The organism is Bacillus sp. 3255, from assembly GCF_031456485.1.
Taxonomy (GTDB): Bacteria; Bacillota; Bacilli; order Paenibacillales; family NBRC-103111; genus Paenibacillus_E.
The window spans coordinates 1-115,343 of record NZ_JAVDUS010000018.1 but is presented as its reverse complement, the minus strand read 5'-3'; the positions used below and the strand labels follow the sequence as shown (position 1 = coordinate 115,343).

The following is a 115,343-nucleotide window of genomic DNA, read 5'->3' as shown; positions in this document are numbered from 1 at the left end:
TCCTCATCGAAGACGCCCTCCGCCAGCCGGCGGAAGAAGCGCGGCATCCCGTTCTCCAACACGTTGCCGCGAACGCTCAACACCGACGACTCCGGGGAAATGGCCTGCGCCAGTGGCAGCAAGTCCTTCTCCGTTCCGCCGGTCCCGTGCAAGAGCACGAGAACCGGGGCTTTAGCATCTGTTCCTTGTTGATACAGGTGTCGCATTGTCATTGCTGATTCGCCTCCAATTCTCGGACCGCGATAGGCGGAAGATTGCTTTCAATTTGAGCCCGGTTCTCTTCGAACCATTCCGGCAGCATGATTTTTTCGCCAAGCGCTTCAGGCGCTTCGTCTCTGGCGAAGCCTGGAGGATCTGTCGCGATTTCGAACAGGATGCCGCCTTCTTCGCGGAAGTAGATCGCATTGAAATATTGACGGTCTACAATCGGTGTTGGATGGTAGCCGCTGTTCTGCACATGGCTTCTCCAAAGCTCGTGCTCTGCATCGTCTTTTGCCCGCCATGCAATATGGTGGACCGTACCGGCACCGCCCGCACCGTAAGCCATCGGTGTCACTTGGAGATCAATGATGTTGCCGATCTCGCCGTAAGATTTGAATCTTGCGAACGCGCCTTCTTGGCCGATTTTCTCAAGCCCCATCACTTGCTGAAGCAGTTGAGCCGTTTTATCCGGAGCTGTACTGTAAAGGATGGCGCCGCCGAAACCTTTGATCGCTTTATCGGTTGGGATACCGCCGAAAGACCATGTGCTTGGCGCTCCTTGCTCACGTTCGACAATTTCAAGTTTCAGGCCGTCGCGGTCTTCGAACTGCAGGTAGGTTTCATGGAATCTTACGGTTTTCTCGTACGAGATGCCGAAACGGGTCAGACGCTCTTCCCAGAAAGCAAGGCTGCCTGTCGGAACCGCATAGGTGGTGATGCCCACTTGACCGCCGCCGATACGTCCTTTGCGGGAGTGAGGCCATGGGAAGAAGGTGATGATCGTTCCCGGACTGCCTTGCTCATCGCCGAAGTACAGATGGTACACTTCCGGAGCATCGAAGTTAATTGTTTTTTTCACGAGACGCAGACCAAGGATACCGGAGTAGAAATCGACAGTCCCTTGTGCGTTTTGAACGAAAGCGGTGATATGGTGGATGCCTGCAGTTTGTTGTTTTGTCATTTGAAAACACTCCTTTAGATAGTTAGTTTAGTTTTTCCTTACTTGAGCAGAAAGTTTCTTAGAATAATAAAGCGTCTATGGAATAAGCGCCTGCACCCGTTAAAGCTACACTTACAGCTACGGCAATTAGCAAAAGGTTATATTCGAAACCGCCGGCGGTGCTCCAGTACCCGTTCTTGCCGTGTACTTTGGCAATCGCCATGATCATTGTCAAAGCGATGAGCAAGGAAGCGAACACGGTGCCAAACCCTGCGGCGAACAGCAGCCCGCCTACGAATTCCATCAACCCGGCGATAACCGCCATCGCAACCCCAGGCTTAATGCCGATGGACTCCATCCAGCCGCCTGTTCCCTTCGGTCCGTAACCGCCGAACCAGCCGAACAACTTCTGTGAACCGTGGGCCATGAAGCTTAGCCCGACAACCAATCGAATGACTAACAAACCTAGTGCGATACTCATTTGCAATCTCTCCTCTGTTTTGATTTTAAGAATCTTTAATTTAAGATATTGGCCAAAAGTGAAAGTAGTTTATCTCCTATAAGGATCAACTACTTGACTATTTGAAACCTTCCTGTGCGAATTTACCGAGCTTCTTCAGCAGCTGGCTTGCGACCCGCTTCTCTTCGGTTGTGAGACCGGCCACCGCTTGCTCAATCACTTCCGTATGCTGTGGGAAAACACTCTCGATAAATTGCTTGCCCTTCTCGGTGATTTCGGCGAAGATGAGTCTGCGGTCTTCCGTTGAGGTGCGGCGAATGACATATTCCTTCTTCTCCAGTTTATCGACGACATATGTGATGTTACCGCTGCTCATCAGCACCTTGGAGCCGATTTGTTGAATGGCTTGCGCGCCTTTGTGGTAAAGCAGCTCCAGGACGCCGAATTCGGTGCGGTTCAGGCCATGCTTCCGAATGTCGCGGTCACCGTGGGCGTTCACCCACTCGCTTGCCCGGGAAAGTGCGATGTAGAGATCCAAGCTGTCATTGCGCTTCTCGCTCATCAGATTCACCTCATTTCGTTCTTCATTAGGTAGATCGTTACTTAGTGTGACTCTCGTTCATCTCGCGTTTGTTGTTTATTATGTCTCAGTTGTTTGTGCTCGATGTCTTGATTTAAAGATACTTTATTTTAAGATAAATGTCAACAGAGTATTTTAAAAAAATCGAAGAGAATTTTGTGATGTGGTCAGTTGCCAGTCAATGTAGTAGGTACATTGACTGGCAACTGACGTTAAAGCACTCAAGGCAGGCGTGTTATAACCGGCTAACCCGGGCTAACGGACACAGCTGCGCTTATTTTGCGAATTTGGGACATATTGAGATGCTAACGGACACAGGTGACGTTATTTCTCCGATTTGACCCGAATATAGGCACGAAATCGGTAAATAAGATCCCTGTTGTCCGTTAGAACTGAAACGGGGTAGCTTTCACACAAATAACGGCCGCGGTGTCCGTTAGATTTGCTGCATGCCGGCGAGTTGTCGATGTGCCGTTAATAATTTGCTACTGGCTGCGGGCGGGTCGGTTGGCGATATCTAGCTGGCTATGTGCGGCGGCGGGTGATTTGGTGAGTAGTGTAGAGTCTGCCGAATTATGCCGGTGGGTTTGGGAAGATGCAATCTGTTACTGGTGCTGATAGAGATCTGTGAGATGAACTGATGCTAAAGCCGGTAGATCGGTAAGATGAGATCGGCTGCTGGTGTGGTGAATTGATGTGTCGTATACAGTTTGTTGGCGGAAGGCGGATCAGTTGATGATATCCTACTGTAGATTGGTTGGTATCAGTCGGCACCTAATCTGCATCTGGCCACTTGAAAATGCTAACGGACACCGGTGACGTTATTTCCCGAAATGGACCCGAATATAGGTTCGAATTCAGCAAATAAAACCCCTGGTGTCCGTTAGACTTGTTACAGGACGACTTTCACTAGTATAGGTTCATCGGTACTGCCTAAACCACAGCCGACGCGCCCTTCTGCAGCTGATACATCTTGGCGTACCGGCCGCCCAGCGCCATCAGCGTCTCATGGTTACCGCGCTCGGCAATCTCGCCGCGGTGCAGCACCAGAATCTGATCCGCATCGCGGATCGTGGACAGCCTGTGCGCGATGACGAGCGTCGTGCGCCCTTCGCTGACGACCTTCAGCGCCTGTTGGATAAGCCCCTCGGTTTCGCTGTCTATGCTCGCTGTCGCTTCGTCCAAGATCAGGATGGACGGGTCGAACGCGAGCGCTCTAGCGAAAGAAATAAGCTGCCGCTGTCCCGATGACAGCGTGCTTCCGCGCTCTACGACTTGCTCATCGTAGCCATTCGGCAGCTGCTCGATGAAGGAGGATGCACCGACATCGCGCAGCGCGTTCCGGACACGCTCCAACGAAATATCCTCATGATAGAGGCTGACATTGAACTTGATATCCCCTGCGAATAGAAAGGGATCCTGCAGAACGATACCCATATGCTTCCGCAGCGCCTGCTTGGACATCGACCGGATGTCGCGGCCGTCTATCGTAATGCTGCCCTCATTCGGCTCGTAAAAGCCGAGCAGCAGGTTCATGATCGAGCTTTTGCCCGATCCGGTATGGCCGACCAGTGCGATGGTTTCTCCTTTTTTGACCTCGAAAGAGATATGCTTCAGCACATTTTCCCCTTCTTTATAAGCAAATGTGACGTTATTGAACTTCACGTTGCCCTCCGGACGGCTCACTTGATCCGTCTTCGCGACCTCCTGCCCTTCCGTATCGAGAATAGCGAACACCTTATCGGCCGAAACGAACGCTCTCTGCGCATTCGTCAACTGATCGAAGATGCCGATAATCGGCTGGAAGATTCGCCCCAAGTAATCGACGAACGCGTAAAACACCCCGAAGGATATAGCGGTCGACAGCGACTCCCGGCCAAAATACCAAATGACCATCGCCGTCACCAGGCTTCCGATCGTTCCGACAATATTCCGCGAAGACAAGGAAAATACCCGGAACTGCTTCAATTGGTTCACATACCGGTCCTTGTTCAGCTCTTCGAATTCGTCCAACGTCACCTTCTCGCGGCGGAAAGCTTGAATGATCGGCATCACGACGATAGATTCGTTAATCATCGCATTCATATCGCTAAGCCGCGCACGCATGATGGAGATGAACACTTTGGAGTATTTCAAATGGATCTTCATAATTAACGCGAAAATCGGCGGCAGCACCAGGCAGTACACAGCCAAATGCCATTCCAGAATAAATAACGCGACGAAAATGCCCAGCAGCTGCATGGTACTGACCACGAACGTCGCCATGAAGCTCATGAACAAGTCGCGAACGGCCTCTGTATCGTTGGCGATTCTGGACACAACCTGCCCGATCGGCGTGTTGTCGAAATAACGCAGCGATATGCGCTGAATATGGCGCATGAGGTCCATGCGCATGTTTTTGATGATTTGCAGCGCCGTGGATTGGAACAGATAAGCCTGCGTATAGTTGCAAACGCTGGCGACCAGCAGCAATCCCATATATAAGCCGAGCAGCCCCAGCACTGACGACATTTGGCTTGTACCGGCGGTGAGATGCCGGTCGATGATCGTTTTCGTAATATAGGGCCCGGCCAGCTCCGCCCCGACGGCACAGCATAGGATCAGCAGGGCGCCGATAATCCTGAATTTGTATGCGGCAGCGTACGCAATGAGTCTTTTTCCGGTAGACGGTTTATTCATCTTGTTTCCTCCTCCCTCCTTATTCAGCCAAGCTCGCTTCCATCTGCTGGCGGTCCCATTGCTCCCGGTACCAGCCGCCGAACAGCATCAGCTGCTCGTGCGTCCCCTCTTCGATAATCCGACCTTCGTCCAACACGAGAATCCAATTGGCATGACTGACGGCCGATAGCCGGTGTGTCGTGATCAATGTCGTTTGGCCGGCCCGCTCCTTCCGGATGTTCTGCAGGATACGGCTTTCCGTCCGGGCGTCGACCGCGGACAAGGAGTCGTCCAGCAGAAGAATCTCCGCTCGCATGAGCAGAGCTCTGGCAATGGCCAGCCGCTGCTTCTGCCCGCCGGAGAGCATCACGCCGTTCTCGCCGACAATCGTGGCAAGGCCGTCCGGCATTTGCTCGATATCCTGGGTGAACGAAGCCATCTCCACCGCCCAGGCGATCTCTTCCGGCGACGCATCATGCTTGCCCAGCGCGATATTGTCGCGGATGGATTTGGACAGCAGGAGATGCTCCTGCGGAACGTAAGCCATCCAGCTTTTCACCTGGGCCAAGGAAATCCGCTCAATCGGCACATCCGCGATGAGCAGCTTCCCGGGCTCGACCGGATATTGCCTCAGCAGCTGCTTGAGCAATGTGCTTCTGCCGCTGCCGGTGCGCCCTACGATCCCGAGGGTCTGTCCGCGCTCCAGCTCGAAGGAGACATGCGCAAGGCTGGGGTGCTTAGCCGTCGGATACGTGAAGCTGAGATCTCTCATCTCGATCCGATCAGGCACGTTCACGTGAACCGGTGCGGCATCGTCCACGATATCGGCTGCCTGCGTCAGCGCGGTATCCAACCGGTCCGCAGAGGCGCTTCCCCGCTGCAGGACATTGATGAATTCGCCGAAGGAAATCATCGGCCAAATGAGCATGCCGAGATAGATGTTAAACGAGACGAGCTGTCCGAGTGAAATTTCATCGTGGAACACCAGATACGAACCATAGCCTATGCCAATCGAATAGCTGAGCCCAACGATTAGTGAAGTCAATGGCTGAAAGAGCGCGTTTAGCTTGGAAACACTTTTATTTTTATTCATGACATCGGAAGTAACGCCATCGAAAGCCCGCAAATCGTGCTCCTCCTGCACATAAGACCGGATAACGCGAATACCGGAAATCGACTCCAGCGCGTGATCGTTCATTTTGCCGAAAGAGGCTTGGGCGGCCAGGAAGCGGACTCTCACCTTCTGACCTAATTTGCTAATCACAACAGCCAGAAAAGGCAGCGGGATCAACGCGGCAATCATTAATTTAAAAGAAATGAGAGAGATCATCGTGACAATGACAACGGTTGCCCCGACCAGCGTATGCACGAGCGTCATGACCCCGTACCCCGAGGTCTGACCGATCGCCAGCACATCGTTCGTCGCCAATGCCATCAACTGCCCCGTGCTGTTGCGTTGGAAGAATGCGGGCGTCATTCTCGTCAAGTGCGCGAGCAATCGCCCCCGGAGCACCTTCTCCACCAGTGCCGAGTTGCCGAACAACGTCGTGATCCACACATAAGTCATGATGTAGAGCAGCAAGGCCAGCCCTATAAGCAGCCAGACCGTCTGATTCAGGTCCTGGGAGGTCAGATTGCCGCTGCGAATATGGTCAATGGTGTTGCCGATCATTTTGGGCGGGATTGTAGAGAGCAGATTGACGCCGACCATAAGTCCGATGGCTAGCAGGTAAAACCTCCATCTATCTTTGAAAAACCAGCGCAGCTTGATGATAAAAGACAATAATTCCACCTCTTTCCATTTATGCACACATACATTGATTCTATAGTTTCAATCACTTGAAGTCTATGAAGAAGTTCGATTTAATCAAAGTTTCCTGTCATTTTGCAACAATGAGGAAGCTTCTTCCGTTATAAGGAAAGACTATAGACAGCTCTTACATACAGAAAGGAAGATCCGCATGAACCGTTTGATGAAAAAAAGTCTGACACTTCTGTCCCTGACCGCTATGATGACTGCAGGCACGGCCTATGCCGCTCCTAATGAACCTGCGAAAACACAACTCGAGAACCCGATCACCGTACACGTCGGGGGAGAAATGCTTGCCGATAACGGCTTCATGAAACCGGGCGCCGCCGAACCTATGCTGCCGCTGCGCGCAGTAACGGAAAGCCTTGGGTTCACGCTCACTTGGAATCCGGCGACGTATTCGGTGGATTTGGCCAAAGATAACGTATTCACAACCGTAACAACCGGCGAAGACCGCTACACGATCAATAAAAGGCTGACAACTCTCGGCACAGCGCCTGAATTGGTTGACAGTAAGCTGTACGTTCCCGTTTCGTTCGTGAGCAAGATTATTCGCGGAACGGTCGCCTCCAAGGGCAGCTCCGTTGCCATTTCTATGAAGGAGGAGGCTAAGAAAGTGCAGTCGACCGGCGTCATCACAGCCATTCGCACCAACGGCGACAATGCGCAAATTCAAATCCAGGGCATTGGCACCGAGGGGATCGTTTTCAATGTGGATAAAGACACCGTCTATCAGATGCTCGACGGTACTAAACTTAGTCTTGCCGATCTGCATGCAGGCTTAACCGTATCTGGCGAGCATTCCATGATCATGACGATGAGTTTGCCACCGCAAACGCCAACGTCCAAAGTGACGGTGCTGGATACGAAGCTGCAAGCCGGCCTGATCGGCACCGCAGGCGTCATTGCAGAAGTCCGCAGCGAGAATAAAGAGGACTTGAGCATTTTGGTGAAAGGCCAAGGTCTGACGGACTCGGCGCCGGACGAAGTCGTCCTTCAATTGACGAAAGATACGGCTGTCGTGGACAAAAACGGAGACAAAGTGGGCACTTCGGCGCTTGTCAAAGGTGCGAACGTGATCGGCTTCTACGGACCGGCTTTGACCAAGAGTCTGCCGCCTATCGGCACCGCTTGGAAAATCGTTGTTGGGGATAAAGAAGAATAACGATCCGCAAATCTTGTAAAAATATGAAAACCTCCCTTACGAAAGGGAGGTTTCTTCGTTCCTCGCGGCTGATCGCACTGTCCAAACCGTTGGTTTTTTGATACAATAACTGAAAATTCATTCGAATAAGGGGACTTATATGGAATACATTAGCACACGCGGTAAAGTAGAACCCCTCGGCTTCATCGATGCCATCCTGATGGGATTGGCGAACGACGGCGGTTTGCTTGTTCCGAGAAATATCCCGCAGCTGTCCGCAGACACGCTCCAGAAGTGGCGCAGCCTTTCTTATCCGGAGCTGGCGCTTGAAGTTTTCTCATTGTTTATCGAGAATGAAATCCCTCGCGACGAGCTGAAGAAGCTCGTTGACGACAGCTACTCCACATTCCGCGACGAGGCCGTTACACCGGTCAAACGTCTGAACGACGACACCTTCGTGCTCGAATTGTTCCATGGCCCGACATTCGCATTCAAGGACATTGCCCTGCAATTCCTGGGCAACCTGTATGGGTACGTATCCCGCAAGACGAACTCCATCATCCACATTCTTGGTGCGACGTCCGGCGATACCGGGGCTTCCGCAATCGAAGGCGTGCGCGGCAAGGAAGGCATTCGGATCTGTATCCTTCACCCTCACCAGAAGGTGAGCAAGGTCCAAGAGCTGCAGATGACGACCGTCGACAGCGAAAATGTATTGAACCTGTCCGTCGAAGGCACCTTCGATGACTGCCAGCGCATCATCAAGGAACTGTTCGCCGACGTAGAGTTCAAGCACCGCTACCACCTGCGTGCGATCAACTCCATCAATATCGCCCGTATTTTGGCGCAAACGGTCTATTATTTCTACGCCTATTTCCAAATCGCAGATTCCGTCCAAGGGGCGAAAATCAACTTTAGCGTGCCGACCGGTAATTTCGGCGATATCTTCGCCGGCTATCTCGCACAGAAGATGGGCCTGCCGATTCATAAGCTTATTCTGGCTACGAACGAGAACAACATCCTTGAGCGTTTCGTGAAGGAAGGCGTGTATCAGCCGGGCGAATTCCGCGGCACGTACAGCCCTTCCATGGACATTCAAGTTGCAAGCAACTTCGAGCGCTACCTGTTCTACCTGTACGGCGAAGATGCAGAAGCTGTCACTGCGCTGATGGCGCAGTTCAAAGCCGAAGGCCGCATCGTCATTCCGGCCGACAAGCTGCAAGCCGTGCAGGCGGATTTCGCCGCTTACGGCGTACAGAACGAGGAGTGCCTGGATACGATCAGCGCCTACTACAACGAAGTCGGCTATCTGCTCGATCCGCACACCGCTTGCGGAGTCGCGGCGGCCGACCGCATCGCCGCTGACGGCGAAGTAACGGTGGCGCTGTCCACGGCTCACCCGGCCAAATTCGACGAATCCATTCGCCTCCGCGGTATTGAGCAGACCTATCCGCCGCAAATTACCGCGCTGTTCGACAAGCCGCAATTCCAAACGGTTGTCGGCGGCTCGAACGACGCGATCAAAGAGCAGCTGGTGAAATTCTTTTAAATAGTAAGGGGTTGTCCCTGAAGATCTGACAAGACCTTCGAGACAACCCCTTTTTTCGAGCTTATTTGAACATTTGCGGAAATTGTTTGATGATGCCGTCCGTTAGCGTATCGGCCAGCACCATGAGATGGTCTGCACCTTTGTCGAACGCTGCGATATCTGCGTCCCAATCCCTTTTAATTCTCGCGTTGACATCTTCCGTCAATAATTGCAGGTGGACGTACATCAACTCCTGCACCGTCTTTAACGGCCAGTTCGGGTTCGCTCTGCTCAGGAATCCCGCGATATCGTCGGCATTCCGGAACCATTCTTTATTCGCCTTCTCATATTCGGCCGCATTCCCCGCTTTCGCCGCGTCAATAACCCTGCCGGCAATGACGATGTGCTGGGTCAAGAGCTCGCCCAGCTGATTCCCTGCGGCTTCCCCGTAGAAAGGTTTTATTGCGTTTCCGATGTCTCTCTGATTCCTCAGCAATCTGGCCAATGTTTTATCTTTATCTTCCAAGCCGGCAAGCGCGCTGACCAAATAGCTGCGCGTCCAAAGCGCATGATCCATCCACAACCTTCTAAGATCGCCCTTCAACTGCACCATGGATTGCGTGTACATCTGCTGTTTGGCGGCTGCCGGAATGTCATGATGCGCCTCTGCTCGAAGAGGAGCGGCGCTGAGAACAAGCGACAGAGACAGCAGCGTAATCTTGATGAACTTCCCTTGCATACGTATTCGTCTCCTTCTGAATAGATGGAATCAACAGCTTGTTTTATTGTGTACGGCGGAGTCGTTTTCATTCATAAAAGAGGGAGGAAGCTCATACAGGAAAGAAGGAAGGAAGCGACAGTGACGGAATGGACTCTGGCAAAAAATCAGCCCCGAGACCGATAGCGTCCTCCACCTAAGCAGGAGGACATCCATCTACCGGCATGATATGCTTAGCTTAATGACTAAGTTAATAGGAGTGAATCTAGTGAACATGAACCGCAGCGCTTTTCTCGGTCCGATCTTGATTCTTTTAGGCATTTTCATGTTTCTAAAAGGGGAAATCACGTTCAGCACCGGTACGATTTTCGAGTATTTCTGGCCGACCCTCTTCGTTATTCCGGTTGGCGTCTTCTTTCATTTGCTGTATTTTTTCATCTTGCAGCGCAGAGGCGTTGGTGTCCTCGTGCCCGGCGGCATTATGCTGACGTCGGGTATCGTTTGCCAAATCTCCATGCTGTTCGACATTTGGCATCTCATGTGGCCGGGCTTCATGCTGGCGGTCGCCGTCGGCTTGTTCGAGCTGTACTGGTTCGGCGGGCGCAACAAGTGGCTGCTCATTCCGATCAACATCTTGGCGGTGATGTCGCTTCTGTTCTTCGCCATTTTCTCGATCGGTTCGCTGTTCTCGGGCATTTTCCAGCATCAGCCGATCTTCGCTATCGCACTGATTGTTGCGGGGATCTCCTTGATGTTCCTGCGCAGGAATAAAGAGACGAGCAGGTTTTAGTCTGGATAAGCCCCGTCTTGGATCATGAGGCGGGGTTTGCATGGCCGTTACTGCGCCGGCGGATACAGCACTTCGTCTGATTCTGTTCGATAAATCATATAAAAAACCGGCAGCAAGCCGGACAAGCGCGTGGAACGAGCCTTTGAACGAGTGCTGGCCTTTCCGCCGAACTCCCGCTCATGCCGGGCGTACAGCAAAGAGCGTCAGGCCCAATGCCTGACGCTCTTCGTTATATCCCTTGTTGCTTACTGTGCCACAAGGCTATCCTCTCCGGACTTCTTGATCTGCTTGCTTCGCAGTTGTCCGCATGCCGCGTCGATATCCGTCCCGTGCTCGAGACGGACGCTGACGGATATGCCCTGCTTTTTCAGCGTATCGTAGAAAGCCCGGATCGTCTCACGCTCGCTCCGTTGATACTGGCTGTGCTCATCCACCGGATTGTAAGGAATGAGGTTGACGTTCGCCAGTTGGCTGATATGACGAATCAGCTCGGCCAGTTGAAGCGCATGCTCGTGCTTGTCGTTCACGTCCCTAAGAAGGATATATTCGATCGTAATTCTCCGGTTCGTCTTCTCCAAATAATACTCGATCGCACTCATCAGCTTCTCGATCGGAATCGCTTTGTTGATTTTCATAATCCGCGTACGCAGCTCATTCGTAGGAGCATGCAGGGAAATCGCCAGATTCGTTTTCAAATCGGAGTCCGCGAATTCCCGGATTTTATCGGCAAGTCCGCTCGTTGAGACGGTAATATGCCGGGCCGCGATGTCTAATCCCTTCTGATCCTTCACCACACGGATGAAATTCTCCATGTTAGTGAAATTATCGAATGGCTCGCCGATCCCCATGACCACAATATGGCTGACATGCTCGCCGGCGCCCTTGCTGTCCAGGTGAAGTTGAACCTTCATAATCTGCCCCACGATTTCCCCGCCGGAGAGATCCCGGCTCTTGGCCAATAATCCGCTCGCACAGAAGCTGCATCCGATATTGCAGCCCACTTGCGTCGTTACGCAGACCGATAACCCGTACTTGTGCCGCATCAGCACCGTTTCTATTAAATTGCCGTCCTGCAGCTTAAACAGAAATTTAATCGTTCCGTCCGCCGACTCTTGTTTCAGGTGCTCCGTCAAGGTTTGAATCTCAAAGTGCTCGGCCAAGACATCCAGACAGTCCTGCTTCACATCCGTCATCTCCGAGAATGCCGTCACCCTTTTACGGTACAACCAATCCCACACGAGCAGCGCGCGCGACCTCTTGAACCCTTTATCAGCAAGCCAGGCGACCAATTGATCAAAAGTTAATCCATAGATGGATGGTTTATTCATAATTATCCTCTTTCCAAGACTTTCGCACACAGTCCTAGTTCTACTAAGCAGCCGAAGCCTACCATTGTTTATTATTGTGCCAAAAATCGCTCATGAACACAAGAGGAGCACACTTCCAGCATGAAAGCGGAGCAATCCTATTTATCAAAAATATCGAACATGTGTTCTTTATTTTTTGTGAGTTTTATGGTAATAATAAGAAGTAGGCAATTTTAATAAAAATTAATCGAGGAGCGATGGATGATGTCACTGCGTTTAGACCCTTATTTGGTAATGGAAGGTAATGCGAAGGAAGCGATCCAATTTTATGAGAAAGCCTTGGGCGCCCAACTCGTCTTCCAACAAACGTTCGGCGAGTTCCCGGAAAATCCCGAGTTTGCTTTGCCGGATGAAGCCAAAGGACTTATCGGACATGCGATGCTGGTGATCGGCGAGGCGCGTCTGATGCTTTCCGATACGTTCCCGGGGATGCCTGTTCAGAAAGGCAATAACGTTACGATCTGCATCTCGACGAGCGATGCGGATAAATCCAAACAGCTTTATCATGCCTTAGAGGATGGCGGACGGGTTATCATGCCGCTGTCGGAGACGCATTTCAGCCCAGGATACGGGCAAGTGACGGACAAGTTCGGCGTTACATTCCACATTTTCACGGATCGTCCTATGAACCAATAACATCATAGTATCGGCTGCCCGCCGGGCCGGAATGAGCCTGTGCGGGAAGGCCGCAGGACGGATGGTACAATCTCCAACACGCAAAAAGCCTCCATCACCACTTTTCCCGTGGTTATGAAGGCTTTCCGTGTAACAACATAGACACCCTAACGTACAATTTTCTCTAACACTTTGATTGCCGGTACTTCTTTCACTTCTTCAGGTGCAGGTGCAGGAAACTCGTGAAAAAATTTATTCGCATACATCTTCTTCAGTTGGCCATAAAAGTTTGTCGTTCGTATGTAAGCGGTGATCCTACAAATCAATTGCATATGGGCGGGGTCCTCGATTCCGGAAGAAAGATTGAAAAGTGTATTCAAACTGCCAACGGCTTGGTCTCTAGTAATAATCCCACTTTCCAAATCCCTTAATACCCGCTCAAGCTCACTTTTCACGAACGCAACTGCTCTGCTCTTTACATTCTTGTCAATCAACAACTGCACCTCCTAGATGTATGTACTCAAATAGTACAACACCCGGCTTGTAATATCTGTCGAAGTGAGGGGAGCAGGATTCATGTATTTTTCGGGAATTCCGAGGAAACTTGTCGTCTTTTGCTAGGAAAAATGAATGGTCTTAGGACTTGTCACGGATTTTACGCAGAAACTGCTGCGTCCTTGCGCTGCCCGACTGTTCGAACACTTGCTCAGGCGTACCTCTCTCCATCACAATTCCCTGATCCATGAACACCACTTGGTCCGCCACTTCTCTGGCAAAACCCATTTCATGCGTCACTACAACCATGGTCATCCCTTCCGCCGATAAATTCCGCATCACCTTAAGCACCTCTCCGACAAGCTCCGGATCGAGCGCGGATGTTGGTTCATCGAACAACAGTACCTTCGGCTGCAGCGCCATCGCCCGCGCGATTCCGACACGCTGCTGCTGCCCGCCGGACAGCTCGTGAGGATAGCTGTCGGCGCGCTCGCGCAAACCAACCTTCTCCAGCATGTTCAAGGCCACGTTCCGGGCATCGGCGCGAGACTTCTTCTGCACAACGACTTGCCCTTCCATCACATTCTGCAATGCCGTGAGATGCGGAAACAGGTTATAATTCTGAAATACCATCCCGGTCATCCTGCGTATTGCCATCAGTTCTCCCTGATTCACTCTGCCTGTACCGGTGAAAGCCAGCGCCGTCCCGGCCAGCGTAAGTTTGCCTCGATCGGGAATTTCCAGCAGGTTGAGACACCTGAGCAGCGTCGTCTTCCCCGACCCGGACGGACCGATAATGACAGTCGTTGTTCCCGGGCGGACGGACAAATCAATGCCTTTCAAAACCTCGTGCTCTTGGTACCTTTTATGAAGACCCTCCAGTTGAATCACCAACAGCCCCCCTTTACGTTGCTACGCTGCGGTCATACCGTCTCTCCAGCCTGTTCTGGAAGTAGGATAAGACCGTGCTGAACAGCAGATATACGGCAGCGACTTCCGTGTACAACCAGAGAGGCTCATAGGTCACCGACGCGAATTGCTGACCCTTCTGAAACATCTCCGTGACCGTAATTGTTGCCGCTAACGACGTATCCTTGGTCAAGGCGATGAACGAGTTGCCCAGAGGCGGAATAGCGACGCGCACAGCCTGCGGAAGAATAATACGACGCATCGCTTGCCACCTCGTCATGCCGATCGAATACGCCGCTTCTCTCTGCCCTTTCGGAATAGAAAGGATCGCGGCGCGAATGATCTCCGAGCTGTAGGCGCCTTTATTTAACGTGAAGCCGATAACCGCCGTCGGGAACGGGTCCAGGGTAATTCCCAGGCTCGGAAACCCATAGAATAGGATAAACAACTGGACCAACAGCGGCGTGCCCCGAAACACCCAGACATAGAATCTTGCGATGAGCACCAAGGGTTGGAAGCCGGATAACCGGGCTAATGCCGTCAAGAAAGCCAGGATGAGCCCTAAGGTGAATGTAATTAAAGTAAGAGGAATGGTGTAGGCCAGCCCCGCCTTCACAATGGGAAAAAAGGAATCGCTAAGGATTCCTATTATTCGTTCCATGCGTTCAGTTGTCATAGACTGTTCCTTTACTTCGAAACATCGGTATTAAACCATTTTTGCGAAATGCTCAAGTACGAGCCATCCGCCTTCATATCGGCAAGCGCCTTATTCACCTTCTGCACCAGCTCGGTGCTGCCTTTGCGCAGCAAGAAGGCGTTGCTGGTTGCATTAGGCTCCTCATAGACGGTCTTGATCGCCAAATCCGGACGCTGCTTCTTCAAATCCAGAAACGATAGGCTGTCGTTAAGCGTTGCGTCAATCCGGCCTGATGTCAGAAGATCGATCGCCTGATTGAAGCCCTCGACAACCGTGTTCGTTGCACCATGTTCCTCCGCGATTTTGCGGTAGTTGCTGTCCAGGGATTGGCCGACTTTCTTCCCTTTCAGATCGTCCAGCGATTTGATATCGGTATTCCCCGCCCCAACGACGAGCACAGCCCGCGATACGATATACGGATCGGACATGTCGTATTTCTCCAACCGGTCCGGACGCACCGCGACTTCGTTCGCGACCATGTCATACCGCTTCGCATCTAGACCGGCGATCATACCGTCCCATTTTGCCTCGATGAAACGCGGCGTGAGACCGATGCGCTTGGCCACTTCCTGGGCGATTTCGACATCGAATCCCGTTAGTTTGCCATCCTTATCATGGAACGTGAATGGCGCATACGTTCCTTCGGTTCCAATCGTAATTTCCGCCGCCGGGGCAGCTGTGGGAGCGCTGGTCCCCCCCGCCTGCTGCCCCTCTTTGGCGCCGCAGCCTGCTAATGTCAAAGCAGCGACGAAAGTAAGGGTGAATCCGATGCTTTTATTCAATGTGCAACCTCCCGTAAACGATCAAAATTTGCGAATACGAGAGGTATTATTCCCAATCCAGCCAAATTTAAGTTCTGACTAACTGAACATTTGCTTCACGAACTCCTGCGCGGCTATAACATCTCCTGTAATGATGCCATGCGGGATGCTCCCGGTACTTCTTCGTAGAGCCATACGCAAAGAAAGACCGCTCAGACTCCACTAAGGACGCCTGTACGGTCTTCCCATTCAATTCAGCTGCATCTACGCTAGGATTGTACCTGCGCCTCGTGCGACTCCAAGCACATCTTCCAGCGCTCCAGCTCGTTGGTGCATATCCAGACATGCGGATATCTCCTGAGCAGCTCGCTCATATGCGCCTCATCATCGATCGTCCAAGCGATCAGTTGAATGCCCTGCTCGTCGCAGCGCTTCACAAACTCATCCGTCAAATAGATGTATTTGACGGAAACATAACGGGCGCGGATCTCCTTGGCAAGCGGGAACACCGCCGGTGTCGCCCCGTAAAGAACAAGCCCCAGCTCAATATCGGGGGATAACTCGCGCATCCGAATGATGGAATAGTGGTCGAAGGAAGAGACGAAAACCTCATTCAACATGCCGCATGCGTGCACGGTATCCAGCACCTTTTGCTCCAGACCCGGATACAAATCCCCGCTCTGCTTCAACTCAATGTCGACATGAGCCTTTCCCTTAGCAAGCAAAAGCACTTCCTCCAGCGTCGGAACAGGCTGTCCGCCCCCGGCATCCAGCTTCCGCAGCTCCTCGAACGTGAAACTTGCGACCATGCCTTTGCCGTTCGTCGTCCGGTTGACCGTCGTATCGTGAATGACGACAGGTACACCGTCTTTCGTTAATTGCACGTCCAACTCAAGATGGCTGTATCCTAAATCTAGAGCAGCTTGAAAAGAAGCGACCGTATTTTCCGGAACCCTCTTCGGGTAACCTCGATGAGCCAATCCTTGTATCATGGCGGCGTAACCTCCTCGATTTGATCATGCAGCAGAACCTTAACGACTCCCATCATCATATCGCAAAATGTATGCCGCATGCCACTATCAGGCATTAATCCTGCAAGGGAAGGATTTGAATCCGATCGAGCGCATAGCTCGAAGACGTACGATATTTGGCAGCTCCGGATTCGAAGAGCATATACAGCTGGCTTTTCGTTTCAAACAACCCTTCGGACATTGGAGGGGTCTCCATTTGGCTTTGCTTGTTCTTGCTATCCAGGAACCAGAGAGGTACCTGCTTGCCGCAAACGGTCACATTCGCGTGCGGTTTATCCGACTTCACGCTATTGGCGTGACGGAACAGCGTGCTTGCGTTGTTACGGCCATAGGATTGGCTGAGCCAAATGCTGTCTTGGCCGACATGCATCCCTTGAATATTGTCGGGCAGGGACATGATGTAATCCGGCACAGCCGGTTCACCGCTCTGTCCAGCCTGTGCAACCGGCAGGTCCGACGTTGCATCCAGCTTGTAGCCGACGGCCCAAGCTTTATGCTCCTTATCATCCCGGTTCGTTATATAATGCGACTTATCGGTCGGATACTCCGTGCCATGGGCGAATTCACCGATCCACAGGACGCCTTCCGCATAAGCCGTGAATGAGGAACGGGTATCGTTCTTCACAGCTCCGGCGAACGTAAGCTTGCCGTCGCTCGCATTCACAATTTCATCGATGTTGACGTAGTTCACGTCTTTATCGGATGAAATCCAGACATGCTTGCGGCTGGCCGCGATCCCTCCGGCGTGGCCGGTGTAGGGAACGCCTGCGGTTTTGTACAGTTCAAGCGCTTTGACCATCTGGCCGGTTGCAGCGTCGATGACTGTGAGCAGGCTGGATTTGCCCTCGTCCCTATAATACGACACGAGAATCCAGCCGCGGTCCTCCAAGTAAGCCATACCTTGGGGCACCGCATTCTGCTTCAAGGCTGGAACAACCGGGCCTTGCTTGCTTCGCTGGAGGAACGATTTGATCTCCGGCATGTCGACACGGATCTTGATGCCCGCTTCCTCCTGCGTAATCGCTCCGGATGGCGCTGCGGACGCTGCCGGGGATACCGCCGCCGTCACGGCTGCAGCCGGCTTCGCACTCGCCGGTGATGTCGGGGGAGCGGCGGAGCCGCAGCCCGCCACAGCCAGCACCGGCAATGCTGCTGCGAGAACAGCCAAAGCCAAGCGCTTCATCGACCCGCCTCTGCATAAGGCTGGCCCTGCGGCTGTGCCTGCAGCATAGCCCGCAGCTTGCCCGGGTAGTCGGTAATGATGCCGGAGACGCCGAGCTCGATCAGCTCCGCCATGCGCTTATCATCATTGATCGTATACGGGTATACCTGCAGCCCTTGGGCAATCGCCGCACGCACATCCTCCCTGCTGATGCGGGTATGCTTCGGATGCAGGGAGTACACGGGCGCCCCGACAGTGCCTGCCATCGCGCTGTGCTGGCCCGGATTAATATCGTAGAGCAGACCGATTCGGATATCCGGCTCCAGAAGCTTCATGAACAGCAGGCTTTTATGATCGAAGGAAGAGATGACGACACTGTGGACGCGATTCTTGCGACGGATGAGCTCCACGAGGGCCGGTTCCGTATGACGTCCGTAAGAATGCTTGATCTCGACGTTGATCATGATGTTCGCCGGCACCAAATCAAACACTTCCTCCAGCGTAGGCACACGTTCGCCTGCGAAAGATTCGTGAAACCAGCCGCCGGCGTCAGCCTGCTTAATCTCAGCCAGCGTCAAATCATTCACCCGACCCTGCATATCGGTCGTCCGATTCAAAGTGTCGTCATGAATGACGATGATTTCCCCGTCTTTGGATAGATGGATATCCAATTCAATGGCGTCGCACCCTTGCTCCAGCCCGAGCCGGAAAGCGGCCAGCGTATTCTCCGGCGCTTCCCCTCGCGCTCCGCGGTGCGCAATGACTAGCAGTGGTTGTTTGGACATGATGGAAGAAGCTCCTCTCTTACTTAAAGGTCGAGTTCGCCATAGCGGCTACAATATACTTCTGTGCGAACACGAACATGATCACGATCGGCAGAATGACCAGGATACTGGCCGACATAAGAAGATGGAAGTTGAGCGCCTCGTTGCCCGCGATGGAATCGCGCATCATCGCAATCCCGACCGTGAGCACGCGCATTTTGTTCGAATTCGTCATGACCAGCGGCCAGAAATAGGCATTCCAGCTATGAATGAAAGAGATGACCGTCAAGGTGGCGACCGTCGGCATCGCCATCGGCGTCAAGATGCGGTAGAGCACTTGGAAACGGTTCGCCCCGTCCACTCTCGCCGCCTCGATCACGTCATTGTTGATGGAGCGGAACATTTGACGGAGCAAGAAGATGCCATAAGCCGAAGCCGCATGCGGAATGATCAAGGCGTAGTACGTATTGATCCAGCCGAATTTCGACATCATCACGTAAATCGGCACGAAGATGACTTGTTCCGGAACAATGAGCGCCGCCAGAATCAGCACGAACATGGAATCCCGGCCTGGGAATTGACCCTTGGCGAAAGCATATGCAGCCATAATGCCGATATTGATTTGGAGGAAAACGATACCTACGGTCTGAATGACCGTGTTCACGGTGAAGCGGTAAAACGGAATTGTTTTAAAAGCGGTTACAAAGTTCTCCCACATGAACTTCTCCGGCCAGAAGCTCGGGGTAGCCATGCGAAGCTCAGCCGGCGTTTTCAAAGCGGTAATGAGCATCCAGTAAATCGGGAAAAACATCAGTAGCGTAATACAAATTGCGACAATGACCCGGGTAGAAGTTAACAGCGGATTTTTCATTTGTCACTGGCACCTACCCTTCGTAATGGACTTTCTTCTTGGAGACATACATTTGAACAGCAGTCAGCAAGATGATAATAATGAAGAAAATAATGACAAGCGCAGATGCGCGGCCCGTGCGGAATTCCGTGAAGGCCATTTCATAGATCCAGTACACCATCGCCTTCGTCGATTCGAGCGGTCCGCCGTTCGTAATAACGTCAACCGATTGGAACACTTGCATGGAAGAAATGAAGTGGGTAACGACCAGGAACAGCGTCGTCGGAGACAGCATCGGCAGCGTAATTTTCCAGAACTGCATCCATTTCGTCGCCCCGTCAATGCCGGAAGCTTCATAGTACTCGACAGGAATGCTGCGAAGTCCCGCAATGAAGATGATCATCGTGAATCCTACGCCCTTCCACACGGCAACAACGACCAGCACCCAAAGGGCCGTCTTCGTATTGGTCAGCCATTGTACCGGTTCCAAACCGAACCATTTCAGCAATTCATTCATTAATCCGTATTGACCGTTAAAGACCCATAAGAAAATCATGGAAACGATAACCATGGAGATATAATGCGGCATGAAAATAACAGCTCGCATAAAGCCGAAAAATTTCGAGATGGAATTAAACAACAGCGCCAGCAGGAGCCCCAGTCCGAGCGTGAGCACAACATCCAAGACCGTGTAAGTGAATGTGATTTTGAGTACGTTATAGAACGTTTTGCTTGTCAGCAAGTACGTGTAGTTGTCGAAACCGATGAATTTCTTCATCGGCTTCGTCATATTCCAATTCGTAAAACTAAGGTATAGCGAGTTGAGCAGCGGGTAGTAAATAAACATCCCTAATACGACCAGTGCGGGCACCGCGAACGAAAAGTCTTTCAAATACTCCACCATGCGAGACTTGGAGCGTTTCGTCGTCAGGCTGGCTGATTCTTGCTGTAAATGGGCCTGCTGGCCTTCCGTCGCTTTCATGTTGACTCCCCTCTCCAATTAGCTTTCTTGCAATATCGCATCGATTTCTTTGGATGCCTCTTTCATCGTTTGTACAGGATCTGCGTTCTCCAGAATCATCTTACCGAGAGCTTCCATGTACTTCTTGCTGAATTCCGGGTATGCCGGATGCTGCGGACGGCCTACAACGTTGTCGAAGTTATCGAATACGGCTTTGTATTGCGGCAGCTTCTCGAAGTATTTCTTACCTTCATCCGTTGTGAGAACCGATTTATGCGTTGGCAGATAGCCTGTGCCTTCCGCCCATTTGATATTGTTCTCAGCGGCTGTCATGAACTTGATGAACTTCCAGGCAGCTTCCTTCTGTTTAGCCGGCGCCAAGTCCATCATCACAATGCCCGCTCCGCCGATATGGGATTTGCGTTCTTTGTCCCCTGGCAGGAAGGATACGCCTACTTCAAACTTCGCGTTCTCCAAATAGGTCTTGATGATCGCGGAACTATGCTGAACCATCGCTACCTTTTCTTCCAGGAACATTTGGCGCATCGTATCGGAAGCACCTTTTCCGTATCCCATGTGCATGGAGCCGTCTTTCATCCATTTTTGGAAGTTTTGCACCCATTTCAGGCTGTCCGGCTGATCCAGCTGCGATTTCTTGTGATCTTGGCTCAGAATCGTACCCCCGCCGTTGGAAATCCACGGATCATAGTACCAGGTATCCCACCCCGGGACGGAGAAGGCATATCTTGATGTTTTCCCGTTATCCTTCACAGTTACCTTCTTATTAAAATCCTCAATTTCAGCCCATGTTTGCGGAGGCTTCACGCCCAGCTTGTCGAGCATCGTTTTGTTATAAATCATTACGCTCGTACTAACGATCAGAGGGAATCCGAACTGCTTGTTGTTATAGGAGTAGGCTTGCAGCATCCCTTTGGAGAAATCGTTCATATCCACTTTATCGCGGGCGATGTACGGGGTTAAGTCCGCAAATACGCCGCCATCCGCGAAGTTCGGAAGCACGGATACTTCCACGTTCGTGACGGCCGGTACTTCTTTCGCCGCTACAGCCGCTTGAAGCTTCTTGTGCAAATCCACGTAAGCGCCTTGGAACACGGGCTCAACGGTGATATTCGGATATTTCTTCTGGAACTCAGCGATCATATAGTTAACAGCCGGCATTTGCACATCTGCATGCGAGTGCCAATATTGGATCGTCACTGGAGAATTATCTTCCACAGCAGGCGGTAAGGAAGCTGCAGGTTGCTCTTCGCTGCCGCTGGAGCAGCCGACTACGGTTGAAAGCATTAAAGAGGAGATTGCAAGCGTCGGTAACCATTTTGTAAGTTTCATTCGGTAGGAACCCCTTTCCTATACAGGACTAGTAATTTTCGAGGATGAAAAAAGGAGAGCACTAAGACACAAGAAACTAGGGATCCGCGCCAAATCGCACGCGGTCCGTTCGTCTCTTGGGCTGTCTCAGTGATCTCCGCACCCAATCGTTATGAACGAATTAAAGCGTTTTCTTAATGTTGTTACTAGTATTTCACATAATCGGATTTCAGTCAATAATTTGCGGCCTGATTTACAATCTCTTAAAAATTACCAATTTATTTGCAGCTTTTTGTCGTTTAACCGACTGCATGACCTCTTGCCCCCCGAGAGCTCGTTCCTAAACTGATGGTTTTGTACTCGGTCGATAAAATGTGCTTCGAGGTTGAAATGGCATTCATCACCTTGATCAACGTCTCGCCTTGGTTTGCTTTCAAGCTGAAGTGCAGCTCGGCCACCGCCTCCATGGCCCCGTCCACCTCCGCCATTCCTCCGGGCTTCATCTGGACGTTCACAATGTGGATGCTGTTCTCGCCGAATTGCGTTGCAATGCTTCCCAGCACACCGGGTTTATCGACAATTTTGATCACCACCTCCTTCGTCCTCCGGTTACGCATCAGATATTTCTCCCACTTGTTCAACACGAACAAACTTAACAGAACCATGACGGTCGCCAACACGGCGCAGTAGAGAAAGCCCGCTCCGACGCACAGGCCGATCGCCGCCACCACCCATACGGAAGCCGCCGTCGTTAAACCCGACACGGTAAACCCCGTCCGCATGATGGTACCCGCTCCCAGAAACCCGATTCCGCTGATAACCTGAGCGGCCAGCCGGGACGGGTCCACCCGAACCTGCGCTTCGTTCACGAAGTCGGCGAAGCCGTAGATCGACAGCAGCATGATCGCCGCAGCCCCGATACAGACGAGAATATGTGTCCGCAGGCCTGCTGCGTGGTTGTTCCATTCCCGTTCCAGACCGACCAAACCCCCGAGCCCGGCTGCCAGGAGAATGCGTATTGTCAAATCCAGGTGGCTAATATGCCATACGCTGCTCATATCCTGTCACCACGCTCCTTTCATACGCTTATGCCGGTAAAACAAAAAGACCTTAAGCCGGTAAACACACCTCTCCCCCATAGGGAAAGAGATATGATTACGGGTAAGGTCTTCTCCAAGGACTCGCGCCTAAGCCGTATATTCATATGAATACGCTTACTATAAAGCTGGATGCATCTTTTTGTCAATAACTAATTTAAAATTTGAAATTTTGTACCGGTTTATTTATAAAGCGCATTGTAAATCGCCTGTGCGCCTTCAGCCCGCGTGGTGACGGCTTCCGGATCGAAGCGGTCTCCCTCCTTGCCGCTGAGCAAGCCGGCGCTGCGCGCCTTGGCTACCGCCGGAGCCGCCCAATCGGCAATGGCAGCGGCGTCTGCGAACGGCTGCGCTGAGGCGTCGCCCTCCGCTAACGCGGCCTTCCGCTCCCAGGCGCGGACGAGCAGCACCGCCATCTGTTCGCGGGTCACCGGCTCGTTCGGCGCGAAGCGATCGGGCTCGACACCGCTAACCAGCCCGTTAGCCGCTGCGGCCGCAATCGCCGCCGCATACCAGTCCTTCGGCTGCACATCGGCGAACGGAGCCTCCTCCCCGCTTGCGGTCAAGCCGAATGCGCGGATGAGCAGCGCCGTGAGCTCCGCCCGGGTCAAGGCGGCATTCGGCGCAAAGGTATCCTCGGTGACGCCGGCAGCGACATGCTTCGCGGCAAGCACCTGCAGCGCCTCGGAGGACCAATGGCCGCTCGGCACATCGGCGTACGACTTGCGGTACTCTTGCACGACATAGGTGCCGGTCGCCGCAATCTGCGCGGTCAGCACGCCATCCTTCACTTCTCCGCCGGCATAGCTGAGCCCTCCATCGGCATCAAGAGCATACACGCCAACCAAACGAGGGTCGTACCCCGTGCCTACTTGAAGCTTCACCTGAAGCGAATGGTCCGACGTCTTCACCGGAGCCACCGTACCGTCCGCCGACTCCATAGACAAGCCGATGGTGAAGGCGTCGCCCGCCGTCCTTCTTTCTTTGGTTTCGTCAGGCGCTGCGGCAGGCTTAATCGTCACGACCAGCTGTGACCCACTTGATGCGGAGGCTCCAGCAGCTGACAGCGTCTCGCCGGCAATGACCAAGCTCACGCCGCCCTTCGTAACCTCCAGCGGAAGACCGTTCATCTTCGCCAGAACCGCGCTCGAAAGAGCAATCTGGGTCGTCTTCGAGTCCAGCTTCAATTCGACGGCATCGCCGCCGGGCTTGATCTCCTCTGGCGTCACTTGCAACCGTTCAGGCTTCGCAGCTCCACCTGGAACGCCGGGGCCGGCCGCTCCTCCCTTGCCTGAATCTGAAGCGTCATTGCCGCCTCTTCGCAGACGGTCCAGATCTAACTTCAGCAGTCGGTCCATGGAATAGGACGATAAGAAGCGCATATGATTCGCACCGGATTCAAAATTCACATACAGGTGATCGTCGCCCGCTTCCTTACGGATAAACATATTCTCGGCGCCTGTCGGAACGTTGATGGATCCGAGTTTATTCTTGCTGTCGAGCAGCCAGACAGGAACCGTTACGCCGCCGATGGACGTATCCGCGCTGCGCGTGGCCGCGTCCGCCACTTTGGGCATTCTGAAACGCAGAATGGAGTTATAAGGACGCCCGTAGTTATAAGTCAAGAGCACTTCGCCCTTGTTGAAAGCGACACCTTGAATCTTATCTCCGATGCTGAGGATATACTCCGGCACGTATTTGTCCATGTTCTCTTCACGGAAGCTCGGCGTAGAAGCCGGTAATCGATCATTCTCATCCAAAGGATAGGCGGCAATCCACGACAGATGTGTCTCGCCGTCCCTATTTACCAACTGGTGAGACGGACTTGTCGTGTAGGATGGCGGATTGCTGTATTCGCCAACCCACAGCATGCCGTCCACATACGCTGCGAACGAAGCGTTCGTGACAACGCCAAAAGAATCGGCGAATTGGGCGAAGCCCTCGTTCGGCGCGTCAATCAGCGTCTGAATCGGCATGCGGTACATCTTCTTGCCGGAGGACAGCCAGACGTTCTCCTTGCTTACGGCTACGCCGCCTGCATGACCGATATAGATCGAACCGTCGGTATCCTTCAGATGGACATATTTCTCCAAGAGGCCCGTCTTCGCGTTGACGATCGCCAGCGTACTCGGATCGCCCGAGAAATGGTACGCAGCCATAAGGATCCATTCCCGCTGCCCATCGGCATAATACGACATGCCTTGCGGAACGTGGCCCTGAACAAGCCCTGGAATTATCGGCCCTTTGCCGCCGATCGCCCATGCCTCCTGATAGCGCGACGACGTCCATGCATTGGCCGGGCTCGGATCCCGCTCGACCTGCGTCATCTGCGGGTAGCCAGGCTTCGCCGTCGCTGAGGCACGAGCCGACTCATTGCCGGCATGGTCGACAGCGCTAAGCTCGACCTTCACGGCCACCTCGCCGGGGAGTCCCGCCAGCTTATACGACACGTCCGATGCCGGCAGCGTCGCCTCCAATTGTCCGTCTACGTACAGCCGGTAGCCGTCCAAGTCCTCATCCGCGCCGGGCTGCCAGCTGATGCTCACTTCACCCCGGCCCGGCTGCGCCTGAAGGCCCGCCGGCGTCGCCGGAGCTGCCGTGTCATCCGAGCTTTCGCGCGGGAGCTGCGATGCGCCGACTATGCCCGGCGTTCCGGTCTGCATGACGCCGACAGCCCGCATCTCCGTACCGCCGAACATCGGATAAGCGTACGTGATGCCTTTTTTCTCCAAGAACTGGCCCGCTGTATAGGCAGCTCGGGCGAGCACGGTGCCGCTTGCCTCGACGATTTCGACGATACCTCCCGTATTCGTCAGCCCGCCTGCACCGTCACCGAGCACGATGGCCGAATCCGGCACGTATTTGTTGTTCTGAAAGCCGTAGTAGAAGAAATTAAAGCCATCCGGCTTCAAGTAGCCCAGCCCGCTCGGACGTACCCAGAACTGCAGCGATTGGTGCGGCTGAATAAGCGTCTGCTCGCGGAACGTCCACAGCCAATTTTTGGAGGCGTCATCGGGCTGCGTGAATCTCACCGACTTGCCGTTCAAATCAATAGGCTCGTTATGCGGGTTATAAAGCTCTACGAATTCATAAGCGTCATAAACGTCTCTAGCCTCCAGAGGTTCCGTGTTCCATGTATCGGGAACAAGCTCCGTAATGAGGAGAGCCGGCATCTCATTCGCGGTTGGCGTTACGGTGACAGGCGCAGATCGAACCGATTCTCTGCCTGACGTATCGATGGCGCTAACCTGTACGGTGACAGACTTATCGTTGGCCAAGCCTTCGATTACCGCTTCCTTCTCCGGCATGAGCAGCTGCTTCGCGAGAGTGCCGTCGATATAGACGTTCACATAAGCAACGTCCGGCTCCAGATCCTTGCTCCACGTAACTTTCACGCCGCCAATACCGCCGATTGCTTGTACACCCGCAGGAGCCGCCGGGGGCATGCCGTCCGCAGGATCAGCCACTCGCTGAACCGGATACAGGTAACCGGGATTCGCCGGCTTCGAGAATCTTTCCGTTGATACGGCCCCGCCAGCCCGGTCTGGAATGAAGTTCGCGGAGATGCTCTCGCCGACATCTTCCACCGCATAGGCCGTGTCCGTCAGCAGGCGATTGTCGGGATCCAGAAGCTGTACCCGCCGGGATGCCGAATTCGACATGCCGCCGTTCACCACGACGAACAGTTGATTCTCTGTAATTGCACTGCCGTAAGCCGTATTGAACTCAGGCAGCCCAACCTGGAGGACGTTGCTGTTCTTGAACCAAATGATAAACGTTTCCTGCGGAGCCACGATCTTGTCCTCGGAGATCGGATACAGGTATTCGGTCGCCCCTGCCATGTATTTCAACGTAAAGCCTTTCAAATTGAGCGGTGTGCCGGTTGAGTTGTAAAGTTCGATAAACTCGAAAGCGTCGGTTCCGCCGGTTTTATAGTCGCTATTCTTCGTATTCGGCGCCATCTCCGTAATGACCAGCGGCGGCGCGGCCTGAGGCTTCTGCACAGCGACTGCGGGCTGCGCCGACTGCAAGCCGGTCTGATTGACCGCATAGACAGCGAATGTAACGCTCTCCCCGTTGGTCAGCCCCTCTGCTACATACGCAGGGCTTGTCACCAAATCCGGCAGCTGTGTGCCGTTCTGATAAATGCGGTAGCCGGCAATGTCGCCCTCCGCAGCGGCATCCCAGCTGAGCCGGATCGCCTTGTCGCGCGGCAGCGCCTGTAAGCCGGTCGTGACCGCCGGAGGCACAGGGATGCCGGCTTTCCCGAGGACTGGAGCGGACGCCGGCGATACGCTGCCATCCGCATACACGCAAGACAGCGTGAACGTATAATTGACACCGTTCGCGAGGCCTGTGTAGGTGTATGTTGCACCGGTCACGGAAGCCGTCGGGAGGCCATTTTGCGAATAGATCCGGTAGCCTGTTACACCAGGCTCTCCGCTCGGGGTCCACGTGACAGTTAAGCTATGATCGCCTCCCACTGCGGAAACACCGACGGGTGGGGTTCCCGGCACCTCATCGGCCACGCTGCGCCCCGGTGTCGCGGTTTTGTTGCCCCCGGTATGCACCATGGCATTACCTGATGCAGGCTGGGTGAAGGTGATACTTTGATTCTCAAAAGTATCCCCTGCCCCGTTAACGTAGTAGGTGGCTACGGTTATTTCTGTATCGGACGGGTCTACCAAGAAAATGCCGATATTCTTCTGTGTAGAACTTCCGTTGTACAACCCGGGTACATTCTGCAGCAGATGAATGCGGTCATCCGGAAGATCCGACATGGCCACTTTGTAATTAGTCCGGAATTGATCCCGGGTCAAGGCCGGATTGAGCTTGCTGATCGTGCTGTTCTGTGTCCAGACAACAATCGACTCTCGAGGAGGAATGCGCAGACTGCCAAGCGTCCCCTCCCACATCTGAACACCGTCGATTTTCCCGCGCAGTTTATATCCCGTTAAGTCCATAAGCTCATCGGAAGCATTATACAGTTCCACGTATTCATATCCGTCATTAGATGACATATTTACTGAATTCGGTACCATCTCCGTAATCAGCAGCTTCGGTACAGCCGCTGTTGCAGCAGCCTTCGGCACGCCCGCGCCCAGCCCTGCCCCCGCTGACCCCGCCATAAGCGATACGGCTAGCAGTGCATTCACGGCATATTTGGTCTTGCGATTCATCGTATTCCTCCTTTTTTCCACACCTGTCTCCTCTGAACCCGTCCGCATGAATATGCAAAAAGAGACAACAAAAAAACTCAGGCTCCCACCCGCCGGACCGAACGCGCGCCACACTGCGCCATTCGCCAAGCGATGATAGATACCTGGGTTTCTCATTGTCTCCGCCCAACATCATTCATTCGCGATGGTTTCAGATTATGAAACCGGTTGCAATTACTCCCATTATCGTCACTGACACCGGGAAATGCAAGAACTTTTTGTGGCATCCTTCGCCTGCATTTTACCATTGACAAAAACAAACTCCCTCTCTATAATTCAAACTGATTCAATACCTATTGAACTACGGTCAGGTTCGACTATAGAGAAAAACCCTTACCCGTGATCATGTCCTTTCATCTGGAGGGGTGTGTTCATCGAGGTCAGGGTTTTTTATTATTCTTCTGAGAGGGGAATTGGCGTGTATCCGATTATCGATCTTGTAGAGCACCAGACCATTGCCGCCGTACAGAAAGAGGAAGAGCTAGAGCATGCGATAAACAGTCAAGCCAATATCATTTTCCTGTTAATGGGCTCCATCTTCAATGTGCATGAATTGGTAGCGCGCGTGAAGCGTGCCGGCAAACAAGTCTTCATTCACATCGAATTCATCGAAGGCATCGTACCGGACCGAACCGGATTATCCTATATCGCGAAGAACGTGCAGCCTACAGGAATCATCTCTACGAAGGGCAACTTGATTCGCATCGCCAAAGACATGAATTTAATGGCGATTCAACGCATATTCCTAATCGACCACAGTGCCGTGGTCCGGGGAATCAAAGCAGCGGAACAAAGCCAGCCGGATGCCATTGAGGTTATGCCGGGCATCATGCCCCGTATTATCGAGGGGCTAACGGAGATGACCCCCTACCCGATCATTGCCGGAGGGCTGGTCGATTCTCAAGGGCAGATCGACGAAGCTTTGCAGGCCGGAGCGCTCGCCGTATCGACGGGCAAATCCGAGCTGTGGTAATACAAGGCTGTAAATAAGAATACGACTACAAAGCGGTAAGAGAATGGGAGAATGCCTCTTTGGAAAAGGTTGCAGCGGACGTTGGTCCGGCGGCTTTTTTCAGGGAGGCCTTTTTCATTTCAGAAAAGAGGGAGGATCCGCATGGATAGCATTTGGCAGATTAGTCATTTGGAGCTAACACTCCGCATATTTACAGCTGCCGCCTTGGGCGGTATGATCGGCTTCGAACGGGAATGGAGCAACCATGCGGCAGGGCTGCGGACGCATATTCTGGTATGCATCGGCTCCGCCGCCATTATGCTGCTGTCGATATACGGATTCAACCAGTTCGTCTATGAAGCGAATGTGCGAATCGATCCCGCTCGTCTGGCGGCACAGGTCATCACCGGAATCGGGTTCCTCGGGGCAGGTGCGATTATGAGGAACGGTTCCACCGTTTCCGGACTGACCACTGCCGCCTCCATTTGGGTCGTTGCCGCGATCGGGCTTTGCGTAGGCGCCGGGTTTCTCTACTGCGCCGTGCTGGCTACCTTCATGGTGCTCGTCAGCTTATTCGTCCTCAATAAATGGGAAAAACATCTGTTCCGTCATCGCAAACATCAGGAGCTCATCATCAAAATCCATGACCGCATGGATGTCATGGACGCTATTTTATCTTCATTCACCGAGCAGGACATTCAGGTGAAGAACGTGATGATGGAGCTCGATACGGCAGGGACGGAGGAGCATCCAGGGTCTGTGATCGCGCTGAAAATCAGCGTCAAAACGGTCCCCGCCGACCGGCTGAATCGGGCCATAGAGCAAATTTCACGCATTGATGGGGTGCTGTCTATGGAGCTGCGGCACGACCAGCCGGGCCGAAATATGGAAGCTTCTAAAGTTCAGGTTATGTAAAATTGATGATTGCGCTTCCATTTTTGGTGGTGTATAGTAAATATAATTCAATCGCATGTATGTCGGGTAGAGACCATGGAGAACCCCTGATTACACTGCACTCACGTCCCAAGAGGAACGTGGGTTCATGTGTAGTTTAGGGGTTCTTTTTATGTTGCCGGCAGGAAGGAAAGGAGCATACATGGACATTACATTACTAGGAACCGCCGCTGCCGCTGGCGGGGCTGAACGCGACAACACCTATCTCCTTCTGAGGCACGGGGAGTCCTACACCATGATTGATGTCGGAGGCAACCCTTTGGGCAAGCTGGCCAAACTGGGCGTAGACGTTAATCGGGTGGACCGCGTTATTTTCACCCATGCGCACATCGATCATGTGTACGGATTCCCCTCCCTCTTATGGGGCATGTGGCTCGCCAAGCGAATGAAGCCTCTGACCGTTCACTGCTCCGAGGAGCAGGAGCCTCAGCTTCGGAAGTGGTTGGACGTAATGGAGATCGACGCTTGGCCTATCCAATTCTCCATCGATATCCGCACTTTCGATTGGACGAAGGAGTCTTATCTGGCAGAGGAAGAGCATGTAGCGATCTCGGCATTCCCGAGCCTTCATCTCGGGCCGACCGCAGGGCTCTCAATCCGGTATCTGGACAAGGTGCTTGTCTATTCCGCCGATACCGAGCTCAATCCCTGGATCAAGGAACGGGCGCATATCGATGTTCTCATCCATGAAGCTACAACCGCCGAACGTTCCGGTGCCCACCATTCGAGCTTGCAAGGCATTGCCGATTATTACCCGCTGGAACGAATCGGCCGGATCGTTGCTGTGCATATAACGGATAGTGAGCCGTATGAGAACGTGCTCGGCAAGCTGCCGCCTGCCGCCAGCGCCAAAATAAGCCTTGGCTTCGATTTAATGACCATATCGCTTTGATGATTTGTAAGGGACTGAGACGAGTAGAATCCCAAACCTATCTGATTGACTGCGCCCCAGGGTGAGGTCTGTCTGGGGTTTGGGATTTTTTACGTTAGATAACATGGGAAATTTGGGGAGGAACCAGAATGAAAAGCTTTGACGGGTATATTTTTGATTTGGATGGGACGATTTATTTGAGCAATCGACTAATCGAAGGAGCCGCGGAAGTCATTCAATATTTGCGGGCCAAGAACAAGAAGATCTTATTTCTCACGAACAAAACGATCGAATCCCGGGAGAAATATGTGAAAAAGCTAACCGATCTTGGGATTCCCATCGGGCTCGAGCATATTTTAAGCCCTACGCTGGTTACAATTCGCTATCTGCAAGAGCATTATGCCGGTAAACCTATTTATGTCATCGGGGAACCCTTGATCAAGGAAGAGTTCAGGCAAGCCGGCCTTCCGTTCGCGAATACGCCCGAGGAGACGGAAGTCGTCATCGCCTCTTGGGATCGCGATTTCCACTACTCCCACTTGGACTTCGCCTATCAGGCCATTAAAAGAGGCGCTGCCGTATTGGCCACCAACCCTGACCGAACATGTCCCGTCGAGGGGGGCGATGTGCCCGATTGCGGCGGCATGATCGGAGCCATTGAAGGCGCCACGGGCAAGAAGGTCGAACTCATTATCGGCAAGCCCTCCGTGCATATGGCCAAAGCCGCCTTGGAATGCTTGCAGCTGCGCGCCGATCAATGCTTGATGACAGGCGACCGGATCGAGACCGACATCCTGATGGGCAAGCTGGCCGGACTGCATACCGCCTTGGTGATGACGGGCATTACGCAAAAAGAGGATTTGGCGCAATCCAATTATCAACCGGACTATGTGCTGAATTCCGTCTATGATCTCCTGCTGGAAGAGACGCTGGAAGAAACGGCTAGTGCGGCTGAATAAATAACACAAAAAAGCTATCCCTCTCGAGGGATAGCTTTTCATTTGAGAGCCTAATTGGCTATCTGGCTCCACACCGGGTATTCATCCAAATATCCGAACTGATACAGTTCCCGAAGCGCCATGCGTATGCTCGTCTCGTCCTCACCCGATTCGCTGGACATCTCGATCAGATCGTCCAACTGAATCTGAGGATGCTCTTTGCAGAACGCAAGCAGCCCCTTGGCTGCCCATGACAGCCGATCGTCCTGGAAATCACCGACCAAACGGCGGAATATTTTCTGGGAAATAATCTTCATCTCGACGAGGGTTTGCAGCGCTTTGGAGACCTGCTTCACATTCATGCGGCCCAGCTTCGCAATCTCGGCGAGTTCGGGAAAATTCGATTCCGAGGAAAAACATTTCAACACGATGACGGTCATCTGCGTATAAATATCCAAGCCGGGATAACGAAAAACGTCGTCCGACAGTGAAAAATGACGCACGGCCTCCTTCGTTTGACCATTGTCCATTCGATGTCCTCCTTATCTTGATCATGGAGTTCACCTACTCAGGCTCCCTGCCATGATCCGAGGTAGGCACCAGCTTACCCGAGTTTTGCCGGGACTGCCGGAAGATTTGTGCCATACTAAATTTCTTCGCTTCAGCGGCAGCTGTCTGGACGAGCGGTATCGACTCAACCGCCGCCAAGCTGTTATCGCTTACAGCAGAGGGCTTGTCCAGGTCTATCCTGTCTTCGTCTATATGGGGTAACGTATTTGTCATATCTTCCATCCAAGGTGAGGGAATGGAACCCCCCTCAGAGCCTGTCGTTTCGGCCGGCGGAATGACCGTCGGCCGTATGGCCGATCGCTGCTCGCGCACGTATTGGATCAGAATGTCCATAATGCCTTGACTGAAATAACCATCCCTTTTCAGCTGGTTCAAATAGTCGATGACTTCCGGCGGCGTATCTGACGGAATATACAGGGTTACGTCCTTGCCGGAACGAACGTAAACAGTGGATCGGCGTTTTTTCAATCGGAACCGCTCCCGCTATCAGCAGTGTCCTTCCCTGCCGAGCCGGCCGCGGCTTCATTCTCATGCTTCAACGCATGGTCCAGCATCAGGAACGTACCCCGCACATTACGGAATTGGCTGGTTTCGGCCGTATCGAACCGAATGGGCAGCCCGAGCTCGGCGTTCAATTTCTCAATCCATGGCTGCAGCACGACGGCTCCCCCGCCGATAAACCAGAACTCGTTCGCATAGCGAACGTGTTTCCAGGAGCTGCGGGCGAACTTCAGCACTTTCTCCGCCAATATGCGCATGTGCTTATTAATCAGGCTGGTCATGTCGAACACAACTTTGCCCTCGGCATAAATCTCATACTCTTTGTTGATCAGCATAAGCGTCAACTCCGCCGTACTCGCCAGCAGCTCTTCGCCTTGCGCATTGACTTCGTTACGAATGCTTTCCAGCGCATCGTTGAGATAGATTTTGGCGCCTGTGGAGTGCCTCTGATCCAGGTCGAGACCTGGTCTGAAGAAGGCGATATCCATATCGACGCCGCCAACATCGGCAATGCCGAAGCCCTTGTGCGACAGATGCGATTTCGATGTCGCTTCCAGATCGTATACGCCGGAGACGTCATCGATGCTAATATCGGTAGGCAGCGTAAATTCCATTTCCACGGTCACGCCTTTGAATCCGGGGGTTGTCACGAACGTAACGGAATGCACGCCACCCGTAATCTTCCGGGCGAATTCATCGCGAAACTTCGTGATTTCGCGAATCGGCAGGCCGGTGCCCAGGTTGACGGCGGCTTTGATCCGCTTCTTCCCCTTCTGGATGGCCCCTTCGTTCTGCTTGGCAATGGCATATGCCGCCGCCGTGAGGAGCGTCACCATCGTTTCCGGCCTTTGCGCTTTCTTCTGCACGGCTTTGTCCCCGACAATTTCATGAAGAATGCCTTCGTCACCAATGGCGAGATTGCCTACATAAACATGACGGTATTGGTCGCTCTCAATTGCAGGCGATGTAATTTGTACGTCGAGGAAATCCAGGGGATCACCTTGTTCCATCAAAAGAAATCGTTCACCAAACGGTTGTGCCAGCACATTAGGGAAAATGAAACTGCAGTCCAAATGGTCATAAATCACCTTGACATGACTGCTGCCGTTATCGATGGACAGCGTGATGGTCGTGGTTAAGACTTCGTTCTTTGTCAAGTCAATTCCCCTCTCCTACCTTGAATTGTATCTATATAAACATTCGAAAGAGAGAGCTAGATTCAGAGGGTATTTGGAATTTTCCGTTAATTTTATCACTTCTCTGGAATCAACTTTAAAGTTTAAAGTTTAAGATTTAACATTTAAGATTTAAAGCTCAAGCTTCGAACCTTAACGTTTAAACCTTAAAGTTTAAAGTTTGAACGTTAAGGTTCAAACGTCGAAGTTTATGGATAGCTGCAGGATAAGAGGAGGGTACTATGAGTCGTGTGCATCGCAAAGCGGGAGTTGGCGCGGGAGTAGGCACAGAACTCGACGAAATTTCTGATTCTATATGGAAAATCATACCGAACAAACAACACAGGAGGAAAGTGTCAGGATTTGCGCGTATTAAACCATAAAAAAAAGCCGGAATCAAGCATCCGGCATTTCTTTCATCGCATATGTTTTACTATCCGAAGACCATAAGGATTCGATTTCCTCCAGCGATTTCCCCCGCGTCTCAGGGACAATCCGCCATGTGAACAAGAACGTAAACAAAGACATAAAGCCGAAAATCCAGAAGGTCACGGCCGGACCTGCGGAACCCAGCATCGGCGGGAACGTTTGCGATACGACATAATCTGCCGTCCACAGCGCCATGGACGCGATCGCCGTCGCTTTCCCGCGAATGCGGTTCGGGAATATTTCCGACAGCAGCACCCACACGACCGGACCGAGCGAGATCGCAAATGCAGCGACATACAGCAGGATAGCGGCCAGCACCAGAGGCCCGGAAGGCTGTCCCGAATGGAACTCCATGCCGATAATGAAGAGGGAGGCCGTCATGAATGCCGTTCCCCATAGCAGCAGCGGCTTCCGGCCCACCTTGTCGATCAGCCAAATCGCCAGAATCGTAAACAGGAAGTTAATGAGCCCGACCAGAATCGTCTGAACCAATGAGGCATTGGTGCCGGCGCCCGTTTGTTTGAATATTTCCGGCGCATAGTACATAATCGCATTAATTCCCGTAACCTGCTGTAGAATAGCAAGCCCGACGCCCACGATGAGAGCAAGCTTCAAGGCGGGGCTGAACAGCTGGCGGACCGATCCGCTTTCCTGTTGGAAGGACTCCTTGATCTCCAGCACTTCCTGTCTCGCGAGCTGTTCGCCGTGAATGCGAAGCAGGATCGGAAGCGACTCCGCTGCCCTGCCTTGCTTAATCAGCCATCTCGGGCTTTCGGGCACGAAGAACAGCAGGATGAAGAACAGTAAGCCGGGCAGAACACCGAAGCCGAACATCCACCGCCATCCCGTAGATACATCCCATGCGTCGTCCCCGTAGCCGGCAATCCACATATTAACGAAGTACACCAGGAAGATGCCGGTGACCGTCGCGAACTGATTCAACGCTACAAGCCGGCCGCGGTACTTGGCGGGCGCGATCTCCGCGTTATAGAGCGGACAGAGCGTCGACGTGATCCCAATCCCTAGACCGCCAATCATGCGGGAAATGATGTAACCGGTGAATGTATCGGGAATCGCCGATCCGACCGATCCGATAATGAATAGCAACGCGGCCAGCAGCAGCACCTTTTTCCTCCCGAATTTGTCTCCCAGCACACCGGCGCTGGCAGCTCCTATAATACAGCCGATAATCAAGCTCGAGACCGCCCACCCCACCTCGATCTCACTCAGGTCGAAGCGTTCTTTCATAAAACCAACGGCACCCGACACGACAGCCGTATCAAACCCAAACAATAAACCGCCCAAAGCGGCAACCATCGATACGAGAATGACATATTTCATGCTGATTTGATCCTTTCCGACATCACCGCACTTCGCGCGTATGAGTCCTTGTTATATGCTGAATAAACGATATACTCTTGTGACAGTGCCCATTATATCACGGGTTCCGGGCATGCTCGGCTTCCTTTCCCTGCACTTAATTGGCGTTATCCAGCACAATTTTGACCCCCGCCTCAGTCTATGCGAAGCGCTGCCGCAAACTAGCACTATCTTGTCCGCACACGACAAAAAAGTCCATGCTATTGCGCATGAACTTAATCGCCCGGCTGATGGCGGTACTCCGTGGGCGTAACCCCGGTTACTTTTTTAAAAACACGGCTGAAATAATTAGGATCCTTATATCCAACCGCATAACAAACCTCCTTGAGGCTCAGCTGCCCCTCCCGGATGTAAGCTTTCGCCCTGTCAATGCGCAGCCCCGTCAAATAATCGATAAAGGTTTCCCCCGTATGCTGCTTGAACACCTTGCTGAAATAATACGGGTTCAAATGAACATGATCCGCGGCTTCCTCTAGTGACAACTCCTCTTGGAATTTGCCTTTAATGAACGTCACAGCCTTGTCGACAACGCTCCATGTCCGCTGTTCGCGCTCCTCCCGAATTTGCTTGATCGCCAATTCCACATAGGTGCGTTCCCTGCTTGTATCGCCCGTATCCCGCTGTCCTTCCATCGACACCTCATGCAGATCGCCGAAGCGGCAGAGGGTTCCCCACGTTTTGTGATACGTTGAGGCAAATACGGCTTCGTAATACGATCTTTTGATCCCCTGGATTCCTGCTCCCACGGAACCGATGCCGACGGCCGCTTCAATTCCCCGTTGGCTGCGCAGCGCCTCCAGCAGCTTGGCGCCAAGAGCCTGCGCCTCGTCTGACGGCCTATCTCCCCTCGCAGAGGGTTTCTCCAGAAAGAAAATAACCATATGGGAATAGACCATGGAACTGACTACACAGCCGATCCTGTCTCTGACGGCGCTTTTGGCCATCGCTTTGACCGATTCGTAAATCCTCTTCTTCTCCAGGCCTAATTCCTTCTCAGGGATATGCCCCAATTCCGGCACAGCGAGCACAAGCGCGCAGCCTTGATCGATAGAGAGACCTAGCAACTCCGCCAAGTTCCCCGCTTCCATCTCGCTGACTTGGTCGGACATAAAGTTCAGAGCCAGTTCCGTTTCCGCTAGAGGCAGCAGCTGGAACAGCTTGTCCCGCATGGCGAGCTCCTCGTCGCGCTTTCGCTGCTCCTGCTCAATCTCCGCCACCAATCGCTGCAGAAGCGAAACGATATGGTCCCGCCGGGCCGGTTTGACCACATACTCCTTAACCCCCAGGGCCAGCGCTTCTTGGGCATACTCGAAATATTCATAGGCCGTCACCAACACCATTTTGATCTGCGGGTGATGCGCCTTAATTTCCTTCAGAGCTTCCAGGCCGTGAATTCCCGGCATTTTGACATCCATCAGAATGATATGGGGTCTGTGCTCTTCCGCCTTCCGAATAGCAGCCCGTCCATTCTCCGCATGAATAATTTCGAACGTACCCGGCATCATCCGGCTCACAATCCATTCCATGCCTTCTCTCTCCAGAGCCTCGTCATCCGCGATCAATAGACGGTACATGGGGTTCCTCCTTTCCGGCGGCGGGCAGCTTGATAAGGACTGTCGTTCCTGCGCCCGGCCTGCTGACGATATCGACAAGATTCTTCCTGCCGTAAAATAATTCGAGCCTTTTGAACACATTGCGCGTCCCTAAGCCCGTAGATTGCCCGTGCTCCCGGCGGCCGGGAGGTTCCGCTTCATAATCAAGCAGTGCGGCCCGAACCTGCTCGTCCATCCCGATCCCGTTGTCGGAGATCGCAACCCGCACCTCCCCGGCTTCGCAGAACACCGTCAGCTTCAGCTCGGCCCCCTTCTCCATTCCTTCAATGCCGTGTACGAACACATTTTCCAGAATCGGCTGCAGGGTTAGCGTGGGCATGCTGACATCCAATCCCCGCTCGTCGATTTCTGTCACGAACTGGATCCGGTCGCGGAAACGGGCTTGTTGAATGGCGAAATATTCTTTGGCATGCTCCACCTCGTCTCTGAGCGTTACCGGGCGGTCCAGATTGCGAAGGTTGTACCGCAGCAGATTCGACATGGAGACGGTCAAGTCGCTTGTTCGTTCAGCACCTTCTATCAGCGCGAGCTTGGACAACACATTCAAAGAATTGAACAGAAAGTGCGGATTGATTTGATTTTGCAGCACCTCCAGCTCCAGCTCTTTGACCAGCTTGTCCTTCTCCAGGCTCATCTTCTCCTTCTGTATCAGCTCTCGCAAGTTGTCCTGCATCCGCCCGAACGCCGCAGACAAGACGCCAAATTCGTTCTCGGCACTGATTGCCGGAGCTTCCGTCTGCAGGTTGCCGCCGGAGATCAGCTGTGCAGCCTTCGTTAATTGCCGGATCGGCCTCGTAATCCCCAGTGAGATGGCATAAGCGAACACGACGCTGAACCATGTATTCAAGATAAATATCGCGATGCCCCAGCGGTTCATCGCCTCCGTTTGAAGCAGAATTTGCCGGTAGAACGGTCTGTAATAACTAAGCTCCGAATCGGTAAGCCGGTGCCCCTCATCCTGGATGAACGCGGCGGTTCGTTCCGCCTCCTCATACAACGCTATATAAGCCAGTGAATCGGGGCTTTCCAACGCTTTCATGACACTGTCTTCTTGCCGCGCGAAGGTCTCCATCATCCGCAGATAGCCGGAATGGGCGAGTCCTGTGCCAGGCATTGCGCTCCGCGCGGACAAGTCCGCGCTAAGGCGATTCAGCTCCTCCTTGAGCCCCAGGTAGGCCTGTAAGCTGCTTGCGCTGCGCTCTGCGACATAGGCATTCATCGCACGAAGGTTATCTTCCGTTTGCTGCGTAATCTGTTTGTATAATAATACACGGTCCAGCATGACATTGTAACTGAGCTGCACCGTTCTTCCGCTGTGGAAAATGTAATAAGAAACTGCGTTATTGAAAATAAACAGCGCAGGTATGACAATAAACAGCATTCTTCGTATGTTCATGGATTCCCTTTCATGATATCCGTCGCAGTAAAGCTTTGGGCCGGGATCGCGTGCCCCTGATAAAACTCGTTTAACCAATAAACCGATTTGGCGCCAATCTCCCGGGGATGTTGAACGACAACAGCCTTAATCGTCCCTTGATCGATGCCCTTCCGGGTCTCCTCCAAATCATCGAACCCGAAGACGCGGATATCGTTCCGGTTCGCCGCCTTCAATCCCTCGACAATCCCCGAGGCGTCCAAAGAACTGAATCCAACCATCGTTTGAATGCCGGGGTTGGCTTGCAGCATCGCTTCGGTTTGCCTGGCAGCTTGCAATCTGGAAATGTTGGAGGACCGGACATCGACAATCTCGAAGCCGCGGCGATCTGCTAGTAGGGAGCGAAATCCCTCCAACCGCTGCAGCTGATTGTCCGCCCTCTCGCTTCCGATCATGACACCGATGCGGCCCTTCCCTACGGCTTCTTGCGAAACAAGCTCTCCCATCCGTTGACCCGCTTCCCTGTTATCCGTCCCGATATACGCCAACCGCCGGCTCCCTGGCGCATCGGCATCCACAGTGATAACGGGAATTCCGGCCTCTGCCGCCTTATTAATCAACTCTTCATAGGCCGGCTCCTTGATGCCTTGCAGCAAGACGGCATCCGGCTTGGCCGCAATCGACTTCTCCAGCAGATTCGCCTGCTCGGCTGGGTTGATGCGGATCGGACCCATGTAGTCAACCTGCATGCCTAACTGTGCCGCTGTCTCTCTCGCACCTTGTTCAACCGTTCGCCAGAAAGGGTTATCCCGCTCTTGCGCAATGAGGATCACCCGTTTACCGGCTTCGCGCCCGGTATCGCCAGCCGCCATTTCCTTGACCAGGCGGTGAATCTGCCATGTAGACGAGAGGAACTGGATAATACAATAGCTAAAAATAAATGCCAGGCCTATGAGTCCGAATGTCCCGTATTTTCTCGACAAGGCGTGCCTCCGTTTCAGTCTGTCCTATGATTCACCTTCATTGTGACCGCGCGCTTCCTGAGATATACATCAGCGCTTTAGTTACAAAAGGGTAACTATCTTACTTAAAAGTACGTACTTTTCAATTCCGACCGGAACGTTCATAATAACATTGGCTGTCCGGTGACAAGATACGGATGGCGATCATGGTTTGCGGTGAAGGCGCCCTGCGCCAGCATATACATTCATTGAAGGAGGAAGTACGAATGACCATCACCAATTTACAATCCACAACAACGCTGCACAACGGGGTTAGCATGCCTTGGTTTGGTCTGGGCGTATTCAAAGTAGAGGAAGGCTCCGAGGTTGTCAGCTCCGTGAAAGCCGCGATTAAGAACGGCTACCGAAGCATCGATACGGCAGCTATCTACGGCAATGAAACAGGCGTCGGACAAGCCATCGCCGAGGCGCTTCAAGAAAATGGCTTGTCCCGGGAGGATCTCTTCGTTACTTCGAAAGTATGGAACGCCGATCTTGGCTACGAATCGGCGATCGCCGCCTACGAAGCCAGCTTATCCAAGCTAGGTCTTGATTACCTTGACCTGTATCTCATTCACTGGCCGGTGAAAGGCAAGTACAAAGAGGCTTGGCGCGCATTGGAAACCTTGTACAAAGAAGGCCGCGTCAAGGCGATCGGCGTCAGCAACTTCCAAATCCATCATCTTGAAGATGTCATGAAGGATGGAGAGATCAAGCCGATGGTAAACCAGGTTGAGCTTCATCCCCTGCTGGCTCAGCAAGAGCTGCACAGCTTCTGCCAAGCGAACGGCATCCAGTTGGAGGCTTGGTCGCCGCTCATGCAGGGTCAGCTTCTCGATCACCCGGTGCTAAGTGACATCGCCGCCAAACACGGCAAATCGATCGCCCAAGTGATTCTGCGTTGGGATCTGCAGCGCGGCATCGTGACGATTCCGAAATCGATCAAAGAGCATCGCATTATCGAGAACGCCAATGTGTTCGACTTCGCGTTATCCGAGGACGAGATGTCCCGTATCGGCGCTCTGAATGAGAACCGCCGCGTCGGCCCGGATCCGGACAACTTCAACTTCTAAGCCGCTATAAGAAAGGCACCGTCCCTTCCGCCATGGAGGGGTGCGGTGCCTTTGCTTTTGTGTTAAACCGCGCTATGCAGGGCTTGAAGCGCCGCTTGCCGGTCCTTGAGGAAGAAGATCGAATTCCCCTGATTGCATTCGTAGATAAAATCCTTCAGACTCTTGCTGTCGTATCCGTCATAGTCGCCGACGACGGCAATTTTCACCTGATAATTCGTATACTTTTGCAAAATATCGCCGGCCAGCTTTGTTTTCAGATCAAAAAACTCTTCCACAATATTGTTTTTGTGAATCAGCATTTTATCGCAGCCGGCCGTATAGCGAACCGACGCCATCAAGTCCAGCGCCGCTTGCACGTCGCCGATCAAGATGTCGTCGCTTTCCACAATTGCAACTTGGGAAGGCCCATTGACATCGACGGTTATGTTCATGCGCTCACCTTTTCTCCCTATTCCAATACGGTCTTCACGGCTTGGTCTAAGGCTGCAATCACCTTATCGCACCATTGATCGAATTCCTGATCTTCCCTTTGGAGCTCAGGATGCGTCAGGATGTGGGCAATAGTTTCCTTAATGCCTTGATCGAAACGCTTGGTTGCTACAAATTCAGGTACGAGCCGCTTCAGCTTGCTATTGTCAAAGACAACCGTATTGGCTTTATCGCCTAGCAACCCGCCTCTATAGCTCCCCTTGCTGCACGCATCCAGAAATTCGGAAGCGACATGCACCGCCTGCAGCTTGACGCCAAGCGCGTCGGCAATCGCTTCATAAATTTGATTCCAGGTCAGCGACTCATCCGATGTGATATGGACGGACTCTCCAATGGCATGCTTATTGCCCATGAGACCGATGAAACCTTTCGCAAAATCGCTGTTATGCGTCATGGTCCACAGCGAAGTCCCGTCGCCATGAATGATAACCGGCTTGTTCTCCAGCATCCGTTTGGCTACCTGCCAGCTGCCTTTGCTGCCATGTACGCCGAGCGGGATATTGCGTTCGTCATACGTGTGGCTCGGTCTTATGATCGTAATCGGAAATCCATGGTCCCGGTACTGCTTTAACAAATAATCTTCGCAAGCGATTTTATTCCTCGAGTATTCCCAATATGGATTCGAAAGAGGCGTCCCCTCTGTAATTCGATAGTCAGATAATGGCGTTTGATATGCAGAAGCGGAGCTGATAAACATAAATTGCTTCGTTTTACCTTGGAACAGCCGGTAATCCCGCTCCAACTGCGAAGGTTCGAATGCAATGAAATCCGCAACCACATCGAACTCCAAGTGTTCAATTAACTTCGCGACGACCTCCTCATCCCGAATATCCGCCGTCAGCAGGTTGGCCCCCGCCGGTAAAGACTCGTTCCTTGTCCCTCTGTTCAACAAATACAACTCGCATCCTTGTGCCAGCAGTTGTCGGGTAATCGCCGAGCTAATCGTTCCTGTTCCTCCAATAAATAGCGCTTTCATCATGCCACCTCCGGTAATCTTGAATCATCTGTAATTACTTCGCCATTGCGCCCGTAAACCCTCCTGTACAAAAAAGACCAGAGAAAGCGGTCCGCTTCCCTGGTCTCCGATTTAAATCTTTTTAACAAATTCGGATTTTAATTTCATGGCGCCAAAGCTGTCGATTTTGCAATCAATGTCGTGATCGCCTTCAATCAGCCGAATGTTTTTGACTTTGGTGCCTATTTTGATAACCATAGAACTGCCTTTTACTTTCAGGTCTTTAATGACGGTGACGGAATCCCCATCGTTCAGGACATTCCCGTTCGCGTCTCTCACGATTTTGACCTCCGCGTTCTTCTCCGAATCCGTATCTCCGTTCCACTCATGTGCGCATTCCGGGCAAATGAAGAGACCTCCATCTTCGTACGTGTATTCAGACTGACATTGGGGGCAGTTCGGTAAATTCGACATGATCTTATTGACTCCATTCGTATGGGTATTTCTATTCATAGCCCGGCGGCTCGCGAAAGAGCTGACCGGGTCTTCTTATTTGTTGCGGTCCGCTAACCGCATGGGCGCGAAAAACGCTTCCTCCACATCATCCGCAGGCAGCGGCTTGCTGTAATAATAGCCCTGGATTTTGCTGCACTCGTTATCCATCAGGATATCGAGCTGCTCTTTCGTTTCGATGCCCTCCGCGATCACATCCATGTTCAAATGCTGGGCCATCGAAATAATCGTAGCGACGATGGCTTTATCATTCGGGCTCACCGTGATGTCGCGGATGAAGGAGCGGTCGATCTTGAGCTTGTGGATCGGCAGCAGCTTCAAGTAACTGAGCGAGCTGTAGCCCGTTCCGAAGTCATCCAGGCTAATGCGAATGCCGGAATCCGTCAACTCGTTCAAAATGCCTTTGGACACCGAGGCGTCCATCATCATGCTTTCCGTAATCTCCAGCTCCAAATACTCCGGCTCTAGCTCCGTTTCCTGCAAAATCTCCTTAATATATGCCGCCAGATTCGATTGGTGGAATTGCTGGGACGATAAATTAACGGAAACTGGAATCAACGGCCCGCCGGCACGATGCCATGCTTTCATCTGCTGGCAGGCTTCACGGAGCACCCATGTGCCGATCTCATAAATCATGCCGGTCTCTTCCGCGATCGGGATGAATATGCCCGGAGAAATCGTGCCCTTCGTCGGATGCTGCCACCGAACCAAAGCCTCGACGCCAATCATCCGGCTATCACCGGCGCGAATTTGCGGCTGATAATGCAGCGACAGCTGATTGCGTGCGATGGCTTGTCTCAAATCGACTTCCAACTCAATTTTCTCCTGCAGCTGCGCATTCAACTCGCCGGTATAGAATTGATAGCCATTCTTCCCGTTCTTCTTCACTTCGTACATCGCGGTGTCCGCATTCCTGAGCAGCTGTACGGCGTCTGTTCCGTCTGACGGATAGACCGCAATACCGATGCTGGCTGTGACATAGAAGTCATTCTCTTTCAACCGGTACGGTACGCCTATCGCTTTAATAATACGTTCCGCCAGTTCAGCCAAACCCCGGTTATCATAGCTGCTGTCGCACAACAAAGTGAACTCGTCACCGCCCATACGGGCTAACGTCACCTTCGCATCGTCGATGGAATGAAGGATCCGCTCGCACATTTCCTGCAGGAACAGATCGCCATACGTATGCCCAAGGGAATCATTGATTAGCTTAAACCGGTCCAAATCCAGAACCATGACCGCGAACCGTTCGGTTTTGTTCTCGATGAATTCGTTTAGCGCTTCGTTAAACATACGCCGGTTCGGCATCCCAGTCAGTTCGTCATGAAAGGCGAGATGCTGGATTTTCTCTTTCGTCAACTTCTCTTCCGTAATGTCCTTGGCAATGATGTAGCTCCCTACGACTTGTCCATCCAGGATAACAGGCGCATTCACGACACTAAGCTCCACCCGGCGCCCGTCGTGATGCAGCATGGCGGTATGGTAGTTCTGCATTTCGCCCGATCTGGACTTCATGAACATCCCCGCCGTATACGCTTGCTCTTCCGGTACAATGTAAGGCAGCAGCTTATCGATCGTCTGATTCCGGAACCAGTCGTTGCCCAGCCCCGTGAGTTCGACCGCTGCGGAGTTGAAGCCCAGAATGCGGTACTCCATGTTAATCGATATGATACCGTCCTGGTTGTTCTCGAATAAGGATCTGAACCATTTCTCGTGTTGTTCGAGCTCCGAATCTTTGCTGGAGAAGCGGTTGGAGATATAAATGCCGAATAGCGAAAGCCCTAACGTAAACAGCGTACCGCCCGCTATAATATAAGCCAGAAGCTTCTGATCCAAGACTATGCCTTTGGGAATTAGCGTATCCTCAACATGGAATTCAGCTGCATACATGCCTGTATAGTGCATGCCGACGACGGCCGCTCCCATGATAAGGCCGCTCCCCAGCTTCTTCCACATGCGGCTCGGCTCATTTCCTTTGCGGAAGTAGAAAGCCAGCCAAAGCGCCGCAATGGAAGCTACGATCGCAATAACAATAGACAAAGTAAAATATACGGGTTTATATGTAATCCCGATCTCCATAGCTGCCATGCCGATATAATGCATAGCGACAATTCCGATTGCCAGCAGCAACCCGCCCGCCAGCAGCTGACGCACGTTCAACCGGCTTCGGCCGACGACGAACAGGGCTAGGAATGACGCGGCTATGACGACAACAACCGATAGGATGACGGTTAATAGATTATAAGACACCTCAATATTAAGCGAGAATGCGAGCATGCCGACGAAATGCATCGACCACACGCCAAGTCCCATTGCAGCTGCACCGAACAGCAGCCATGACCAGCGTGACATCCCTTTGGAGCTGCTGATTCTCCCTACGAGATCAAGAACCGTATACGATGCAACAACCGCAACAACATAGGAAAATGCAACTAAAACCATATCGTAAGAGCCGTGCAAATGGTGCATCGTCGTCCCCCGTTTCTTTCGACAATATTCTAGGTATTTTTCATCAATTCTATATTACCTGATTTAACGTGAGATAAATAGCACCATACAATGTAAAAAAGGGCCAACCAAGTTGCAGTTAACCCTTTTGACACAGATTGTTTACGTAAGATGTTACTGATTAGGAGGCATTTGGCCTTGCGGCGGGTTCCCCATGCCTCTGCGACCTCCGCCTGGGCCTCCCATGCCCTGTCTGGCTGCCGTAACACCCGTTTCGGATAACCAGGTAATGACGGAAGACTGGGTGAAATCAACGACTTTCGTGCCGCCTTGGTAAGTGCCGCCGTCATACAGCCCTTTGACCGCGCTGCCTGTCGATGTACCGCCTGTATAGAGCGTATAGGCTGCATCCTTCTTCAAGTTAGGCGAACTGACGAACAGCGACTGGTACGATTTGGCCGGCGCGAAGGTCAGGACGTCCTTCCCCCCGCTCTCCTGCAGATGCACCAAGGTGCCCGCTTGCTGCTGCTTCGAGTACGTCATCGGCCAGTTTATGAGTGATGCCGACGCACTGGAAGTGCTAAGCGGCTATCGCGCGAAGTTCGTACCGTCCGCGCAAGGCGGGCGCCACCGGGCGATCGTCGCCGTCGGCGTCGTCTGCGCCGAGTCGGCTGAAGCGGCGAGAAGCTTAGCCGCTGATGTGCCGTGGCTGCAGGCGGGCGGCGATGCCATGGCGCGGAGAACGCGCCGCGGAAAATGCTCGTCGGCACAGCGGCAAGCGTGCGCGGGGAGCTGGAGGCGCCCGCTCGGCACTGTGGCGTCGACGAGTTTTTGGTGGTGACGCCGATTGCTGACTATGAGCAGCGGCTGCGCTTTTATGAACTGCTGAGCGACGCGCTTGCGGAAATATGATTCGCTAATACGGCTGGAACAGTCGTTTTGGAAGTTAAAGCGGAAATACAATGCGTTATTCGTGCTGAAATTGGCTTGTTCACAGCTAAATTAACATAATAACGCATCTTATTTCCGCTTCAGCGGCTATTTGGCCTCGATTTACCTAAATAAGGAACTGTATTTCCGTTTAGCTTCTACTGCCCAAGCTCCCCAACTGAATCTACCTGCAAACCAAATGAGAGCAAACTCCTGAAATAATACCGCACACGCTCACACAACTAGCTTTAGCTTCCGCCGCCCAAACTCCCCAGCCGAAGGTCGCTAAAGAAGCGGCTGCGCTCCTATGAACTGCTGCCGACGTAATAGGCTAAAGGTTCTCGCATCGCGATTGCGGAAATATGATTCGCTAATACGGCTGGAACAGTCGTTTTGGAAGTTAAAGCGGAAATACAATGCGTTATCCCTGCTGAATTTGGCTTGTTCGCAGCTGAATCAACATAATAACGCATCTTATTTCCGCTTCAGCGTCCATTTGCACCGTTTATTCCCAAATAAGGAACTGTATTTCCCATTCGATCCTATCGCTCGATCTTTCCAGCCGAATCTACCTGCCAGCCGCACCAACTCCCGCCTCGCCCTCTATGAGAGCAAACTCCTAATACGACTGAAGCGAGGAGAATTTTAGCCGCTGATGTGCCGTGGTTGCAGGCGGGTGGCGATAGGGAGACCGCGCCGGAGGCGATTGGCTAAGGGGTTCTCGCATCACGTTAGCGGAAATACGGTGAGAATATCATCACCCTAACCCCGCCCCTCCACTTCACCGCGAACGCGCAGCAAACCAAACACCCGTCCCGCCAGCCTTACGCCAAGCATCAATCCGTAACCGAGCAAGCCTCCGAACACATTCAGAATCAAATCGTCCACATCGAACCGTCCAATCGAGAAAACAACCTGCAGCACCTCCAAGCTCAAGCTTAACGCCAAGGCGCGCATGAACACACCAACACAAGTTAGCCCTTGCTGCTTATAGATCACATAAAGGAATACGCCTAGCGGCATGAATATCGCAATATTGCCTATCAAATTATAGAGATTATGACTGGTCATGTTGCGTAAGGTGCTCGTTATCGTTTCAAAAGGCTGCAAATTGCCGGATAATAAACGCTCCTTCATATAACGGGGATGCTCAACGTCTTGATGAACCCGGTCCAGCAGGAAACCGAACTCCATCCGCCCGAACTTAAACAGAATGATCTTGAAGACAACATGCATATACAACGCATAAAACGCCGGCACGATGACGTCACGGATCAATTTCTTTGGTTGCATCCCGCTTCCCTCCCCTTTCCTTGCAGCTATGATCATAACGCCACCGTGACGATTACGCCGTCCATATTGTTGCCGGAAATCTCATAGGAACGTGCGCTCCCCATAGGAATACTCGTGCTTTTGGACACGGGATAGTAGGCTATCTCATATTTCTTTCCTTTCACCGTGGACGAAATTTTATTGTGATCTTTCAAATAGGCCATATATTCTTCGAGCGTAAAGTTATGCTGCTGCATAATGACGCTGTGCGGAAGACCCACATACCGGAAATGCCATGGCTCGTACTGAATGCCCGTGATCGCCGTCTTGTCCTTCGGATAACGCAAAATAAACCCATACTCGGATGCATGGTTGATCAACCATCTGCCTTCGGCAGCTTGATTCATATCCCCTTGCGACGATCCGATGTCGAGTGCCAGGCCCAGATTATGTTCGCTGTAGCCGGCCGGCAAGGCATAATCGGCCCCCATCTGCTTGTAAAGCTGGTCCTGCTCCTTGTTATCCCGATACCCGCTGTTTATCATGAAGTGGCGGACTCCGTCCTTCTGTGCCGCGCTCACCATCGTCGTGAAAACCCGCACCACATCTTGCGATAACCGAATGGAATTATCGGACAGACCGAATCCTTGAATGAGCTCCTTATGCTTCGCCAGTTCCACCACATCCGTCCGCATACCGCCTTGGCGTACGGGATAATCATTGTTCACCAATACCAGATTTCCTTGATAAATCTGATCCTTGGACACTTTTATCGATAGATCCTTCCCTTGGGAATTCACTTGCCTTGCTCCTGATTGAACGGCTTCAGCAGCATTGCCGGTAACGACTTCCGATTTCTGTTGATACGCCTCGTAACCTAACAATGCCAGGATCACAAGCCAAAAAGCCCACTTCTTCATCTTCGTTTCCTCCTTATCTTTGCTGCTACTTAAGAATAGGATGAACTCTTTAAAAAGAAGTGGGGACAAACTTTAAATTTTTCTTAAATTTCACTGCTGCGGCAGCCGCACTTCGAATAGCGTGCGAATCAAGCTGCTTTCCGCGGCAATCGATCCGCCGTGCTGCTCCACAATATTTTTGGCGATGAACAGGCCGAGTCCCGTGCCTCCTCCTTGATGCGTCCGCGCTTTATCCCCTCTATAGAACATATCGAATAGATGAGGCAGCTCCTCGGGAGGAATACTGTTGCCATAGTTGATCACTTGAACCACCACTTCGCCTTCCTCCAAGTACCCGTGAATATCGACATAGTGGCCGTCCTTCCCGTACCGGTTCGCATTCGTTAGAAGATTCTCAAAGACGCGCGCCAACAGCTCGCCATCGCCCCACAGGTTCAAGTGCGGGTTAATATGCAGTCTGACCTGCAGCATGCTTTTCTCAAACACGGGGTAGAGCTCTTCGTTTAATTGAAAAAGCAGCTGGCTGATATCGAGCGGTTTCTTCTCAATCGTCAGCATCCCGTAGTTCACGCGCGTGATTTCGAATAACTCGTCGATAAGCTTCTCCAGGCGACGCGACTTGGTGAAAGCAATCGATGTATAGTGCTTCACCTGCTCCTGAGTCAACTGTCCATCCCGCAATATCAAATCCAAATAGCCCAGCACCGAAGTTAGCGGCGTACGCAGATCGTGGGCCAAATTCAGAACGAGCTGGTCCTTGCTGCTCTCCGCAAAGTCGCCGCGTTCCACCGCCTTCTGCAGCTTCTCGCTAGCCATGTTGATATCATCCGCGATGCTCCTGAACTCGTCCTTGGAATCGATGTGCACGCGGCTCTTGAAATCGCCGTTCGCGAGCCGGTGAATCCCTGTCGATATTTCGCGGAAATAGGTCGCATATGGCTTAGTAAGGAAGAAGAAGAACAGGATCGCCAGCGGGATGAAGACAATCATGAAGAAATTGAGATCGCCGATTTCACGAATGATTCGGCGGTATTGCGCCAACGGTTCCTCCGCCCGGACGCCTGTATAGTACAATTGAAGCACTTTGTAAAGGATGTACGTAATCGCGCCGGAGATAAGCATGCTTAACCCTAGCAGCATAATCATCGTAAACCGGAAACTTCGAATGATGTTAGCCATGGAACGTATAGCCTACCCCCCAAACGGTTTTGATCCATTTGTCTTTGTTGGCATCTTCGCCAAGCTTCTTACGCAAGGTACGGATGTGCACCATGACCGTGTTGCCGCTTTCGAAATACGTCTCTCCCCACACTTGCTGGAAGATGTGTTCCGCGCTGAACACCTTCTTGGGGTGGCTGGCCAGCAGCACCAGAATATCAAACTCCTTCGGCGTCAGCTCGACACTTCGGCCATAGACGGTTACGTGGCGTTGATCCGCATCAATCGTTAATCCGCTGGCTTCTATTAGAGATCTATTCCCGGCCGCCGCCGATTGGCTTAACAGGTTCGACCGCCGCAGCTGCGCCTTCACCCGGGCGACCAGCTCCATCGGGTTGAACGGCTTGGTCATATAGTCGTCCGCCCCCATGACAAGCCCGGTTATCTTGTCCAGATCGGAGGATTTGGCACTTAGGAAAATGATCGGCATATTGTACTTTTCCCGGATCTGACGCGTGACTTCGTGACCGTCCAGCTTCGGCATCATAATGTCCAATATGGCCAGATCGACGGGCTGGGACTTCACGGCGTCCATGGCTTCCTTCCCATCGGCTACCTTGATGAGCCGATAGCCTTCTTTCTCCAAATGCAGCGCAATCAGATCCGCAATCTCCGGCTCGTCATCCGCAATTAATATCGTCGTGAGATGCATGGATATCCCGCTCCTTACTGCTTTTTGATCGTTCGCGTCCTAGCCGGCCGCCAATTAATAATTTTCACCAGCTGCTCCTGCATATAGGAGGATGAGTAAGCAAACCCGCTTTCAATCCAATGAAAAATAAGTCCCAAAAGCGCATGAATCGAATAAATGACGAGAAGCTCCGAGTTTATGTCGCTGCCGGGCTGTTCCAATTCATCCAAAGTGATATCTTTGAGCGCAAGGAACATTTTCTCCCGGAGATTCGGGATGACATTGCTTTTCAACAACGTGGAATAGATAGAAGCATGCTGGTAAATATGTTCGAAAATTGTGATCGAAGCCGCGGTAAGCTCACTCACACTGAATACATCCGCGTGCTCGTAGGGCGCTCGGAAGGATCCCAGCAGTTTCTCGATCAGCTCTTCCATGATATCGTCAAGCAAGGCTTCTTTGTTCTCATAATGGGCATAGAAGGTGCCGCGGTTGTAGTTCGCATGTTCCACGATTTCCGTAATCGTAATCGCGTCATAATCCTTCAAGACCATCAGGTTCAACAGCGCTTGTTTGAGCGCCTCTTTGCTTCGGATGATGCGGCGATCTGTCTTTTTATCCATATAGGACATCTTACCAACCCTTTTTATTGTACAAAATGAGCGATTCTGTTCGATACAGTACAAAGCGCGAAAGTTTACTGATTGTGGGGCTTATCGATTATTTATTATACTCTAAATATACAGATGTATCATTATTCAACACTTGTTGAAAATTCAAATTAATCAGGAGGCATTCCAATGAGACTCTCTGGTAAAATTGCTGTCATCACAGGCGCCGCTTCAGGCATGGGCAAAGCGATTGCGGAGTTGTACGCGCAAGAAGGAGCCAAAGTTGTCGTATCCGATCTTCGCCTGGAAGCTGCGCAAGCCGTTGTGAACGGTATTGAAGCAAGTGGCGGGGTGGCGATCGCTGTCTCGGCGAACATTGCGAAAGAAGAAGATGTGCAGCAATTAATCGATACGACGGTTGAGACCTTCGGGACTGTCGATATCTTGGTGAATAATGCGGGAATTATGGACAACTTCGTGCCTGCCGCGGATCTGACGGACGAGCTGTGGGAACGTGTATTTGCGATTAATACGACGGGAACGATGCGGACCACCCGCAAGGTGCTTCCTGTCTTCCTAGAAAAGAAACAAGGCGTGATCGTCAACATCGCTTCTGCCGGAGGTCTCTTCGGCTCCAGAGCGGGCGCTGCCTATACGGCTTCCAAGCATGCGGTCGTCGGCTTCACGAAGAACGTCGGCTTCCAATACGCTAACCAAGGCATACGGTGCAACGCGATCGCGCCTGGCGGCGTCAGCACCAACATCAGCACGACAATCAATGCGCCGAACCCGTTCGGGATGGAGAGAGCGATGGCCGGCATGGGCTTGAATCCGCGGGCGGGCGAGCCCGGCGAAATTGCCAAAGTCGCGCTGTTCCTCGCTTCCGACGACGCCAGCTTCGTGAACGGCACGGTCGTTACGGCGGATGCAGGCTGGACGGCTTACTAAAAGAATGAATCCCTCCTCGCGGTGCAGCAAGGTACAAGCCTTGCGGTACTTGCGGGAGGGATTTTCTTTTGCTGGCAGACTAGGACTGTCTTCTGCGATACAGATCTAAACTTTTGTAGCCCGCGCCCAAAACTTCCTTCATCTCCGTCCGCCGCTTATCCCTCGTCTTCTCCTGTGCGGCGCTGTATACATACCGAGCCCAATCCTTTTGGTAGCCCGGGGTCAGGGACTGATAGAAAGCGAGCGCCTCCGGTACATCTTGCAGATCCTGCTCCACATTCGGGATCATCTCGATGTAATCGCCCACACTTTGACTCGGCTTGGAGGATACCGCGCCCTTCCGCGCCTCCTCTTTGAACCCCACTACGGTGAATACATCGTCTAACCCCACCATCCGCGCAAACTTCAGCGAGCTTGTCCCGATATACCCTTCTTCGTCCGCACCGAGCCCTTCAAACAAGTGATCCCGGTGAATATAGGTCTCGTACACTTTATTCCCCTTCTTAGGGTACGCGGCGTACAAATAACCGCTCTTGCTAATATGATCGTTCTCTATCACCGTATGTACGAGCTTTTGCAGCGATTCCATATCCAGCACGAAAGCAAAGATCAGATCATACCGACTGCCGCTATGAAGCTCAGTGTCATACTGATCTAACCCGGCTAGCCGGTTTTCACCCTCCGGTTGACCGATGACGGCGGCTTTTTTGTATTTATGCAAATTCAGCTTCTCAACGATGGTCTTGGACATGTCGGCCTCCTGTGGGTGTTAATGAAGTATGAGATCACCGTTTCTTCACCTGAAACCGGCGGTGCAGCTCTTTAACCCGCTCCGCAAGTTCAGGCACAGGCCCGTCAATGGGAGTATCCGTGATGACATCTCCAATCGGAAGATTCCGGACCCGCGAGGCCGGAACGCCCATTTCTCCCAGCCATTGCGCCAGCTGCGCCGAGGAGCTCGCATAAACAATCCGGCCTAATCCGGCCCAGCCGTGAGCCGCAGCACACATCGGGCAGTGTTCGCCCGAGGTATAGACCGTTGCCCGGCTGCGTTCTTCCAGCGGCATATGATTAGCCGCCCAGCGTGCCAACGCGAATTCCGGGTGCTGAGTATGATCGCCTCCGGCCACGTGGTTGTGATCTTCCATAAGCACATCCCCGTCAGCTGACACCAGGATGGAACCGAACGGCTCATCGCCAGCCTCCAAAGCAGCCTCCGCAAGCTCCACACAGCGTTGCAGATATTTCAGATCCGAGTCGTTAATCATGGTTTAACCCTCCAATAATTCGTTAATGGACATGCATCTATTATATCACTTGGCAGCAAAAAAGCCCCATACAGGGGCTTTGTTACAGACTTATTGGCTATCCTATTCGGGAGCGCCCTCTCGACGCCCCTGCACCCTTACTTTCCACTCGCTAGCACCGCATTCAACCGGTCAAAGTTCTGTTCGTTGCCTTCGATGCAGTACTTCTTAGCATTCTCGAACTGCTTCGCTATCTTGAAAAGCTGCCGGAAGACGACTTTCGTACGGCCATCCACATCCTCGAAGGTAGCCGTCACTTGAAATTCCGGGGCGGACATATGCTGAATGACTATTCGCTCATTCGGGACGATCTCCACAAATTCGCTATGATTCGGATAGTCCTTACCATCCGGGCCGTGCATAACAAAACGCCACGTACCGCCCGGCCGCATGTCGCACTCGTGAAACGTGTTGGTGAAGCCCTGCGGCCCCCACCACTGAACCAACTGCTCGGGATTCACCCAAGCTTGAAAAACCTGCTCCCGCGGGAAGTCAAACTCCCGCGTCGAGATGATCTCATTCACGCCTGCGATAGCTTCCATGATAGCCCTCCTCCTTAGAGTGACTTGCCTAACGCATCCAGCATCTCTTTGGTACCATGCTCGCGGATCTCCGGCGTATCGTGTCCGTCGAAGAACGCTCCTTGCTCGGTGAAAACCAGCTTCGTGCCGCCCTCGACCTGGAAGAACTCGATCGTCGTCAGCGAAGCGGAGATGCGCGTATCGCCCGCATCCAGCGTGTATGTGTAGACGATGCGCTGCTCGTTTACGATCTCTTGGTAGGAAGCGTCATAGGTAAAGACAGGTCCCTCTGGCGGACCTCCGCTGCTGTATTCGCGGCCGCCAACCCGGAATTCGAAGATTTCGGGCTTCGAAAACCACTTGGATTTCTCGGCCTGGTCAGACCAAGCGCTGTATACCTTCCCAAGCGATGCGGCATAGGTGCGCTCAACCACGAAAGTGGCGTGTTTAACGAATCTTTCAATCATGATTCATCCTCCTCTGATTTCGTTCCATTCGTTTCATTGCCTAGGAATTTCCCCAGCGCATTCAGACTGTGCTCCCAGCTCGTCCGCCGCTCGAAGACAAGCTTCTCATGGCTTTTCTTCATCGCTTGCAGCAATCCTGTGAAGTCTTCCACAGTTAATGGCGCATTTCGTTGAATCGACTTCGATACGTGTTGAAGCTGCTCAAGGAGCTTCTGCTGGAGATTAATTTGCTCTTTGATACGAGCCATTTGCAGGTCAACAATCTCAAGCGCACTGATCCGTCCCCCGGTCAGGAGAGTCTTAATCTCGTCAAGCGACAAGCCCAGCTCCTTCAGCGATACGATCTGCTGCAGCCGCGAGAGGTCGGATTCGTTGTACAGCCTGTGACCGGAATCCGTCTGATCGGACGGCGAGAATAAGCCGATTTGATCATAGAAACGCAGGGTTCGAACGGTGAGTCCCGTTAATTGCGCAAGATCTCCTACCTTCCAATGTCGTTTCATGGCCACTCCTTCGTTAGCGCTAACTGCTTACCGGTAATTTGATTATAAAAGATGACGTAACGTAAGGTGCAAGAGGGAATTTCAAAAAAAGCACCCCGTAAGAGTGCCTTCAATGATCATCCAATGCTAGGATGGATCGGCTTGGGAGCGTTTTTTGCCCGGTGCGAACCAGCCGACTAGAGCTATAACAACCAAAACGCCGTAGAATACCAACGTCCAGCCCGTGCTATGCGGGAAATCATGGCCCAGAATGCCAATATCCCCATGAGCCAAGGTAATGACGGCAAGCTTCACGCCCACCCAAGCTACAATTGCATAAGCCGTTGTCTCCAGCGAGGGGCGCTGCTCAAGCAGCTTCACGAACCATGTCGCCGCATACTTGATTAAGATGAGCCCCGCGACGCCGCCGAGCACGACGACAATAAACTGCCCGCCGTCCATACCGCCGAAATCGCCAAGCGGGGAATCCGGCAGACCCAACGCGAGAGCCACGGCTGCTAGAATGGAATCAATGGCAAAAGCGAGATCCGCGAACGCAATTTTGCCAACCGTCGGCCAGAAGCCCTGTCCGGCGGAATCTTTGGCGTCTTTGCCGTGAGCGCCGCCCTTTCCTTTGTTCAGGCGCGCCGCAATGATGTGCTTTAACCCGAGATACAAGAGGTAAGCCGCACCAATCGCCTGCACTTGCCATACGTTCGCGATGAACGAAATCGCGAAGAGCGCCACAAACCGGAAAGCGAAAGCCATGATAATTCCATAGTTAATGGCTCGCTTCTTCTGGTCTTCCGGCAAGTGCTTCGCGATCACCGCCAAAACAAGCGCATTGTCGGCCGATAGTAAGCCCTCTAAACCAATCAGAATAATTAATGTCCATGCATACTGCAGCCAAAGTGATTCCAATTTACCTTCTCCTCTACGAAAAAGAATACTGTCGGCACTAATCTTAATTTATAGCGTAATGATGTCCTCCTCCTCCATTTTAGCTTAGATAAATCGGGCTTTACAAATTTTACCTCGCACCCGGTACAGGAGTGATTCACGTTGAAACAAAAGGGCTGTCCGCATGCAGGAATTCCTGCAACGGGACAGCCCTCAATTATCCTATTTAATTACCGGGCGGATGGAGCGCTCTCCGCTGTCGGTGCTGCAGGCCGCGACTGCTCTGGCGAGGTCTCGGTTACGGAGCTCCCGGCAGGAATGACCCTTGGTGCCGGTGCAGGCGCCGACTGTCGTTCCGAAGGTACAGCCCTCGGCTTCTGGGCTTGCGCCGCGGCCGGCCGTGACTCTTGGACGGGCACCCGTCTCTCTGAAGCTGCCGGCGCCGCTGTCGGTTCCCTTGTCGAAGCTACAGGCATCGGACGCTGGTCCGCTGCTGCCGGACGCGTTTCTGCCGGTTGCGGCTTAGCTTCCGTTTTTGTTGAGTCCGCTCCTGCGGAATCCGACAACTGGGCCGAATTGTCTGCAACACTTTGCAGCTGATCTCCCGCACCGGCCGGCTTCGTGGAACTCTCCGGCATCACCTGCTGCTCACTGCCGGCCGGTTTATCCGCCGATGTGATTGCGGAGCTCGCCAGCGGCGAAGAAGTCGATTCCATTGGGGGATTGGTTAACGTACATCCGCTAATGAATACCATGATTGCCGCACCAAGGAACGACCACCGGTAGGATTGGGCCTTAAACTGTTTGATCATTCTCATTCTCCTTTGCAATTGCGCTTTGTGTCCTATCCAATTGACACTGCCCATCGCTCTGGCAGGCTGCGAGAAGCTCTCCAACAGTTTGATCAACGTGTATCCGTAGTCCTGTCGTTGTTCCGGATTCAAGCAGCTGAGCGCCAGAGCGTCGCTCGCGATCTCCTGATCGTCCCGCATACGGCGGTAGGCGTACCATAGTACGGGATTAAACCAATGAATAATGAGCAATGCATACATAAGTCCATTGACCTTAATATCGTTTCTTTTGCTATGAGCTAGTTCATGCAGGAAAATATGCCGCCATTCGTCATCGTTCAAGCTGCCGGCCAAGTTATGAGGGATGATGAGGACAGGTTTTAGGAAACCGAAAAGAGCCGGGCTTGCCAACTGGCTGGATTGAACCAGACCGATAGAGGTTTGGACGCCCATCCTTGTTTTACACTCATAGAACAGCTCCCGAACCCGCGTGTCGGTTACCGCAACTGTGTCTCTTTTCAGCTTAAGGGCAAAGATCCCGTTCACCCAGACGGTGTAGGCAGCCAGCAGACACACCCCAACGACCCAAATAAGCACGAATACATGCCGGTATGTGAATGAGTCCGTGGCGCCCTGATCCGCCCCAACCATCCTATCTGGACTAAGTTGTACATCGGAGTAAAAGGAATTAGAGTAGTCAATCCAATGATAGATACTAAATTCGCTCTCCGGCCCCCACGGCAGAATTAACCGCATGATAACGAGCAGCCACATCAAATAAAGCCACCGCGGCTTCAGCCGATTCTTGAATACCTGCTGAAACACCACAATCAAAGCAACCAGGATCGCAGCCATGAGCGAGACAGAGCAAACCCAATTGAATAGACCCGCAAGATGTTCTGTGAGTAATCGAATCACGCTTACCCTACCCTTCTCTATTGGAGTTAATAAGATTATTAGTGTCGGTTTGGCTCTTCATGGAGCACTTACTCCTTGGCTTTATCATCGAGAATATGTCTTAATTCTTTGATGTCTTCCGAGGACAATTTTTCTTCTTTCAGAAAGTTGACCAGCAATGGCTTAAAGGCGCCTCCAGATATTCTTTTCAAGAAGGAGGCTGTTTCCGACCTGACGCATTCGTCTTCGGAGACCAGCGTATAGTAGGCATACACCTTGCCTTCTTGCGAATAAGCAATCGCCCCTTTCTGTACTAATCTGTTCATAAGCGTTCTTATCGTTTTGGGCTTCCAGTCCGTGTAGTCTTCTAAGGCCTCTATGACCTCATTGGCAGATCTGGGCGACTTCGACCAGAGAACCTTCATGACTTCCCATTCCGCGTCCGAAATTTGGGGAATTTGGCTCATCCTTGTACCTCCTTGCATCGATTGATTACATATGTAATACAACATCCATATTACAAGTGTAATCTTCTATTGTCAAATTCAACGCAGCTTCCGTCCGAATCAGTTCTCTACCTTGTCATATTCCCATTGAACCTATTCATACCTTTAATATGTCCATACAAATTACAGAGCGGCATGGGAGGTTGCGAGATGAACGGGAATAAGGGGAATCACCCTGACCAATGGCCGGGAGATACACCGGCGGCTTTACATTCGCAGACAGTTGGCGAAAGAGGCCCCGTATTGGAACAGGACAGTGTCCTGCATGAAACGCTGGAGACTTTTGTCCATTCGAATTTATTGGAGAGGCCTGTACATGTCAAAGGTTATGGCGCATTCGGCTGCTTTCAGACCGTGAATGCCATGTCGGCCTACACACAGCTATGTTTCTTGCAAAATCCGGGTCAGCAGGTGCCCGTCACGGTCAGATTCTCCCTTGCCGTCAGCAATAAAGGCACGCCGGATACACCTCGCAACGTGCGAGGGTTCGCCACTAAGTTCTATACGGATCAGGGCGTCTTCGATCTTGTCTGCAACCATATCCCTGTATTTTCTGTCCGAGACGCCATCCGCTTCCCGGCATTCATCAAGTCCCTCCTGCCATCACCGGTCAATAATCTCCTTGACCCGGAGCGATTCTGGAGCTTCGTCGCCCAGACTCCGGAATCCACGAACTTTATCGTTTGGCTCTACTCCGACGTTGGCACCGTCAAGAGCTTTCGTCACATCTCGGGTCACAGCGTCAATACATACGTATGGAAGAACGCACAAGGCGTCCGCACCTATGTCAAATATCACTGGATGCCGCTTGCGGGCGTGCAGTACATCGACCAACAAGAGGCTGCCCGGCTTGCCGGCGAGAATCCCGATTATGCAGGCAAGGATCTTTTCGACACGCTGAACGCGGGAAACACAGTTGAATACGGCCTTTACGTACAGCTGATGGACCCTGTGGACGAGGCGTCTCTCCCTTACGACCCGCTTGACCCTACGAAGGTATGGGATGAGCAGCAATATCCCCTGCACCCGGTTGGCAGATTGATCTTAAACCGCAATCCGCATAATTATAAGGAGCAAGTAGAGAAGTTAGCCTTCTCTCCTTCCAACCTGCTCGAAGGCGCCGAGTTATCGGATGATAAGCTGCTGCAGGGGCGTGCCAATATTTACTCGGATTCACAGCGGCGGCGGCTGGGAACGGACTTCCGCCATATTCCGATCAATCATCAGCAGAACTGGTCGCCTGATTCGCTTGTGACCAGCGGTAACGGCAGATTCGTCGAAGGACGTCTCGGACGGTCCGACATCTCCAAGCAAGACGACTTCACGCAAGCCGGTCAGTTCTATCTTGCTCTTGCACCGTTGCAGCAGGAGCACTTGGCCGATCATCTAGCCGGTGATCTTGCCCAGGTATCACACGGGACGCAACATACTGTGCTTAGATATCTGTACCAAGCATCAGCCGAACTTGGCGAACGAGTCGCCACGAAGATACAAATGCATGGAAGTAGATGAGAGAACAGCCAGGGCACCCCGATCGGGGTGCCCCTTTTCCATGTTAGCCATCTATTTTTACGCAATATTTACATATAGTTCTAATAGAGTTTACAAAAGATTTCTATGATAGTAGTAAGCTTCATAGAACTTTACTTTAGAGGGGTGTACACGTTGATTAATAAAAATAACATTGCCGCTGCCATTACCGGCTGTGTGCTAGCCGCGAGTCTGAGCATCGGCACCGTAAGCGCGAATACCGACGATATCCAGTTGAGGAAAGCAATCGAGAATATGCAAGGTACGGTAACATGGAATGAGCAAGATCGTTCGGTCACCCTTAACGTGAGCGGGATTCAAGCAACTATCGCTATCGATCAGGACAATGCCACCCTTCAAGGCAAAGCGGTCAAATTGAGCCAGAAACCATACATCTCTAAGGATATTGCATACATTTCGCATGAATTCTTCAAGCTTATCCGCGACAAAGTGGTCGCTGAACAGAACCAATCCGGACTTGAGCTGCTCGGCTCCTATTCCATGCCATCCCAGAAGGCGGAAATCGCCGCTTCCACGCCGGACGGCAAACGTCTCATCGTGACCGAAGCCAACCTGGGCAGCATTCGCGTACTGAACATCGAGGATGTAACGAAGGTGTCGGATGTGCAACAAATCAGCTTCAAATCCGTCTCCGATAAAGCTGAAGTTACCAGTGTGGCTGTAACCCCTGACGGTAAATTCGCCTTGGCGGCAGTTCGGACGGGAGATCATGTATCCAACCCTAGCAAAGGCTTCGTAGCCGTAGTCGATCTGTCCACCCTAGAAACCGTCAAAACTTATGAAGTAGGTATCGGCCCTGACTCCATCGCTATCTCGAAGGATGGACAATACGCAGTTATCGCCATTGAGGACGAAGAGATCGACCCGACTACAGAGGAAATCGACATGCCTACTACGAAGCGGCCGGGTTCGATTGCCATCTTGACATTGCCGGCAGGTGACGCGACGAAGGGAGAATTGACGGATGTAGCCATCGATTTGAGTCAAACCGGCGGCGGTGCCGTTTACCTTCACGATCCCCAACCGGAATATGTGGCGATTAGTCCCGACAGCGCGACGGCAGCGGTAACGCTTCAAGAAAATAATGCGATCGCTATCGTCGATCTGAAAACAAAGAAAATAACGAAAACCTTCGGTCTCGGGACAACCAAGCATTTGGCGGACCTGAAGAAGGACGATAAGGTGTCTTTCCAAGATGAATTGACAGCCCGCCCTGAACCGGACGGCATTGTCTTTACGGCAGACGGCAAATACCTGGTCACAGCGAATGAAGGCGATTTGGGCAAGGATGAGTTTAAGGATGGCGTGAAGTCCGGCGGGCGGAACATCATGGTCTGGGATCTTGACGGCAAACCGGTGTACGACAGCAAGGAGCTGGTTGACTTGAAAGCCGCCCAAGCCGGCTTATACCCGGACGATCGCAGCGCTAACCGCGGCTCGGAAGTGGAGAATGTCACGATCGGCGAAATCAACGGCAAACAGCTGCTGGCCGTAGCCGCCGAGAGGGACAATGCGATTTTGTTCTTTGACGTGACGGATCCTATTAAGCCGATTTACCAAGGATTGATCCCTAGCGCCGGCGTTTCCCCTGAGGGCATTCACAAGGTGAACGGGCGAGATCTGTTCGTGAGTGCGGACGAGGTTTCGGGAACCATCAGCTTTTATGGAGTCAAATAAAAGATGACGAACAAGGCCTTCTGTCATAGAAGGCCTTGTTTTACAGCTTTAATATTCTCCTTTGATTACAAAAAACGAACCCCGGATTGTTCCTGCCAATGCAGACTTCTGCCTAGCAAACTTAAACTTTCCTTCTAACTCCTGCGGCACTTCCATCCCCTCCGACAGTTTAAAACCAACAGCCCGCTTCTTAGGGTCATCAATCGTGTACATGACATTGAGCGCAAGCCCGTCTTCATAAAAGACATAGGCAAATTTAATATTTTCCACCTGGAAGCGCGATGTTTCTAAAGGTTTGGCCGCAAATTCGATTTGACGCTCTTTCAAAATCTGATTCACATAATCAAGCGTCTCCTGGCTTTCGCTCGCGGGTACAACCGTAAATTCATGTTTGTATTTGTTCATAAAGTATCGAGCTTCATTGGCACGTAAACCGGCAAGCGCTTCAACTACAGGTGAAGACTCTAAACCAATCGTAGACACTTTTTTGAAATCAACGATATAGGACATAATCATCTCTCCTTTTATCTCTTTATTTCCTAGTGCTAGTCATTTCATTCATTTAGAAGAGTTGTTCACGCTCAGAACCTCTTATTTATTGGACACCATTTGGTGTCTATTTTGATTATATGACACCTTTCGGTGTCTTGTAAAGACTATTCGCTAAAAAAACTATCAATCCGTCTGATTGATCTCGTTCGTCTCTTTCCGTAAATAGGCGCCATGCTCTTGCGTCCACGTCCACATGGCGGCGAATATCGGCTGCAGGCCCTGCCCAGACGCTGTCAAATCGTATTCGACATGCAGCGGTACGCCGGGATACAACGTGCGCGTTACGAGTCCTTTCCCCTCTAGCAGCCGTAGCCGATCCGTCAATGTTTTCGGGCTAATCGGATGCAGCTTGCGGCGCAATTCCCCGAACCGCCGGTTACCGTTAAACAACTCGAACAAGAGAAGGAGCATCCACTTACTGTCCAGTATTTCAAGAATGGGCTCGACCGTGCCGGGGCAGGATTTATCCATTTCCATTCGCGATTCCTCCATAGTTCATTTTTTGAAACTATTGCACTTTAATGTAACTACTTTTCAAATGTACCACAGAGCCGTTATGATGTGAATCAAGAAGTGGGAAAATTACGCAGGCAAGCAAAAGGAGTGATTATTCATGGATCGACCATTTGAATTGGATCCGGCGGAATACCCGTTCGAAGATCATTGGCTGTCTTACCGGGATGGGCACATCCATTATCTCGATGAAGGTCAAGGACCGACGGTTCTTCTTCTACACGGTAACCCCACATGGTCCTATCTTTATCGAAACGTTATCAAAGAGCTTCGTGAGGATTTTCGTCTTATCGCCCCTGATTACCCCGGATTTGGAATGTCGAAAGCGCCGGCTGGCTACCGATTTACGCCGCAGGAGCAATCGGTAGCCATTCAAGAGCTGATTCGCTATTTGGATTTAAAGGATTTTATATTAGTGGTTCAAGATTGGGGAGGACCGATCGGCATGAACTACGCGGTACGACATCGCACTAACTTGCGCGGCATTGTCGTGATGAACACTTGGGCTTGGCCTGCAAAAATATGGCCGATGAAGTTGTTCTCGCTCGCAATGGGGGGCCGGCCTATCGGTTATTGGCTTCAGACACGGTTCAATTTCTTCGCCAAAGTTATTGTTCCGCACGGGATATACCAGACCGACAAAGTCACGGATAGTTTGCGAAGAGCTTATACAGACCCATTCCCCACCCCGGAATCCAGAAAACCGACATGGGTATTCCCGAGGCAGATCCGCAAAGCACGGACTTGGCTCGCCGGCATTGAATCGAAGTTGTCAGATTTGAACGACTTACCCGCACATATTCTTTGGGGAACGAAAGACAGTGCCGGGTTCCCGCCTGAACAGATGGCTAAATGGCAAAAATATTTTCCGCTGAACGAAACCGAAATCCTGGAAGATGCCTCCCATTATGTGCAAGAGGATCGTCCTGACCGGGTAGCGGCATCCATTCGAAGTATATTCAAGAGAACAAGAGGAGGCGTATTTCAATGAAAACGATTTTGTGGGCAACTTTAACCGCCAACGGCAATTATGCTCAATCCGGTCCTGAAAACCCACCGAAGAAAGAAGCGTTGGATGACTTCGCCACACAAGCGAAAGCGGCTGGGAACTTCGTTGTCGGGCGACGGACATTTGAAGGTATGCGCGGAAATGGCGCTGGGGGGCCTTTTGGCGAAGTAGATATTGTCGTGATTTCCAGGAGTGCCGCGGAAATTCCCGGCGTAAAGATCGTCAGATCTCCTAAGGAAGCCTTGGACTACCTGCAACAGAAAGGTCATCAAACCGTTCTCATTAGTGGCGGCGCTGAAATCCACAATTCATTTTTAGGCCAAGAATTGGTAGACGAATTGATATTCAACGTGGCGCCCGTGTTGGAGGGGAAAGGGTTAAATCTGTTAATCGATAAAGAGAACTATAAGTATAAACATTTGCAATTACTGGACTGCAAACCCCTCGGCGGTGATGTCGTTCAACTGAGATATTCGCTAGAACGTTAACTTGTAAAGGCTGGGCCATGCATTCTAAACTTCATTTTGACGCTTTCGTATCTCGGCTCAGCATAACATCTGTACGGCGAAATTAAAGGGCGCCCAAATTGGACGCCCTTCCCCTCTTGCATGTCTATTTCTATAGTATTGTAATAAGTAATGCATCCCCTGTGTTATTTGAGCATTTGATACACTTGCTCAACATCCTTATCCCCACGGCCGGACAGATTAACAATAATAATTTGATCCTGACTCATCGTCGACGCTAGCTTCTTTGCGTATGCAACCGCATGCGCGCTCTCTAGGGCAGGGATAATTCCCTCCGTGCGAGATAACTCCTGGAAGGCCTCCAGTACTTCCTCATTGGTGACAGTTGCATATTCTGCACGACCCGTCACCTTCAGGTGGCTATGCTCCGGCCCAATTCCCGGATAGTCAAGTCCCGCGGCAATCGAATAGGTCTTCTTTGGCTGGCCTTCCTCGTCCAGCAGCACTAAACACTTGAAGCCATGAATGATGCTTGGGATACCTTGGGTTAAGGATGGCGCCTGATCAGGCTCAACGCCGATCAAGCGAACTGTCGGCTCATCGATGTAGTGAGCGAAAGCACCAATGGCATTGCTGCCACCACCTGCACAGGCTACTACGGCATCCGGTAAGCGGCCCTCCTTTTCCATAATCTGCAGCTTCGACTCTTCGCTAATAATCGCCTGAAAGTGCTTGACCATCGTCGGAAACGGATGTGGACCAACTGCGGAGCCGAGCAAATAAAACGTATTTTTATAATTGCGAACCAGATCGTCCAGCGCAGCATCTACTGCATCCTTCAATCGTCCTTGGCCATTATGAACCGGCACAACCGTTGCGCCGAGCAACTCCATTCGGAACACATTTAGCGCCTGCCGGCGCGTATCTTCAGCACCCATGTAAATGACACAGTCCATATTAAACATGGCGCAGGCCGTTGCCGTAGCAACTCCATGCTGTCCGGCACCAGTCTCGGCAATGATCCGCTTGGCACCCATCCGCTTCGCAAGCAGAATCTGGCCAATCGCATTGTTAATTTTATGCGCTCCGGTATGATTCAGATCCTCACGCTTTAAGTATATTTTGGGTCCTCCCCAAGCTTTGGATAACCGCTCTGCATACGTCAGCGGATTCTCGCGGCCAACATATTCGCGCAGGTAATAGCGGAGCTCTTCCTTAAACTCCGGGTCATCTCTAAACTTGTAAAATTGCTCACTCAAATAATTCAACACTTCTTGCAATTCCGGCGGGACGAAGCTGCCGCCAAACTCCCCAAAGTATCCCTCTTGCTGCAATTGTTGGTCCATAGGTAAGCGCCTCCACTAGTTAGGAATAGGAATAATTTCCACACTCAACTATCTTACCATAAATTACTGATATAACTCTCCGCGTTGTCTGGAATGGCCCATATTGAATATAAGAAAGCTCTCCCCAAACAGGCTCCAGTATCCTCTGTAAGTTTTGAGGGTACCCCAATTGGGTGCCCTCTGGAGATATCTTTATCCGTTTTAAATCTCAATTTAGTTTCACTATAATGTCGTATCTGCTGGTCTAATTTCTACATTACGAAAAAATTTATTTGAAAAACTTATTGTCACTTATGATACGGCTCCCCCCGATTAATCCGCATAGCGCGATAAATCTGCTCCACCAGCACCAGCCGCATCAGCTGGTGCGGCAGCGTCATGCGGCCAAACGACAGCCGCATATCCGCACGGCGCAGCAGCTCGCTCGACAGCCCCAGCGAGCCGCCGATCACGAAGGCCACTTGGCTCCGTCCATAGGTGGCCAACCGGTCGAGCGACGCCGCCAGCTGCTCGCTCGACCACATCTCGCCGTCGATGGCCAGCGCCACGACGTAGACGTCCGAGCCGAGCTTGGTTAGCAGCCGCTCGCCTTCTTTGACCCGCACCTGCTGCTCCTCGGCAGGGCTCATGTTCTCCGGTGCCTTCTCATCCGGCACCTCCACGATGCTGACCTTGGCATACGGCCCAAGGCGCTTGACATACTCCGCGATCCCATCAACGAGATAGCGCTCCTTCAGCTTCCCAACCGTTAAAATCTGTATCTGCATGACGCCAACTCCTTTTCCTTCTCTTCCAATCGCCAAAACAAAAAGGAAGGCCTAAGCCTTCCCTCAAACAACCAGAAATCGCGCTAATTCCTTGCAATGCTCACAGTGTGTCGGAGGCTCCCAATTGGCGAAGTGGGTTTTCTGCAAATCCACAATGTCCGGCGCCTCTTCGTATTCATCGACAAATTCATCAATCGCGATTTCGACATGATCTTTGCAAACTACGTGCATGCAGCTACCTCTCATTATACATTCCTGTTTTATTTATCGGTTGCTTCCACTAAGGTGACCACCGTGTTCATTTTCTTGCCGCCGCGATAGAACACCACGTTCACTTTGTCCCCGATGTGCTTCTCGTTGTATAAATATTTACGCAGTGCGATCGTGGAGTCAATCTTCCGGTCGTCCAATTGGATGATGACATCCTGTGGCTTCAGACCCGCTTCCTTGGAAGGGCCGGAAACATCGAAGACGATAATTCCAGTCTTCACCTCTGCAGGCAGCTTTAATACATCCGTCCCCTTAAAAGCTTGCAGCTCCTGCGTAGACACACCCATGAGCGGCCGTTTCACCTTGTGGTCCGTAATCAAATTGTCGATAATCGGCTTCGCGCTGTTAATCGGAATGGCAAAGCCCAGCCCTTCCACGCCCGTATCGGATATCTTCATCGAGTTAATGCCGATGACCTTCCCATCGATATTAACCAGCGGACCCCCGCTGTTCCCTTGGTTAATGGCTGCGTCCGTCTGGATCACATCCATTTCCCAATCGTAGTCCGTACCTTCGCGGGACAGCGCTACAGGAATCGTCCGCTTAGGCGATGAAATGATGCCCTGCGTTACGGTCGGCGAGAACCCCAGACCTAGCGGGTTCCCGACAGCAATCGCCACCTCGCCCGCGCGCAGCGTCTCAGAATCGCCAAATTCCGCAAGCACCTTAATGTCCTTGCCATCCGCCTCAAGCACGGCCAGATCGGTCACCCGGTCGCGCCCGACCAGGGTTGCACTGCGATGCTCGCCTTGGAAATTGACCATTTCGAATTGGTTGCCGTTCTCCACCACATGGCTGTTCGTGACAATTCGCACTTTATCGCCATTGCGGGCGAATATAACACCGGATCCGATGCCTATGCCGCTTTCTTGGCCCTTATCATCCTTCTTCGAAGAAATCACGCTGACCACGGCCGGTTTGATTCTCTCCGTTGCCGCTACGATCGAATCGTTAATATTCATAGGACGTACTTCGGCATTAGCTGCTGCAGCCGGTATGGCCGTCGCTTCGGTAGACGATTCGCTCTCTCCGAACCCGTTGACGATGCCGACAAGCAGCAGCATGGCTAACGCCCCGCCCACCCCTGCAGCAAGGGCCACATTTCTTCTGCGTCCCGCGAAGCTCGCGAATGCGCTGGAACCTTTCGGGCGCCACACAGGCTGGCGATGCTTAGTTCTTTTGGTCGAGTAAAAATCATCATCAAACAAACTCACAGGGGGTCCCTCCTTTGCTGTCGGGGGTCTGTCGCTACAGGTATGAAAGCCACTGCAGTCTCTGCCATTTCTCAGTCACTCAGTCACTTAGCCAGATGCTGCAGCCCCATTCGCCACGGCAACCTATTTTGCAAAAAATAGGAATGTTTCGTTCCGTTCTTGCCTACAATAATAGTAAACCAAATCTCTCAAGGAAATACTAGAGTCTGCCTAAACTTTTAAATCGGAAATTAAAGGAGATGCTCCCTATGAACCGGATTCCATCCCATCTCGACGAAATCAACATGATCGGCAAGCTCGCTGATCTCAAAGACAGCCAATACCACCAATCGCTGATACTCTCATCTCTCATTCAAACGCTTATTGATAAAGGGATCATAACCCCCCAAGAAATTCAGCTCAAATCCAAAGAAATCGATGCGGCGCTTACTCCAAGTCCGAATCCGAATGCGAACCCAATACATCCCATTTCGTAGACCGGTCAAAATAAGTATCCATCAATCTTAGCTGCTTAGACTCAGGGGCGCGCTCTTGTACTATGTTATTCACCGTCAGCCTGGCCAAATCCATTAAATTATGGTCGCGGCTCAAATGCGCCATGTAGACGGACTTCGTTCTATTCGTCAGCACATCGCAAAGCGCTTCCCCTGCGGCCTCGTTGGATAAATGCCCCTTATCCCCGAGAATGCGTCGCTTGATGCTCCATGGGTAATGCCCGACCCGCAGCATGTCCACATCATGATTCGTCTCCAGCACCAGAGCGTCGGAATCCGTAATCTTCTCCTTCACCTTCTCGCTCATATAGCCTAGATCCGTCACAACGCTTAACTTTTGCTCGCCTTCATAAAAGCAGTAGCCCACCGGCTCTGCAGCATCGTGCGAGATGCCGAAGGACTCCACGCGCAGCGTGCCGAATTCAACGGATCCTCCGGTTTCCATGACCCGCTTGTTCTCATCCGCGATCACGCCGATTTGACGGTCGAGCTCGACCCACGTCTTCTCGTTGGCGTAGATCGGCAGATCATACTTGCGCGCCAGCGCGCCCAAGCCTTTGATATGATCCGAATGCTCATGCGTGATCACAATGGCGTCAATACTGTCGGCCGCGAGCTCGCGTTCCTTCATCAGCTGTTCCATCTTCTTGGCGCTGAAGCCTACATCGATCAGCACCTTCGTTTCCCCATTGTCAACGACCGTTGCATTCCCTGTCGATCCGCTCGACAGCACTGTAAATCTTATACCCATCTTACCCTGCTCCTCTATGCTTCCATGTCCACGCTTATAAACCTATGTAAATCGTTTATTGCTTCTTGTTGTCCGGACTGCTAGGGCCGGCGGAATTCCCGGGGCCGATCGTGCTCCCCGGCTTCCCGCTGTCCCCCTGCGTACCGAACGGTAGGACGTCCGATCCTTTTTGCGGAGATTCCACTGCGCCGTTGAACGCTTGCAGATAATAAATATCTCGATTATCAACCGTAATCCGCCAGTGCGGGAACATCGGCTGCGTCTGCGAGTTGTATGGCTGCCCGTGATAGCCCAAGCGGACCTCCGTAATTATCGAGCCTTCGCTCAAATAATTGTCCGCCAGCGAACTGACCGCGAGCTGCGCCGGAATCAGCTTCTGCTCCGTCTGCTCCACTCCTGATTCTACTTCAACGTAAGCTTGTCGGTAACTGGTAATTTCTCCATTCTTCTCATTGAGCTCGACATTCACATCGAACAGCGGCAGCTTACCGTACAACTGGTTGAACACATAGACACCACTCTTACTTACGGCAGAATCCAGCTGGTACAGGTTGAAATTCGGGATTTCCGATTGCTTCTGCACTTCTTTGCTGGCTCCTTTGCCTAGCAGCGCACTCATGCTCAGCGGCGTCTTCAACGCCTTCTCCTCAGTCGGCTTGAAATTATCGTCATACTTCACCGTAATAACCTTCAGCTTCATCACATCGGTCGGCAGCTCCGCCGTTAACCGAATGTTCTTGCTGTGGAGCGCCCGGTTCATTTCTTCGAGCGTTCCCGAGACATCGAGCGCGATTTCCGTCTGGTTGGAGCGATTGGTGGACCACAGCTGGAAGCCAAGAATCATATTGAGCAGTAAAAAAGAACAAATCAGAATCGTTTTGGCCCTGCTCCAATTCATGGTCTCACCAACCTTTCCGTAATGGTTTGAATGCCTGCTTGATTATTCGATAAAATCATAGGTCCCATCCCGCAGCTCAAGCGCCCATACCGGCAGCAGTGTCAATGTCTTCTCTGCGACGACCGGACGATAGGCCGGGAAGATTGAGACAATGCTCGAGCGCCGCTGATAATACTGCAGCCGTTCTTCCAGCGCGTCGCCGGACATGAGCTCACCGTCGCGGCGCAGAGCCGTCTTGAGATCAGGAATAATCATCGACCTCTCGAAGCCGGTTACAATTCCCTTCTGTACCTGCAGTTTCATTGAACCGAACCCCTCCGGCTGCGTCGTGACGATCGGCAGAGATTCATAATACTGGCGGAACGTGAAAGCTTGATTCTCAAACAGCTGCTTCTCCGGCGTGCTCGCCACCATATATTTGCCATCCCAGCCGATATGCTGGTTAATGAATTTAATGCCGGCAACCAAATTCTCGAGCACATCGCTTTTGCTTTCCACCGGCGCTACGGGATCGGAGTACGTAATCCACCGCAAATCCCGGTTCAGCTGGAAGCCGCGCTTGCTGTCCGTATAAATCTCGGAACCGTCGCGCTCCTTGAGATACCGGGTAATGCCCGGATCGACGAATAAGCTCTGCTTCAATTGATCCGCCGTTAATTGCGTATAATTGAATGTGAAATTCGGCAGCTTGAGCGGTTTCACCGGCAGGTAATAATCTCCGCTGTTCGTTGATTTGTACAAGTTGGTCACATCGCCGAAAGCGGCGAAATTTTCCACGTCTTTACTCGTGAAGTCGGCCCCGATGACCTCATACCCTACGCCCGGCGAATCCGTAAAGAAGAAGGCACGAACATCCTCGTTATTCCCTTTGGAATAAATCCAAATCCGGGTTACTTTATCGTTATCCGCCGGCAGCTCGCCCTCAATCCGCAGCAATTGCTGAAGCACAGTGAACGGCATGCCGTCATTGAACCGGATCTCGACCCCTTGCTGCTTCGACCTGACGTCCTCCCAGTTCACATTGACCAAATACATCGAAGTTTTGCGGAAGCCTTTGAAACTCCGCTGCTTAATGTTGTCTAGCAACCGCGTATAGTAATAGTTGCTCGGGTAGAGCACAGAATGCTGCTGGTTGCCCAAATGCACGATAATCTGATCGGGGAACAGCATATCCTGCAGCTCGGCCTGCTTTCCGAGCGTCTCCGTTTGCATATAATTGCTCTGTTGGATGGGCTCGATCTTCGGAGGATTATAAGAAGCCAGCAGAAAGCTCTGATACAAAGAGGTTCCAATCAGGACGACAAGCAAGATAGACTTTACACTTTCAATCACAGCTCATCTTCCTCCTCTTGCAGAATCGGCAGCGTGAAGACAACCCGGGTTCCTTGCCCCAGCTCCGACTCCAAGCTGATCGTGCCCCCATGGGCTTTGACTATTTCCCGGGCAATGGACAAGCCTAGGCCCGTACCGCCCATATTGCGCGAACGCGCTTTATCGACACGGTAGAACCGGTCGAAAATCCGGCTCAAATCCTTCTTCGGAATGCCGATTCCGTTGTCCTGGACGGAGATTTCCAGTATATCCTTCTCCAGCCTCCGCGCTTCCAAGCGGATCGTCCCTTCGTCTCCCGTATATTTAATCGCATTCGATACGAGGTTATCGAGTACCTGATCGATTTTATCCCGGTCCAGCCGCAAGCTGGTCACGCCGGGCTCCACGCGAATGAAAATATCGATTTTGCGCTGCTGCAGTTGGAAGGAAAACCGGTCGGCCACCTCCTCCAACATTTCGTTCACCATGGTCTTCGTCTTGCTCATCATCGACTGCTTGGAGTCCAGGCGGGACAAATGCAGGAGATCCGTCACCAGGCGAATCATTCGTTCCGTCTCGCTGCGCGTCACGCTGATGAAGCGCGAAGCCAGCTGAGGCTCTTCAATAGCGCCGTCATCCAGCGCCTCTAGATAGCTCTTGATCGTCGTGAGCGGCGTACGCAGCTCGTGGGAGACGTTGGCCACGAACTCGCGCCGGGCCTGCTCCAGCTTCTCCTGCTCCGTGACATCCTGCAGCACGGCGATGATCCCGCTCTGCCCTTCTCCACGGCGATGAATCGGTGTGAACGTGATTCGTACCGAGAGCGCCTCATCGTCATCGGGGAGCTCCACATCGAGCAGCGTTGTTTGCACTTCGCCGTGAAGCAGCCCTTCAATCGTCTCCTTCGGTATGCCGAGCACTTCGGAGATATCGAGGCCCAGCGTCGCCTCTTCCTCCGTTTGGAGAATTTGCTTCGCCCTCCGGTTCAACACGATGACATGCCCTTTGTCATCCGTTGCGATGACGCCGTCGTTCATATTCGTCAGGATCGAAGCGAGCTTCTCCTTCTCTTCTTCATTGAGCGAGAGCGCTTCCCTTAACCGGTTCATCATGAAATTGAATGTATGCCCGAGCTGCCCGATCTCATCGGTCCCTTGGATATTCACCTGCTGGTCGAAATTCCCTTCCGCGACGGCCGTAGCCTGCCTGGTGATCTCCTTGATCGGATTGGTGATGGTGCTGGTGAGGATTACGCCGAGAATCGCCGTCAAGCCTAGAGCAATCAACGTGCCGGAGATTAGAATCCGGTTAATGGACCGGATGGTTTTGTAGACGTCTTCCATCGAAGCGATCAAGTAGACGGCGCCCAGCACGCGCACGCCGCTGCCGACCGGCTTGGCGATGATCACCTTGCGGTAGCCGTCCTCATCGGTGAAGATCCGTTGATTCTCCTTAATGCCCTGCAAGGCCCGAATGACCTCGGGCTGTGTATTCTTCTGTTTGAGATGATTGGGAACCGACGTCGATATCACGTTCCCGTTAGCATCTATAATTTGAATCTCCGCATTATTAATAGAAAATAAATTGCTGACGAACTCGTTCAAATCCGCGTACGTTTTCTTGCCTTCCGCCGCATTCTTGCTGTCCTGGTCCCCCGTCAAGTAGGAGCCGACGAAGCCCGCCAGCAGCGTCACCTGGCTGTTGCGCGATACCAGGAAGTCATTCTTGAAGTAGGTCTCCACCGTCTTGTAGAAATAAACCCCGATGAGCTGCATCGCAATCAGAATGAGCAGGACATACACAATGATCAGCTTCGCTTGAATCGATTGAAAGAAGCGGATGCCCTTCATGCTTAGAAGCCTCCGGCTTTCGGGCTGCGCATGAGATAACCGAGCCCCCTGCGCGTCATGATGTACTCCGGACGGCTCGGGTCGGTCTCCAGCTTCTCGCGGAGCCGCCGGATCGTCACGTCGACGGTACGAACGTCACCGAAATATTCAAAGCCCCACACCGCTTGCAGCAAGTGCTCGCGCGTCATCACTTTACCGGAATTTTTGGCCAAATATTGAATCAGCTCGAACTCGCGATGCGTCAAATCGAGCGGTGCGCCATCCTTGTACACCATGTACATGTCGTTGTCGATGAACAGCCCGTGAATTCGCATGCCGTTGCGCTGCGTATCCGCCTCGCTCGGCGGTGCCGCTACAGCCTTCGTCTGCCGGCGCAAATGCGCCTTCACACGAGCCAGCAGCTCCCTCGTGCCGAACGGCTTGGTCACATAGTCGTCCGCGCCCATTTCCAGCCCCAGCACCTTGTCCAGCTCCGTATCTTTGGCTGTAAGCATAATAATCGGCGTATTCAGCTTCGAACGTACCTCCCGGCAGACGTCCATGCCGTCCTTCACGGGCAGCATAAGATCCAATAGAATTAGATCGGGCTGCTCTGAGAAAGCAAGCTCGACAGCGCTCCCGCCGTCATAGGCACATATGACCTGATACCCTTCTTTTTCCAAGTTAAATTTCAAAATATCTGCAATCGGTTGTTCGTCATCCACCACGAGAATTTTCCCAAACAAACCTACCACCGCCTAAATAAGGTTAAACAACGGATAAACACTGGATCATCTTATTCGCTGCATACTACTCTCTATTTTATCATATATTCAACTGAAAAGAGACAAGGCCCCCCGAGTTGTCCGGTTTGACCTTGCCTCTTATGTAATTTAACGATTCAAATATTTCAAAGGATTTTCCAAGCTTCCGTTTTTGTGAATTTCTAAATGCAAATGCACGCCTGTGGAATCGCCTGTACTTCCCATAATGCCGATTTTATCGCCCTTCTCGACGATGGTGCCCTCTGTGGTCGTAATTTTGCTCAAGTGGCCATACAGCGTCTCGTAACCGTTCAAATGATTGATAATGATATAATTGCCGTAATCTGATTTGTACCCGGTTTCGACGACTTTGCCGTTATCGGCCGCCATAATATTCTTATTGCCTGTAATATCGATGCCTTTGTGGAGCTTGCCCCAGCGAACGCCGTACGTGCTTGAAATGCTCGGGGAAACGACAGGCCATGCGAACTTCCCTGTGCCCTCGCCTTGGATGACTTTGGTACCCTTCTTCACCTTCGCCGTCACCGGCTGATCGATGATCTCTTCGTCGACCAACTTCTCCTCGGTCATTAAACCGTCGACCTTGGTCACCTGGATCGTCACCTTCTTCAGCCCGTTCTTGCCAGGCGAAATCGGCTGTACAACCCCTACTCGTTGCGAATCATCCTTGATGTACTCGGTATCATATTGAATTTCTTGATTCTGTACGATTTTCTCCGTCGTTTTGACGGATAACGCCGGCTTCAGCACCGTCACATCCAGCTGGCTGCCTAACTTCAGCTTGTCATCCTGGATGCCAGGATTATTATCATAGATGAACTGCTTGGTAATTCCTAATTTCTTCGCGATACAGGAGACACAGTCTCCCTCAACGACCGTATATTTGGCAGGCGTTACATCGCCCGTCGTCAGCTTCTTCACTACATCTTCCGGCTTCGCCAAGTCTTCCGGCTCAATCGGTACTTCCTTCGTATCCACCTGCTGAACGAACTCTACTTTCTCGAGCTCCGAAGGAGCCGTAGAAATATCCTCGCCCTGACTAGCCGACAACGCAGCAACCTTAGAGGCTTCCTTGCCTTTGGGCGTGTAGGGCGCACTCACTTGCGCCAGAATTTGATCAGCCGTCTGCTGATCCTTCACAATAGCAATGGCTTTACCGTCTACCTTCAATTCTACCCCGACCGGTTGGGGCACTAACGCCTTATTCAGCGTTGCAAGGACAGCAGCATCATCCGTTTGCGGTTTGAAAGCCTTTTCAGAGCTGTAGGTGACACCGTTAGTTTTAAGAACGACATGAACGTCTGGGAAATTCTTTTGTACCTCAAGAGGTCTTTGCTGCTTATATTCATCAATTATCTTACTGTCGCTGACGACGCCGATTTCTTTGCCGTTCAGCATAACATGATATACATCTACCATTTTCGCTTGCACGTAGATATGCCCTGCAAACGTTATAACCCCTGTCAGTGCGACTGCACCAACTCCCAGAGCAAGAGACCATTTATGTCGTTTGATTACCGTTAGCGTCGTAGTTGTCGTTAATTCTTCCTGCTGCTTGTCTGATATTGATTCATTTCCGGTCAAGCTTTCTCGCTTCGACTTGAATCTCTCAATGAGATCCTTGACAAAGCGCATACCCCTGAAACCTGTCATGATCTTCTCCCTTTGAACGGTTTTGCATCCATGAAGTAATTATTCACAAGCACCCCAATGATTAATTACTCCAAAATACATAAATAAACCTTGATTAGACATAATATCCATTAAGGATGTCTTCCTTTTGTTAAATTTAACACACTTTCTCTGCCAATTTCAACAAAATACTCGATATCCATGTGATAGATTCGTGTCCACCGCCAAAAGAAGACGCTAAATTTTCATTTTTTTGGTTAAATATCCAATAGATTTTACACCCGATTACGAGAAATGACGAATTAGAGTGAAAATTGAAAGGGGAACTGATGAAATGGAAGTCCAGTTGGAAGCTACATTCACAGATCGACTAACGATGGAGAAAACAGCGGAAATTCTTCGCTCTCAGGGTGTGCTGGACATTAAATTTAATTATGGCGGCGATGCACAAGCTGTCGATCTTGGAGGCAGCCTCGTTCAATCCGTTGAATCCTACGCAGCCGCAGAACCGGCTTATGCGCTAACAGTCAGTGTGGAGAAGTCGCGCTACCGCCAAGCGGAAGACACCATCGTGAAATATGGCGGACAGCTCCATTAACATCACGAGTATTTGTTCAGGATGTCCGTCAGCTGTTTGTATTCCGTCTCGTTTAAATACTTTTTGAGCGTATCGTTCACTTGTTTCAGCTCATCATTCGTAATGCCGTTTTCCAGCAAAACAGACAAGTGCTGCACTTCGTCTTGCGGCAGCTTGGCAACCACAAGCGAAAATATTTTCATCTTATCATCACTGGACAGCGCCTCTTTCTTCTTGGCGAAATCCTCGGTCGACATGACGATTTGCTTATCCTGCTCGTTCGCTTCGCTACTTACTCGCCCCATGACGGCTACAGCATCGTCCTCCGCTCCTCGGGAAGCGCCGCTACCGCTCTCCGTTTCCGGGCTGACGCGGTCAGCCGTACCGGAACTCGGCACGCTTCCTGACGGGCTGGGACTAGGTGCAGGCTGCGTCGGTGCCGGCGATTCCGCCGGGGCAGCTTGCTTCCCCCCGTCTCTACGCATAACTATATTCAAGTCATCTGCCAATCTTGCTGCAAATTCACCAAATTGAATCTTTTTACCCAATGCCGGTATCTGATATTGTCGAAATATATCTTCAACATACATGTTCACCACATACCATGTCGTAAACATTGTGATGGATGTAATAAGCACCGAACTGATGATAATTTTGCCGAGCCATGTCAATACTTTCATTCTTCTGATCACTCCTGCCGTTTGAATCAAATGCCTCTCATAAACCGCTTCCTCCTTCCCAGTATTGACGAATTGAGCACCATTAAATCCCTTCCGGGCAAAAAAAGAAATCCTCTAAGCTGCGATTGCGCCTAGAGGATTTTCATTCATTTTGTCGCTTATGCGTAAATTGGACGAACCAGGTTCGTTTGCTCGCGGTTGCGGCCAACGGAGAAGATGGCGATCGGGATGCCTGTCAGCTGGGAAATGCGCTCCACGTAGTGTCTCGCATTCTCAGGCAGATCGCTGAGCGTACGCGCGCCGGACACATCTTCGGACCAGCCTGGCAGCTCTTCATACACAGCTTCGCATTCGGAAATAGCTTTCAAGCTCGCCGGGTAATGCTCGATGAGTTGGCCGCGGTACATGTAGCCTGTGCAAATTTTTACCGTATCCAGACCTGTCAGAACGTCGATCGAGTTCAAGGACAAGCCTGTGATGCCGCTAACGCGTCTGGCGTGGCGGACAACGACGCTGTCGAACCAGCCGACACGGCGCGGACGGCCTGTTACCGTACCGTACTCGAAGCCTTTCTCCCGGATCCAAGCGCCCACTTCATTGTCCAATTCCGTAGGGAATGGACCGTCGCCGACGCGAGTCGTGTAGGCTTTGGCTACGCCGATGATGTTGTGAATCTTCGTCGGACCTACGCCGGAACCGATACATACGCCGCCGGCCGTCGGGTTGGAGGACGTCACGTAAGGGTATGTCCCTTGGTCGATGTCCAGCATCACGCCCTGCGCGCCCTCGAATAGCACTCTGCGGCCTTGGTCGATGTATTCGTTCAATACGACGGATGTATCTGTCACATAAGGACGAATGATCTCTGCATAGGCGAGGTACTCCTTCAGAATCGGCTCGACATCCAGCCCTTTGGAGCCGTACACTTGCTCGATCAGCACGTTTTTCTCCGCGACGATGCGTCTGAGCTTCAATTCGAACTCTTGCGCATCCATCAGATCGGCAATCCGAATCCCGTTGCGCGCCGCTTTATCCATATAGCAAGGTCCGATCCCTTTGCGTGTCGTACCGATCTTGCTGTCGCCTTTGCGGTCTTCTTCCAGACCGTCCAGCACCAAGTGATACGGCATAATGACATGCGCGCGGTCACTGATATGCAAATTTTTGGTGGAAAAACCATTATCATGAATGTAGTTAATTTCTTCAATAAGTGCTGCGGGATTAATGACCATACCGTTCCCGATCACACAAGCTTTCTCTTGATAAAAAATACCGGAAGGAATCATCGTCAGCTTGTACTTCTTGCCGCTGATAATGATCGTATGGCCTGCATTGTTACCACCTTGGTAACGAGCGACAACCTCAGCGGATTCCGCCAGGAAATCCGTGATCTTACCTTTTCCTTCATCTCCCCATTGTGTTCCGACAACAACAACCGTTGACATATGCACTTACCTCCGTACGGTGACGAGTCACCCATAATGAGCCGATTTGGCTTTCGTACCACAGATTAAGGTGGACCTCATTAAAGCGCTAAAGCGCGAAGCGTCCACGGTTCACCGAAGGATCAATTCGGTCTCTTCGGCAGCCATCTGCAGGAAGGGGACCTACCCATCGGCATGAAAAACGACCTTAACTCGCAGCTGCCCTGCGTGATGCAGTTGTACAGGCAGTCGAACAAGGTTTTTTTCACCGTCTCTAGTGTAGCAGTCCCCTTTCGCAAAGTCAATGAAAAACGAACAATTATTAATGCACCTGTATAATCGTTCGGAAATTGTACATACTATGAAGTTGGCATAAAAAAAAGCAGCAGGGCGTCAATGCCCGGCTGCTTCCTGATGGGTTCGATCCATATTAACGAACTTGTTGAACTGCTTCAAGAACGCCAGCTCGACCGTGCCTACCGGACCGTTACGCTGTTTGGCGATAATGATCTCGATAATGTTCTTCTTCTCGGATTCTTTGTCATAGTAATCGTCACGGTACAAGAACGCGACGATGTCGGCATCCTGCTCGATGGAGCCGGATTCCCTAAGGTCCGACATCATCGGACGCTTGTCCTGCCGCTGCTCGACACCCCGGCTCAGCTGTGAGAGCGCGATAACCGGCACGTTCAGCTCACGGGCGATCTGCTTCAACGTACGGGAGATCTCGGAGACCTCCTGTTGACGGTTGTCGCCTTTGCCGCGGCCCGCGATGAGCTGCAAGTAATCGATCAGGATCATCCCGAGGCCCCTCTCCTGCTGGAGACGGCGGCACTTCGCGCGGATATCGGCGACGGTAATTTGCGCGGAATCGTCAATGAAGATATTCGCCTCCGACAAGGCGCCGATCGCCATCGTCAGCTTCTCCCAGTCGTCCCCTTCCAGGTTCCCCGTCCGCATGCGGTTCGCATCGACGTTCGCCTCCGCGCAGACCATACGTTGTACGAGCTGCGCGGCGCCCATCTCGAGCGAGAAGATCGCGACGGTTTCCTTGGCGCGCACGCCGACGTTCTGCGCCACGTTCAGCGAGAAGGCGGTCTTCCCTACGGAAGGACGCGCCGCCAGAATGATAAGGTCGGAGCGCTGGAAGCCCGACGTCATCTTGTCCAAGTCGATGAATCCTGACGGGATGCCTGTGGAGCTTCCTTTATTCGAGTAGAGCGACTCGACCTTCTCGAATACTTCCATGAGCACGTCGCGAATGACGACGAACCCGCTGGAGCTGCGGCGCTGCGAAATCTCTAGAATTTTCGCCTCGGCCTCGCTCAACATGGACCCGACATCGTCCTCGTTGGCGTAGCCGTTGGTGACGATCTGGGTTGCAGTGCGGATCAAGCGGCGGAGCATCGATTTCTCTTCGACGATCGCCGCGTAGTAATCGATGTTCGCCGCCGTCGGCACCGCGTTGGCGAGCTCGGACAGGTAGGTGACCCCGCCGATCTCCTCCAGCAATTGCTTGTTCTGCAGGCGCGCCGTCAGCGTGACCAGGTCGACCGGCTCCTGCTCTTCCGCCAGCTCGACGATCGACTCGAAGATGCGCTGATGTGACCCCCGGTAGAAGTCGTCGCTCGTGATTCGTTCCATAGCGGTAATCAATGCTTCGCTATTGATCAGAATTGCGCCGAGCACCGCCTGCTCGGCTTCTATATTTTGTGGGGGTATGCGATCCATAAACATATTATCTCCGCTCATGCTACAGTACCCGCCTTTCTTTTCGTAGTTTAATAGATTGTGAGGCAATGTCACCCGACAATAGAGAAGAGCCCCTCCTAGGGACTCTCATCGGTCTTTCTCTGTCACTTACTTCTCTTCCAATACTTGCACGTTCAAACTTGTTGTAACCTCCGTGTGAAGCTTCACAGGCACTTTCGTTACGCCCAGCGTACGAATCGGCTCATCCAGAACAATTTTACGTTTGTCGATGGCAATCTTGTACTGCTTCTCCAGCACTTCAGCGATCTGCTTGCTCGGAATCGCTCCGAACAACCGTCCGCCTTCTCCGGCTTTCGCTTTAATTTGTACGGTCATTTCGCTCAGCTTCTCGCCCAGCGCCTGCGCTTCAGCCTTCTCTTGCTCCTTGCGGCGCTGTTCAGCCTTCTTCTGATTATCAAGCACTTTCACCGATCCTGCCGTCGCGGGAGCTGCCAGCCCCTGCGCAATCAGGAAGTTCTGTGCGTAGCCTTCCGATACTTCTTTCACTTCGCCTTTTTTCCCTTGGCCCTTTACGTCTTTCAAAAAGATTACTTTCATTCGAAAAGTCCCTCCTCTTCCTGTATTTCATCTAATACTTTCTTCAAACGGGTCGTTGCTTCCTCTAAGGTCACGCCATCAAGCTGCGTTGCCGCGTTGGTCAAATGTCCGCCGCCGCCCAGCCGCTCCATCACGATCTGGACGTTCATCTGCCCCAGCGATCTCGCGCTGATCCCGATCAATCCGTCCGGCCGCTCCGCGATGACAAAGGAAGCCATAATATTCGTCATATTCAACAATGTATCAGCAACTTGCGCAATCATCAACTGAGAATATTTGCGATTAGGCTCAGCAACTGCCAATGCGACGTGCTCGTGGATCGTTTCCGTATGCTTGATCACTTCCGCGCGTTCGATGTAGGAGCCGAGATCCTCCTTCAGCAAGCTCTGAATCAATGCGGAATCGGCACCGTTACGGCGCAAGTAAGACGCGGCCTCGAAGGTTCGCGCTCCGGTTCGCAAGCTGAAGCTCTTCGTGTCGACCACGATGCCCGCGAGCAGCGTCGTCGCCTCCAGCACCTCCATCGTCAGCTTCTCATTGATGTACTGGAGCAGCTCCGTCACGAGCTCGCACGTAGAGGACGCGTACGGCTCCATATAGACGAGCGTCGCATCGTGGATGAATTCCTCGCTGCGGCGGTGGTGATCGACCACCACGACCCTGTGGGTCTGCTGCAGCAGCTTAGGCTCGGCGACCATGGACGCCTTGTGCGTGTCCAGCACCACGGCCAGGGACCGCTGGGTCGTAATCTGCATCGCTTGCTCCGGCGTAATGAACCAGCGGTGCAGCCGCTCATCGCCGGCGATCGTTTCCATCACCTTCTGGATCGATGGGTTAATGCCTTCCAGCACGATGTAGCCTTCCTTGCCGACGACCTGCACCGCCTTCAGCACGCCGATCGACGCGCCGATGCAGTCCATATCGGGGAAGCGGTGCCCCATGATCATGACCTTGTCGCTATCCTTCATCAGATCGCGCAGCGCATGCGAGATGACTCTGGCTCTGACCCGGGTGCGCTTCTCTACGGCATTCGTTCTCCCTCCGTAGAAGGATAACCGCTGGCCGACCTTAACGGTGACCTGATCGCCGCCGCGGCCCAAGGACATATCCAGACTCATCTGCGCCTGTTGGCCGATCTCCGTTAGCTGCTCGGCTCCCGATGCGATCCCGATGGAGAGCGTCATCGGGAGCTTGTTCTCGATCGTCAAATCCCGCACGTCGTCCAAGATCTCGAAGCGCGTCTGTTCCAGCTGACGCAGCGCCTTCTGGTCCATCAGAATCAGGAAGCGGTCCGATGACGTCCGGCGCAAGTACAGCTGATGCTTCTGCGCCCACTCCGTAATCTCGCCCGTTACCTTGGCCAGCATAATGCTGCGCGTCTGATCGTCCAGCCCCTGCGTCGACTCTTCGAGATTATCCATCATAACGATTCCGATCGCCGTCTTCTCATCTTCATATTTCTTCGCCAGGTTGGCCTGCTCCGTGATTTCGCGGAAATACAGCAGCCGCTCCTCCGGGCGAATCCACACTTGATAGATCAGCTTGCCGATCGTCAGGTCCACCTTCTCGTTCTTGTCCTTCCGGCTTTTCAAATCCGGCAAGCACTCGTAGAGCGGTTCCCCAATGACGGAATCCTGCCCCAACATTTTCGCCACAAAAGGGTTATGCCATTCGATTCGCTTCTCTTCATTGTACAGGATGATCCCGATCGGAAGGCCGCTCATGACTTCATTGCCTGCCTTCTTGACACGATGGGAGATCGTCCCTAAGTACGTATTCAGCTCTCTGCGGAAAGCCGCTTCCGCCTGCAGGGTGAAATACGCCAACAACCCGCAGATCAGGAAGGCCGTAACGCCCAGCCACCATTTGAACATATAAATCGTTGCGGTCATCAGGATGAGCAGGACGAAAATCCACACAATGTGTTGACCATGCCACCGCTTTAAAAGGAACTTCGGCATTCGAACTAGCTCCTAATCCTATAAATTTTTCTTGAATCGTTCACGGATTGGAAACGCAACATCAAATACCCCTAGTAAGCTGTAAACGATAAAAAGTGGAGGCATGAAGCAGACGAGAATGATCGCCAGAATCGGGAGTACCGGCTTCCACCTGTTGGTATGGGCAATAAAGAATAGAAAGCCTATGGCTTGAATCGCGAATGCCAGCATCAATAGCGGCATGGCGTTCATCAGCAGCGTAGGGATTAGCGCCGTGGATGCCGGGTTCATGAACATATCCAATACGAACACGACCAGATAAATCCAGACGAGGGATTTCTGCAGCATCCATTCCCGCATCGGCCGCAGGCCCGGGATGCCTTCCCCTGTCTTATTCAGCAGCCAGCGGCTGATCCCGTGGGTTACGAAGGTGAAGAACAATGCTACGAAAATCAAGTACAATGGGATCACTTGCACGATGAAGTTCACGTACCAGTCTTGATCCTTCGGCAGCACCTCGCGAATGCCCGGAGGCATGCTGGCGATGCTGTCGATCATGAAGCCCTTGAACTTCGCTACCGGATCGAACCCAAGCATATATCCGATAAGCAAGCTCAGCAGCGCCTCAGCCAAGATCGTGACGATCCCTGCCGTCAGAACGGACCGCGCCGGCGCCTTCCGCTTATACAAGTTGCCCATGACCAGCACCGGCGGCAGCATGAACAGCGATACCGATATCAGGGATATGCCATGCCACTGTGTCAGCAAATAGACGACTAGCAAGCTAAGCACATAGCTGATGACGAAACGTTTGGTGCTTGATTTCACATATAGCATCAGTACAGGAATCATAAGAAAACTGAATGTGAAAATAATAAAAGGCGTCATTAGAGACAGCAATGAAACAACGGTCACCGCGCTCCAGATGATGCTATGCCAACTTCGATTCCCCAACCGGGCTCACCTCTTACGTAAATGTTCTTCGAGCGATGAAATGTCGCCGTACCAGTCCTCAAGTTGATGGCCCTCTTGGCGGTGTTTTTTCATTTTCTCTGTCATGGCTTCGTCCAAATCTCGATACGATATGCCGAGCCTTCTCCCCAATATGTACCCGCTGGAGATCAAACTGGCTAACCCGTCTACAATTTTGACATGGCTGCCTTCCCATATGCCTTTGAGCAGGTGTGCGACATGATCCACGACTTCCGTCTTGAGCCACTCAATGACTTTGGCCCGTCTGGCTAGGTCAACTTCTTTCTCCCTATTCAGCAACCGTCATCTCTCCCTATCCCCAAAAGACTATTATGTTAATTATACCACAAAAAAGGGGTAAGAAAAGAAAGCCTCTACAGCGCTTTCCGATCCCCCGCGGTGGTCGGTGTAGAGATGACCAGGAACTCGACATCCTCCCCGGAGTCATTGCGTATTTGATGCGGAACGCCCGGCATAATCGTACAACCTTCCTGCATGGTTAACGTCGTTTCCTGACCGTCCACCCACATGACCGCTTCGCCTTTTATAATGAAGAAAAATTGCTTCGCCCTCTCGTGCACATGCTTGATCTCGCTCGTTCCTGCAGGCATGCGCTCCTGGATAATCGTTCTGTCTGCATCCCGCTCCAGAAACCAGCCATCGCAGCTGTCGCCCCATATGTAATGGTCAGCCTGATCCTTGTGAATTTTCATTATTGATCGACAGCTCCTCCACATTTCAAATAAAAAAAGACAGCCGGTTATCAGCTGTCTTTCTAATCTAACTTATTCCGTTGTGTAAGGCAACAATGCGATTGTACGAGCACGCTTGATAGCGATCGTCAATGCACGTTGGTACTTAGCGGAAGTACCAGTTACACGGCGAGGAAGGATCTTCCCGCGCTCACTGATGAACTTTTTAAGAGTTTCAATGTCTTTATAGTCAATGTGCTTGATTTTGTTAACTGTGAAGTAACAAACTTTACGACGTTTGCCTTTACCGCCTTTGCCACGAGGAGCAAATTTGCGATCGCCGCGATCTTCACTATTGTTATCTCTTTTTTGGAAAGCCATTAGTTTGTTCAGTCCTTTCTACTTTAGAATGGCAAGTCATCATCGGAAATATCGATCGGTTTTCCGTCATCGATGAAAGGATCCTGCTGTCCGCGTGACCCACCGCCGCGATTGCCGCTGCTTGCGCCATAGTTGGCGTTCGCATTCGATCCGCCGCCGTCTTCGCGATTCGCACCGTTGCTGGACTCAAGGAAACGTACATTATCGGCAATGACTTCGGTCACATAAACTCTCTTGCCCTCGTTATTGTCGTAATTCCGTACTTGAATGCGTCCTTCCACTGCTGTCAAACGGCCTTTACGCAAATAATTCGCGCATGTTTCGGCAAGCTGCCGCCATGTTACGATATTGATAAAGTCCGCTTCACGTTCTTTCGAACCTGCATTCGTGAAAGGGCGGTCTACCGCAAGTGTAAATTGCGTTACGGCTACGCCTGCTGGCGTATAACGTAGTTCCGGATCTCTGGTCAATCTACCGATAAGAATGACACGGTTCAACATCGAACATTCCCCCTGACGAAAAATACTGGCATGAATTAAGCTACGTCGTTTGTGATTAAGTGACGGATAACTTCATCCGTGATCTTAAGTACGCGATCAAGTTCAGTTACAACAGCAGGCTCTGCGTTGAAGTGTACCAGCACGTAGTGCCCGTCACGGAACTTATTGATCTCATACGCAAGACGGCGTTTGCCCATCAGGTCTTGTTTGGAGACTTCGCCTCCACCGTTCGTGATGATGCCTTGGAACTTTTCTACTGTAGATTGAACAACTTCTTGCTCAACGTCAGTACGAATGATGTACATCAGTTCATATTTGCGCATGTATGTCACCTCCTTATGGACTTAGCGGCTCCCTTCAAGCTTGCTTGTACAAGCGAAGGAGCAAGGAGCGAGGATTCTTTTTCAAAACTCGCACCTGAATACTATATCAAATTGCGCGGCGGATTACAAGTTTTTATCTTGAGGAATTGATCTGTCGTCCATCGCTAATGGGGCAAGGATGAACATGGCAATCCCTATCGTACATGGTTCCCCTGTCTTGGGACAATCTAAACATGATTGAAAATCTTCTGATGAGGTGATCAATATGGGTGAATGGACAGTATTCAATGAAGGCGACCATGTTCCTAACGACGGCGTATACATCGAGATGGGCGAAGATGCCGTCCACATGGGAATTGAGAACCCGAAAATCGTCACATTAAAAAAAGGCGACCGCTTCCCGGAGAACAGCAATCACAATCGGAAATGGCATCGCAAAAAGCCATGACGAGGAGACTGCAGGTATGAGAACTTCCACCTTTACCTGGCTGTTTACCTTCATTGGCGCAGCACTCTGTTTGATGCATTATTTATTTCACGATCATGATGCTTTCTACATGATTTTCTATGCGCTGAGCGTTCCGGCTTGGTTCGCATCTACGTTCACGAACGTCTATGAAATCTCCATGTTCCGGATGTTGATCATTTATGTACTGACGATCGCCACTTGGGCGCTTGTCGGCTATGTCATCGACAGGTTCTCGGTCAGCTACCGCAACCGGGACAGAAACTATTAGCAGCATGGCTGCCATCACACAACAACTGGCCCTTCTGTAGGAGTTCTACTTAAGGGCCAGTTCTTTGTATTGGAACGTTCATACGATAAACCTATACCCGGATCCCCATACGGTACCTATATACTGGGGTTTGGACGGGGTTTCCTCGATTTTCTCACGGATTCTGGCGATATGGACGGTTACCGTCGAAGCGTCGCCCAATGAATCCAGCCCCCAAATTCGCTCGAACAATTCTTCCTTGCCGAACACCCGGTTGGCATTTTGCAGAAGAAACAGCAGCAGATCAAATTCTTTTTGTGCCAGTGTCACTTCATTCCCATTCACGAACACTCTTCGTGCGTCCTTGTGCACTTCAAGTCCTCTCACTTGAAGCTTGCTGCCTTCGTTGCCTTTGCCGAACCGCTCTTTCATTCGCTCAAATTTCTTCAAATGCGCGCTAACCCGGGCCACCAGCTCTCCGGAACTGAACGGCTTCGTGATGTAATCGTCCGCTCCGAGGCCTAAGCCGTTGATTTTATAAATTTCTTCCGCTCTGGCCGAAACCAACAGAACCGGAATATCATCGTTTTCGCGCACGGTTCTCAGCACTTCGAATCCATCGATATCCGGAAGCATGATATCTAAGATGATAAGCTCAAACTGTTCTTCCTTCAGCGCCTTCAAGCCTGCCGATCCGCTGTTTACGATGGTTACCGAGTACCCGCTCAGCTCCAGATAGTCCCTCTGCAGATTGGCAATACTTTGATCGTCCTCGACAATAAGAATCTTCTTCATCCTATCCTCCCAAACACCTAGAACTTCTTCAACGAAATCATAATCCGGGTCCCTTCCCCTACCTGACTGGTCGCCCAGATCTTCCCTTCATGACCTTCCACAATCTGCTTGGCGATCGCCAGACCTAGTCCGCTGCCGATCTTCCTGGAGGGGTCCGCCTGATAAAACCGATCGAAAATGTGTGGAAGCTTATTCTCTGGTATGCCTTTACCATTATCTCTTATCTCTATAATCGCCGATGTTCGCGTTTCTCTTAATATAATGGCAACCCGCCCAGTCCCCTTCTCGACATAAGTCAAGGCATTATCCAAAATGTTCTGAATGACCCTCTTTAATCTTTCGACGTCGATTAATACTTGAACAGGGGCTTGTAATTCACTTATTAATTCAATCGTAACATTTGCCTTCTGAAATTCATAATTGTAATCCCCGACACAATCCTCGAAATACGCCTGTAGATCGCTCCTCTCGAAATGGTACGGGAGCTGGTTCAGATCCAGCTTGGAATATAGAAGCAGATCATCGATCATCGCATTCACCAAAATAGCTTTGGAGCGTGCTGTCTCCAGGTATTCTTCCAGCTTCTCAGGGGTCTTCGCCACCCCGTCTATGATGCCTTCTATATACCCTTTTATGGAAGTAACCGGTGTTTTCAAATCATGAGAAATGCTGGAAACGAGGAACTTGCGGTTATCGTCATACTTTTGCTGTAAATAGACCGATTCTTTCAGTTTGATCCTCATGAGCTCCAAAGTCCGGCATAGTTCGCGAATTTCGTCTTCGCCCTCCTCAGGGATGCCGCGGCTCAAATCCCCTTCGCTGATGGCTATCGCCGCTTTCTTCAGCCTGGCAATAGGCGAAACGATCCCGCGTGAGAATCTATAAGAAACCCATAAATTCATAAGAAGGAATATCACTGTGAAGAAGCTTAAAGTGAATATGGCGAAACTCCAGTAAATGCCGTATTTCAGCTTGGTCGGAGCGAGCAGCAGGAGAACGCCCGTATCTCCGCTTGACAGCGCATAGTCGGCCCGGGCATACATATACATACTGCCATCGAGCTCCAGCGTGTCCGAGCCGGAGGAGCCGTCCGACAGGATCAGGCTTTTCTCGATATCGATCTTCGCGAAGCTTTTGGTAGCGTATAGAACTTCCCTATTTTTAATCACAATGACATGAGCTCCCACTGCGTTTGCCCGTCCGGCAAGCTCTTTCTGAAACTTGGTATCCATGAGCTGCTCGAATTTGTATGTCTGAGCTTCACTTCGGAGTTCGCTGATTGCCGCCCTCACCTCGATAAACTGCTGAAACTCCTTCATCTGGACTTCACGGCCGAAAACTTTTGTATAGGAAGCTATGAAAATAATGGCCGCCAGGACGGTCAAACCGATCGAAGCCAGCACAGCCAGCGCATTCATCGTGAAAAAGCGTTTAGTGAAATTCATACAGATTCCTCTCTAGATATCTTTCCTGTCAAACAAATAATAACCTGTTGTAAATAACATGATACCACATCCCGAGATGATTAGAACTTGACGGACTATTTTCAACCAGTTGATCGTTTCCGAGATCCAGAGAATGTACCAATCAAACATCGATGTAATAAAAAAGCTGGAATACGAAGAAAACATAATACCAAAGAAATTAAAAGCAATAAAAACGAGGATGGCTAGGAAGAAAACAGCTAACCCGCCCTGAATGACATTCGCCAACAGCACGACGATAAGGGCAAATACGAATACAGGAAAGAAGGTTAACCCATAGGATACGATCACTTTGAATACACCCACCAAACTGGCGGACGACGGATTAAAGATGAAACCGGCGAGCAGGGATAAGATCATAACAAAAAGCAGATTTCCCGCGATGAATAAAGCCAAATTCAAAACCTTCGCGCTAAATACGCCAAATCTGGAGACCGGTCTTAAAAGCGTAATTTTCATTGTATTCGATGAAGATTCGCCGTTAAACATATCGATAGCCACGAAGATGGCAAACAGCGGTAATATCGTATACGTAAAGAATGACAGTACGACAATCGGAAACTCAACACTGCCTACTACCCGCAATCCAAGACCGTGCTTAATCGTCGTGACGGCAATTTGTCCGATGATTACAGCAAGCGTGGATAAAATGGCGGCTGCCATCAATTTTTTCTTTTTGAGCAGCTTCACGGATTCATTCACAAATGCAGCCTTAAATCCTGCCATTCCTGTCCACCTCGCTAACGAAATAATTTTCAAGAGAAGAATAATATGAAAGGATTTGCTGCGTGTACTCGACATTGACCAGCTTACCCCCGTATACGATCCCAATTCTTGTGCAAGTTAATTCCACATCGTGAATCAAGTGACTGGAGATGAAGAACGTCGTACCTTCCTGCGACAGCTGCTTGATCAGCTTCCTCATCTCCAGCATTCCTTCTACATCCAGTCCATTCAAGGGCTCGTCCAGAATAAGCAGCTTAGGCTTGGACAGGATTGCCGCCGCTATACCTAACCTTTGCTTCATGCCAAGCGAGAACTTTTGTGCTTTCTCATTTTTATATTTCAACATGCCCGTAGTCTCCAGGCACTCGTCTATTCTTCGTTGGTCGACTTCCGGATAATATCTGGCAAACAGCTTCAAGTTCTCATTAGCCGTCAAATACGGATACGACTCCGCTGTTTCAATCATACAGCCTACATGTTTCATGGCGTTAACATAGTCCTCCGTAATGCTCGCGCCAAAAATCTTCACATCTCCGTGATCCGGTTTCATAAGACCCGTCATCATTTTCATCGCCGTCGTCTTCCCGGCCCCATTCGGACCCAGAAATCCGAACACATCTCCTTGATCTACATCCAAATTCAGCTCGCTGATACCCCGGCCATTCTTGAATGACTTGGTTAGCCCGCTGATTTCAATAGCTTTGACTGTCAATGGATATCCCCCTCATAAACATGCTCAGGAAGCTGCATGAGCGCAGCCTCCTGAACTTCTTGTTTTTATTCGAATACGCGATCGAACTGACCGTCATAGAATGGTTTCGAATCTGATCTGTATGTGTCTTTGTTGCTAACTTCCAAATTCATATCGAAATAGATCTTGCCGGAGCCGTTCGGATGGATCATACCGTTCTTCTGCTCACCTTTCGCATCGGTATACGTGAAGGTCGAAGAGGCTGCCAGATTGTATTCGAAGTTGAAGACATCCTTATCCGGATATTCCTTCTCGTAACCAGGCTTCACGGTTTCAGTGAATTTCCCAGTCACTTTATCGCCGTCAACATTTGTGATTTCAATGGTTCTCTCACCGATCTTCACAAACTTGCCGTCTTTCTCCATGATGATGTTGTTTTTGTATGTTCCTACATACTTGCTGCTGAAACCGCTTGAGTAGCTGACTTTCTCAACATTCGCACCGGTTAGATCAGGCGTGACGATCTTCGTGTTCCCTACATCGGAAAGCTTCATAACAACATTCAGCGTTAAATCGTGTTGAACGCCATTCGCATCTTTCCCCGACAAGATGATGTCGCCAGTCACATTTTCCAGATAGCCGGCTTTATTCTCTAGGGCAGATCCCACAACCTTTTTCACGAAAATATCGTTTTCGATTCTCGGTAGACTTTGCCCATCATTCAACATCTGTTTGAAACCGAAGGAAGATACGGCGTTTGCGATAGCAGGTACTTGTGCTTCAGACAAGCTTCCGGAGTACACTTTGCTACCGTTAGCCCCCTCTTCGACTTGTACGTAATCTTTGAGGTTACCGACAACAGCGTCAACAATCTTCTCAATCTCCGGAGCTCCCTTTTCATTGAAAGGATTATCGAAATCTGCCGGACCGCGTTGTTTGATATTAGCCGGGTGCTCACTTACATAGTACTTATCGTCCGTACCGTTTTTCCGTACCGTTAGTTTTGCGTCGGCGTAGGAATAGTTAGTCGTTGTTATGCCATCTGTCGTAGTTACTCTATTGGTCTCGGTCAATTGGTTGACCGTGTCCATCTTCTGAGTTTCGGATGCTTGCATCAAAACTTGGCCATTGTCTTTCAACGAATACAGAGCCTCAACCGTATAGTTATTCAAACCTTTCTCCATCATGGCTGCCGTCGTTTTGGCAGAGCCTTTCAAGCGGTCATACCCAGACCCGAGCAGCGTATCGGCGAAAGCGGTAGATACGAACAAGCACGCTCCGATCGTAAATGAAAGTACCGTAATTCCTTTTTTACTAAGTTTCATTTCGGTTCTCCTTTAATAACACGAATTAGGGGGAAACGTTTCCTTATCTCTATTGTAAAACATGCTTATTGCATCCTTCTAAATGGAATATTAACAAAGTATAAACTCTGGGCAAGATAGGAAAGGCCGTACAGCATCTCTCAGCTGCACGGCCTCATCCTCACTTCTGATATACATTCTTCTCCGATATCTTCCCGTCCGCGAAGTAGACAATTCTCATGTAATAGCCGGGTTGGTTCGAAATCGCAAATTCGTACGTCCTCTTGCCGTTCTCTTCTTTAACCAACTTCCCTTTGACTCCTGTCGCTTTCACCATTTCGTCATAGGTGCTTGTCATGCTTATTTTATCAGCCTGTTCCCGCGTCAACTGCGGAAGAGGCTCTTCCTTCGTCGTGTTAGTGCCGCCTGCTGCCGGCGTTGCTGTCGCTGTTCCTCCTGTACCACCGCTTGTCCCGCTTGGCGTTGCAGATGCCCCTGCGGACGGCTGTACGGTCGCTCCTGCGCTTACCGTCGGGCTAGGCGATGCTGCCTCTTCATTCTTCTTAGCGCAGCCTGCGGCTGCTACGACGGCTGCTAGCGTCACCATCAAGATCAACCATTTCTTCATATGTTACTCCTCCTTCGTGATGCCCATACACATAGATATAAACTATTTTGCTTGTTTTTAAACAGTTTTATTCTAAACGGAATTGGCGTCGAAATTGTTTCACGTGGAACGATTTTATACATAGCTATTTGAAAATAAAAGAAGCCTCCTGCGATTACAGGAGACTCTCTAATCACTATTCAGATCAGTACGGAAAGAGTGGGATTCGAACCCACGCACGCCTCGCGACGCCTAGCTGATTTCGAGTCAGCCCCCTTGGGCCTCTTGGGTACCTTTCCACGAAAAGTGAGAACAGGATTTATTATAACAAACAATCCGTGTTCTCGCAAGTACCTGTCCCATTTTTTCATGAGGACGTTTCTTCGTCTCCTTCAACCGCCGCTGCGTTGGAGCGAAGCACTTTCTTCAACTTGCTCTCAAACTTCGTTCGGGGTACCAGGACACTATGTTTACATCCCACACATTTGATCCGAATGTCCATTCCCATCCGTATGATTTCCATCTCATTGGTGCCACACGGATGGGGCTTTTTCATTTGCACAATATCGCCAAGCTGATACTGCTTTTTCTCCATTCGTCCGCCACCGCCTTCCACTTCAAGTTAGCTATTCTCGATTTGCACCGTATCCAACCTTTTCTTAATTTCAATATTCAAAAGTCTGGTCACATTAAACTGCCTAGTCGGTTTACATTCGGCAATGATCCGGATTTTCAAATCCGTGGAGCCTACAACTTGAACGCCAAGCACCTCCGGCTCTTTGACAACGTCGTCTGTTAACTCATGTACATGCTTGGCCGTTTCTTTCAGCACTTTCGTAGCTTCATCAATATCCATATGATGCGGGATGGTCACATCGACAACAGCCAATGAATTGTAAGTTGAGAAATTCGTCACTTGCTTAATATTTCCGTTCGGGATGATATGCACTTCCCCGGTCCAGCTTTTGATTCTCGTCACGCGAATGCCGATTTCTTCTACCGTTCCTTTATAGGAATCAATTTGGATGACATCTCCAACCCCGAATTGATCCTCGAAAATAATGAAGAAACCTGTAATAACATCCTTCACCAAACTCTGCGCTCCGAAACCTATCGCCAATCCAAGAACCCCCGCACCGGCAAGCAGCGGCCCCAGATTAAAACCTATTTGCCCTAAGATTAGCATAATACATATTAAATTAACCGTATATGCTATTAAATTATGTATGAGACTACCAATCGTATTCGTCCTTCGCCTATCAAACTTCAGTGGCGACCTATCTCTAGCAGCCATCATATGTGCTATTGTTTTGTCCGCTATTTTAATACATATTCTAGCAGCTATATAAATAACAATAATTTTCACTAGAATCCAGAATAGCGATGCCAGCATCTCAGGTTTCATGACATGCTCGCGAATCCAGTTCATCAGATCAGTAAAATACTTGGTAATAAAGGCCAAGGTTTAGACCTCCTTTTTCATTCCATCGTAACATATTTATCTTCTATTTTAAAATAGATGCCTCTGATTTCTACCTTCTCAGACTCTATAATCTCTTTGACTTCCGCTAGATTCTCCCCCGGGAATTCAATAGACAAAGCACAGCCCGCTGTGACCTCCTTAGGCGTCGGCCTTATGTCGATTTCGATATCCGCGTACTCTAGCAGCATCTCGGCACGGAGGGCTTGCTGGGTCGAATCGAAGGCCAACAGCATGATCGAAATATTCAAGGAAAAACCCTCCTCTCCTACGTATAAATGTCTCTATCTATCCATATACTAGTAAAAAAAGAAGAAGTACTTGGAGGGATAAAATGAAATTCCAATTTGGTTTCGACGGAATGAAAGATACGGATCTAGCCCCACTCAAAATCCAGCATACAGATGCCGATACCCCTTTTCTTCTCTCTAAGCATTTGCAAGCCATCTTTAGCAAGCTACCATCCTATCAACCTATTGTTATCATCTGTGTTGGAACCGATCGCTCTACTGGCGACTCGCTCGGTCCGTTAGTCGGCTCTCATCTTAATCGTACAACCAATCTTCGGAACCTTCATTTGTTCGGCACTCTGGATGAACCTGTTCACGCCATGAATCTGGCGGATACGGTTGAGAAGATAAATCGTCAGTTCGATAACCCGTTCATCGTAGCCGTCGATGCTTGCTTAGGTCAAGTCTCAAGTGTCGGCTGCATCCAAGTTGCGGATGGCCCCCTCAAGCCTGGTGCCGGTGTGAATAAAGACCTTCCTCCGGTTGGCAACATTCACGTCACGGGCATTGTCAACGTCGGAGGATTCATGGAATATTTCGTGCTGCAAAATACAAGGCTTAGCTTAGTCATGAATATGGCCAACGTAATTGGCGATGCGCTTCACTCCGCATTGCGTCGTACGCAAGCTTATTCGCCAAGCATTAAGACGGCTTTAAAGTTTGACTAATGGCTTCTTTTTCTTCCGGACTTAGTGTAAATGTGGATTGACCATTTTGAATCGGCTTAGCGTATAGATACATCTGCTCCCTGCTATGTATACCTGTTAACACTACGCCATCTTGATAATCATCCAGAATTGCCACAGTAAAGCTTAAGTTGCTTCCGCCATCTTGAAAAGCATTATAGCGATGAATGGCGACTTTCGATTTCATCTTCGTTAAGGATTGGCGAATCGTTTCTACATGGGCTGAAGTCATTGCGGATTCGGCCTTTTGCGCGTTGATTTCGCTTTGCATATCAATGACGAGCTGCTCCATATTTTCTGCTTGTGAGCCGTTCATCATTCGCACGTACTGCTTCCGCAAGGATGATAATTTCGTGGAAAGCACAATGACGTAAATAAATAATATCAAGATAAGCACATAACTGGACAGCACAACAATGCCGCCATCCAAGCCATACAGTTCCCCCATGGTTGATCCCTCTTTCTACTTAGCATACTGCGTTTGGATCTCTTTGACTGCCTGAATAAGAGCATCCACTTCTTCATTCGTTGTGAAATATCCGATACTGGCTCGAACCGCGCCACTGGCTAGCGTGCCTGCTGACTCATGGGCCAGCGGTGAGCAATGATAGCCGGAACGAACGGCGATTTGAAATGACTGGTCCAAAATAAAGGCTACTTCCGAAGAATCCGCATCATGAATATTAAAGGAAACAATCCCTGTCTTATTTTGTCCAAGTGCAGGTCCAAGAATCGTGACCCCTTTAATTCCCAGTAAACCTTCCATTAGCCTTTGAGTTAGATTCCACTCTTTCTCATGGATTTTCTCAATCGTCTCTGAGAGTATGAATTTCACGCCTTCATTCAAGCCCGCGATCCCTACCGTGTTTTGCGTCCCCGCCTCATACCGGTCAGGTCGTACGGTTGGCTGGTGAATAGCTTCTGATTGACTCCCCGTCCCCCCATGAAGGAGAGGCTCCAAATCGATATTCGGATGAACATACAACCCGCCCGTTCCCTGAGGCCCTAGAAGCCCCTTGTGTCCCGGGAAAGCCAACATATCGATATTCATATTCCCTACATGAATGGGCAGAATTCCGGCGCTCTGAGCGGCGTCTACGAGCAGCTTAGCGCCATGCATACGGCATATTTCACCGATCTCAGCAACAGGCATAATCGTGCCTAACAAATTAGAGCTATGATTGACGACAACAAGTGATGTATTCGAACGCAAAGCCTGTTTCAGCTCATCTAACCGGATATTTCCCTGCACGTCATTGCGAATATATGTAAGCTCAACTTGACCAGAGGCTCTCAGATGTTCAAGCGGTCTTCGAACCGAATTATGTTCGATATTCGTGCAAATCACATGATCTCCAGGTTTAACAAACCCTTTAATCGCTTGATTAAGCGCTTGTGTTGTGTTCAAGGCAAACGATATGTCGTTCGGATTTTTAATACTGAATAGCTTAGCGAGGTTTTTCCTTGTATCAAAAAGCACCCTGCTCGATTTGACCGCCATCTGATGGCTTCCCCGACCTGGATTGGCCGCGTATTCCTGCATGCAATTCATCATGGCTTCCATGACGGCTGGCGGCTTCGGCCAGGAGGTTGCCGCTTGATCGAAATACATAATTCCCTCCATACTACGATCACCCTCTCCTACGAAATCGAAGTTCCACTCATAAATATAGCATACCTTAGTTTGATCTTTCTGCTCGAAAGAAAACCATCGGTATGCTATCTAATTTTAAGAGATTTTGCCTTGAAGTAATTCTAGCAGACGGTTCAAATCGTCCTTCGAATAATAGAGCAGTTCGATTTTCCCTTTATCCTGCTGATGCTTGATTTTCACCGTTGTACGGTAAATATCCCTCAGTTGATCCTCAGCTTGATTAATATAGGGGTCTCTATTCTTTTCTTTTTGCTTCGGTTTTTCTTTTTCCTGCCCTGGCGCTTCCTCCAGCATTTTCACTGCTTCTTCTAGCTCACGGACACTCCACTGCTTGGAGATTGTCGCTTCGGCAAGCTCTTTCTTCACTTTGTCATCTTTGACACCGACAATGGCTCTCGCATGTCCCATGGATAATGTTCCACGTGAAACATATTGCTTGATTGACTCCGGCAGCTGCAGCAGTCGAAGGAAGTTCGCGATATGCGAACGGCTTTTCCCTACCTTGGCGGAGAGCTCTTCTTGCGTAAGAGAAAACTGATCAATAATACCTTGATAAGCAAAAGCAATCTCCATCGCATTCAAGTCTTCCCGCTGCACATTCTCGATAAGGGCAATCTCCATAACCTGCTGATCGGTGAAAGATCTTTCAACAGCTGGAATTGTAGCAAGTCCTGACATTTGCGAAGCCCGAAATCTGCGCTCGCCGGCAATGATCTCATAGCCTTTAAGGACTTTACGCACAATAATCGGTTGAATAACGCCATGCTCTTTAATCGAGTCCGATAACTCTTTGATGCTATCTTCGTTGAAATGTTTCCTAGGTTGATAAGGGTTTGCTCTCAGTTGGGCCAAAGGAATTTGAACAACTTTATCACTTTCATCAATATGCAAAGAAGTAATTAAAGCGTCCAATCCCTTACCTAACCCCTTGGACAGACCTTTGGTCATATCGAGATCACTTCCTTCGCAAGCTCTAAATACACTTCCGCGCCTTTTGATCTAGGATCATAAGTAATAATCGATTGTCCGTGGCTGGGTGCTTCGCTTAAGCGAACGTTCCGCGGAATAATCGTTTGGTACACTTTCGTTTGGAAGTATTTCTTCACTTCCTCAATAACTTGAATGCCGAGGTTCGTCCTTGCATCAAACATCGTCAGCAGAACGCCTTCAATTTGAAGCCCTGTATTGAGATGCTTTTGAACCAAGCGAACTGTATTCAGCAGTTGGCTCAGCCCTTCAAGCGCATAGTATTCACATTGAATTGGGATAATGACAGAGTCTGCAGCCGTTAATGAATTAATCGTAAGAAGACCTAAAGATGGAGGACAATCAATAAGAATATAATCGTACAAATGTTTTACGAGTTGCAAAGACTTCTTCAGACGCACTTCTCTAGAAATCGTTGGGACAAGTTCAATCTCGGCACCGGCAAGCTGAATCGTAGCCGGCACGATTTTTAGATTTGGAACATTCGTATCTACTGTTGCATCTTTTGGGTGAACGTCGTTAATTAGCACATCATAGATGCAATTCACAACGTCTGCTTTATTAACACCAATCCCACTTGTCGTATTACCTTGCGGATCAATGTCAACAAGAAGCACTCTCTTCCCTAGAGAGGCCAGGGAAGCACCCAAATTAACAGAAGTTGTCGTCTTGCCGACGCCACCCTTCTGATTTGTTATTGCTATTATTTTAGACAAAACTATTTCACCTCAATCACTTATGTTCCAAATGCCAATCTACAGCAATAACTCTATCTTAACATATCTATCAACCAGTTACCTTATCTACTTTTGTTCATGATATCTCATAAGATGCAAAAAAACGGCTTGCGCCGTTTAAGGTAGCAATAAATGCTGGATTATCGTTTAGGAATTTTAATTACGATTTCATAATGATCTTCATGATCTTGCTCTTGGGTATTAATATTCAAACCGGAGCTGGTCACCATCTCAACAGATTGCCGAATGGTGTTTAAAGCTAAACGAACATCCTTCGAAAATGACACGCGACGCGCCTTCTTAATCTTCGTTGCTTCCTTTAAGAAATTGATCTTAATCTCCGTTTGCTTAACATTCAATTCCTTGGCGATCACTTCTTCAAGGATTTTCACCTGCAAATCTTCTTGATCCAAAGCCAACAGAGCACGAGCATGGCGTTCCGTAATTTTCCGCTCCATTAAGGCCATTTTCACTGGCTCACTTAAATGAAGTAAACGAATTTTGTTCGCAATCGTCGACTGGCTTTTGCCCAGTCGTTGCGCCAAGCTCTCTTGTGTCAAATCGTGCATCTCGATCAATTGTTGATAGGCGGCTGCCTCTTCTATAGCAGTCAAACCTTCGCGCTGCAAATTTTCAATAAGTGCAATGGAAGCCGCCTGCGAATCGTTAAAATCGCGGACGATGGCCGGGATCGTATCAAGCCCCAGCTTCTTCACCGCTCTTAACCGACGCTCACCGGCAATAAGCTCAAATGTATTGTTTTTGACCCTGACTACGATAGGTTGAATGACCCCGTGCGTTCGAATCGTTTGGCACAATTCATCGATACGATCATCGTCAAATAAAGTTCGAGGTTGATATGGACTTGGAATAATATTATTAACAGGTATGTTTTTGACTTCATCCAACGATGAACGATCAGCCAGTCCAAATAGCTTTGATATTTGCTCTTTCATAGGAAAACCTACCACCAACTCTTCCCGTAGTTTAAGCGACCATAACGATCCAAAGATAGACGACCTCTTCGTTCTACTCAAGGGCAACGACTTCGTCGTCCTTTGGGGGCGGGCGCGTTTGTCAAAGTTGACATGGAAAGCACCAGCAGTACCTGATCCTACTTTCCGATCAACGAACGAAAACGCTTGTCAAGATTACGGCGAAGTATGACAAGTGCAATCACATGATTTCGAATACATCCTACTTAATAATAATTCTCCATGAAAGCAAAATTTCCTGCTTTTCATGATTGTGAAACTTCGATGAACCATTCTCATTGAGTGTTTCACGTGGAACATTCTTAGCGCTTTTCTAGCGGCTCTTTCAAAGGTAGACCGGCTTTCCTCGGGTACTTCGCGGGCGTAGGAGCTAGCTTTTTGATTTCTACAAAATGCCGCATAGATTCCTCGATAGGCAGCTGCATAGGGATCACCCGCAGTACCTTCCCCCTGAGCTCGTTCAAGCTGTAGTCAGCAGCATGCAGCTCCTCGTCGATCTCCGCCCCCTTCATCGCAATGAAAGTTCCATCCTTCCTAACGAAAGGCAGGCAGAACTCATTCAAAACTTGAAGTCTAGCAACCGCTCTAGCCGTAACAAGATCGTATTGATCGCGGTACTTGGGCATTCTAGCAATATCCTCTGCCCTTCCGTGTACACAATCTGTGTCGGTTAGCCCTAGTTGGGAAACGATCTCTTTCAAAAATAAGATGCGTTTATTCAAAGAGTCGACAATCGTAACTTTCAAATGAGGAAAAGCAATCTTCAAAGGGATACTCGGAAACCCCGCCCCAGAACCAATGTCTGCGACGGAGTTTACCGATTTCATATTAAAGTGGAAAGCGACGGAAAGAGAATCATAGAAATGCTTCAAGTAAACTTGATCTCTCTCTGTAATTCCTGTCAAATTCATTCGCTCATTCCACTCGACAAGTGTCTTATAATATTGCTCGAATTGTTCTAATTGCCTATCGTTCAGCGTTATGTCGTGTTCTTCAAGCATACGTACAAATTGTTGTTGAATAGCGTCCATCCGTTAACCTCTTGCCGCTGTGACTCTGTTATAGTGTTCCAAATAAACAAGTAAGATGGAAATGTCGGAAGGCGTCACACCGGCAATACGCGATGCTTGCCCGATCGATATCGGACGAATTTTGGCCAGCTTCTGCTTAGCTTCCGTTGCGATCCCATGGATGTCACTATATTCGATATCATCAGGTATCTTTTTCTTCTCCATCTTGCGCAGGCGATCAACTTGATTGCTCTGCTTCTCAATGTATCCCGCATATTTCACTTGGATTTCGACTTGTTCCTTCATCTCTTCATCCAGTTCAAGCGGGGATGGACACATGATTTCGATATGCTTATACTCAATCTCCGGACGGCGCAGCAAGCCAATTGCGGGAACGGAATTATTCAACTGAACGCTTTCCAAGCTTTCCAACAGTTGCTGAACATGAGGCTCCGGTCTGACTTTATCCGTATTCAACCGCTCAATCTCTTGCTCGACCAAAGCTTTCTTATTCAAAAACGCCGCGTATCGCTCTTCAGAAATCAAGCCAATTTCATACCCGATCGGCGTCAAGCGCATATCCGCGTTGTCATGGCGAAGGAGCAAGCGATATTCAGCACGAGAAGTTAACAAACGATAGGGCTCATTCGTTCCTTTGGTAACCAAATCGTCGATCAGGACGCCGATGTATCCTTCGGAGCGATCCAGAACAACAGCTTCTTTCCCTTGCACTTTGCGGGCCGCATTAATACCGGCCATGACCCCTTGCCCTGCAGCTTCTTCGTAACCGGAAGTTCCGTTAATTTGACCTGCCGTGAACAAGCCGCTAATGAGCTTCGTTTCTAGCGATGGCTTAAGTTGAGTAGGAACGACAGCATCATACTCGATCGCATAACCGGTGCGCATCATCTCTACTTTCTCCAAACCTGGAATGGAACGCAAAATCCCTAACTGCACATCCTCCGGCATGCTCGTCGACAGCCCTTGAACGTAGTATTCGGAAGTATTGCGGCCTTCCGGCTCTAAGAATATTTGATGCTTTGGCTTATCGGCAAAACGTACGATTTTATCTTCAATCGAAGGGCAATATCTTGGACCCGTACCTTCAATAGCGCCAGAAAACATCGGAGCGCGGTGAAGATTGGAATTGATAATATGGTGCGTTTCTTCAGATGTATAGGTTAACCAGCAAGGCAGCTGCTCATTGGATCCCGTTTTTGTCTCGTAGGAGAAAAATTTCGGCTGGTCGTCGCCGGGTTGAATTTCAGTTTTGCTGAAATCGATCGTGTCTTTGTGCACACGCGGCGGCGTACCGGTTTTGAAACGAACAAGTTCAAAACCGAGATTGCGCAAGGATTCGGACAGCTTCACAGATGGCTGTTGATTATTCGGTCCGCTCTCGTACATGAGCTCACCCATGATCACTTTGCCTCTTAGATAAGTCCCGGTTGTTAGAACAACGGCCTTGGCATAATATTCAGCGCCTGTTTTTGTCACAACCCCTTTGACCTCTCCGTTCTCCACGATGAGATCTTCAGCCATCCCTTGACGAAGCGTCAAGTTTGGTGTCGCTTCAATCGTTTCTTTCATTTTGTGCTGATAAGAAAATTTGTCGGCTTGCGCGCGAAGTGCGTGCACGGCCGGCCCCTTACCTGTATTCAACATACGGAGTTGAATATACGTTTTGTCGATGTTGCGTCCCATCTCACCGCCAAGTGCGTCGATCTCTCGAACGACATGGCCCTTAGCTGGACCTCCAATAGAAGGGTTGCAAGGCATGAAAGCCACCATATCCAAATTGATCGTAAGTAACAATGTATTGCAGCCCATTCGGGCAGATGCCAAAGCTGATTCACAGCCAGCGTGTCCGGCACCGATGACGATAACATCATACTCGCCTGCATGATATCCCATCGTAGTCATTCCTCCCTCTTTTGTGAAAACGAAAATGCTGTCGGTTTTCATTTACCTAAGCAGAATTGTGTAAAAATCTGATCAATCAACGACTCGCCTACGGAATCCCCAATAATTTCGCCAAGCTGCTCCCAAGCAGCCCGAATATCAATTTGGATCATATCGATCGGTACATATTGCTCATTGGCATCAAGCGCATCCGACAAGGAACGCTTCGCTTGCTTCAATAAAGATATATGTCGAACATTGCTCACATACGTCAAATCGCTCGATTCTAGTTTACCCTCAAAGAAAATGCCGGCAATCGCCTTTTCCAAGTTCTCTATACCTTTATTCTCAATCAGAGACAACTCGACAATACGCTCTTCAGGGAAATAGTTCCGAACTACTTCGACATCTATTCTTCGACTCAAGTCTGTTTTATTCAAAATAACGATCGTTTGCCGATCAGCCAATTGCTTCATCATTGCAATCTCATCCAATTGGAGCTCTTCATTGCTATTGAGCACCAGGAGAATCAAGTCCGCTTCCGCTAGCGCAGTCTTCGAACGTTCAACCCCGATCTGTTCGACAATATCGCTGGTCTCCCGGATCCCCGCCGTATCCAACAGCTTCAGCGGAATTCCGCCAATATTCACGAACTCCTCAATGACATCGCGGGTCGTACCCGGAATATCCGTCACAATCGCTCGATTCTCCTGAGCCAATTCATTGAGCAGCGACGATTTCCCCACATTCGGTCTGCCGACAATAGCCGTCTCGATCCCTTCACGCAAAATCTTCCCTTGCTCTGCGGTCACCAAAAGACGGTCAATTTCGTGCATAACCGTGTCACATTTACTCTTTATGAAAGCATTCGTCATCTCTTCAACGTCATGCTCGGGATAGTCGATATTCACTTCGACATGAGCCATCAATTCAACCAGTACATGCCGCAAATGTTTGATTTGCTTCGACAAATTTCCTTCAACCTGCTTCAAGGCGACCTTGAAAGCCCGATCCGATTTGGCTCGAATCAGGTCGATTACCGCCTCCGCTTGTGTCAAATCAATTCGACCGTTCAAGAATGCGCGCTTCGTGAATTCACCCGGCTCAGCCAGTCGAATCCCTTGCAGCAGCAGCAGATCAAGCACTTTCTTCACGGATACGATCCCTCCGTGACAGCTGACCTCCACCACATCCTCCATCGTAAAGGAACGCGGAGCTTTCATTAACGTAACGAGAACCTCCTCCACCTTTTCGGCGGAAGCAGGTTCTACAATGAATCCATAATGTACCGTATGCGTAGCTGCATCTGATAATTTCGTTTTGGAACGGAACACGCGGTCCACAAGTGGAACGGCTTCATCCCCGCTCACACGAATAACCGCTATTCCGCCCTCGCCGAGCGGCGTAGAAATAGCAGCAATCGTATCGTTTAGCATAGTAGTTGCACCTCGAATTTACCTCATCTTAAAGAAAAAGCAATGACATGATCCTAAGTCATTGCGATTCCACGATTATTTGACGGCGATGACGACCCGACGATTCGGTTCTTCGCCTTTGCTGTATGTTTTGACAACTGGATGCCCTTGCAACTCGGCATGAATAATCTTGCGTTCTTGCGAGTTCATCGGCTCCAAAATAACTTCTTTTTTGGACTTGATGACACGGTTAGCCAGCCTCGAAGCCAGCTCTTCCAGTGTTCTCTTCCGTCTTTCACGGAAATTCTCCGCATCTAAGACAATGCGAAAATGCGAGTTCGCATACCGATTTGCGACAATATTAACTAAATACTGCAGCGCATCAAGCGTTTGTCCCCTTTTGCCAATCAAAATCCCTAACTCCGAACCACTCAAATTCAAGAGGTAGCCTTCGCGATCCTTAGTCGTATCTATGGTGATGGAAATTTTCATCGCTTCGAACATATCTTGTAAGAAAGCAATGGCTTCCTCAAGTGGATCTGGTATCAATTCAAGCTCAACTTTAGCTTCTTTGGAACCAATAAACCCGAACAACCCTTTGGTGGGCTGTTCCAAAATATGAATCTTTACACGATCTTCCGAAACTTGCCATTGAGAAAGGCCGGCTTTCACCGCTAACTCAATGGTTTTTCCAGTCACCACGATTTTTTTCATTTGGACAGGCCACCCTTATTATTTTGAGATCCAGGATTTTTTTGTTTTCCAGGAGAACCATAAATGAAGTAAGACTGAACAATGGTGAAGATGTTACCGTAGATCCAGTAAAGCGGCAGAGCGGCTGCGAAATTCATGGACATCACGAAAATCATAACCGGGAAAATATATAGCAAGCTTTTCATTTGTTGATTCATTTGGGACGACATGAACATTTGTTGAACGAATGTTGTCGCCGCGGCGATCAATGGAAGAATGTAATAATGGTCGGGTTGTCCAAGATTCATCCATAAAAAATTATGTCCATGAATTTCTTGGTTGCGCATGATCGCTTGGTACAAGGCAATCAAGATTGGCATTTGTACAATGATCGGGAAACATCCCGCCAATGGATTCACACCATTTTGTTGAAACAGCTTCATCGTTTCTTCCTGCTGTTTCTTTGCGTCATCTTTATACTTCTCTTTCAGCTTCTTCATCTCTGGCTGCAGTTCTTGCATCCGTTTGGAGCTCTTGTACTGTTTCAGCGTCAGCGGCAAGATAATGAGACGAATGATAATGGTAACAACCAGAATCGACAGCCCATATTGACCCCACAAATGATCGGCAAACCAATCCAGCGTTTCAGAAAGCGGGTACACAAAATATTTCGTGAAAAAATTTGCGGTATTTAGATCAATTGGTGCCATGGCTGAGCTGGACGGACTACACCCTGACAGTAACAAGATCATCGCAGAGATTGCGGCTAGCATATAAATTCGACGAGTCAAAATGAGATCCTCCTAAATATCTTTTCCAACATAAACTATATCACATCTTCAGCCTGCAAGGAAATATAGCTTCATTTTTTTATTGGTTCGTTCCTTTTTAATAAAGAAGCTTTTCGCACGACATGCCAAATGCTCTTCTCAAGCTCCACATATTCCATATCGGCCGCGGGTTTCCGCACCAGAAGAATATAGTCGTAATGCGGCGCCATATTCTCCTTTTTCAAACGAACAATTTCCTTGATCATACGTCTTAACCGGTTCCGAACGACCGCATTGCCGACTTTTTTGCTCACCGAAATGCCAAGGCGGAAATGATCCAGTTTGGGCTGAGGCAAATAATATAGAACAAACTGATGGTTGGCCATCGATTTGCCGTATCGATATATCTTATTGAAATCTTCCCGTTTCGCTAATCTATATTCTTTTTCCACAGACATGTACGCTCCAGACTGTTAGCTTTCAAGATAGGTTAGATCAGCAATAGATATCCCATCTATTTTTGACCGATTTGGACGGAGATAAACCAGACCATTCAAATGCAAAAAAAAAAGCCCCTTCCGGAGCCTCTTTTTACGCGCTAAGAACTTTTCTTCCCTTAAGACGACGAGCTTGCAGAACTTTACGACCGTTCTTCGTGCTCATTCTTTTACGGAAACCATGGTTTTTCTTACGCTTTCTCGTATTCGGGTTAAACGTCGGACCCATCTATAGCACCTCCCTACCTGAGGATATCCATCCTACAAAATTTCTACTACTCATTAAATCACAAATCAAGCAAGAAAGTCAACCTACATGAGCGTGCAGAAGGATCTGCCAAAATCGGCAGCCGCAGCCCCAAAAGAATAACCTGTGTATAAAATTTAGACGAGCGAAACAGAACTCTGTCGAAAATTAACACAATATCAACAATATCTTGTGTTGTGAACAATTTCTATGCACAACTTGTTGTAATTGTGGATAATACCAAACAATCCGTTGATTAACAAGCCATCTTTTGATAAGATGATTATGTTTCTGTTGTGGATATAACCTAATCCTTCTCCGATTTATCAACAGTCTGTGGATAACATTGTGAACAAAATTCCCTCTATAAGAATAAGTCATTTTAGCCGAATCTTAATAATGTGGATAAAACGACAAAATCCGTCCTTTATTGAGCCCATCAGACATTAAGGTTCTTTTTGCCGTTAAACGTGCAGACTATACTCTGATTGCGTTTGAGCTGCTAAATCTCGCGGAACGCTCCGTTTGAGTTCAACATAATGATTTATGCACAGATGCTTTTTTCTATTTAACTGGCCCTAAGCCACATGTTTGATTTCAAAGGAGTGAATTATTGTGGAAGGCCATTCTACGGACTTATGGCAGCAAATCTTATCGATCATCCAAACAAAACTCAGTAAGCCGAGCTTCGATACCTGGCTCAAATCAACGAAAGCGACAGTCTTCAATGATTCCACTGTCGTTATTTGTGCGCCTAACAATTTCGCGCAGGAATGGTTGGAAAGCCGCTATACCAAGCTGATCGAAGGCACCATTTACGATTTCACCGGCAAGCATGTATCCGTCAAATTCGTTATCGAAACCGAGGAGCAGAAAGCGCAATCAGCTGCCGTTCAGCCGACCGTGCTGCCTCCGAAGGGACCGGCCATCGTCGCGGGTGAAGAGAATTTCACCAACATGATGAATTCCAGGTACACCTTCGATACATTCGTTATCGGATCCGGGAATCGTTTCGCGCACGCGGCATCGCTCGCCGTAGCCGAAGCGCCGGCCAAAGCTTATAACCCGCTCTTTCTATATGGAGGCGTAGGTCTGGGCAAAACGCATCTGATGCACGCCATCGGCCATTATGTGCTGGAGCATAATCCAGGAGCTCGCGTTCTGTATATTTCATCCGAGAAGTTTACGAATGAATTCATTAATGCCGTCCGGGATAACCGCGGCGAAGGGTTCCGCAACAAATATCGAACGATCGACGTGCTATTAATTGACGATATTCAATTCCTCGCGGGTAAAGAAGGTACGCAGGAGGAGTTTTTCCATACATTTAACGCGCTTCATGAGGAAGGCAAACAAATTATTATCTCCAGCGACCGGCCGCCTAAGGAGATTCCAACCTTGGAAGACCGCCTGCGCTCCAGATTCGAATGGGGATTGATAACGGATATTCAGCCTCCGGACCTGGAGACACGCATCGCCATCTTGCGGAAAAAGGCGAAAGCCGAGAATTTGGAGATTCCGAACGAAGCGATGATCTATATCGCGAACCAAATCGATACGAATATTCGTGAGCTTGAAGGTGCGCTGATCCGCGTAGTGGCCTACTCCTCTCTGATCAATCAGGACATCAGCGTTCATTTGACCGCAGAAGCCTTGAAGGATATCATTCCGTCGAACCGGCCCAAAGTCATTACGATTCAGGATATTCAGCAGCGCGTTGGTGAATTCTATGGATTGAAGCTCGAGGATTTCAAGGCGCGCAAACGAACAAAAGCCGTAGCCTTCCCTAGGCAGGTCGCGATGTACCTGGCACGGGAGCTGACGGACTTCTCTTTGCCGAAAATCGGAGATAATTTTGGTGGCCGCGACCATACGACGGTCATACACGCCCATGAGAAAATATCGCAACTGCTGCAAGAGGACCAGGAGCTCTACAAGGTGATCCATAACCTGACGGAGCGCATCAAGAACCCCTCTTAATAACCTTTGATTTATGATAAGCCTATGCACAAACTATGCACATGTGGATAGGCTTGCTTTATATAAGCTTCATCCACATATCCACATATCCAGAGGCCCTACTGCTATTACTAATAAAGAATGATATTATATAAAGATATGCCAACGAATCTCAAAAAAGAACCGCAGGAGTGAAGTCATGAAATTAACGATTCTTAAAGACCATTTAATTGAATCCATTGGTCACGTTTCCAAAGCAATCTCATCCCGTACAACCATCCCCATTCTGACTGGGATCAAAATAGATGCAACCGTAAGCGGCGTTACCCTTACAGCCAGCGATACCGACATTTCCATTCAAAGCTTCACACCTAGTGAAAATGGAACAAACAAAATCATTCAGTTATATCAAGCCGGCAGCGTGGTGCTTCCAGCTAAATTTTTCGTTGAAATTATTCGTAAATTGCCAGCTCAACTTATTGAGATCGAGGTAAGCCACAATTTCCAAACCGTTATTCGTTCAGGTTCTTCGGAAATTCAAATCATGGGGCTCGATCCCGACGAATATCCGCTGCTGCCGGAAATCGAAGAAAGCAAGATGCTTCGTCTGCCGAGCGATCTCTTGAAAACGATGATTAAACAGACGTCTTATGCCGTTTCGACCAATGAATCGACACCGATTCTTACCGGGGTTCTTTGGAACATTAACGGAGACAAGCTCAAATTCATCGCCTGCGACCGTCATCGCCTTGCCAGCAGAGAAGTTACCGTCGATAATGACAATGCGCATAATTTGCCGAACATTGTTATTTCCGGCCGTACGCTGAATGAGTTGAGCAAAATTTTGCCTGATCAGAACTCCCTTATAGATATAGTTATTTCGGACAATCAGGTTTTATTCAAGATTCATTCGATTTTATTTTATTCCCGCATTTTGGACGGTACTTACCCGGATACGTCGAAGCTGATTCCGCAATCCTTCCAAACCGAGATGGTCGTTCCGACCAAGGAATTGGCGGAAGCGATCGATCGCGCCTACCTGTTGTCCAAGGAAGAGAAGACCAATATCGTCAAAATGATCATGTTGGAAGATCAAACGATCGAGATCTCCTCCAGCTCCTCCGAGCTCGGTAAAGTCACGGAGCAAATTAACCTGCAGCATATTGCCGGCGAACTGCTCAAAATTTCGTTTAACTCCAAATATATGCTTGATGCGCTTAAAGTGCTCGATTCCGAGTTCATTCACATCGGATTTACTGGAGCCATGCAGCCTATCATCATGAAACCGCAAGATTCGACGAACATTTTACAGCTGATCTTGCCTTATCGAACAACCAACTAAGGGGGCTCCAGCATGAAACAAATCGCTATTAACACGGAATACATTACGCTTGGCCAGTTTCTAAAGCTGTCGGATTGTATATCCACAGGTGGACAAGCCAAATTTTTCGTTGTGGATACCAAAATTGAAGTAAACGGGCAAGCGGAAAATCGCAGAGGACGGAAACTCGTTCCGAAGGATATTGTGACCGTGGAGGGTTTCGGACAATTCGAAGTCGTTAGCTCCTGAGACCGCGTGTTGCCAGGAGGATGACCACCTATGTTTCTTAATAGACTTGCGCTCAAATCTTACCGGAATTACGAACAGATCGAGCTGACCACCGATCGCAATGTGAATATATTCGTCGGACCTAATGCTCAAGGCAAGACGAATCTGCTGGAATCGATCTATGTTTTGGCCATGACCAAGTCACACCGGACTCACCAGGACAAAGAGTTGATTGGATGGAACGGCGAGACTACGCAGCTGCACGCCCAAATTCAAAAGCGTTACGGCACCTGCCAATTGGATCTCTCGATTTCCCCCAAAGGCAAAAAAGCGAAAATCAACGGCCTCGAGCAAAAGAAGCTAAGCAATTTTATCGGTGCGCTCAACGTCGTCATGTTCGCTCCCGAGGATCTGGAGATCGTGAAAGGGACACCCGGCGTTAGGCGCCGGTTCCTCGACATGGAGATCGGCCAGGTCCAGCCCTCCTATCTCTACGATTTATCGCAATACCAGAAAATTTTGCAGCAGCGGAACAATTATTTAAAGCAAAATTACCCTGGTAAAAGCACACCGGACGCCATGTTGGACATCTGGAACGAACAATTAGCACAGTATGGTGTTAAAATTATGAAAAAGCGTCAAAACTTTATTAAGAAGCTGCAACAATGGGCGGAAACCATTCATCGAGGAATTACGAATGACAGCGAAGAGCTTCTCATCCGGTACTCCCCTTCTTTTGACATGGAGTCGTTTGAAGATGAATCTGTTTTATTAAACCAATTTATGATAAAGTTATCATTGGTTAGAGAGCAGGAATTCCGAAGAGGCGTTACGTTAGTGGGTCCTCATCGTGACGATCTTCTTTTTTACATTAACGACAAAGAAGTGCAAACCTACGGTTCTCAAGGGCAGCAGCGGACCACAGCGCTATCCCTCAAGCTGGCTGAGATTGAACTCATCCAGGAGGAAGTCGGCGAATATCCCCTTTTATTGCTTGATGATGTGCTTTCAGAGCTTGATGAATATAGGCAGACGCAGTTGATCCGCACGTTCCAGGAGAAGGTCCAGACGTTCATAACAACAACGGGTCTCGAGAGTGTCCATTTGGACCAACTGAACCATGCTTCCGTGTTTCATGTTTTGAAAGGAAATGTAAGTGGCAGGAGCTGAGGAGCATGTTTATACATTTGGGTGGAGAGAAAATTATAAGAGCTTCCGAACTGATTGCTATTTTCGATATCTCGATAGAGAAATCTTCAAAAATATCGAAACAATTCATTCAACAAGCTATAAAGGATAAAAAAACAGAAAAAATCGGCGATGAAGAATGCAAGTCACTCGTTGTTACGAAGAGTAAAGTGTATTATTCCCCGATTTCCTCTACGACGCTCAAAAAAAGAGCGCATCTTTTGTTAACGAACTAACTTTTTTGTTCACATAAGAGAGTATAAGAGGTTTATCTCACTATAAAAAAGCAGGTGGAGATTAACATGTCTGTGAATCAAAATGCGTACGATGACAGTCAGATTCAGGTTCTGGAAGGGTTAGAAGCCGTTCGCAAAAGACCGGGTATGTATATTGGTTCAACCAGTGCCCGTGGACTTCACCATCTCGTTTGGGAAGTTGTCGATAACAGTATTGACGAGGCGTTAGCCGGGTTCTGTACGAAAATCGATGTAATTGTTCATAAAAATAATAGTATTACCGTCATTGATAACGGACGCGGGATTCCGGTCGGGGAAAATGCGAAGCTCAAACGTCCGACGCTTGAAGTCGTACTCACCGTATTGCATGCGGGCGGTAAATTCGGTGGCGAGGATTCCGGTTACAAAGTATCCGGGGGTCTGCACGGTGTAGGTATTTCCGTAGTGAATGCGTTGTCTGAGCACTTGACTGTGAGAGTAAAGAATAAAGGCCAAATTCATCAACAAGAATACCGCCGCGGAACACCGCAATATGATGTGAAAGTGGTCGGGGAGACGGAAGAAACGGGCACGACGGTCACGTTCCAGCCGGATCCGGAAATTTTCAAAGAAACGATAGAATACGATTACGATATCCTGCAATCCCGGATTCGCGAGCTCGCATTCCTGAATAAAGGCATCGAGATCAATCTCATTGACGAGCGTACGGATATGGCGACAACCCATATGTACGAGGGCGGTATTATTTCGTTCGTGCAGCATTTGAACCGCAACCGCGAAGTTGTCAACGAGACGCCGATCTACGTCGAAGGCAGCAAAGATAATATCTCCATCGAGATTGCACTTCAATACAACGACAGCTATACGGAAAATATTTACTCCTTCGCGAACAATATCAATACGCATGAGGGCGGGACGCACGAGTCCGGCTTCAAGAGCGCCTTAACGCGGATTCTGAACGAATATGCCCGTAAAACGAATTCACTGAAAGAAAGCGACTCGAACTTGTCGGGCGACGATGTGCGCGAAGGTTTGGCTGCGATTATTTCCGTGAAAATTCCAGAGCCGCAATTCGAAGGGCAGACCAAAACGAAGCTTGGCAACAGCGAAGTCCGCGGAATTGTGGAATCGCTCTTCGCCGAGAAGCTGCAAGAATTCATGGAAGAGAATCCTGCTACTGCGAAGAAAATCCTTGAAAAAGGCATTCAGGCGGCCAGAGCCAGAGAAGCCGCGCGCAAAGCCAGAGAGCTTACTCGTCGTAAGAGTGCGCTGGAAGTGAGCGCCCTGCCGGGTAAACTGGCGGATTGCTCGTCTAAGGATGCGTCCATCAGCGAGATCTACATCGTAGAGGGTGACTCTGCGGGCGGATCGGCCAAACAAGGGCGCGATCGCCATTTCCAAGCGATTTTGCCGCTGCGCGGTAAAATTTTGAACGTTGAGAAAGCCAGATTGGACCGGATTTTGTCGAATACGGAAATCCGCGCGATGATTACAGCCTTCGGTACCGGAATCAGCGATGATTTCGATATCAACAAAGCGCGTTATCACAAAATTATTATTATGACGGATGCCGATGTCGACGGAGCGCATATTCGTACGCTTCTGCTTACGTTCTTCTACAGATACATGAAAAAGCTGATCGAATCCGGCTTTGTGTATATTGCACAACCTCCTCTGTTCAAATTGGAGAGAAATAAAACCGTTCGTTATGCTTACAACGAGAAGCAAAGAGAAATCATCATGCAAGAATTCGGCGAAGGCGCCAAAGTGAACGTTCAACGTTACAAAGGACTGGGCGAGATGAATCCGGAACAGCTGTGGGAAACGACGATGGATCCGGAGAGCCGGACACTGCTGCAGGTGACGATCGAAGATGCGATTGAAGCGGATACGCTCTTTGACTCTTTGATGGGCGATAACGTAGAACCTAGAAGAGATTTCATCGAGGAACACGCAATTTACGTGAAAAATCTTGATATCTAAACGATTTAAACGTTGTTAACGATGTAAGCTTTCAGGAGGAACATTCATGAGCGAAGAATTACATTCGCAAGTCAGAGAAATTGACATTTCTACCGAAATGCGTACATCCTTCTTAGACTATGCGATGAGTATCATTGTCAGTCGTGCTTTGCCAGATGTAAGAGACGGACTGAAGCCCGTTCATCGTCGTATCCTGTATGCGATGTCCGAGCTGGGCATGTCTCCGGATAAACCGTATAAGAAATCAGCGAGAATCGTCGGTGAAGTTATCGGTAAATACCATCCGCACGGCGATTCCGCCGTGTATGAGACGATGGTGCGGATGGCCCAAGATTTCTCCCTGCGCTATATGCTTGTTGACGGTCATGGTAACTTCGGTTCGATTGACGGCGATATGGCGGCTGCCATGCGTTATACGGAGGCACGTCTATCCAAGATTGCGATGGAGCTCCTTCGCGATATTAACAAAGAAACTATCGATTACGCACCCAACTATGACGGGGAAGAGCAAGAGCCAGTTGTGCTTCCATCGCGCTTCCCGAACTTGCTGGTCAACGGCAGCTCGGGTATTGCGGTAGGGATGGCGACGAACATTCCTCCTCACAATCTTCGGGAAGTCATTGACGGCATCCAGATGCTGATCGAGAATCCGGACGTTACGCCGATGGATTTGATGTCGGCCATCAAGGGTCCGGATTTCCCGACGGCCGGTTTCATTCTGGGCCGCGAAGGGATCAGACAAGCCTACACCACAGGCAGAGGCTCTGTGACGATGCGGGCAAGAACGACCATTGAAGAGAACAACAATAAGGCTAAGATCATCGTAAGCGAGCTGCCTTATCAAGTGAATAAAGCAAGATTGGTTGAGAAGATCGCCGAGCTTGTGCGTGAGAAGAAGATCGATGGTATCACGGATCTTCGCGATGAGTCTGACCGTAACGGGATGCGTGTCGTAATCGAGCTTCGCCGCGACGTGAACCCGAATGTCGTATTGAACAACTTGTTCAAACAGACGGCTATGCAGTCGAACTTCGGGATCATTATGCTGGCGCTCGTCAACGGCCAACCGAAGGTTTTGAATCTTCGCGATATGCTGCAGTACTACCTGATGCACCAGCAGGAAGTTATCCGCCGCAGAACGGAATATGATTTGCGCAAGGCGGAAGCGCGCGCGCACATCTTGGAAGGTCTGCGCATCGCGCTTGACCACCTGGATCAGGTCATCGCTTTGATCCGAGCCTCCCGGACGACGGAAGAGGCCAGAGACGGCCTCATGAATACATTTAATTTGAGCTTCGATCAGGCTCAAGCGATTCTGGATATGCGCTTGCAGCGCCTGACCGGTTTAGAGCGGGAGAAAATCGAAGCCGAGTATGCCGAGCTGATGAAGAAAATCGCTGAACTGAAAGCGATTCTTGCCGATGAGCAGCTGATTCTAGCGATCATTAGCGAAGAGCTCAATGAAATCAAAGAGAAGTTCGGCGACGATCGCCGTTCCGAGATCACCGTCGGTGAAGAAAGCATCGAGGACGAAGATCTCATCCCTCGCGAGGATGTTGTCATTACGATTACCCATACGGGCTACATCAAGCGTCTTCCGGTTACGACTTACAAGAACCAGAAGCGCGGAGGCCGCGGTATTGTCGGTATGGATACGAAAGACGACGACTTCGTGGAACATTTGTTCGTGACTAACACGCATCACTATTTGATGTTCTTTACGAACAAAGGAAAAGTATACCGGTTGAAAGCTTACGAGATTCCGGATTTGAGCCGAACTGCGCGCGGTACGCCGATCATCAACTTGATCCAGATCGAGCAAGGCGAGACGGTCAATGCCGTGATCCCGGTTGAGAGCTTCGAGACCGATCAATACTTGTTCTTCGCAACGAAGCAAGGGGTTGTGAAGAAAACGCCGATCGACGATTACTCGAACATTCGCAAGGGCGGCTTGATCGCCATCAACTTGCGCGATGATGACGATCTTATCGGCGTCAAACTGACGGACGGCAACCAAGGCATCATAATGGGGACCAAACTCGGTATGTCCATTCATTTCCCGGAACAAGACGTGCGTTCGATGGGAAGATCGGCTACAGGAGTCAAAGGGATTCAGTTGGATGAGGACGATGCTGTCATCGATATGGATGTCGTGCACGAAGATAACAGCGTCTTGATCGTAACGTCCAAGGGCTTCGGCAAGAGAACGCCTGTGTCGGAATACCGTATTCAATCCCGCGGCGGTAAAGGGATCAAAACCTTGAACGTCACCGAGAAGAACGGTCCGGTTGTCGGCCTGAAAGTCGTTCAGGAAGATGAGGATCTCATGATTATTACGGCATCGGGAACTGTCATTCGTACAAGTATGGCTGGCATTTCCGTTATGGGCCGGAATACGCAAGGGGTGCGCCTCATCAATATCCGGGAAGACGACGAAGTTGGCACGCTGGCCCGCGTTCAGAAGAACGAAGAGCAGGCGGATAATGAGGAAGACGGCGACGACGAAACGGAAAGTACGGAATCGACCGATACCGAATAAAATAAATGACAGGGATGGGGCTTACAAACCCATCCCTTTTATTTTACAATAGGAACTATATGATAAACGTAAGGTGAGTGAGTAGTGTGCCAACTATAGCCGTCTCTCAATTGAAATACGGTGAGAAGCTGGGAGATCCAGTCATCACGAAGCTAGGGAACGTTCTTTTTCATAAAGGAAGGGTCATTAACGAGCGAGATATTGAAATTTTGAAGGCCTTCCTCATACCATCGGTTTATATCGAATCCAAGAACGGTGCGGAGCCGGAAGCTGCAGCAGAAGAAACGAAGGTAAAAGAGGCGGTGACGGCATCGGCAGCATCGGTACCTCCTTTTTATATCGAGTATCAGAATATGCTAAAGCTGCTCAAGCGCGTATTTCTGTTGGCGAATGGCGGGCAACCGCTGCCCATCATGGATCTTCGGAATGGGCTCGAGGCGCTTATTCAGCATATCGAGACATATAAGGTGCTCACTTTCACCCCCAAGAACCGCAATTTGCAAGACTATATTTATCACAAAAGTATTATGGTCAGCTTAACCGCCTATTCGTTAGCAAGATGGCATGGCATGCCGCAGAAAGATTTGATGCAGATTGCTCTGGCCGGTCTGCTGCATGATATTGGCGTAGCTAAGACGGACCCCGCTATCCTGGAGAAGAAAGGGCGTCTCTCTCAAGAAGAGATGGATGAGATTAAACAGCACACGCTGGCGGGATATCAAATTCTCAAAAATATTTCAGGCATCAACGAAGGTGTGAAGCTAACGGCCGTGCAGCATCACGAACGGGAAGACGGTTCCGGGTACCCGCTAGGTGTCAAAGGGGACAAGATTCATATCTACGCCAAGATTGTGGCGATCGCTGATATTTATAACGCAATGACGAATGAACGCTTTCACAAAACCGCGATGTCCCCTTATCTGGTATTAGAGCAATTGTTCACAGAGTCATTTGGGAAAGTGGATCCTACCCTAGTGCAAGTCTTTATTCATAAATCAACGCAAATCAGCAACGGTACTCTTGTGAAGCTTAGTGACAACCGTGTAGGAGAAATTGTCTTCTCGGACCGCTCGTATCCAACGAGGCCATGGGTGAATGTGAACGGAACGATCGTCAACCTGGCAACAGAAAGAAGCTTGTTTATAGAAGATGTTATTGGCCATGTGTAAAAAGTGTGTGTTGGTATGGAATGCCCCTGTGAAGGGGCTTTTTCTTTTTTTGAGAAAAAATGAATTTATGCTTGCATTCTGTTTCTAGATTTGATATATTACTCCTTGTCGCTTCGGCGGCCGAACACAAGAACGAAAGAAATTAAAAAAAGTTCTTGCAATCGAGTAGGCCGATGTGGTATATTGATCAAGTCGCTTTTGAAGGCGATGGATTAATAAGGAAGACATTGATCTTTGAAAACTGAACAACGAGTGAGTAAACAGAACGAGCAATCGTTCAAACATGAGATTAATAATCTCGCTAGCAAGTCAATTGAGCTATTCAGCTTTCAATAAATGAGCGAGCAATCGTTCAACTATTATGGAGAGTTTGATCCTGGCTCAGGACGAACGCTGGCGGCGTGCCTAATACATGCAAGTCGAGCGGAGCACTTCGGTGCTTAGC

General features: G+C 50.4%; 118 protein-coding genes, 1 tRNA gene and 1 rRNA gene (1 of these 120 running past the window's edge). 30 read left to right on the top strand and 90 right to left on the bottom strand.

What is annotated here, in order from left to right; translation table 11 throughout:
- The 6 genes from J2X61_RS25290 to J2X61_RS25265 all read right to left on the bottom strand — a co-directional run.
- Positions 1 to 206 carry the 5' end (the start) of an alpha/beta hydrolase gene (locus tag J2X61_RS25290; RefSeq protein ID WP_310191844.1) on the bottom strand. It extends 406 nt beyond the left edge of the window, so only the first 206 of its 612 coding nucleotides appear in the window; its start codon is at positions 204 to 206; its stop codon lies beyond the left edge, outside the window.
- A 2-nt stretch (positions 207 to 208) separates the two neighbouring features.
- Positions 209 to 1,162: a ring-cleaving dioxygenase gene (locus J2X61_RS25285; protein ID WP_274471871.1), complete on the bottom strand. Its 954-nt coding sequence runs from the start codon at positions 1,160 to 1,162 to the stop codon at positions 209 to 211.
- Positions 1,163 to 1,220: 58 nt separating this feature from the next.
- Complete coding sequence (locus J2X61_RS25280; RefSeq protein WP_274471872.1) at positions 1,221 to 1,622, bottom strand: DoxX family protein; 402 nt, start codon at positions 1,620 to 1,622, stop codon at positions 1,221 to 1,223.
- A gap of 97 nt (positions 1,623 to 1,719) precedes the next feature.
- Positions 1,720 to 2,163 (bottom strand): MarR family winged helix-turn-helix transcriptional regulator, encoded by a 444-nt coding sequence (locus tag J2X61_RS25275; RefSeq protein WP_274471873.1) that lies wholly within the window; start codon positions 2,161 to 2,163, stop codon positions 1,720 to 1,722.
- A gap of 951 nt (positions 2,164 to 3,114) precedes the next feature.
- Positions 3,115 to 4,860, bottom strand: coding sequence for an ABC transporter ATP-binding protein (locus J2X61_RS25270; protein WP_274471874.1), 1,746 nt, complete (start codon positions 4,858 to 4,860; stop codon positions 3,115 to 3,117).
- A gap of 19 nt (positions 4,861 to 4,879) precedes the next feature.
- A complete protein-coding gene (locus tag J2X61_RS25265) occupies positions 4,880 to 6,622 on the bottom strand; it encodes an ABC transporter ATP-binding protein (RefSeq protein WP_310191704.1) in 1,743 nt (580 codons plus the stop codon).
- Positions 6,623 to 6,812: 190 nt separating this feature from the next.
- Between J2X61_RS25265 and J2X61_RS25260 the strand changes: the two genes are divergently transcribed.
- Both J2X61_RS25260 and thrC read left to right on the top strand, forming a co-directional pair.
- A complete protein-coding gene (locus J2X61_RS25260; protein WP_310191701.1) occupies positions 6,813 to 7,814 on the top strand; it encodes a copper amine oxidase N-terminal domain-containing protein in 1,002 nt (333 codons plus the stop codon).
- Positions 7,815 to 7,953: 139 nt separating this feature from the next.
- Positions 7,954 to 9,342: a threonine synthase gene (gene thrC, locus J2X61_RS25255; protein WP_274471877.1), complete on the top strand. Its 1,389-nt coding sequence runs from the start codon at positions 7,954 to 7,956 to the stop codon at positions 9,340 to 9,342.
- Between the two features lie 61 nt (positions 9,343 to 9,403).
- Here the strand turns inward: thrC and J2X61_RS25250 are convergent, their stop codons facing one another.
- Entirely contained in the window at positions 9,404 to 10,060 is a 657-nt protein-coding gene (locus tag J2X61_RS25250; RefSeq protein WP_274471878.1) for a glycosyltransferase, read from the bottom strand.
- Positions 10,061 to 10,313: 253 nt separating this feature from the next.
- Between J2X61_RS25250 and J2X61_RS25245 the strand changes: the two genes are divergently transcribed.
- Both J2X61_RS25245 and J2X61_RS25240 read left to right on the top strand, forming a co-directional pair.
- Entirely contained in the window at positions 10,314 to 10,829 is a 516-nt protein-coding gene (locus J2X61_RS25245; protein ID WP_310191841.1) for a hypothetical protein, read from the top strand.
- Positions 10,830 to 10,869: 40 nt separating this feature from the next.
- Positions 10,870 to 11,049: a hypothetical protein gene (locus J2X61_RS25240; protein WP_310191696.1), complete on the top strand. Its 180-nt coding sequence runs from the start codon at positions 10,870 to 10,872 to the stop codon at positions 11,047 to 11,049.
- Positions 11,050 to 11,074: 25 nt separating this feature from the next.
- Here the strand turns inward: J2X61_RS25240 and rlmN are convergent, their stop codons facing one another.
- Positions 11,075 to 12,157 (bottom strand): dual-specificity RNA methyltransferase RlmN, encoded by a 1,083-nt coding sequence (gene rlmN, locus J2X61_RS25235; RefSeq protein ID WP_274471879.1) that lies wholly within the window; start codon positions 12,155 to 12,157, stop codon positions 11,075 to 11,077.
- Between the two features lie 243 nt (positions 12,158 to 12,400).
- Between rlmN and J2X61_RS25230 the strand changes: the two genes are divergently transcribed.
- Positions 12,401 to 12,832, top strand: coding sequence for a VOC family protein (locus J2X61_RS25230; RefSeq protein ID WP_274471880.1), 432 nt, complete (start codon positions 12,401 to 12,403; stop codon positions 12,830 to 12,832).
- Between the two features lie 146 nt (positions 12,833 to 12,978).
- Here J2X61_RS25230 and J2X61_RS25225 read toward each other — a convergent pair whose 3' ends face one another.
- The 12 genes from J2X61_RS25225 to J2X61_RS25170 form a co-directional block, all read right to left on the bottom strand.
- The gene (locus J2X61_RS25225; RefSeq protein WP_274471881.1) at positions 12,979 to 13,305 is read right to left on the bottom strand and encodes a hypothetical protein; all 327 of its coding nucleotides are present in this window, start codon (positions 13,303 to 13,305) and stop codon (positions 12,979 to 12,981) included.
- Between the two features lie 142 nt (positions 13,306 to 13,447).
- On the bottom strand, positions 13,448 to 14,197 hold the full coding sequence (locus J2X61_RS25220; RefSeq protein ID WP_274471882.1) for an amino acid ABC transporter ATP-binding protein: 750 nt from the start codon (positions 14,195 to 14,197) through the stop codon (positions 13,448 to 13,450).
- A gap of 13 nt (positions 14,198 to 14,210) precedes the next feature.
- Positions 14,211 to 14,876: an amino acid ABC transporter permease gene (locus J2X61_RS25215; RefSeq protein WP_396135497.1), complete on the bottom strand. Its 666-nt coding sequence runs from the start codon at positions 14,874 to 14,876 to the stop codon at positions 14,211 to 14,213.
- Positions 14,877 to 14,902: 26 nt separating this feature from the next.
- On the bottom strand, positions 14,903 to 15,694 hold the full coding sequence (locus J2X61_RS25210) for an amino acid ABC transporter substrate-binding protein (protein WP_310191691.1): 792 nt from the start codon (positions 15,692 to 15,694) through the stop codon (positions 14,903 to 14,905).
- A gap of 248 nt (positions 15,695 to 15,942) precedes the next feature.
- Positions 15,943 to 16,665 (bottom strand): glycerophosphodiester phosphodiesterase, encoded by a 723-nt coding sequence (locus J2X61_RS25205; protein ID WP_310191689.1) that lies wholly within the window; start codon positions 16,663 to 16,665, stop codon positions 15,943 to 15,945.
- A 94-nt stretch (positions 16,666 to 16,759) separates the two neighbouring features.
- Complete coding sequence (locus J2X61_RS25200) at positions 16,760 to 17,887, bottom strand: hypothetical protein (protein ID WP_310191687.1); 1,128 nt, start codon at positions 17,885 to 17,887, stop codon at positions 16,760 to 16,762.
- Positions 17,884 to 18,651: a glycerophosphodiester phosphodiesterase gene (locus J2X61_RS25195; RefSeq protein ID WP_310191685.1), complete on the bottom strand. Its 768-nt coding sequence runs from the start codon at positions 18,649 to 18,651 to the stop codon at positions 17,884 to 17,886. Before J2X61_RS25195 ends, J2X61_RS25200 begins: the two co-directional genes overlap by 4 nt.
- Before the next feature lie 19 nt (positions 18,652 to 18,670).
- Complete coding sequence (locus J2X61_RS25190; RefSeq protein WP_274471888.1) at positions 18,671 to 19,501, bottom strand: carbohydrate ABC transporter permease; 831 nt, start codon at positions 19,499 to 19,501, stop codon at positions 18,671 to 18,673.
- 13 nt (positions 19,502 to 19,514) lie between these two features.
- Positions 19,515 to 20,462, bottom strand: coding sequence for a carbohydrate ABC transporter permease (locus J2X61_RS25185; protein ID WP_274471889.1), 948 nt, complete (start codon positions 20,460 to 20,462; stop codon positions 19,515 to 19,517).
- Positions 20,463 to 20,480: 18 nt separating this feature from the next.
- Positions 20,481 to 21,791 (bottom strand): ABC transporter substrate-binding protein, encoded by a 1,311-nt coding sequence (locus J2X61_RS25180; RefSeq protein WP_274471890.1) that lies wholly within the window; start codon positions 21,789 to 21,791, stop codon positions 20,481 to 20,483.
- 278 nt (positions 21,792 to 22,069) lie between these two features.
- On the bottom strand, positions 22,070 to 22,828 hold the full coding sequence (locus J2X61_RS25175; RefSeq protein WP_310191681.1) for an MgtC/SapB family protein: 759 nt from the start codon (positions 22,826 to 22,828) through the stop codon (positions 22,070 to 22,072).
- Positions 22,829 to 23,049: 221 nt separating this feature from the next.
- Positions 23,050 to 28,047, bottom strand: a complete 4,998-nt coding sequence (locus J2X61_RS25170; protein WP_310191678.1) for a lamin tail domain-containing protein — start codon at positions 28,045 to 28,047, stop codon at positions 23,050 to 23,052.
- 457 nt (positions 28,048 to 28,504) lie between these two features.
- Here J2X61_RS25170 and J2X61_RS25165 point away from each other — a divergent pair, with 457 nt between their 5' ends.
- The 4 genes from J2X61_RS25165 to J2X61_RS25150 all read left to right on the top strand — a co-directional run bounded on the left by J2X61_RS25165 (position 28,505) and on the right by J2X61_RS25150 (position 31,822).
- The gene (locus J2X61_RS25165; RefSeq protein ID WP_274471893.1) at positions 28,505 to 29,059 is read left to right on the top strand and encodes a glycerol-3-phosphate responsive antiterminator; all 555 of its coding nucleotides are present in this window, start codon (positions 28,505 to 28,507) and stop codon (positions 29,057 to 29,059) included.
- Between the two features lie 141 nt (positions 29,060 to 29,200).
- On the top strand, positions 29,201 to 29,953 hold the full coding sequence (locus J2X61_RS25160) for an MgtC/SapB family protein (RefSeq protein WP_310191673.1): 753 nt from the start codon (positions 29,201 to 29,203) through the stop codon (positions 29,951 to 29,953).
- 181 nt (positions 29,954 to 30,134) lie between these two features.
- A complete protein-coding gene (locus J2X61_RS25155) occupies positions 30,135 to 30,884 on the top strand; it encodes an MBL fold metallo-hydrolase (protein ID WP_310191670.1) in 750 nt (249 codons plus the stop codon).
- 128 nt (positions 30,885 to 31,012) lie between these two features.
- Positions 31,013 to 31,822 carry an HAD-IIA family hydrolase gene (locus tag J2X61_RS25150; protein WP_310191667.1) on the top strand — a complete coding sequence of 270 codons (810 nt, stop codon included), beginning with the start codon at positions 31,013 to 31,015 and terminating at the stop codon, positions 31,820 to 31,822.
- Positions 31,823 to 31,872: 50 nt separating this feature from the next.
- Here J2X61_RS25150 and J2X61_RS25145 read toward each other — a convergent pair whose 3' ends face one another.
- The 7 genes from J2X61_RS25145 to J2X61_RS25115 all read right to left on the bottom strand — a co-directional run bounded on the left by J2X61_RS25145 (position 31,873) and on the right by J2X61_RS25115 (position 39,827).
- Positions 31,873 to 32,331 (bottom strand): hypothetical protein, encoded by a 459-nt coding sequence (locus J2X61_RS25145; protein ID WP_274471897.1) that lies wholly within the window; start codon positions 32,329 to 32,331, stop codon positions 31,873 to 31,875.
- 34 nt (positions 32,332 to 32,365) lie between these two features.
- The gene (locus tag J2X61_RS25140; protein WP_310191664.1) at positions 32,366 to 32,839 is read right to left on the bottom strand and encodes a hypothetical protein; all 474 of its coding nucleotides are present in this window, start codon (positions 32,837 to 32,839) and stop codon (positions 32,366 to 32,368) included.
- Positions 32,836 to 34,029: a ParM/StbA family protein gene (locus tag J2X61_RS25135; protein ID WP_274471899.1), complete on the bottom strand. Its 1,194-nt coding sequence runs from the start codon at positions 34,027 to 34,029 to the stop codon at positions 32,836 to 32,838. The genes J2X61_RS25140 and J2X61_RS25135 overlap by 4 nt, the downstream gene beginning before the upstream one ends.
- Positions 34,030 to 34,443: 414 nt before the next feature.
- The gene (locus J2X61_RS25130; protein ID WP_274471900.1) at positions 34,444 to 35,817 is read right to left on the bottom strand and encodes a sugar porter family MFS transporter; all 1,374 of its coding nucleotides are present in this window, start codon (positions 35,815 to 35,817) and stop codon (positions 34,444 to 34,446) included.
- Positions 35,818 to 36,071: 254 nt separating this feature from the next.
- Positions 36,072 to 37,430: an AraC family transcriptional regulator gene (locus J2X61_RS25125; protein WP_310191660.1), complete on the bottom strand. Its 1,359-nt coding sequence runs from the start codon at positions 37,428 to 37,430 to the stop codon at positions 36,072 to 36,074.
- A complete protein-coding gene (locus J2X61_RS25120; RefSeq protein WP_310191657.1) occupies positions 37,405 to 38,865 on the bottom strand; it encodes a sensor histidine kinase in 1,461 nt (486 codons plus the stop codon). Before J2X61_RS25120 ends, J2X61_RS25125 begins: the two co-directional genes overlap by 26 nt.
- On the bottom strand, positions 38,862 to 39,827 hold the full coding sequence (locus J2X61_RS25115; RefSeq protein ID WP_310191653.1) for a substrate-binding domain-containing protein: 966 nt from the start codon (positions 39,825 to 39,827) through the stop codon (positions 38,862 to 38,864). Before J2X61_RS25115 ends, J2X61_RS25120 begins: the two co-directional genes overlap by 4 nt.
- A gap of 245 nt (positions 39,828 to 40,072) precedes the next feature.
- Between J2X61_RS25115 and J2X61_RS25110 the strand changes: the two genes are divergently transcribed.
- Positions 40,073 to 40,918, top strand: coding sequence for an aldo/keto reductase (locus J2X61_RS25110; protein ID WP_274471904.1), 846 nt, complete (start codon positions 40,073 to 40,075; stop codon positions 40,916 to 40,918).
- Between the two features lie 62 nt (positions 40,919 to 40,980).
- Here the strand turns inward: J2X61_RS25110 and J2X61_RS25105 are convergent, their stop codons facing one another.
- The 5 genes from J2X61_RS25105 to J2X61_RS25085 all read right to left on the bottom strand — a co-directional run bounded on the left by J2X61_RS25105 (position 40,981) and on the right by J2X61_RS25085 (position 45,866).
- The gene (locus J2X61_RS25105; protein ID WP_310191648.1) at positions 40,981 to 41,349 is read right to left on the bottom strand and encodes a DUF4180 domain-containing protein; all 369 of its coding nucleotides are present in this window, start codon (positions 41,347 to 41,349) and stop codon (positions 40,981 to 40,983) included.
- Between the two features lie 17 nt (positions 41,350 to 41,366).
- The gene (locus tag J2X61_RS25100) at positions 41,367 to 42,383 is read right to left on the bottom strand and encodes an SDR family oxidoreductase (RefSeq protein ID WP_310191645.1); all 1,017 of its coding nucleotides are present in this window, start codon (positions 42,381 to 42,383) and stop codon (positions 41,367 to 41,369) included.
- A gap of 111 nt (positions 42,384 to 42,494) precedes the next feature.
- Positions 42,495 to 42,836, bottom strand: coding sequence for a zinc ribbon domain-containing protein YjdM (locus J2X61_RS25095; RefSeq protein WP_310191643.1), 342 nt, complete (start codon positions 42,834 to 42,836; stop codon positions 42,495 to 42,497).
- Between the two features lie 75 nt (positions 42,837 to 42,911).
- A complete protein-coding gene (locus tag J2X61_RS25090; RefSeq protein WP_310191641.1) occupies positions 42,912 to 45,317 on the bottom strand; it encodes an EAL domain-containing protein in 2,406 nt (801 codons plus the stop codon).
- Positions 45,318 to 45,497: 180 nt separating this feature from the next.
- Complete coding sequence (locus J2X61_RS25085; protein WP_310191638.1) at positions 45,498 to 45,866, bottom strand: hypothetical protein; 369 nt, start codon at positions 45,864 to 45,866, stop codon at positions 45,498 to 45,500.
- Between the two features lie 162 nt (positions 45,867 to 46,028).
- Between J2X61_RS25085 and J2X61_RS25080 the strand changes: the two genes are divergently transcribed.
- A complete protein-coding gene (locus J2X61_RS25080; protein WP_310191635.1) occupies positions 46,029 to 46,235 on the top strand; it encodes a hypothetical protein in 207 nt (68 codons plus the stop codon).
- A 780-nt stretch (positions 46,236 to 47,015) separates the two neighbouring features.
- Here the strand turns inward: J2X61_RS25080 and J2X61_RS25075 are convergent.
- From J2X61_RS25075 to J2X61_RS25055, 5 genes are all read right to left on the bottom strand, one after another.
- Positions 47,016 to 47,546: a VanZ family protein gene (locus J2X61_RS25075; protein ID WP_274471914.1), complete on the bottom strand. Its 531-nt coding sequence runs from the start codon at positions 47,544 to 47,546 to the stop codon at positions 47,016 to 47,018.
- 32 nt (positions 47,547 to 47,578) lie between these two features.
- Positions 47,579 to 48,445 carry a M15 family metallopeptidase gene (locus J2X61_RS25070; protein WP_310191632.1) on the bottom strand — a complete coding sequence of 289 codons (867 nt, stop codon included), beginning with the start codon at positions 48,443 to 48,445 and terminating at the stop codon, positions 47,579 to 47,581.
- 90 nt (positions 48,446 to 48,535) lie between these two features.
- Entirely contained in the window at positions 48,536 to 49,624 is a 1,089-nt protein-coding gene (locus J2X61_RS25065) for a sensor histidine kinase (protein ID WP_274471916.1), read from the bottom strand.
- Positions 49,617 to 50,315, bottom strand: coding sequence for a response regulator transcription factor (locus J2X61_RS25060; protein ID WP_274471917.1), 699 nt, complete (start codon positions 50,313 to 50,315; stop codon positions 49,617 to 49,619). Before J2X61_RS25060 ends, J2X61_RS25065 begins: the two co-directional genes overlap by 8 nt.
- A 14-nt stretch (positions 50,316 to 50,329) precedes the next feature.
- Complete coding sequence (locus tag J2X61_RS25055; protein WP_274471918.1) at positions 50,330 to 50,917, bottom strand: TetR/AcrR family transcriptional regulator; 588 nt, start codon at positions 50,915 to 50,917, stop codon at positions 50,330 to 50,332.
- Positions 50,918 to 51,094: 177 nt separating this feature from the next.
- Here J2X61_RS25055 and J2X61_RS25050 point away from each other — a divergent pair, with 177 nt between their 5' ends.
- A complete protein-coding gene (locus tag J2X61_RS25050) occupies positions 51,095 to 51,853 on the top strand; it encodes an SDR family oxidoreductase (protein ID WP_274471919.1) in 759 nt (252 codons plus the stop codon).
- 79 nt (positions 51,854 to 51,932) lie between these two features.
- Here J2X61_RS25050 and J2X61_RS25045 read toward each other — a convergent pair whose 3' ends face one another.
- The 8 genes from J2X61_RS25045 to J2X61_RS25010 form a co-directional block, all read right to left on the bottom strand.
- Positions 51,933 to 52,604: a YdeI/OmpD-associated family protein gene (locus J2X61_RS25045; RefSeq protein ID WP_310191626.1), complete on the bottom strand. Its 672-nt coding sequence runs from the start codon at positions 52,602 to 52,604 to the stop codon at positions 51,933 to 51,935.
- A 34-nt stretch (positions 52,605 to 52,638) separates the two neighbouring features.
- Complete coding sequence (locus J2X61_RS25040) at positions 52,639 to 53,121, bottom strand: nucleoside deaminase (protein WP_274471921.1); 483 nt, start codon at positions 53,119 to 53,121, stop codon at positions 52,639 to 52,641.
- A gap of 137 nt (positions 53,122 to 53,258) precedes the next feature.
- Positions 53,259 to 53,702 carry an SRPBCC family protein gene (locus tag J2X61_RS25035; protein WP_274471922.1) on the bottom strand — a complete coding sequence of 148 codons (444 nt, stop codon included), beginning with the start codon at positions 53,700 to 53,702 and terminating at the stop codon, positions 53,259 to 53,261.
- A 14-nt stretch (positions 53,703 to 53,716) separates the two neighbouring features.
- Positions 53,717 to 54,148: an SRPBCC family protein gene (locus J2X61_RS25030; protein WP_274471923.1), complete on the bottom strand. Its 432-nt coding sequence runs from the start codon at positions 54,146 to 54,148 to the stop codon at positions 53,717 to 53,719.
- Positions 54,145 to 54,651, bottom strand: a complete 507-nt coding sequence (locus J2X61_RS25025) for a MerR family transcriptional regulator (RefSeq protein ID WP_274471924.1) — start codon at positions 54,649 to 54,651, stop codon at positions 54,145 to 54,147. Before J2X61_RS25025 ends, J2X61_RS25030 begins: the two co-directional genes overlap by 4 nt.
- A 126-nt stretch (positions 54,652 to 54,777) precedes the next feature.
- Entirely contained in the window at positions 54,778 to 55,551 is a 774-nt protein-coding gene (locus J2X61_RS25020) for a TerC family protein (protein WP_274471925.1), read from the bottom strand.
- Positions 55,552 to 55,760: 209 nt separating this feature from the next.
- Positions 55,761 to 57,239 (bottom strand): M56 family metallopeptidase, encoded by a 1,479-nt coding sequence (locus J2X61_RS25015; protein WP_310191621.1) that lies wholly within the window; start codon positions 57,237 to 57,239, stop codon positions 55,761 to 55,763.
- A 68-nt stretch (positions 57,240 to 57,307) separates the two neighbouring features.
- Positions 57,308 to 57,685, bottom strand: a complete 378-nt coding sequence (locus J2X61_RS25010) for a BlaI/MecI/CopY family transcriptional regulator (RefSeq protein WP_274471927.1) — start codon at positions 57,683 to 57,685, stop codon at positions 57,308 to 57,310.
- A 189-nt stretch (positions 57,686 to 57,874) separates the two neighbouring features.
- On the opposite strand from J2X61_RS25010, the gene J2X61_RS25005 reads away from it, so the two are divergent.
- Both J2X61_RS25005 and J2X61_RS25000 read left to right on the top strand, forming a co-directional pair.
- Positions 57,875 to 59,236, top strand: coding sequence for a catalase (locus tag J2X61_RS25005; protein ID WP_310191616.1), 1,362 nt, complete (start codon positions 57,875 to 57,877; stop codon positions 59,234 to 59,236).
- Positions 59,237 to 59,380: 144 nt separating this feature from the next.
- On the top strand, positions 59,381 to 60,952 hold the full coding sequence (locus J2X61_RS25000) for a choice-of-anchor I domain-containing protein (RefSeq protein ID WP_396135501.1): 1,572 nt from the start codon (positions 59,381 to 59,383) through the stop codon (positions 60,950 to 60,952).
- Between the two features lie 48 nt (positions 60,953 to 61,000).
- Here the strand turns inward: J2X61_RS25000 and J2X61_RS24995 are convergent, their stop codons facing one another.
- Complete coding sequence (locus J2X61_RS24995; protein WP_310191611.1) at positions 61,001 to 61,462, bottom strand: phage tail protein; 462 nt, start codon at positions 61,460 to 61,462, stop codon at positions 61,001 to 61,003.
- Between the two features lie 165 nt (positions 61,463 to 61,627).
- Entirely contained in the window at positions 61,628 to 61,981 is a 354-nt protein-coding gene (locus J2X61_RS24990) for a winged helix-turn-helix transcriptional regulator (RefSeq protein ID WP_310191608.1), read from the bottom strand.
- A 136-nt stretch (positions 61,982 to 62,117) separates the two neighbouring features.
- Here J2X61_RS24990 and J2X61_RS24985 point away from each other — a divergent pair, with 136 nt between their 5' ends.
- Complete coding sequence (locus tag J2X61_RS24985; protein WP_310191606.1) at positions 62,118 to 63,008, top strand: alpha/beta fold hydrolase; 891 nt, start codon at positions 62,118 to 62,120, stop codon at positions 63,006 to 63,008.
- The gene (locus J2X61_RS24980) at positions 63,005 to 63,514 is read left to right on the top strand and encodes a dihydrofolate reductase family protein (RefSeq protein WP_310191603.1); all 510 of its coding nucleotides are present in this window, start codon (positions 63,005 to 63,007) and stop codon (positions 63,512 to 63,514) included. Before J2X61_RS24985 ends, J2X61_RS24980 begins: the two co-directional genes overlap by 4 nt.
- 164 nt (positions 63,515 to 63,678) lie before the next feature.
- On the opposite strand, the gene trpB is transcribed toward J2X61_RS24980, so the two are convergent.
- The 4 genes from trpB to J2X61_RS24960 all read right to left on the bottom strand — a co-directional run bounded on the left by trpB (position 63,679) and on the right by J2X61_RS24960 (position 67,090).
- On the bottom strand, positions 63,679 to 64,839 hold the full coding sequence (gene trpB, locus J2X61_RS24975) for a tryptophan synthase subunit beta (RefSeq protein ID WP_310191601.1): 1,161 nt from the start codon (positions 64,837 to 64,839) through the stop codon (positions 63,679 to 63,681).
- A 287-nt stretch (positions 64,840 to 65,126) separates the two neighbouring features.
- A complete protein-coding gene (rlmH, locus tag J2X61_RS24970) occupies positions 65,127 to 65,606 on the bottom strand; it encodes a 23S rRNA (pseudouridine(1915)-N(3))-methyltransferase RlmH (RefSeq protein WP_310191599.1) in 480 nt (159 codons plus the stop codon).
- A gap of 63 nt (positions 65,607 to 65,669) precedes the next feature.
- Positions 65,670 to 65,837, bottom strand: coding sequence for a CxxH/CxxC protein (locus tag J2X61_RS24965; RefSeq protein ID WP_274471935.1), 168 nt, complete (start codon positions 65,835 to 65,837; stop codon positions 65,670 to 65,672).
- Between the two features lie 29 nt (positions 65,838 to 65,866).
- The gene (locus J2X61_RS24960; protein WP_310191594.1) at positions 65,867 to 67,090 is read right to left on the bottom strand and encodes a S1C family serine protease; all 1,224 of its coding nucleotides are present in this window, start codon (positions 67,088 to 67,090) and stop codon (positions 65,867 to 65,869) included.
- A 248-nt stretch (positions 67,091 to 67,338) separates the two neighbouring features.
- Between J2X61_RS24960 and J2X61_RS24955 the strand changes: the two genes are divergently transcribed.
- On the top strand, positions 67,339 to 67,566 hold the full coding sequence (locus J2X61_RS24955) for a hypothetical protein (RefSeq protein WP_274471937.1): 228 nt from the start codon (positions 67,339 to 67,341) through the stop codon (positions 67,564 to 67,566).
- Here the strand turns inward: J2X61_RS24955 and J2X61_RS24950 are convergent.
- From J2X61_RS24950 to J2X61_RS24925, 6 genes are all read right to left on the bottom strand, one after another.
- Positions 67,517 to 68,335 carry an MBL fold metallo-hydrolase gene (locus J2X61_RS24950; protein WP_274471938.1) on the bottom strand — a complete coding sequence of 273 codons (819 nt, stop codon included), beginning with the start codon at positions 68,333 to 68,335 and terminating at the stop codon, positions 67,517 to 67,519. The two genes, J2X61_RS24955 and J2X61_RS24950, sit on opposite strands and share 50 nt — an antisense overlap.
- Before the next feature lie 55 nt (positions 68,336 to 68,390).
- Positions 68,391 to 69,233 carry a two-component system regulatory protein YycI gene (gene yycI, locus J2X61_RS24945; RefSeq protein ID WP_274471939.1) on the bottom strand — a complete coding sequence of 281 codons (843 nt, stop codon included), beginning with the start codon at positions 69,231 to 69,233 and terminating at the stop codon, positions 68,391 to 68,393.
- A gap of 42 nt (positions 69,234 to 69,275) precedes the next feature.
- On the bottom strand, positions 69,276 to 70,565 hold the full coding sequence (locus J2X61_RS24940) for a YycH family regulatory protein (RefSeq protein ID WP_274471940.1): 1,290 nt from the start codon (positions 70,563 to 70,565) through the stop codon (positions 69,276 to 69,278).
- Positions 70,562 to 72,394: a cell wall metabolism sensor histidine kinase WalK gene (walK, locus tag J2X61_RS24935; protein ID WP_274471941.1), complete on the bottom strand. Its 1,833-nt coding sequence runs from the start codon at positions 72,392 to 72,394 to the stop codon at positions 70,562 to 70,564. The genes J2X61_RS24940 and walK overlap by 4 nt, the downstream gene beginning before the upstream one ends.
- 2 nt (positions 72,395 to 72,396) lie before the next feature.
- On the bottom strand, positions 72,397 to 73,119 hold the full coding sequence (yycF, locus tag J2X61_RS24930; RefSeq protein WP_274471942.1) for a response regulator YycF: 723 nt from the start codon (positions 73,117 to 73,119) through the stop codon (positions 72,397 to 72,399).
- A 147-nt stretch (positions 73,120 to 73,266) separates the two neighbouring features.
- Positions 73,267 to 74,793, bottom strand: a complete 1,527-nt coding sequence (locus J2X61_RS24925; RefSeq protein ID WP_310191587.1) for a peptidoglycan DD-metalloendopeptidase family protein — start codon at positions 74,791 to 74,793, stop codon at positions 73,267 to 73,269.
- A gap of 331 nt (positions 74,794 to 75,124) precedes the next feature.
- Between J2X61_RS24925 and J2X61_RS24920 the strand changes: the two genes are divergently transcribed.
- Positions 75,125 to 75,388 (top strand): hypothetical protein, encoded by a 264-nt coding sequence (locus J2X61_RS24920; protein ID WP_274471944.1) that lies wholly within the window; start codon positions 75,125 to 75,127, stop codon positions 75,386 to 75,388.
- 2 nt (positions 75,389 to 75,390) lie between these two features.
- On the opposite strand, the gene J2X61_RS24915 is transcribed toward J2X61_RS24920, so the two are convergent.
- From J2X61_RS24915 to rpsF, 11 genes are all read right to left on the bottom strand, one after another.
- Complete coding sequence (locus tag J2X61_RS24915; RefSeq protein WP_274471945.1) at positions 75,391 to 76,047, bottom strand: hypothetical protein; 657 nt, start codon at positions 76,045 to 76,047, stop codon at positions 75,391 to 75,393.
- A gap of 158 nt (positions 76,048 to 76,205) precedes the next feature.
- Positions 76,206 to 77,492, bottom strand: coding sequence for an adenylosuccinate synthase (locus J2X61_RS24910; protein WP_274471946.1), 1,287 nt, complete (start codon positions 77,490 to 77,492; stop codon positions 76,206 to 76,208).
- 372 nt (positions 77,493 to 77,864) lie between these two features.
- Positions 77,865 to 79,208, bottom strand: a complete 1,344-nt coding sequence (dnaB, locus tag J2X61_RS24905) for a replicative DNA helicase (RefSeq protein ID WP_274472005.1) — start codon at positions 79,206 to 79,208, stop codon at positions 77,865 to 77,867.
- A 123-nt stretch (positions 79,209 to 79,331) separates the two neighbouring features.
- Positions 79,332 to 79,781 carry a 50S ribosomal protein L9 gene (gene rplI / locus J2X61_RS24900; protein ID WP_274471947.1) on the bottom strand — a complete coding sequence of 150 codons (450 nt, stop codon included), beginning with the start codon at positions 79,779 to 79,781 and terminating at the stop codon, positions 79,332 to 79,334.
- Positions 79,778 to 81,742: a DHH family phosphoesterase gene (locus tag J2X61_RS24895; protein ID WP_310191583.1), complete on the bottom strand. Its 1,965-nt coding sequence runs from the start codon at positions 81,740 to 81,742 to the stop codon at positions 79,778 to 79,780. The genes rplI and J2X61_RS24895 overlap by 4 nt, the downstream gene beginning before the upstream one ends.
- 18 nt (positions 81,743 to 81,760) lie before the next feature.
- Positions 81,761 to 82,675: a DUF2232 domain-containing protein gene (locus tag J2X61_RS24890; RefSeq protein WP_274471949.1), complete on the bottom strand. Its 915-nt coding sequence runs from the start codon at positions 82,673 to 82,675 to the stop codon at positions 81,761 to 81,763.
- A gap of 6 nt (positions 82,676 to 82,681) precedes the next feature.
- On the bottom strand, positions 82,682 to 82,993 hold the full coding sequence (locus J2X61_RS24885) for a MazG-like family protein (protein WP_274471950.1): 312 nt from the start codon (positions 82,991 to 82,993) through the stop codon (positions 82,682 to 82,684).
- A 74-nt stretch (positions 82,994 to 83,067) separates the two neighbouring features.
- Positions 83,068 to 83,406, bottom strand: coding sequence for a cupin domain-containing protein (locus tag J2X61_RS24880; RefSeq protein ID WP_274471951.1), 339 nt, complete (start codon positions 83,404 to 83,406; stop codon positions 83,068 to 83,070).
- 72 nt (positions 83,407 to 83,478) lie between these two features.
- Entirely contained in the window at positions 83,479 to 83,766 is a 288-nt protein-coding gene (gene rpsR, locus J2X61_RS24875; protein WP_274471952.1) for a 30S ribosomal protein S18, read from the bottom strand.
- A 23-nt stretch (positions 83,767 to 83,789) separates the two neighbouring features.
- Positions 83,790 to 84,266: a single-stranded DNA-binding protein gene (ssb, locus tag J2X61_RS24870; RefSeq protein WP_274471953.1), complete on the bottom strand. Its 477-nt coding sequence runs from the start codon at positions 84,264 to 84,266 to the stop codon at positions 83,790 to 83,792.
- Between the two features lie 35 nt (positions 84,267 to 84,301).
- Positions 84,302 to 84,589: a 30S ribosomal protein S6 gene (gene rpsF / locus J2X61_RS24865; protein ID WP_274471954.1), complete on the bottom strand. Its 288-nt coding sequence runs from the start codon at positions 84,587 to 84,589 to the stop codon at positions 84,302 to 84,304.
- Between the two features lie 265 nt (positions 84,590 to 84,854).
- On the opposite strand from rpsF, the gene J2X61_RS24860 reads away from it, so the two are divergent.
- The gene (locus J2X61_RS24860) at positions 84,855 to 85,037 is read left to right on the top strand and encodes a YjzC family protein (protein ID WP_274471955.1); all 183 of its coding nucleotides are present in this window, start codon (positions 84,855 to 84,857) and stop codon (positions 85,035 to 85,037) included.
- 16 nt (positions 85,038 to 85,053) lie between these two features.
- Positions 85,054 to 85,326 carry a hypothetical protein gene (locus J2X61_RS24855; protein WP_274471956.1) on the top strand — a complete coding sequence of 91 codons (273 nt, stop codon included), beginning with the start codon at positions 85,054 to 85,056 and terminating at the stop codon, positions 85,324 to 85,326.
- A 78-nt stretch (positions 85,327 to 85,404) separates the two neighbouring features.
- On the opposite strand, the gene J2X61_RS24850 is transcribed toward J2X61_RS24855, so the two are convergent.
- The 10 genes from J2X61_RS24850 to J2X61_RS24805 form a co-directional block, all read right to left on the bottom strand.
- Positions 85,405 to 86,100, bottom strand: a complete 696-nt coding sequence (locus tag J2X61_RS24850; protein ID WP_274471958.1) for a response regulator transcription factor — start codon at positions 86,098 to 86,100, stop codon at positions 85,405 to 85,407.
- Between the two features lie 17 nt (positions 86,101 to 86,117).
- On the bottom strand, positions 86,118 to 87,545 hold the full coding sequence (locus J2X61_RS24845; protein ID WP_310191577.1) for a sensor histidine kinase: 1,428 nt from the start codon (positions 87,543 to 87,545) through the stop codon (positions 86,118 to 86,120).
- 12 nt (positions 87,546 to 87,557) lie between these two features.
- Positions 87,558 to 88,385: an ABC transporter permease gene (locus J2X61_RS24840; protein ID WP_310191575.1), complete on the bottom strand. Its 828-nt coding sequence runs from the start codon at positions 88,383 to 88,385 to the stop codon at positions 87,558 to 87,560.
- Complete coding sequence (locus J2X61_RS24835) at positions 88,297 to 89,022, bottom strand: ABC transporter ATP-binding protein (RefSeq protein WP_310191572.1); 726 nt, start codon at positions 89,020 to 89,022, stop codon at positions 88,297 to 88,299. The genes J2X61_RS24840 and J2X61_RS24835 overlap by 89 nt, the downstream gene beginning before the upstream one ends.
- A gap of 65 nt (positions 89,023 to 89,087) precedes the next feature.
- Positions 89,088 to 90,326: a hypothetical protein gene (locus J2X61_RS24830; RefSeq protein WP_310191569.1), complete on the bottom strand. Its 1,239-nt coding sequence runs from the start codon at positions 90,324 to 90,326 to the stop codon at positions 89,088 to 89,090.
- A 160-nt stretch (positions 90,327 to 90,486) separates the two neighbouring features.
- Entirely contained in the window at positions 90,487 to 90,933 is a 447-nt protein-coding gene (locus J2X61_RS24825) for a hypothetical protein (protein WP_274471962.1), read from the bottom strand.
- Between the two features lie 190 nt (positions 90,934 to 91,123).
- Positions 91,124 to 91,211 (bottom strand) — tRNA-Ser (locus J2X61_RS24820).
- Positions 91,212 to 91,279: 68 nt separating this feature from the next.
- The gene (locus J2X61_RS24815; protein WP_274471963.1) at positions 91,280 to 91,507 is read right to left on the bottom strand and encodes a DUF951 domain-containing protein; all 228 of its coding nucleotides are present in this window, start codon (positions 91,505 to 91,507) and stop codon (positions 91,280 to 91,282) included.
- Between the two features lie 27 nt (positions 91,508 to 91,534).
- Positions 91,535 to 92,206 carry a mechanosensitive ion channel family protein gene (locus J2X61_RS24810; RefSeq protein ID WP_274472007.1) on the bottom strand — a complete coding sequence of 224 codons (672 nt, stop codon included), beginning with the start codon at positions 92,204 to 92,206 and terminating at the stop codon, positions 91,535 to 91,537.
- 185 nt (positions 92,207 to 92,391) lie between these two features.
- Positions 92,392 to 92,628: a putative Se/S carrier protein gene (locus tag J2X61_RS24805; protein ID WP_274472008.1), complete on the bottom strand. Its 237-nt coding sequence runs from the start codon at positions 92,626 to 92,628 to the stop codon at positions 92,392 to 92,394.
- 98 nt (positions 92,629 to 92,726) lie between these two features.
- Between J2X61_RS24805 and yyaC the strand changes: the two genes are divergently transcribed.
- Complete coding sequence (gene yyaC / locus J2X61_RS24800) at positions 92,727 to 93,350, top strand: spore protease YyaC (RefSeq protein ID WP_274471965.1); 624 nt, start codon at positions 92,727 to 92,729, stop codon at positions 93,348 to 93,350.
- Here yyaC and J2X61_RS24795 read toward each other — a convergent pair.
- From J2X61_RS24795 to rpmH, 12 genes are all read right to left on the bottom strand, one after another.
- Positions 93,325 to 93,816, bottom strand: a complete 492-nt coding sequence (locus J2X61_RS24795) for a DUF4446 family protein (protein ID WP_310191567.1) — start codon at positions 93,814 to 93,816, stop codon at positions 93,325 to 93,327. The two genes, yyaC and J2X61_RS24795, sit on opposite strands and share 26 nt — an antisense overlap.
- 15 nt (positions 93,817 to 93,831) lie before the next feature.
- Positions 93,832 to 94,992, bottom strand: a complete 1,161-nt coding sequence (locus J2X61_RS24790) for an aminotransferase class V-fold PLP-dependent enzyme (RefSeq protein WP_310191564.1) — start codon at positions 94,990 to 94,992, stop codon at positions 93,832 to 93,834.
- Between the two features lie 105 nt (positions 94,993 to 95,097).
- A complete protein-coding gene (locus J2X61_RS24785) occupies positions 95,098 to 95,958 on the bottom strand; it encodes a ParB/RepB/Spo0J family partition protein (protein WP_274472009.1) in 861 nt (286 codons plus the stop codon).
- 8 nt (positions 95,959 to 95,966) lie between these two features.
- Complete coding sequence (locus J2X61_RS24780; protein WP_274471969.1) at positions 95,967 to 96,725, bottom strand: ParA family protein; 759 nt, start codon at positions 96,723 to 96,725, stop codon at positions 95,967 to 95,969.
- 161 nt (positions 96,726 to 96,886) lie between these two features.
- Positions 96,887 to 97,702, bottom strand: a complete 816-nt coding sequence (gene noc, locus J2X61_RS24775) for a nucleoid occlusion protein (RefSeq protein ID WP_274471970.1) — start codon at positions 97,700 to 97,702, stop codon at positions 96,887 to 96,889.
- Positions 97,703 to 98,043: 341 nt separating this feature from the next.
- Entirely contained in the window at positions 98,044 to 98,772 is a 729-nt protein-coding gene (rsmG, locus tag J2X61_RS24770) for a 16S rRNA (guanine(527)-N(7))-methyltransferase RsmG (protein WP_310191561.1), read from the bottom strand.
- A 3-nt stretch (positions 98,773 to 98,775) separates the two neighbouring features.
- A complete protein-coding gene (mnmG, locus tag J2X61_RS24765; protein WP_310191558.1) occupies positions 98,776 to 100,665 on the bottom strand; it encodes a tRNA uridine-5-carboxymethylaminomethyl(34) synthesis enzyme MnmG in 1,890 nt (629 codons plus the stop codon).
- 47 nt (positions 100,666 to 100,712) lie between these two features.
- Positions 100,713 to 102,089: a tRNA uridine-5-carboxymethylaminomethyl(34) synthesis GTPase MnmE gene (mnmE, locus tag J2X61_RS24760; protein ID WP_274471974.1), complete on the bottom strand. Its 1,377-nt coding sequence runs from the start codon at positions 102,087 to 102,089 to the stop codon at positions 100,713 to 100,715.
- A gap of 75 nt (positions 102,090 to 102,164) precedes the next feature.
- Positions 102,165 to 102,782, bottom strand: a complete 618-nt coding sequence (gene jag / locus J2X61_RS24755) for an RNA-binding cell elongation regulator Jag/EloR (protein WP_310191555.1) — start codon at positions 102,780 to 102,782, stop codon at positions 102,165 to 102,167.
- On the bottom strand, positions 102,779 to 103,552 hold the full coding sequence (gene yidC / locus J2X61_RS24750) for a membrane protein insertase YidC (RefSeq protein WP_274471976.1): 774 nt from the start codon (positions 103,550 to 103,552) through the stop codon (positions 102,779 to 102,781). Before yidC ends, jag begins: the two co-directional genes overlap by 4 nt.
- A 71-nt stretch (positions 103,553 to 103,623) precedes the next feature.
- Positions 103,624 to 103,983, bottom strand: coding sequence for a ribonuclease P protein component (gene rnpA / locus J2X61_RS24745; RefSeq protein ID WP_274471977.1), 360 nt, complete (start codon positions 103,981 to 103,983; stop codon positions 103,624 to 103,626).
- Positions 103,984 to 104,122: 139 nt separating this feature from the next.
- Positions 104,123 to 104,257, bottom strand: a complete 135-nt coding sequence (rpmH, locus tag J2X61_RS24740) for a 50S ribosomal protein L34 (RefSeq protein ID WP_028557239.1) — start codon at positions 104,255 to 104,257, stop codon at positions 104,123 to 104,125.
- Positions 104,258 to 104,890: 633 nt separating this feature from the next.
- Between rpmH and dnaA the strand changes: the two genes are divergently transcribed.
- The 9 genes from dnaA to J2X61_RS24695 all read left to right on the top strand — a co-directional run.
- Positions 104,891 to 106,255: a chromosomal replication initiator protein DnaA gene (dnaA, locus tag J2X61_RS24735; protein ID WP_274471978.1), complete on the top strand. Its 1,365-nt coding sequence runs from the start codon at positions 104,891 to 104,893 to the stop codon at positions 106,253 to 106,255.
- Between the two features lie 178 nt (positions 106,256 to 106,433).
- On the top strand, positions 106,434 to 107,576 hold the full coding sequence (gene dnaN, locus J2X61_RS24730) for a DNA polymerase III subunit beta (RefSeq protein ID WP_274471980.1): 1,143 nt from the start codon (positions 106,434 to 106,436) through the stop codon (positions 107,574 to 107,576).
- A gap of 12 nt (positions 107,577 to 107,588) precedes the next feature.
- Entirely contained in the window at positions 107,589 to 107,804 is a 216-nt protein-coding gene (yaaA, locus tag J2X61_RS24725; protein WP_274471982.1) for a S4 domain-containing protein YaaA, read from the top strand.
- A gap of 30 nt (positions 107,805 to 107,834) precedes the next feature.
- Positions 107,835 to 108,953, top strand: coding sequence for a DNA replication/repair protein RecF (recF, locus tag J2X61_RS24720; RefSeq protein WP_274471984.1), 1,119 nt, complete (start codon positions 107,835 to 107,837; stop codon positions 108,951 to 108,953).
- Positions 108,954 to 108,958: 5 nt separating this feature from the next.
- The gene (gene remB, locus J2X61_RS24715) at positions 108,959 to 109,207 is read left to right on the top strand and encodes an extracellular matrix regulator RemB (RefSeq protein WP_274471985.1); all 249 of its coding nucleotides are present in this window, start codon (positions 108,959 to 108,961) and stop codon (positions 109,205 to 109,207) included.
- Between the two features lie 66 nt (positions 109,208 to 109,273).
- Positions 109,274 to 111,190: a DNA topoisomerase (ATP-hydrolyzing) subunit B gene (gene gyrB, locus J2X61_RS24710; RefSeq protein WP_310191546.1), complete on the top strand. Its 1,917-nt coding sequence runs from the start codon at positions 109,274 to 109,276 to the stop codon at positions 111,188 to 111,190.
- 46 nt (positions 111,191 to 111,236) lie between these two features.
- Positions 111,237 to 113,729 carry a DNA gyrase subunit A gene (gyrA, locus tag J2X61_RS24705; RefSeq protein WP_310191543.1) on the top strand — a complete coding sequence of 831 codons (2,493 nt, stop codon included), beginning with the start codon at positions 111,237 to 111,239 and terminating at the stop codon, positions 113,727 to 113,729.
- Positions 113,730 to 113,815: 86 nt separating this feature from the next.
- Entirely contained in the window at positions 113,816 to 114,898 is a 1,083-nt protein-coding gene (locus tag J2X61_RS24700; RefSeq protein WP_274471990.1) for an HD-GYP domain-containing protein, read from the top strand.
- Positions 114,899 to 115,256: 358 nt separating this feature from the next.
- A 16S ribosomal RNA gene (locus J2X61_RS24695) occupies positions 115,257 to 115,343 on the top strand; the annotation flags it as partial.

Coding starts and splice junctions, on each gene's coding strand:
- J2X61_RS25090 (WP_310191641.1), bottom strand. CDS start 45,317: ATGGTTTTAGTTGCATTTTCCTATGTTGTTGCGGTTGTTGCATCGTAT.
- J2X61_RS25155 (WP_310191670.1), top strand. CDS start 30,135: ATGGACATTACATTACTAGGAACCGCCGCTGCCGCTGGCGGGGCTGAA.
- J2X61_RS25175 (WP_310191681.1), bottom strand. CDS start 22,828: ATGAGCAGCGTATGGCATATTAGCCACCTGGATTTGACAATACGCATT.
- J2X61_RS25205 (WP_310191689.1), bottom strand. CDS start 16,665: ATGATACAAGGATTGGCTCATCGAGGTTACCCGAAGAGGGTTCCGGAA.
- J2X61_RS25160 (WP_310191673.1), top strand. CDS start 29,201: ATGGATAGCATTTGGCAGATTAGTCATTTGGAGCTAACACTCCGCATA.
- J2X61_RS24860 (WP_274471955.1), top strand. CDS start 84,855: ATGGGTGAATGGACAGTATTCAATGAAGGCGACCATGTTCCTAACGAC.
- yycI (WP_274471939.1), bottom strand. CDS start 69,233: ATGAATTGGAGCAGGGCCAAAACGATTCTGATTTGTTCTTTTTTACTG.
- J2X61_RS25280 (WP_274471872.1), bottom strand. CDS start 1,622: ATGAGTATCGCACTAGGTTTGTTAGTCATTCGATTGGTTGTCGGGCTA.
- trpB (WP_310191601.1), bottom strand. CDS start 64,839: ATGGACCAACAATTGCAGCAAGAGGGATACTTTGGGGAGTTTGGCGGC.
- J2X61_RS24790 (WP_310191564.1), bottom strand. CDS start 94,992: ATGGAGGGAATTATGTATTTCGATCAAGCGGCAACCTCCTGGCCGAAG.
- J2X61_RS25110 (WP_274471904.1), top strand. CDS start 40,073: ATGACCATCACCAATTTACAATCCACAACAACGCTGCACAACGGGGTT.
- J2X61_RS24955 (WP_274471937.1), top strand. CDS start 67,339: ATGAACCGGATTCCATCCCATCTCGACGAAATCAACATGATCGGCAAG.
- J2X61_RS25075 (WP_274471914.1), bottom strand. CDS start 47,546: ATGCAACCAAAGAAATTGATCCGTGACGTCATCGTGCCGGCGTTTTAT.
- J2X61_RS25200 (WP_310191687.1), bottom strand. CDS start 17,887: ATGAAGCGCTTGGCTTTGGCTGTTCTCGCAGCAGCATTGCCGGTGCTG.
- J2X61_RS24805 (WP_274472008.1), bottom strand. CDS start 92,628: ATGCTGTTGGCCTTCGATTCGACCCAGCAAGCCCTCCGTGCCGAGATG.
- J2X61_RS24980 (WP_310191603.1), top strand. CDS start 63,005: ATGAAAACGATTTTGTGGGCAACTTTAACCGCCAACGGCAATTATGCT.
- rlmH (WP_310191599.1), bottom strand. CDS start 65,606: ATGCAGATACAGATTTTAACGGTTGGGAAGCTGAAGGAGCGCTATCTC.
- J2X61_RS25040 (WP_274471921.1), bottom strand. CDS start 53,121: ATGATTAACGACTCGGATCTGAAATATCTGCAACGCTGTGTGGAGCTT.
- J2X61_RS25045 (WP_310191626.1), bottom strand. CDS start 52,604: ATGTCCAAGACCATCGTTGAGAAGCTGAATTTGCATAAATACAAAAAA.
- rsmG (WP_310191561.1), bottom strand. CDS start 98,772: ATGGACGCTATTCAACAACAATTTGTACGTATGCTTGAAGAACACGAC.
- J2X61_RS25105 (WP_310191648.1), bottom strand. CDS start 41,349: ATGAACATAACCGTCGATGTCAATGGGCCTTCCCAAGTTGCAATTGTG.
- J2X61_RS25025 (WP_274471924.1), bottom strand. CDS start 54,651: ATGAAACGACATTGGAAGGTAGGAGATCTTGCGCAATTAACGGGACTC.
- J2X61_RS25050 (WP_274471919.1), top strand. CDS start 51,095: ATGAGACTCTCTGGTAAAATTGCTGTCATCACAGGCGCCGCTTCAGGC.
- J2X61_RS25085 (WP_310191638.1), bottom strand. CDS start 45,866: ATGACGTACTCGAAGCAGCAGCAAGCGGGCACCTTGGTGCATCTGCAG.
- recF (WP_274471984.1), top strand. CDS start 107,835: ATGTTTCTTAATAGACTTGCGCTCAAATCTTACCGGAATTACGAACAG.
- J2X61_RS24795 (WP_310191567.1), bottom strand. CDS start 93,816: ATGGGGGAACTGTATGGCTTGGATGGCGGCATTGTTGTGCTGTCCAGT.
- yaaA (WP_274471982.1), top strand. CDS start 107,589: ATGAAACAAATCGCTATTAACACGGAATACATTACGCTTGGCCAGTTT.
- J2X61_RS25190 (WP_274471888.1), bottom strand. CDS start 19,501: ATGAAAAATCCGCTGTTAACTTCTACCCGGGTCATTGTCGCAATTTGT.
- J2X61_RS25035 (WP_274471922.1), bottom strand. CDS start 53,702: ATGGAAGCTATCGCAGGCGTGAATGAGATCATCTCGACGCGGGAGTTT.
- rpmH (WP_028557239.1), bottom strand. CDS start 104,257: ATGGGTCCGACGTTTAACCCGAATACGAGAAAGCGTAAGAAAAACCAT.
- J2X61_RS25270 (WP_274471874.1), bottom strand. CDS start 4,860: ATGAATAAACCGTCTACCGGAAAAAGACTCATTGCGTACGCTGCCGCA.
- J2X61_RS24995 (WP_310191611.1), bottom strand. CDS start 61,462: ATGTCCTATATCGTTGATTTCAAAAAAGTGTCTACGATTGGTTTAGAG.
- J2X61_RS24815 (WP_274471963.1), bottom strand. CDS start 91,507: ATGGAGAAAAAGCAGTATCAGCTTGGCGATATTGTGCAAATGAAAAAG.
- rpsR (WP_274471952.1), bottom strand. CDS start 83,766: ATGGCTTTCCAAAAAAGAGATAACAATAGTGAAGATCGCGGCGATCGC.
- J2X61_RS25150 (WP_310191667.1), top strand. CDS start 31,013: ATGAAAAGCTTTGACGGGTATATTTTTGATTTGGATGGGACGATTTAT.
- noc (WP_274471970.1), bottom strand. CDS start 97,702: ATGAAAGAGCAAATATCAAAGCTATTTGGACTGGCTGATCGTTCATCG.
- J2X61_RS25065 (WP_274471916.1), bottom strand. CDS start 49,624: ATGGCTAACATCATTCGAAGTTTCCGGTTTACGATGATTATGCTGCTA.
- mnmG (WP_310191558.1), bottom strand. CDS start 100,665: ATGGGATATCATGCAGGCGAGTATGATGTTATCGTCATCGGTGCCGGA.
- J2X61_RS24850 (WP_274471958.1), bottom strand. CDS start 86,100: ATGAAGAAGATTCTTATTGTCGAGGACGATCAAAGTATTGCCAATCTG.
- J2X61_RS24990 (WP_310191608.1), bottom strand. CDS start 61,981: ATGGAAATGGATAAATCCTGCCCCGGCACGGTCGAGCCCATTCTTGAA.
- J2X61_RS25060 (WP_274471917.1), bottom strand. CDS start 50,315: ATGCATCTCACGACGATATTAATTGCGGATGACGAGCCGGAGATTGCG.
- rplI (WP_274471947.1), bottom strand. CDS start 79,781: ATGAAAGTAATCTTTTTGAAAGACGTAAAGGGCCAAGGGAAAAAAGGC.
- ssb (WP_274471953.1), bottom strand. CDS start 84,266: ATGTTGAACCGTGTCATTCTTATCGGTAGATTGACCAGAGATCCGGAA.
- J2X61_RS25010 (WP_274471927.1), bottom strand. CDS start 57,685: ATGAGCCAAATTCCCCAAATTTCGGACGCGGAATGGGAAGTCATGAAG.
- J2X61_RS24985 (WP_310191606.1), top strand. CDS start 62,118: ATGGATCGACCATTTGAATTGGATCCGGCGGAATACCCGTTCGAAGAT.
- J2X61_RS24925 (WP_310191587.1), bottom strand. CDS start 74,793: ATGCGCTTTGTCAAGGATCTCATTGAGAGATTCAAGTCGAAGCGAGAA.
- J2X61_RS24810 (WP_274472007.1), bottom strand. CDS start 92,206: ATGGCTGCTAGAGATAGGTCGCCACTGAAGTTTGATAGGCGAAGGACG.
- J2X61_RS25195 (WP_310191685.1), bottom strand. CDS start 18,651: ATGTCCAAACAACCACTGCTAGTCATTGCGCACCGCGGAGCGCGAGGG.
- J2X61_RS24915 (WP_274471945.1), bottom strand. CDS start 76,047: ATGAAAGTATTGACATGGCTCGGCAAAATTATCATCAGTTCGGTGCTT.
- J2X61_RS25055 (WP_274471918.1), bottom strand. CDS start 50,917: ATGGATAAAAAGACAGATCGCCGCATCATCCGAAGCAAAGAGGCGCTC.
- J2X61_RS25250 (WP_274471878.1), bottom strand. CDS start 10,060: ATGCAAGGGAAGTTCATCAAGATTACGCTGCTGTCTCTGTCGCTTGTT.
- J2X61_RS25125 (WP_310191660.1), bottom strand. CDS start 37,430: ATGTACCGTCTATTGATCGCGGATGACGAGGCTCTGGAGAGAGAAGGC.
- yyaC (WP_274471965.1), top strand. CDS start 92,727: ATGAAATTCCAATTTGGTTTCGACGGAATGAAAGATACGGATCTAGCC.
- J2X61_RS24840 (WP_310191575.1), bottom strand. CDS start 88,385: ATGTCGAGTACACGCAGCAAATCCTTTCATATTATTCTTCTCTTGAAA.
- J2X61_RS25185 (WP_274471889.1), bottom strand. CDS start 20,462: ATGAAAGCGACGGAAGGCCAGCAGGCCCATTTACAGCAAGAATCAGCC.
- J2X61_RS24880 (WP_274471951.1), bottom strand. CDS start 83,406: ATGAAAATTCACAAGGATCAGGCTGACCATTACATATGGGGCGACAGC.
- J2X61_RS24825 (WP_274471962.1), bottom strand. CDS start 90,933: ATGAAGAAATGGTTGATCTTGATGGTGACGCTAGCAGCCGTCGTAGCA.
- J2X61_RS25240 (WP_310191696.1), top strand. CDS start 10,870: ATGGCCGTTACTGCGCCGGCGGATACAGCACTTCGTCTGATTCTGTTC.
- J2X61_RS25120 (WP_310191657.1), bottom strand. CDS start 38,865: ATGAACATACGAAGAATGCTGTTTATTGTCATACCTGCGCTGTTTATT.
- J2X61_RS25285 (WP_274471871.1), bottom strand. CDS start 1,162: ATGACAAAACAACAAACTGCAGGCATCCACCATATCACCGCTTTCGTT.
- J2X61_RS25130 (WP_274471900.1), bottom strand. CDS start 35,817: ATGAAATATGTCATTCTCGTATCGATGGTTGCCGCTTTGGGCGGTTTA.
- J2X61_RS25275 (WP_274471873.1), bottom strand. CDS start 2,163: ATGAGCGAGAAGCGCAATGACAGCTTGGATCTCTACATCGCACTTTCC.
- J2X61_RS25095 (WP_310191643.1), bottom strand. CDS start 42,836: ATGTCGAATTTACCGAACTGCCCCCAATGTCAGTCTGAATACACGTAC.
- rlmN (WP_274471879.1), bottom strand. CDS start 12,157: ATGAATAAACCATCCATCTATGGATTAACTTTTGATCAATTGGTCGCC.
- J2X61_RS24950 (WP_274471938.1), bottom strand. CDS start 68,335: ATGGGTATAAGATTTACAGTGCTGTCGAGCGGATCGACAGGGAATGCA.
- gyrB (WP_310191546.1), top strand. CDS start 109,274: ATGTCTGTGAATCAAAATGCGTACGATGACAGTCAGATTCAGGTTCTG.
- jag (WP_310191555.1), bottom strand. CDS start 102,782: ATGAAAAAAATCGTGGTGACTGGAAAAACCATTGAGTTAGCGGTGAAA.
- walK (WP_274471941.1), bottom strand. CDS start 72,394: ATGAAGGGCATCCGCTTCTTTCAATCGATTCAAGCGAAGCTGATCATT.
- J2X61_RS24895 (WP_310191583.1), bottom strand. CDS start 81,742: ATGCCGAAGTTCCTTTTAAAGCGGTGGCATGGTCAACACATTGTGTGG.
- J2X61_RS24920 (WP_274471944.1), top strand. CDS start 75,125: ATGGAAGTCCAGTTGGAAGCTACATTCACAGATCGACTAACGATGGAG.
- thrC (WP_274471877.1), top strand. CDS start 7,954: ATGGAATACATTAGCACACGCGGTAAAGTAGAACCCCTCGGCTTCATC.
- J2X61_RS25170 (WP_310191678.1), bottom strand. CDS start 28,047: ATGAATCGCAAGACCAAATATGCCGTGAATGCACTGCTAGCCGTATCG.
- remB (WP_274471985.1), top strand. CDS start 108,959: ATGTTTATACATTTGGGTGGAGAGAAAATTATAAGAGCTTCCGAACTG.
- J2X61_RS24965 (WP_274471935.1), bottom strand. CDS start 65,837: ATGCACGTAGTTTGCAAAGATCATGTCGAAATCGCGATTGATGAATTT.
- mnmE (WP_274471974.1), bottom strand. CDS start 102,089: ATGCTAAACGATACGATTGCTGCTATTTCTACGCCGCTCGGCGAGGGC.
- J2X61_RS24830 (WP_310191569.1), bottom strand. CDS start 90,326: ATGAAACTTAGTAAAAAAGGAATTACGGTACTTTCATTTACGATCGGA.
- J2X61_RS25030 (WP_274471923.1), bottom strand. CDS start 54,148: ATGATTGAAAGATTCGTTAAACACGCCACTTTCGTGGTTGAGCGCACC.
- J2X61_RS24855 (WP_274471956.1), top strand. CDS start 85,054: ATGAGAACTTCCACCTTTACCTGGCTGTTTACCTTCATTGGCGCAGCA.
- J2X61_RS25070 (WP_310191632.1), bottom strand. CDS start 48,445: ATGAAGAAGTGGGCTTTTTGGCTTGTGATCCTGGCATTGTTAGGTTAC.
- J2X61_RS25215 (WP_396135497.1), bottom strand. CDS start 14,876: ATGGAACGAATAATAGGAATCCTTAGCGATTCCTTTTTTCCCATTGTG.
- J2X61_RS25260 (WP_310191701.1), top strand. CDS start 6,813: ATGAAAAAAAGTCTGACACTTCTGTCCCTGACCGCTATGATGACTGCA.
- J2X61_RS25145 (WP_274471897.1), bottom strand. CDS start 32,331: ATGGACAATGGTCAAACGAAGGAGGCCGTGCGTCATTTTTCACTGTCG.
- dnaB (WP_274472005.1), bottom strand. CDS start 79,208: ATGTTTATGGATCGCATACCCCCACAAAATATAGAAGCCGAGCAGGCG.
- J2X61_RS25005 (WP_310191616.1), top strand. CDS start 57,875: ATGAACGGGAATAAGGGGAATCACCCTGACCAATGGCCGGGAGATACA.
- J2X61_RS24910 (WP_274471946.1), bottom strand. CDS start 77,492: ATGTCAACGGTTGTTGTTGTCGGAACACAATGGGGAGATGAAGGAAAA.
- J2X61_RS25180 (WP_274471890.1), bottom strand. CDS start 21,791: ATGAAACTTACAAAATGGTTACCGACGCTTGCAATCTCCTCTTTAATG.
- J2X61_RS25100 (WP_310191645.1), bottom strand. CDS start 42,383: ATGAAAGCGCTATTTATTGGAGGAACAGGAACGATTAGCTCGGCGATT.
- J2X61_RS25245 (WP_310191841.1), top strand. CDS start 10,314: ATGAACCGCAGCGCTTTTCTCGGTCCGATCTTGATTCTTTTAGGCATT.
- dnaN (WP_274471980.1), top strand. CDS start 106,434: ATGAAATTAACGATTCTTAAAGACCATTTAATTGAATCCATTGGTCAC.
- gyrA (WP_310191543.1), top strand. CDS start 111,237: ATGAGCGAAGAATTACATTCGCAAGTCAGAGAAATTGACATTTCTACC.
- J2X61_RS24845 (WP_310191577.1), bottom strand. CDS start 87,545: ATGAATTTCACTAAACGCTTTTTCACGATGAATGCGCTGGCTGTGCTG.
- rpsF (WP_274471954.1), bottom strand. CDS start 84,589: ATGCGCAAATATGAACTGATGTACATCATTCGTACTGACGTTGAGCAA.
- J2X61_RS25230 (WP_274471880.1), top strand. CDS start 12,401: ATGTCACTGCGTTTAGACCCTTATTTGGTAATGGAAGGTAATGCGAAG.